This window comes from Micromonospora sp. NPDC000442, from assembly GCF_042898635.1.
Classification (GTDB): Bacteria; Actinomycetota; Actinomycetes; order Mycobacteriales; family Micromonosporaceae; genus Micromonospora.
Genome location: NZ_JBIAYZ010000008.1, coordinates 1 through 113,002, shown reverse-complemented (window position 1 = coordinate 113,002; position 113,002 = coordinate 1). Strand labels below are relative to the sequence as shown.

General features: G+C 70.8%; 111 protein-coding genes. 54 read left to right on the top strand and 57 right to left on the bottom strand.

Annotation, left to right across the window (positions count from 1 at the left end; genetic code table 11):
• Positions 1-86: 86 nt before the first annotated feature.
• Complete coding sequence (locus ACFY2A_RS15170; RefSeq protein ID WP_099846331.1) at positions 87-353, top strand: metal-sensitive transcriptional regulator; 267 nt, start codon at positions 87-89, stop codon at positions 351-353.
• A 32-nt stretch (positions 354-385) separates the two neighbouring features.
• Here the strand turns inward: ACFY2A_RS15170 and ACFY2A_RS15165 are convergent, their stop codons facing one another.
• From ACFY2A_RS15165 to ACFY2A_RS15155, 3 genes are all read right to left on the bottom strand, one after another.
• Positions 386-1,315, bottom strand: coding sequence for an alpha/beta hydrolase family protein (locus tag ACFY2A_RS15165; RefSeq protein WP_387171973.1), 930 nt, complete (start codon positions 1,313-1,315; stop codon positions 386-388).
• An 87-nt stretch (positions 1,316-1,402) separates the two neighbouring features.
• On the bottom strand, positions 1,403-2,026 hold the full coding sequence (locus ACFY2A_RS15160) for a DUF6518 family protein (protein WP_387171971.1): 624 nt from the start codon (positions 2,024-2,026) through the stop codon (positions 1,403-1,405).
• A 45-nt stretch (positions 2,027-2,071) separates the two neighbouring features.
• Positions 2,072-2,362 (bottom strand): response regulator transcription factor, encoded by a 291-nt coding sequence (locus tag ACFY2A_RS15155; RefSeq protein WP_387171969.1) that lies wholly within the window; start codon positions 2,360-2,362, stop codon positions 2,072-2,074.
• A 329-nt stretch (positions 2,363-2,691) separates the two neighbouring features.
• Between ACFY2A_RS15155 and ACFY2A_RS15150 the strand changes: the two genes are divergently transcribed.
• Complete coding sequence (locus tag ACFY2A_RS15150; RefSeq protein WP_387171967.1) at positions 2,692-3,348, top strand: hypothetical protein; 657 nt, start codon at positions 2,692-2,694, stop codon at positions 3,346-3,348.
• On the opposite strand, the gene ACFY2A_RS15145 is transcribed toward ACFY2A_RS15150, so the two are convergent.
• Positions 3,349-3,867: a MarR family winged helix-turn-helix transcriptional regulator gene (locus tag ACFY2A_RS15145; protein WP_387171965.1), complete on the bottom strand. Its 519-nt coding sequence runs from the start codon at positions 3,865-3,867 to the stop codon at positions 3,349-3,351. It lies immediately after the preceding gene.
• A 7-nt stretch (positions 3,868-3,874) separates the two neighbouring features.
• Positions 3,875-5,122 (bottom strand): FAD-dependent oxidoreductase, encoded by a 1,248-nt coding sequence (locus ACFY2A_RS15140; protein ID WP_387171962.1) that lies wholly within the window; start codon positions 5,120-5,122, stop codon positions 3,875-3,877.
• A gap of 340 nt (positions 5,123-5,462) precedes the next feature.
• Between ACFY2A_RS15140 and ACFY2A_RS15135 the strand changes: the two genes are divergently transcribed.
• From ACFY2A_RS15135 to ACFY2A_RS15120, 4 genes are all read left to right on the top strand, one after another.
• Positions 5,463-6,809, top strand: a complete 1,347-nt coding sequence (locus ACFY2A_RS15135; RefSeq protein ID WP_387171960.1) for a ferric reductase-like transmembrane domain-containing protein — start codon at positions 5,463-5,465, stop codon at positions 6,807-6,809.
• An 82-nt stretch (positions 6,810-6,891) separates the two neighbouring features.
• A complete protein-coding gene (locus ACFY2A_RS15130; RefSeq protein WP_387171958.1) occupies positions 6,892-9,225 on the top strand; it encodes a LuxR C-terminal-related transcriptional regulator in 2,334 nt (777 codons plus the stop codon).
• Positions 9,226-9,364: 139 nt separating this feature from the next.
• Complete coding sequence (locus tag ACFY2A_RS15125) at positions 9,365-10,900, top strand: hypothetical protein (RefSeq protein ID WP_387171956.1); 1,536 nt, start codon at positions 9,365-9,367, stop codon at positions 10,898-10,900.
• 154 nt (positions 10,901-11,054) lie between these two features.
• Positions 11,055-12,869, top strand: coding sequence for a dynamin family protein (locus ACFY2A_RS15120; RefSeq protein WP_363924286.1), 1,815 nt, complete (start codon positions 11,055-11,057; stop codon positions 12,867-12,869).
• A gap of 91 nt (positions 12,870-12,960) precedes the next feature.
• On the opposite strand, the gene ACFY2A_RS15115 is transcribed toward ACFY2A_RS15120, so the two are convergent.
• A complete protein-coding gene (locus ACFY2A_RS15115; RefSeq protein ID WP_387171954.1) occupies positions 12,961-13,611 on the bottom strand; it encodes a hypothetical protein in 651 nt (216 codons plus the stop codon).
• 481 nt (positions 13,612-14,092) lie between these two features.
• Here ACFY2A_RS15115 and ACFY2A_RS15110 point away from each other — a divergent pair, with 481 nt between their 5' ends.
• Positions 14,093-15,988, top strand: a complete 1,896-nt coding sequence (locus tag ACFY2A_RS15110) for an Hsp70 family protein (protein ID WP_387171952.1) — start codon at positions 14,093-14,095, stop codon at positions 15,986-15,988.
• Between the two features lie 95 nt (positions 15,989-16,083).
• On the opposite strand, the gene ACFY2A_RS15105 is transcribed toward ACFY2A_RS15110, so the two are convergent.
• Positions 16,084-17,553 carry a dynamin family protein gene (locus ACFY2A_RS15105; protein ID WP_387171950.1) on the bottom strand — a complete coding sequence of 490 codons (1,470 nt, stop codon included), beginning with the start codon at positions 17,551-17,553 and terminating at the stop codon, positions 16,084-16,086.
• A 327-nt stretch (positions 17,554-17,880) separates the two neighbouring features.
• Between ACFY2A_RS15105 and ACFY2A_RS15100 the strand changes: the two genes are divergently transcribed.
• Positions 17,881-19,110 carry an alpha/beta fold hydrolase gene (locus ACFY2A_RS15100; RefSeq protein WP_363924282.1) on the top strand — a complete coding sequence of 410 codons (1,230 nt, stop codon included), beginning with the start codon at positions 17,881-17,883 and terminating at the stop codon, positions 19,108-19,110.
• Here the strand turns inward: ACFY2A_RS15100 and ACFY2A_RS15095 are convergent, their stop codons facing one another.
• From ACFY2A_RS15095 to ACFY2A_RS15080, 4 genes are all read right to left on the bottom strand, one after another.
• Positions 19,111-20,517, bottom strand: a complete 1,407-nt coding sequence (locus ACFY2A_RS15095) for an FAD-dependent monooxygenase (protein ID WP_363924281.1) — start codon at positions 20,515-20,517, stop codon at positions 19,111-19,113.
• Between the two features lie 126 nt (positions 20,518-20,643).
• Positions 20,644-21,879 carry an alpha/beta fold hydrolase gene (locus ACFY2A_RS15090; RefSeq protein WP_387171947.1) on the bottom strand — a complete coding sequence of 412 codons (1,236 nt, stop codon included), beginning with the start codon at positions 21,877-21,879 and terminating at the stop codon, positions 20,644-20,646.
• A gap of 579 nt (positions 21,880-22,458) precedes the next feature.
• On the bottom strand, positions 22,459-23,526 hold the full coding sequence (locus tag ACFY2A_RS15085; RefSeq protein WP_387171945.1) for an alpha/beta hydrolase family esterase: 1,068 nt from the start codon (positions 23,524-23,526) through the stop codon (positions 22,459-22,461).
• A gap of 111 nt (positions 23,527-23,637) precedes the next feature.
• The gene (locus ACFY2A_RS15080) at positions 23,638-24,672 is read right to left on the bottom strand and encodes a hypothetical protein (RefSeq protein ID WP_387171943.1); all 1,035 of its coding nucleotides are present in this window, start codon (positions 24,670-24,672) and stop codon (positions 23,638-23,640) included.
• Positions 24,673-24,695: 23 nt separating this feature from the next.
• On the opposite strand from ACFY2A_RS15080, the gene ACFY2A_RS15075 reads away from it, so the two are divergent.
• Positions 24,696-25,886, top strand: a complete 1,191-nt coding sequence (locus ACFY2A_RS15075; RefSeq protein ID WP_387171941.1) for a hypothetical protein — start codon at positions 24,696-24,698, stop codon at positions 25,884-25,886.
• A 35-nt stretch (positions 25,887-25,921) separates the two neighbouring features.
• On the opposite strand, the gene ACFY2A_RS15070 is transcribed toward ACFY2A_RS15075, so the two are convergent.
• Both ACFY2A_RS15070 and ACFY2A_RS15065 read right to left on the bottom strand, forming a co-directional pair.
• Entirely contained in the window at positions 25,922-27,475 is a 1,554-nt protein-coding gene (locus tag ACFY2A_RS15070) for a class I adenylate-forming enzyme family protein (protein ID WP_387171939.1), read from the bottom strand.
• Positions 27,472-29,043, bottom strand: a complete 1,572-nt coding sequence (locus tag ACFY2A_RS15065) for an NAD(P)-binding domain-containing protein (protein ID WP_387171937.1) — start codon at positions 29,041-29,043, stop codon at positions 27,472-27,474. Before ACFY2A_RS15065 ends, ACFY2A_RS15070 begins: the two co-directional genes overlap by 4 nt.
• Before the next feature lie 73 nt (positions 29,044-29,116).
• Here ACFY2A_RS15065 and ACFY2A_RS15060 point away from each other — a divergent pair, with 73 nt between their 5' ends.
• From ACFY2A_RS15060 to ACFY2A_RS15035, 6 genes are all read left to right on the top strand, one after another.
• On the top strand, positions 29,117-30,631 hold the full coding sequence (locus ACFY2A_RS15060; protein WP_387171935.1) for an aromatic amino acid ammonia-lyase: 1,515 nt from the start codon (positions 29,117-29,119) through the stop codon (positions 30,629-30,631).
• Between the two features lie 69 nt (positions 30,632-30,700).
• The gene (locus ACFY2A_RS15055) at positions 30,701-32,281 is read left to right on the top strand and encodes an FAD-dependent oxidoreductase (RefSeq protein WP_387171933.1); all 1,581 of its coding nucleotides are present in this window, start codon (positions 30,701-30,703) and stop codon (positions 32,279-32,281) included.
• Between the two features lie 46 nt (positions 32,282-32,327).
• Positions 32,328-33,407, top strand: coding sequence for an alpha-hydroxy acid oxidase (locus ACFY2A_RS15050; protein WP_387171931.1), 1,080 nt, complete (start codon positions 32,328-32,330; stop codon positions 33,405-33,407).
• Positions 33,404-34,771 carry a cytochrome P450 gene (locus tag ACFY2A_RS15045; protein WP_387171930.1) on the top strand — a complete coding sequence of 456 codons (1,368 nt, stop codon included), beginning with the start codon at positions 33,404-33,406 and terminating at the stop codon, positions 34,769-34,771. Before ACFY2A_RS15050 ends, ACFY2A_RS15045 begins: the two co-directional genes overlap by 4 nt.
• Positions 34,772-34,900: 129 nt before the next feature.
• A complete protein-coding gene (locus tag ACFY2A_RS15040; protein ID WP_363924270.1) occupies positions 34,901-35,557 on the top strand; it encodes a response regulator transcription factor in 657 nt (218 codons plus the stop codon).
• A complete protein-coding gene (locus ACFY2A_RS15035) occupies positions 35,557-36,882 on the top strand; it encodes a sensor histidine kinase (RefSeq protein ID WP_387171927.1) in 1,326 nt (441 codons plus the stop codon). Before ACFY2A_RS15040 ends, ACFY2A_RS15035 begins: the two co-directional genes overlap by 1 nt.
• Before the next feature lie 54 nt (positions 36,883-36,936).
• Here ACFY2A_RS15035 and ACFY2A_RS15030 read toward each other — a convergent pair whose 3' ends face one another.
• From ACFY2A_RS15030 to pflB, 4 genes are all read right to left on the bottom strand, one after another.
• Complete coding sequence (locus ACFY2A_RS15030; RefSeq protein ID WP_387171925.1) at positions 36,937-37,422, bottom strand: MarR family winged helix-turn-helix transcriptional regulator; 486 nt, start codon at positions 37,420-37,422, stop codon at positions 36,937-36,939.
• A 53-nt stretch (positions 37,423-37,475) separates the two neighbouring features.
• The gene (locus ACFY2A_RS15025) at positions 37,476-38,159 is read right to left on the bottom strand and encodes a GntR family transcriptional regulator (RefSeq protein WP_387171922.1); all 684 of its coding nucleotides are present in this window, start codon (positions 38,157-38,159) and stop codon (positions 37,476-37,478) included.
• Positions 38,160-38,266: 107 nt separating this feature from the next.
• Entirely contained in the window at positions 38,267-39,046 is a 780-nt protein-coding gene (gene pflA, locus ACFY2A_RS15020; protein WP_363924266.1) for a pyruvate formate-lyase-activating protein, read from the bottom strand.
• Positions 39,046-41,325, bottom strand: coding sequence for a formate C-acetyltransferase (gene pflB, locus ACFY2A_RS15015; protein ID WP_387171919.1), 2,280 nt, complete (start codon positions 41,323-41,325; stop codon positions 39,046-39,048). Before pflB ends, pflA begins: the two co-directional genes overlap by 1 nt.
• Positions 41,326-41,574: 249 nt before the next feature.
• Between pflB and adhE the strand changes: the two genes are divergently transcribed.
• The 11 genes from adhE (at position 41,575) to ACFY2A_RS14960 (ending at position 56,025) form a co-directional block, all read left to right on the top strand.
• Positions 41,575-44,157 carry a bifunctional acetaldehyde-CoA/alcohol dehydrogenase gene (gene adhE / locus ACFY2A_RS15010; protein WP_387171917.1) on the top strand — a complete coding sequence of 861 codons (2,583 nt, stop codon included), beginning with the start codon at positions 41,575-41,577 and terminating at the stop codon, positions 44,155-44,157.
• Between the two features lie 123 nt (positions 44,158-44,280).
• On the top strand, positions 44,281-45,555 hold the full coding sequence (locus ACFY2A_RS15005) for an ATP-grasp domain-containing protein (protein ID WP_387171915.1): 1,275 nt from the start codon (positions 44,281-44,283) through the stop codon (positions 45,553-45,555).
• Positions 45,552-46,397 carry a Rossmann-like domain-containing protein gene (locus ACFY2A_RS15000; RefSeq protein ID WP_387171914.1) on the top strand — a complete coding sequence of 282 codons (846 nt, stop codon included), beginning with the start codon at positions 45,552-45,554 and terminating at the stop codon, positions 46,395-46,397. Before ACFY2A_RS15005 ends, ACFY2A_RS15000 begins: the two co-directional genes overlap by 4 nt.
• Positions 46,391-47,467: a PLP-dependent cysteine synthase family protein gene (locus ACFY2A_RS14995; RefSeq protein WP_387171912.1), complete on the top strand. Its 1,077-nt coding sequence runs from the start codon at positions 46,391-46,393 to the stop codon at positions 47,465-47,467. Before ACFY2A_RS15000 ends, ACFY2A_RS14995 begins: the two co-directional genes overlap by 7 nt.
• A complete protein-coding gene (locus ACFY2A_RS14990; RefSeq protein WP_387171910.1) occupies positions 47,464-48,486 on the top strand; it encodes a dipeptide epimerase in 1,023 nt (340 codons plus the stop codon). Before ACFY2A_RS14995 ends, ACFY2A_RS14990 begins: the two co-directional genes overlap by 4 nt.
• A complete protein-coding gene (locus tag ACFY2A_RS14985; protein ID WP_363924259.1) occupies positions 48,483-49,733 on the top strand; it encodes an MFS transporter in 1,251 nt (416 codons plus the stop codon). The genes ACFY2A_RS14990 and ACFY2A_RS14985 overlap by 4 nt, the downstream gene beginning before the upstream one ends.
• Positions 49,730-50,533 (top strand): class I SAM-dependent methyltransferase, encoded by an 804-nt coding sequence (locus ACFY2A_RS14980; protein WP_363924258.1) that lies wholly within the window; start codon positions 49,730-49,732, stop codon positions 50,531-50,533. Before ACFY2A_RS14985 ends, ACFY2A_RS14980 begins: the two co-directional genes overlap by 4 nt.
• A gap of 29 nt (positions 50,534-50,562) precedes the next feature.
• The gene (locus ACFY2A_RS14975) at positions 50,563-52,128 is read left to right on the top strand and encodes an ABC transporter substrate-binding protein (RefSeq protein WP_387171908.1); all 1,566 of its coding nucleotides are present in this window, start codon (positions 50,563-50,565) and stop codon (positions 52,126-52,128) included.
• Positions 52,125-53,069, top strand: coding sequence for an ABC transporter permease (locus ACFY2A_RS14970; protein WP_387171906.1), 945 nt, complete (start codon positions 52,125-52,127; stop codon positions 53,067-53,069). Before ACFY2A_RS14975 ends, ACFY2A_RS14970 begins: the two co-directional genes overlap by 4 nt.
• Positions 53,066-55,453 (top strand): ATP-binding cassette domain-containing protein, encoded by a 2,388-nt coding sequence (locus tag ACFY2A_RS14965; RefSeq protein ID WP_387171904.1) that lies wholly within the window; start codon positions 53,066-53,068, stop codon positions 55,451-55,453. Before ACFY2A_RS14970 ends, ACFY2A_RS14965 begins: the two co-directional genes overlap by 4 nt.
• Positions 55,454-55,464: 11 nt before the next feature.
• Positions 55,465-56,025 carry a GNAT family N-acetyltransferase gene (locus ACFY2A_RS14960; RefSeq protein WP_387171902.1) on the top strand — a complete coding sequence of 187 codons (561 nt, stop codon included), beginning with the start codon at positions 55,465-55,467 and terminating at the stop codon, positions 56,023-56,025.
• Between the two features lie 33 nt (positions 56,026-56,058).
• Here the strand turns inward: ACFY2A_RS14960 and ACFY2A_RS14955 are convergent, their stop codons facing one another.
• Together ACFY2A_RS14955 and ACFY2A_RS14950 are read right to left on the bottom strand one after the other, a co-directional pair.
• On the bottom strand, positions 56,059-57,255 hold the full coding sequence (locus ACFY2A_RS14955) for an NAD(P)/FAD-dependent oxidoreductase (RefSeq protein ID WP_387171899.1): 1,197 nt from the start codon (positions 57,253-57,255) through the stop codon (positions 56,059-56,061).
• 183 nt (positions 57,256-57,438) lie between these two features.
• Positions 57,439-58,677 (bottom strand): serine hydrolase domain-containing protein, encoded by a 1,239-nt coding sequence (locus ACFY2A_RS14950; protein WP_387172283.1) that lies wholly within the window; start codon positions 58,675-58,677, stop codon positions 57,439-57,441.
• Between the two features lie 283 nt (positions 58,678-58,960).
• On the opposite strand from ACFY2A_RS14950, the gene ACFY2A_RS14945 reads away from it, so the two are divergent.
• Complete coding sequence (locus tag ACFY2A_RS14945) at positions 58,961-59,107, top strand: hypothetical protein (protein WP_363924251.1); 147 nt, start codon at positions 58,961-58,963, stop codon at positions 59,105-59,107.
• An 86-nt stretch (positions 59,108-59,193) separates the two neighbouring features.
• On the opposite strand, the gene ACFY2A_RS14940 is transcribed toward ACFY2A_RS14945, so the two are convergent.
• Positions 59,194-60,069, bottom strand: a complete 876-nt coding sequence (locus ACFY2A_RS14940; protein WP_387171897.1) for a class I SAM-dependent methyltransferase — start codon at positions 60,067-60,069, stop codon at positions 59,194-59,196.
• Positions 60,070-60,199: 130 nt separating this feature from the next.
• Entirely contained in the window at positions 60,200-60,781 is a 582-nt protein-coding gene (locus ACFY2A_RS14935; RefSeq protein ID WP_387171895.1) for a helix-turn-helix domain-containing protein, read from the bottom strand.
• Positions 60,782-60,993: 212 nt separating this feature from the next.
• Between ACFY2A_RS14935 and ACFY2A_RS14930 the strand changes: the two genes are divergently transcribed.
• Complete coding sequence (locus tag ACFY2A_RS14930; protein WP_387171892.1) at positions 60,994-62,601, top strand: DHA2 family efflux MFS transporter permease subunit; 1,608 nt, start codon at positions 60,994-60,996, stop codon at positions 62,599-62,601.
• Positions 62,602-62,727: 126 nt separating this feature from the next.
• Entirely contained in the window at positions 62,728-63,369 is a 642-nt protein-coding gene (locus ACFY2A_RS14925) for a GNAT family N-acetyltransferase (protein ID WP_387172281.1), read from the top strand.
• Positions 63,370-63,414: 45 nt separating this feature from the next.
• On the opposite strand, the gene ACFY2A_RS14920 is transcribed toward ACFY2A_RS14925, so the two are convergent.
• Entirely contained in the window at positions 63,415-63,969 is a 555-nt protein-coding gene (locus ACFY2A_RS14920) for a hypothetical protein (protein WP_387171890.1), read from the bottom strand.
• A gap of 119 nt (positions 63,970-64,088) precedes the next feature.
• Between ACFY2A_RS14920 and coaD the strand changes: the two genes are divergently transcribed.
• From coaD to ACFY2A_RS14905, 3 genes are all read left to right on the top strand, one after another.
• Positions 64,089-64,592 (top strand): pantetheine-phosphate adenylyltransferase, encoded by a 504-nt coding sequence (coaD, locus tag ACFY2A_RS14915; RefSeq protein ID WP_363924245.1) that lies wholly within the window; start codon positions 64,089-64,091, stop codon positions 64,590-64,592.
• A gap of 87 nt (positions 64,593-64,679) precedes the next feature.
• On the top strand, positions 64,680-65,678 hold the full coding sequence (locus tag ACFY2A_RS14910; protein WP_363924244.1) for an RNA polymerase subunit sigma-70: 999 nt from the start codon (positions 64,680-64,682) through the stop codon (positions 65,676-65,678).
• Positions 65,679-65,818: 140 nt separating this feature from the next.
• Positions 65,819-66,415, top strand: coding sequence for a GNAT family N-acetyltransferase (locus ACFY2A_RS14905; RefSeq protein WP_387171887.1), 597 nt, complete (start codon positions 65,819-65,821; stop codon positions 66,413-66,415).
• Between the two features lie 42 nt (positions 66,416-66,457).
• Here ACFY2A_RS14905 and ACFY2A_RS14900 read toward each other — a convergent pair whose 3' ends face one another.
• Positions 66,458-67,081 carry a maleylpyruvate isomerase family mycothiol-dependent enzyme gene (locus ACFY2A_RS14900; protein ID WP_387171885.1) on the bottom strand — a complete coding sequence of 208 codons (624 nt, stop codon included), beginning with the start codon at positions 67,079-67,081 and terminating at the stop codon, positions 66,458-66,460.
• Between the two features lie 117 nt (positions 67,082-67,198).
• Between ACFY2A_RS14900 and ACFY2A_RS14895 the strand changes: the two genes are divergently transcribed.
• Both ACFY2A_RS14895 and ACFY2A_RS14890 read left to right on the top strand, forming a co-directional pair.
• Positions 67,199-68,182 carry a sigma-70 family RNA polymerase sigma factor gene (locus ACFY2A_RS14895; RefSeq protein ID WP_387171883.1) on the top strand — a complete coding sequence of 328 codons (984 nt, stop codon included), beginning with the start codon at positions 67,199-67,201 and terminating at the stop codon, positions 68,180-68,182.
• A gap of 45 nt (positions 68,183-68,227) precedes the next feature.
• The gene (locus tag ACFY2A_RS14890) at positions 68,228-68,440 is read left to right on the top strand and encodes a DNA-binding protein (protein WP_387171881.1); all 213 of its coding nucleotides are present in this window, start codon (positions 68,228-68,230) and stop codon (positions 68,438-68,440) included.
• Positions 68,441-68,483: 43 nt separating this feature from the next.
• Here ACFY2A_RS14890 and ACFY2A_RS14885 read toward each other — a convergent pair whose 3' ends face one another.
• Genes ACFY2A_RS14885 through ACFY2A_RS14855 form a run of 7 tightly spaced genes read right to left on the bottom strand, consistent with a single transcriptional unit; the run spans position 68,484 to position 73,839 of the window.
• Entirely contained in the window at positions 68,484-69,500 is a 1,017-nt protein-coding gene (locus ACFY2A_RS14885; RefSeq protein ID WP_387171879.1) for a sensor histidine kinase, read from the bottom strand.
• On the bottom strand, positions 69,497-70,207 hold the full coding sequence (locus tag ACFY2A_RS14880) for a response regulator transcription factor (protein WP_387171877.1): 711 nt from the start codon (positions 70,205-70,207) through the stop codon (positions 69,497-69,499). The genes ACFY2A_RS14885 and ACFY2A_RS14880 overlap by 4 nt, the downstream gene beginning before the upstream one ends.
• A gap of 24 nt (positions 70,208-70,231) precedes the next feature.
• Complete coding sequence (locus ACFY2A_RS14875; RefSeq protein WP_387171875.1) at positions 70,232-70,678, bottom strand: hypothetical protein; 447 nt, start codon at positions 70,676-70,678, stop codon at positions 70,232-70,234.
• A complete protein-coding gene (locus ACFY2A_RS14870) occupies positions 70,675-71,913 on the bottom strand; it encodes a molybdopterin-dependent oxidoreductase (protein WP_387171872.1) in 1,239 nt (412 codons plus the stop codon). Before ACFY2A_RS14870 ends, ACFY2A_RS14875 begins: the two co-directional genes overlap by 4 nt.
• Positions 71,886-72,527, bottom strand: a complete 642-nt coding sequence (locus tag ACFY2A_RS14865) for a class I SAM-dependent methyltransferase (protein WP_363924235.1) — start codon at positions 72,525-72,527, stop codon at positions 71,886-71,888. Before ACFY2A_RS14865 ends, ACFY2A_RS14870 begins: the two co-directional genes overlap by 28 nt.
• Complete coding sequence (locus ACFY2A_RS14860) at positions 72,524-73,183, bottom strand: TIGR04282 family arsenosugar biosynthesis glycosyltransferase (protein ID WP_387171870.1); 660 nt, start codon at positions 73,181-73,183, stop codon at positions 72,524-72,526. The genes ACFY2A_RS14865 and ACFY2A_RS14860 overlap by 4 nt, the downstream gene beginning before the upstream one ends.
• Positions 73,180-73,839: a glycosyltransferase family 2 protein gene (locus tag ACFY2A_RS14855; RefSeq protein ID WP_387171868.1), complete on the bottom strand. Its 660-nt coding sequence runs from the start codon at positions 73,837-73,839 to the stop codon at positions 73,180-73,182. The genes ACFY2A_RS14860 and ACFY2A_RS14855 overlap by 4 nt, the downstream gene beginning before the upstream one ends.
• Positions 73,840-73,963: 124 nt before the next feature.
• Between ACFY2A_RS14855 and ACFY2A_RS14850 the strand changes: the two genes are divergently transcribed.
• The 4 genes from ACFY2A_RS14850 (at position 73,964) to ACFY2A_RS14835 (ending at position 79,139) form a co-directional block, all read left to right on the top strand.
• Complete coding sequence (locus tag ACFY2A_RS14850; RefSeq protein ID WP_387171866.1) at positions 73,964-75,013, top strand: NAD-dependent epimerase/dehydratase family protein; 1,050 nt, start codon at positions 73,964-73,966, stop codon at positions 75,011-75,013.
• Positions 75,010-76,398, top strand: a complete 1,389-nt coding sequence (locus ACFY2A_RS14845) for a hypothetical protein (protein WP_387171864.1) — start codon at positions 75,010-75,012, stop codon at positions 76,396-76,398. Before ACFY2A_RS14850 ends, ACFY2A_RS14845 begins: the two co-directional genes overlap by 4 nt.
• 153 nt (positions 76,399-76,551) lie before the next feature.
• Positions 76,552-78,324, top strand: a complete 1,773-nt coding sequence (locus ACFY2A_RS14840) for a DUF1996 domain-containing protein (protein WP_387171862.1) — start codon at positions 76,552-76,554, stop codon at positions 78,322-78,324.
• Positions 78,321-79,139 carry an S-methyl-5'-thioadenosine phosphorylase gene (locus tag ACFY2A_RS14835; RefSeq protein WP_387171860.1) on the top strand — a complete coding sequence of 273 codons (819 nt, stop codon included), beginning with the start codon at positions 78,321-78,323 and terminating at the stop codon, positions 79,137-79,139. Before ACFY2A_RS14840 ends, ACFY2A_RS14835 begins: the two co-directional genes overlap by 4 nt.
• Positions 79,140-79,255: 116 nt before the next feature.
• On the opposite strand, the gene ACFY2A_RS14830 is transcribed toward ACFY2A_RS14835, so the two are convergent.
• The 7 genes from ACFY2A_RS14830 to ACFY2A_RS14800 form a co-directional block, all read right to left on the bottom strand.
• Positions 79,256-79,837: a histidine phosphatase family protein gene (locus ACFY2A_RS14830; protein ID WP_387171858.1), complete on the bottom strand. Its 582-nt coding sequence runs from the start codon at positions 79,835-79,837 to the stop codon at positions 79,256-79,258.
• Positions 79,834-80,676, bottom strand: coding sequence for a PHP domain-containing protein (locus ACFY2A_RS14825; RefSeq protein ID WP_387171856.1), 843 nt, complete (start codon positions 80,674-80,676; stop codon positions 79,834-79,836). Before ACFY2A_RS14825 ends, ACFY2A_RS14830 begins: the two co-directional genes overlap by 4 nt.
• A gap of 183 nt (positions 80,677-80,859) precedes the next feature.
• Positions 80,860-81,819: a nitroreductase gene (locus tag ACFY2A_RS14820; RefSeq protein WP_387171854.1), complete on the bottom strand. Its 960-nt coding sequence runs from the start codon at positions 81,817-81,819 to the stop codon at positions 80,860-80,862.
• Positions 81,820-82,893, bottom strand: coding sequence for a GNAT family N-acetyltransferase (locus ACFY2A_RS14815; protein WP_387171852.1), 1,074 nt, complete (start codon positions 82,891-82,893; stop codon positions 81,820-81,822).
• Positions 82,890-83,330 carry a DUF4188 domain-containing protein gene (locus ACFY2A_RS14810; RefSeq protein ID WP_387172279.1) on the bottom strand — a complete coding sequence of 147 codons (441 nt, stop codon included), beginning with the start codon at positions 83,328-83,330 and terminating at the stop codon, positions 82,890-82,892. Before ACFY2A_RS14810 ends, ACFY2A_RS14815 begins: the two co-directional genes overlap by 4 nt.
• A 2-nt stretch (positions 83,331-83,332) precedes the next feature.
• Positions 83,333-84,910 (bottom strand): phenylacetate--CoA ligase family protein, encoded by a 1,578-nt coding sequence (locus ACFY2A_RS14805; RefSeq protein WP_387171850.1) that lies wholly within the window; start codon positions 84,908-84,910, stop codon positions 83,333-83,335.
• Positions 84,911-84,996: 86 nt separating this feature from the next.
• A complete protein-coding gene (locus tag ACFY2A_RS14800; protein ID WP_387171847.1) occupies positions 84,997-85,494 on the bottom strand; it encodes a DinB family protein in 498 nt (165 codons plus the stop codon).
• A 134-nt stretch (positions 85,495-85,628) separates the two neighbouring features.
• On the opposite strand from ACFY2A_RS14800, the gene ACFY2A_RS14795 reads away from it, so the two are divergent.
• Positions 85,629-85,856, top strand: coding sequence for a hypothetical protein (locus tag ACFY2A_RS14795; protein WP_387171845.1), 228 nt, complete (start codon positions 85,629-85,631; stop codon positions 85,854-85,856).
• Positions 85,857-85,963: 107 nt separating this feature from the next.
• On the opposite strand, the gene ACFY2A_RS14790 is transcribed toward ACFY2A_RS14795, so the two are convergent.
• Positions 85,964-86,323: a VOC family protein gene (locus tag ACFY2A_RS14790; RefSeq protein ID WP_387171843.1), complete on the bottom strand. Its 360-nt coding sequence runs from the start codon at positions 86,321-86,323 to the stop codon at positions 85,964-85,966.
• A gap of 58 nt (positions 86,324-86,381) precedes the next feature.
• Positions 86,382-86,711, bottom strand: a complete 330-nt coding sequence (locus ACFY2A_RS14785; protein WP_387171841.1) for a hypothetical protein — start codon at positions 86,709-86,711, stop codon at positions 86,382-86,384.
• A gap of 189 nt (positions 86,712-86,900) precedes the next feature.
• Between ACFY2A_RS14785 and ACFY2A_RS14780 the strand changes: the two genes are divergently transcribed.
• On the top strand, positions 86,901-87,461 hold the full coding sequence (locus ACFY2A_RS14780; RefSeq protein ID WP_387171839.1) for a phosphotransferase: 561 nt from the start codon (positions 86,901-86,903) through the stop codon (positions 87,459-87,461).
• A 139-nt stretch (positions 87,462-87,600) separates the two neighbouring features.
• On the opposite strand, the gene ACFY2A_RS14775 is transcribed toward ACFY2A_RS14780, so the two are convergent.
• Together ACFY2A_RS14775 and ACFY2A_RS14770 are read right to left on the bottom strand one after the other, a co-directional pair.
• Complete coding sequence (locus ACFY2A_RS14775) at positions 87,601-88,008, bottom strand: nitroreductase family deazaflavin-dependent oxidoreductase (RefSeq protein ID WP_363924217.1); 408 nt, start codon at positions 88,006-88,008, stop codon at positions 87,601-87,603.
• A 126-nt stretch (positions 88,009-88,134) separates the two neighbouring features.
• Positions 88,135-88,374, bottom strand: a complete 240-nt coding sequence (locus ACFY2A_RS14770) for a hypothetical protein (protein WP_387171837.1) — start codon at positions 88,372-88,374, stop codon at positions 88,135-88,137.
• On the opposite strand from ACFY2A_RS14770, the gene ACFY2A_RS14765 reads away from it, so the two are divergent.
• From ACFY2A_RS14765 to ACFY2A_RS14755, 3 genes are all read left to right on the top strand, one after another.
• Complete coding sequence (locus tag ACFY2A_RS14765) at positions 88,358-88,711, top strand: NAD(P)-dependent oxidoreductase (protein ID WP_387171835.1); 354 nt, start codon at positions 88,358-88,360, stop codon at positions 88,709-88,711. The genes ACFY2A_RS14770 and ACFY2A_RS14765 overlap by 17 nt on opposite strands.
• Positions 88,712-88,714: 3 nt before the next feature.
• Positions 88,715-89,512 carry an SGNH/GDSL hydrolase family protein gene (locus ACFY2A_RS14760; RefSeq protein WP_387171833.1) on the top strand — a complete coding sequence of 266 codons (798 nt, stop codon included), beginning with the start codon at positions 88,715-88,717 and terminating at the stop codon, positions 89,510-89,512.
• A 188-nt stretch (positions 89,513-89,700) separates the two neighbouring features.
• Positions 89,701-90,771 carry a hypothetical protein gene (locus ACFY2A_RS14755; RefSeq protein ID WP_387171831.1) on the top strand — a complete coding sequence of 357 codons (1,071 nt, stop codon included), beginning with the start codon at positions 89,701-89,703 and terminating at the stop codon, positions 90,769-90,771.
• Here ACFY2A_RS14755 and ACFY2A_RS14750 read toward each other — a convergent pair.
• The 4 genes from ACFY2A_RS14750 to ACFY2A_RS14735 all read right to left on the bottom strand — a co-directional run bounded on the left by ACFY2A_RS14750 (position 90,758) and on the right by ACFY2A_RS14735 (position 94,297).
• Entirely contained in the window at positions 90,758-90,904 is a 147-nt protein-coding gene (locus ACFY2A_RS14750) for a hypothetical protein (protein WP_387171829.1), read from the bottom strand. The two genes, ACFY2A_RS14755 and ACFY2A_RS14750, sit on opposite strands and share 14 nt — an antisense overlap.
• Positions 90,905-90,920: 16 nt before the next feature.
• Positions 90,921-92,015: a winged helix DNA-binding domain-containing protein gene (locus ACFY2A_RS14745; protein ID WP_387171827.1), complete on the bottom strand. Its 1,095-nt coding sequence runs from the start codon at positions 92,013-92,015 to the stop codon at positions 90,921-90,923.
• Between the two features lie 92 nt (positions 92,016-92,107).
• On the bottom strand, positions 92,108-93,223 hold the full coding sequence (locus ACFY2A_RS14740; protein WP_387171825.1) for a MerR family transcriptional regulator: 1,116 nt from the start codon (positions 93,221-93,223) through the stop codon (positions 92,108-92,110).
• A 60-nt stretch (positions 93,224-93,283) separates the two neighbouring features.
• Positions 93,284-94,297: a hypothetical protein gene (locus ACFY2A_RS14735; protein WP_387171823.1), complete on the bottom strand. Its 1,014-nt coding sequence runs from the start codon at positions 94,295-94,297 to the stop codon at positions 93,284-93,286.
• 66 nt (positions 94,298-94,363) lie between these two features.
• Between ACFY2A_RS14735 and ACFY2A_RS14730 the strand changes: the two genes are divergently transcribed.
• The 3 genes from ACFY2A_RS14730 to ACFY2A_RS14720 all read left to right on the top strand — a co-directional run bounded on the left by ACFY2A_RS14730 (position 94,364) and on the right by ACFY2A_RS14720 (position 95,874).
• On the top strand, positions 94,364-94,945 hold the full coding sequence (locus ACFY2A_RS14730) for a TetR/AcrR family transcriptional regulator (RefSeq protein WP_387171822.1): 582 nt from the start codon (positions 94,364-94,366) through the stop codon (positions 94,943-94,945).
• Between the two features lie 112 nt (positions 94,946-95,057).
• Positions 95,058-95,555: a metallophosphoesterase family protein gene (locus ACFY2A_RS14725; protein WP_387171820.1), complete on the top strand. Its 498-nt coding sequence runs from the start codon at positions 95,058-95,060 to the stop codon at positions 95,553-95,555.
• A 28-nt stretch (positions 95,556-95,583) separates the two neighbouring features.
• A complete protein-coding gene (locus tag ACFY2A_RS14720) occupies positions 95,584-95,874 on the top strand; it encodes a DUF427 domain-containing protein (protein ID WP_093408718.1) in 291 nt (96 codons plus the stop codon).
• Between the two features lie 238 nt (positions 95,875-96,112).
• Here the strand turns inward: ACFY2A_RS14720 and ACFY2A_RS14715 are convergent, their stop codons facing one another.
• Together ACFY2A_RS14715 and ACFY2A_RS14710 are read right to left on the bottom strand one after the other, a co-directional pair.
• Positions 96,113-96,562 (bottom strand): alpha/beta fold hydrolase, encoded by a 450-nt coding sequence (locus tag ACFY2A_RS14715; protein ID WP_387171817.1) that lies wholly within the window; start codon positions 96,560-96,562, stop codon positions 96,113-96,115.
• Positions 96,559-97,152 (bottom strand): helix-turn-helix domain-containing protein, encoded by a 594-nt coding sequence (locus ACFY2A_RS14710; RefSeq protein ID WP_363924203.1) that lies wholly within the window; start codon positions 97,150-97,152, stop codon positions 96,559-96,561. The genes ACFY2A_RS14715 and ACFY2A_RS14710 overlap by 4 nt, the downstream gene beginning before the upstream one ends.
• 72 nt (positions 97,153-97,224) lie before the next feature.
• Between ACFY2A_RS14710 and ACFY2A_RS14705 the strand changes: the two genes are divergently transcribed.
• Together ACFY2A_RS14705 and ACFY2A_RS14700 are read left to right on the top strand one after the other, a co-directional pair.
• A complete protein-coding gene (locus ACFY2A_RS14705) occupies positions 97,225-98,274 on the top strand; it encodes a zinc-binding dehydrogenase (RefSeq protein ID WP_387171814.1) in 1,050 nt (349 codons plus the stop codon).
• A gap of 283 nt (positions 98,275-98,557) precedes the next feature.
• A complete protein-coding gene (locus ACFY2A_RS14700; protein ID WP_387171812.1) occupies positions 98,558-99,754 on the top strand; it encodes an MFS transporter in 1,197 nt (398 codons plus the stop codon).
• Here the strand turns inward: ACFY2A_RS14700 and ACFY2A_RS14695 are convergent.
• A complete protein-coding gene (locus tag ACFY2A_RS14695; protein WP_387171810.1) occupies positions 99,736-99,993 on the bottom strand; it encodes a hypothetical protein in 258 nt (85 codons plus the stop codon). The genes ACFY2A_RS14700 and ACFY2A_RS14695 overlap by 19 nt on opposite strands.
• An 82-nt stretch (positions 99,994-100,075) precedes the next feature.
• Positions 100,076-100,447 carry a nuclear transport factor 2 family protein gene (locus tag ACFY2A_RS14690; RefSeq protein ID WP_387171808.1) on the bottom strand — a complete coding sequence of 124 codons (372 nt, stop codon included), beginning with the start codon at positions 100,445-100,447 and terminating at the stop codon, positions 100,076-100,078.
• Between the two features lie 356 nt (positions 100,448-100,803).
• On the opposite strand from ACFY2A_RS14690, the gene ACFY2A_RS14685 reads away from it, so the two are divergent.
• Together ACFY2A_RS14685 and ACFY2A_RS14680 are read left to right on the top strand one after the other, a co-directional pair.
• The gene (locus tag ACFY2A_RS14685) at positions 100,804-101,985 is read left to right on the top strand and encodes a low temperature requirement protein A (RefSeq protein ID WP_387171806.1); all 1,182 of its coding nucleotides are present in this window, start codon (positions 100,804-100,806) and stop codon (positions 101,983-101,985) included.
• Between the two features lie 119 nt (positions 101,986-102,104).
• Positions 102,105-102,884, top strand: a complete 780-nt coding sequence (locus ACFY2A_RS14680; protein ID WP_387171804.1) for a formate/nitrite transporter family protein — start codon at positions 102,105-102,107, stop codon at positions 102,882-102,884.
• Between the two features lie 6 nt (positions 102,885-102,890).
• Here ACFY2A_RS14680 and ACFY2A_RS14675 read toward each other — a convergent pair whose 3' ends face one another.
• The 7 genes from ACFY2A_RS14675 to ACFY2A_RS14645 form a co-directional block, all read right to left on the bottom strand.
• Complete coding sequence (locus ACFY2A_RS14675) at positions 102,891-103,262, bottom strand: DUF1330 domain-containing protein (RefSeq protein ID WP_387171802.1); 372 nt, start codon at positions 103,260-103,262, stop codon at positions 102,891-102,893.
• A 94-nt stretch (positions 103,263-103,356) separates the two neighbouring features.
• Positions 103,357-104,229 carry a mechanosensitive ion channel family protein gene (locus tag ACFY2A_RS14670; RefSeq protein ID WP_387171800.1) on the bottom strand — a complete coding sequence of 291 codons (873 nt, stop codon included), beginning with the start codon at positions 104,227-104,229 and terminating at the stop codon, positions 103,357-103,359.
• 175 nt (positions 104,230-104,404) lie between these two features.
• Positions 104,405-105,094 (bottom strand): hypothetical protein, encoded by a 690-nt coding sequence (locus tag ACFY2A_RS14665; protein ID WP_387171798.1) that lies wholly within the window; start codon positions 105,092-105,094, stop codon positions 104,405-104,407.
• 202 nt (positions 105,095-105,296) lie between these two features.
• On the bottom strand, positions 105,297-106,385 hold the full coding sequence (locus tag ACFY2A_RS14660) for a ubiquinol-cytochrome c reductase iron-sulfur subunit (RefSeq protein ID WP_387171796.1): 1,089 nt from the start codon (positions 106,383-106,385) through the stop codon (positions 105,297-105,299).
• Positions 106,382-107,158 carry a c-type cytochrome gene (locus ACFY2A_RS14655; RefSeq protein WP_387171794.1) on the bottom strand — a complete coding sequence of 259 codons (777 nt, stop codon included), beginning with the start codon at positions 107,156-107,158 and terminating at the stop codon, positions 106,382-106,384. Before ACFY2A_RS14655 ends, ACFY2A_RS14660 begins: the two co-directional genes overlap by 4 nt.
• A gap of 206 nt (positions 107,159-107,364) precedes the next feature.
• Entirely contained in the window at positions 107,365-107,811 is a 447-nt protein-coding gene (locus ACFY2A_RS14650) for a DUF305 domain-containing protein (RefSeq protein WP_387171792.1), read from the bottom strand.
• A gap of 114 nt (positions 107,812-107,925) precedes the next feature.
• Complete coding sequence (locus ACFY2A_RS14645; RefSeq protein WP_387171790.1) at positions 107,926-108,906, bottom strand: threonine/serine dehydratase; 981 nt, start codon at positions 108,904-108,906, stop codon at positions 107,926-107,928.
• Here ACFY2A_RS14645 and ACFY2A_RS14640 point away from each other — a divergent pair.
• From ACFY2A_RS14640 to ACFY2A_RS14625, 4 genes are all read left to right on the top strand, one after another.
• Entirely contained in the window at positions 108,884-109,036 is a 153-nt protein-coding gene (locus ACFY2A_RS14640) for a hypothetical protein (RefSeq protein ID WP_387171789.1), read from the top strand. The two genes, ACFY2A_RS14645 and ACFY2A_RS14640, sit on opposite strands and share 23 nt — an antisense overlap.
• A 38-nt stretch (positions 109,037-109,074) precedes the next feature.
• Positions 109,075-110,361: an FtsX-like permease family protein gene (locus tag ACFY2A_RS14635; RefSeq protein WP_387171787.1), complete on the top strand. Its 1,287-nt coding sequence runs from the start codon at positions 109,075-109,077 to the stop codon at positions 110,359-110,361.
• A 76-nt stretch (positions 110,362-110,437) separates the two neighbouring features.
• A complete protein-coding gene (locus ACFY2A_RS14630; RefSeq protein ID WP_387171785.1) occupies positions 110,438-110,731 on the top strand; it encodes an FtsX-like permease family protein in 294 nt (97 codons plus the stop codon).
• Between the two features lie 37 nt (positions 110,732-110,768).
• Entirely contained in the window at positions 110,769-111,263 is a 495-nt protein-coding gene (locus ACFY2A_RS14625; protein WP_387171783.1) for a YcxB family protein, read from the top strand.
• 91 nt (positions 111,264-111,354) lie between these two features.
• Here ACFY2A_RS14625 and ACFY2A_RS14620 read toward each other — a convergent pair.
• Positions 111,355-113,002 (bottom strand): cellulose binding domain-containing protein (locus ACFY2A_RS14620; RefSeq protein WP_387171781.1); only part of this gene is annotated, 1,648 nt, incomplete at its 5' end.

Genomic DNA, 113,002 nt, shown 5'->3' with positions numbered 1-113,002 from the left:
CAAATGACCCCCGGGTCGCTCGTGGTCAGCCGGCGGGAAATACCCCCCGGTGTACTGTTGTTCGACGACGTGGGAAGGGGTGGGGAATGCAGGTCGACGAGGATGCGGTCGGTGACGTGGTCAAGCGACTTCGCCGTGCCGAGGGTCAGATTCGCGGCGTCATCGGCATGCTCGAAGACGGCCGGGACTGCGCCGAGGTGGTGACCCAGCTCGCGGCGGTCTCGCGGGCGCTGGACCGCGCCGGCTTCAAGATCATCGCGAGCGGTCTGGAACAGTGCGTCAGCGGCTCCGCCGGGGAGGACCGCAAGGCCAACCTCGAACAGATGGAGAAGCTCTTCCTGTCGCTGGCCTGAGTTCCGCCGTCGAGCCACCGCGCCCGATGGCCTCAGATCCGCGCGAGGATCCAGCCGGCGAGGGTGTCCAGGTAGCCGTGGGCGAAGGTGCCATCGGGACGGAGCAGCCGATGATCGGCAGCCGGGAAGACCTGCACGGTAAGCGTCGCCCGGGGATCCCGGTCGGTGCGGCAGGCCGCGCCGCCGAACAGGTGGACGCTCTCCGCGACCGGCACGATCTGGTCGGCGCCGCCGAACGTGGCCAGGTGTGGGCAGCGCAGCCGCACCTGGTCGGGGACCGGGTCGTGGTCCTGCTTGCGCTTCATGAACTCCCACAGCCGCTCGTCCACGTCATGCCAGTACGCGGGCAGGCCGGCGGGCATCTCGGTGCGTACGATCCGGGTCGCCTCGGCGAAGCTGGCGCCGCGCCGACCGGCCGCCACGAGCCGGTCGTGCAGCGCCAATACCCGGTCGATGTCCGCCTCCACCACCTGACCGACCTGCCGCAGCAGGTTGGCCAGCGCGTAGCGGTCCTGCACGGCCGGGGACATCCCCGGGCAGCCACTCGTGACCACGAACGCGACATCGGTCACCAGCGCTGCGGCGGCCCGTAGCCCGACCCACCCGCCCTCGCTGTGGCCGACAATGCCCACGGCCCGCCCCTCGATCGCGGGCTGGGCCCGCAGGAAGCGGACGGCCGCGTCCGCGTCGGCCGCCAGGTCGTCCAGGGACGAAGCGATCCAGTCGCCGGACGAGGCGCCGACACCGCGCTTGTCGTACGACAGCACCGCGATGCCGGCCTCGAGCAGATGCTGACGGATCGGTGGGAACAGCACGTCGTTGTGGCGATCGGCCGGCCCGGAGCCGCCGATCATGACGACGCCGGGCCGCCGGCCGGGGTGATCGGGCACGCTCAGGGTGCCCGCCAGCCGGACGTCACCGTGGTGGAACGTCACCTCACAGGTTCCGGTGCCAACGCCCATGGAACGCAGTGTGCTGGGAGCCGTCAATGCCGGCCCGCCCCCCGCCGCAGGCCCCGCAGTCGACCGTACGGAAGGTCGCTCGTTGCGTCAGCGGAAGCCGGCCAGCAGGAATGCCGCGAAGCCAGCCAGCGCCAGTGGCAACGCCACGGCGAGGGCCAGCGCGCGTTGCCGGTTCGTCCGCCCGGCCAGGGCGAGCACCAGCAGGCCGAGCGCGATCCTGATCAGGGCGTCCCAGATCGGGTCGTCGCCGTAGTTCGGGTGGCCGATCCGGCGGATCTCCAGTCCCGCCTCGGCGAACAGCACCGCGGCCGGCAGCGCCGGCCCGACGATCTGTTGCCAGCCGGGCCGGTGTGCCCACACTCCCGCGACGCCGAAGAGCACTCCGGCGAGGACACCGAAGCACATCCAGAGCAGGGACGTCGGTGCCCACAGCACGGCCCAGTCGTCGCCCTGCACCAGGGCCGCCGTGGCGTAGTAGCCGGGCACCGCGACCACGAGTGCGACGGCGGCGCCCACCGCCGCGCGCAGCCGGCCCGACCGGACCCAGAGGCCGAAGAAGAACGCGGCGACCGCCCACACCGCGCTGGAGTTGCCCAGGTTGCCGACGGGATACGGCACGTATTTGATCCAGATGAAGTCGAGGCAGCCGAGCAGCAGACCGCCCAGTACCGCCGCGAGCGCCACCTGCCGGTTGTCGGGTTCAGGCCGCATGCCGGGTGAGCATACCGGGTATGCACCGGCCCCGCACATCGAGGGTCAACGCGGTGCGACGCCGTTGCGGTAGGCCCAGACGACCGTCTGGAGCCGGTCCCGCACGCCGATCTTGGCCATGGCGCGGCCGAGATGCGACTTGACCGTGCTGGTCTCGATGAACAGCTCGTCGGCGATCTCGACGTTCGACAGGCCGTGGGCGAGTAGACCGATGATCTCGACCTCCCGCGCGGTGAGCTGATGCGCGGCGGCGGCATCGGTCGCCGGTGCCGGGGTACGGCGGGCGAACTCGGCGACCGCCGTGGCCAGGGCCGCGCCGACTCGTACGCGGCGCAACCGGGATCGGGTTGGGCGAGGTCGGGTAACGGTCTCGTGGGTCACGGTCCGCTGCCACCTTCCGGGCCGCACGGGTGTCCGGAAAGCTTCCGTACGGCGTCACCCGGGGCCTGGTGCCAGCCTGCGTGAGCGCCGTCGGCGCGACATCTGGCGCAGGACGGCATTCGACTTACGACCTGAGTAGCAACCCGGGGCGGTGTCGCATACCCGCCCGCCCTGCCGGGTACGTCGATCAACGAGGACGTTCTGGGGGCGGTGCGCCGACCGTCGACGAGGTGGACCTGGGGATGCGTGGTGCGTGCCCGCACGGCCGGGATGGGGGAGCGAGGATGTCGATGCGTAACTGGTTTGCGGGCGTGGGGCTGGTGGCGCTGGCCGTGGGAGCCGCAGGTTGCGGTGGCACGAGTGCCACCGACGAGGTCTCCCCGTCGCCGACGGCCACGAGGACGCCGATCGCCGAGGCCACCACGGCGGTGCCCATGCCCACGGCGTCGGCGCCGACCAGCCCGGTGCCGACCGCCACCCCGGCGGAGTTGTCCGGTACCCGCCAGATCACCATCACCCGGGTCGACGGCTTCGAGGCGGGACTGTCGTTGACCGACGACGGCCGCCTGGCCGAGGTGGAGGACGACAGCGGTCGGCAGTTGTTCGTGCCGACCCCGCTGAGCGGGCAGAACTTCCTGATCCGGTCGTACCGTGGGGCCGGCGGTGGCCCCGGCACCGGTGAGCCGGTCTGCTGGCAGGTCCGCAACCCGGGCGGCGGCCGACCGCTGGTGGTGGAAGGTGCCGCCTGCCGGGAGGACGAGCCGCGCCAGCAGTTCACCATCTCCGCCGCCGACGCGGACGAGGGGTTCCTGATCAGCAACAACTCGGCCTACCTGCGGACGTCGCGGGACTCCGGGCTGATCCTGGAGGCGTTGGGCGACGCGCCACCGGCGAGCAGCTTCCGGTTCAACGACAACGGCCCGGCACCCGACCGAAACTGATCACTTCGCCGCGCGGCTCCGCACCGCGGCTCCGCGATTCCCACCTTCGTCGGGGTCGCTGCGGAGGCGGTCCAACTCGGCGAGGTACATCGCCTGCATGCGGTCGTAGTGCCGGACCAGCAGCGAGACCTCCTCGACGCTGTAGCCCTCGATGAGCCGCTCCGCCCGCTCGGCGAACCGCTCGTACGGTCGCGCAAACTCGGCGGTCCGCTCGGGCCGCAGGGTGACGATCACCCGCCGCCGGTCCGCCGGATCGCGCTCGGCCGTCACGTAGCCCGCCTGCTGGAGCCGGCGGAGCATGCTGGTCACCGCCCCGGTGGTGAGGTTGGTCCGCTCGGCGACCTGCCCCGCGGTGGCGGAGCCGACATCGGCCAGGTGGTCCAGGCACTCCAGGTCGCTCACGGTGAGGCCCAGCCGCTCCGCGATGGCGTACCGGAACACCATGGACAGCCGCGACGTCTCCCGCCCGGCGCGCATGAGGTCGGCGATCGCGGAGGCACGGGCCGGCTCGTGGGACATGACGCCATCATGCCTCCGGTACGGTCACCCGGTGCAAGCGAGGTAACACGCGGGTCAGCACCCAGTGCGGTGCGGCGGCGCCCCCGGTGAGTCGGCGCATCAGCCTGGCGGCGGTGTCGACGGCGCGGAAGGCGTACGGCACCATCTCGTTCTGGTAGCCGGCGATCGCCTCCTCCACCGGCGTGCCGTTCGTTCGGGCCTCGACCAGCCGTTTGCCGAGCAGGGCGGCGTCGCGGAGCGCGGTGTTGCCGCCCTGAGCACCGAACGGTGGCATGACGTGCACGGCGTCACCCATCATCGTCGCCCGGGGCACCGCCCACTGGTGCGGGCGTTGGCCGGTGGCGAAGAGGTTGAGCACCGTGGCGTCCACCTCGGCCGTGTCGACCAGCCGTCGGATGAGCGGGTGGAAGTCCTCGCTCATCACTGCGGCCTGTTTCCAGAGCGCCAGCAGATGCCCGCGTACGTCGATGGGCACCTCCTCCTGGCGGAGCAGCAGGGCCCACATGACGTAGTCATCGCCGGTGGGCGCGTAGCTGCCCGGGGCCAGACGCGCGAACGCCTCCCGCGGGCGCTCGCCGAACCGCATCGAGGTGAAGAAGAAGGCGCGGCCGGGCCGGTCGGCGATGGCCAGGACCCCGCTGGTACGCAGCGCGTCCGGAATGACGCTCTCGCCGTTGCGCCGCAGGGGCGACCGGCCGTAGATGCCGACCATCGGGGTGTCCGCCGGATGCGCGTCCGGCATGAGCTGCGCGCGCAGCGCCGAGCCGACGCCGTCCGCGCCCACGACGACGTTCGCCGCGGCGGCTCCGCCGTCGGAGAACCGCAGCCGTAGCCGGGCCGGGTCGTCACTGTCCACCGCGACGGCGGTCTTGCCGTAGTGGATGCGCCCGTCCAGCCCGGACTGCAGGATCGACCGCAGGGTCAGCCGGTCGACCTGGCGGGTCGCGTACGGCTCGTCCTTGAAGGTGATGGTGAATGCGTCCCGCAGCCGGCTGTCGGTGAAGCGCAGCTGCCCACCGGGCTCGTCGCCGGTGGTAAGCGCCAGGCGGTACAGCGGGCGGGGCAGGCTCTCGCGCAGCGCCGCCAGACCGTACCGGTCGAGGATGATCCGGTAGCCCTGCCGCCGGACGAAGGGGCCCGAGTCCCGCTCGTAGACGTGCACGTCGATGCCGGCGCGCATCAGGTACTGGGCGAGACAGAGGCCGGAGAGGCCGGCGCCGGCGATGGCCACCGAGAAGTCAGTCGATACGCTCATGCAGTTATCTTAATGACTAAGATAACCTGGGCAAGCTCGTCAGCCCGGCTCTTGCCCGTACCGTCAAGTGCCGGTTCGTGGTGTCGCTGGTCCGGCTCGACCCTCAGCAGTTCCTCAGATGTTCCCCAAGCTCCGAAGGTGCGGGACCGGGAAGCTATGGCTGGGTCTGACGTCGCAGGCCCCGGTTGCCGAGGAAGGCCCCGCATATGAGAACGGACCAGGCTTCCGTTGCCGATGTCGATGCCACGAATGGCGGCCCGGTGGGCCGGACCGACGCGGGGCCAGCGACGACGCGAGGATCGCGGTGTCCCCTGACATGACGGACCGACAGGAAGACGGGATGACTGCTGTCTCTCAGCCACCGATGTCGACAACTTTCCACTCCACGAGTGTCGCGCGCGTCGCGACCACGGCCTTCCTCCTTGTCAACGTCGTCGTGATCCATGCGATGTTCTTCCTGGCCGGGCCGCCGGCGTACAACGTCCTCGGTTCGATAGGCCGTCTGCTCGGCCTGTATCTGGCCTTCGCGATGGTCGTGCAACTGCTGCTGATCGCGCGCCTGCCGTTGCTGGACCGCGGTTTCGGCATGGACCACCTCACCATCTGGCACCGATGGACCGGCCTCACGATTTTCTGGCTCGCCGTGTTGCACCCGGTGGTCGTGCTGCTGGGATTCGCCACCTACAGCAACGTCTCGTTCCTGAGTGAGACGGTGACCCTGTCCCGGCAGCTGCCGGTCCTGCTGGGCATGATCGCCGTCGCCGTCATGCTCGTCGTTGTCGGGTTCTCGGTGCAGGCTGCGCGTAAGCGCCTGCCGTACGAGGTCTGGCACGCGATTCATCTGCTGCTCTACGCGGCGGTCCTGCTCGCGGTGCTGCATCAGGTGTACAAGGGAACCTCATTCACCGGTAACGCGCTGAGCCAGATCTACTGGTGGGGTCTGTGGGCCTTCGCCATCGGCGCACTGCTCGTCGGCCGGCTTTTCCTCCCGCTGATCCGCAACGCCCGGCACCGCCTGCGGGTCGCCGCTGTGGTTCCCGAACCGGACAACGCGGTCTCGGTGCACATCACCGGCCGCGACCTACACCTGCTGCCCGCCCGCGCCGGGCACTTCTTCCTGTGGCGTTTTCCCGGACACAACCGTTGGTGGCAGGTCAACCCGTTCTCCCTGTCCGCCGCCCCGGACGGCCGCTCCCTACGGCTGACCGCGAAAGGCGTCGGCACCACCAGCTCAGGACTACGTGGTCTACGGGCCGGCAACCGGGTCTTCGCCGAAGGACCGTACGGCGCACTCACCGCGTCGCAGCGTGTCCGTGAGTCGACCCTGCTGATCGCCGGCGGAATCGGCATCACGCCGATCCGTGCCCTGCTGGAGGACCCGGACCTGACCGACGTGGTCATCCTCTACCGCGTCCGGGACGCCGCCAAGGCCGTTCTGCTCGGAGAGTTGCAGAATCTCGCCCAGGCCCGCGGTGCTCGACTACACCTGCTGGCCGGGCGCACCGGACCGGACAACAATCCCTTCGCGCCGGCAAACCTCGCCAAGCTGGTACCCGACGTCACCGAACGGGACGTGTTCATCTGCGGTCCACCGCCGCTCACCCTGGCCGTGCTGGATACCCTGCGTCGGCTCGGTGTCCCGAAGCGCCAGGTCCACGCGGAACTCTTCCGCCTCGCTGGCGGGTGACCTCCCTGGTACACCGCAGGGCAGCCGCGCCCGCATCAACAAAGAACTGCCGGGACGACAAGGGCGAAGGGAAAGCGTACGGGTGACTGTGGTGGTGGGTGTTGACGGGGCCGGGCGCACCCGTCGGCTCGGTGAGGTCGCCGCAGCCTCCGGGCGGCCCGTCCTCCCGGCCGCCGCCACGTCCGCCGAGGAGTTGGCCACCCTCGTCGCCCGGGCCCGTACCGAAGGCGCGATGGTCGTGGTCGACGACGCGCACCGGCTGCCGGAGGAAGTGCTGCTGATGTTGGCCGCCGCCGCCCGTACCGGGGTGCCGATGGCGATCAGCCGCCGCCCCACGATCAAGGGGCCGGAACTGGCTGACCTCGACGAGGCGGTCGCGGCCCTGGGGACCGTCGAACACCTCGGCCCGCTCGCCCACGACACCCTTGCCGCACTGGTAGCCGCCGTGCTCGGCCGTCCGGTGACGGCCGAACATGTGGCCGCGGTCCACGATGCCTCGGCAGGGTTGGCCGCCGTGGCCGAGGCGGTGGCGGCTGCCCCGGATGGCACGCCACCCGCGCTTGTCGCCCGTCTGCAACGCCGACTCGCCGGTACCGGGCGCGACACCGCCGAACTGGCCGCGATTCTCGCGCTCGGCCTGGATCTCGATGACGATGTCGTCTGCACGGCCGCTGGGCTGAGCCCGGCGCAGGCGGCAGCGGCAACACGCTCGCTGCACGATCAGGGGCTGCTGGTGCCCGGCGGTGAGCGGATGATCCCGGCCGTGGCTCGCGCGGTCCTCGCCGACCTGTCACCGCCGGAACGCCGCCGGCTGCACGACACCGTGGCGAGGGCACTGCTGGCCGGCGGTGCCGACCCGGTTCGCGCCGCAGAGCAACTGCAGGCGGCGGCCCGCGCCCGTACCCCCACCGCGGCTACCGTTTACCAGCAGGCCGGGGACCAGCTTCGCTTCGCCACGCCCGACCGTGCCTTGTTCTGGTACGACGAGGCGCTCGACGCCGGCGCCGACCCGGCCGCCGTGGCCGCCGGCAGGGCGGAGGCGGCGATCCTGCTGGGCCTGCCCGTGGACGTGGACGCCGCCACCGGGTCCCCGACGGATGCCGCTCGACTGCGGCTTGTCGCCGGTGTCGCCGCGGCCTACGACGGTCGCCCGGGCCGCGCTGCCAAAGCGCTGACCAGTGCCAGCCCTCCCGGTCCGGTCCTGGCCGTCCCGGCACTGATGGCGACCGGCCAGCCGGAACCGGCGCGATCTGCGGCAACGGGTGAGGGGCAGCTGCCGTTGCGTCTCCTCGCCGAGGCGGCGCTGGCGATCGGCAGACCCACCGATGCCCTGCCGCTGCTGATCGAGGCCGCCGAGGCCTACGAGCAGGCGCCGCCGGCGGTTCCGGTTCCCGATCTGCCACACGCGCTCGGTGCGGTGGTCGCGGTGACCGCCGGTGACGTCGCCACCGCCGAGCACCTGCTGGAGCGGGCGTTGACCGCGGGGCTCGGCGGACCGGCGGCCCACAACCGGCACCGGACACTCCTGGCCTGGGCCCGGTTACGGGCCGGCCGGTACGACACCGCCCTGGCCGAACTCCAACGCCTTTCCGGTGTGCCGTTGCCGGGCCGGGAACGTCTGACGTTCGCGTGTCTCACCGCCGGGATCGCCCGGCGCCGGGGCGACATCGCCCAACTCCGCGCGGCGTGGGCGTACGCCGGACCGGTCCTCGCCCGGCGTGCGGTGGATCTGACGCACCTGGAGATGATCGAGGAGATTCTGGTCGCCGCAGCGCGACTGCGGCAGCATCGGCGGATCACACCGGTTCTCGACGACCTCGAGGCGGTGGTGGGCCGGCTCGATCGGCCGCTGGACTGGGCGGTGTCGCTCGGCTGGATCCGACTGCAGATCGCCATTGTCGGCGAGGACCAGCGGGCATCGACTGCCGCTGCCAGTCACCTCGGCAGCCTCGAACCCTTGGGCAGCCGGCAACAGGCCCAGTGCCGGGCCGCCATCCGGTGGAGCGCCGCATTCGCTGGCGATGTTTGCCCGGACGGTGTGCTGGCGGACGCCGCTGAGCTCGAAGCGGTCGGCCTGCCGTGGGAGTCGTCCCGGCTGCTCGGTCATGCCGCGATCCGGACCAGCGACCCTTCGGCCGCGCGTCGTCTGCTGGAGCGCGCTCGGGAGCTGTCCTTTGTGGAGGTATCTGTGGCTGGCTCGGCTCAGGACGCGGGTCGGGGCAGCTTGTCCGACCGGGAGGTGGAGGTGGCCCGGTTGGTGCTGGCGGGCCGTACCCATCGGGAGATCGGTTCGCAGCTGTACGTCTCCCCGAAGACGGTGGAGCACCACGTCGCCCGGATCCGGGCCAAGTTGGGGGCCGGAAGCAGAGCGGAGATGATCGCCGCCCTGCGCAGCCGTCTTCCTGCGGAGCCGTAGCCAACTGAGGCCTGGCGGAATCGGTCCCCTAATCCCCGGCGCCGAGAACGGGGATAGCCCCGATGCGAGGCACCGGCCGCGAGCCGCAAGCTTCTAAGCGTCCGGCCGGTGTGACCGGCCCCGAGCAGAGCAGGAAGCCATGTCTACTGTGGAAGTAACTCCGTTGATCATCGAGAACATCCGGGCGCTCTTCGAGAAGGTCTTCAGTAGCGAGGCGGAAACCGCGAAGTTCCTTGCCGATCCCGCCGGATCCTTCGCCGCCAACGACATCGACGCCGCATCCCTCGCGGCGGTAGATGTCAACCAGATCGTCAACGAGGCCGCCTTCGGCAGCGGTGGCGGCCCCGCCGGCGGTGGCGGCGGCTTCAGTGGTGGCGGTGGCGGCGGTTTCAGTGGTGGCGGTGGCGGGGGTTTCAGCGGTGGCGGGGGAGCCGGCGCGGCGGCCTCGGCCCCGGCCGTGCAGACCGTGCAGCAGGTCAGCAACGTCACCCAGACCTTCACCACCCAGAATGTCGTGGACAACTCCCGTACCTTCACCGACAACTCCAGTGACATCGACAACTCGGTGGACCTGGATGTGGACGGCGAGGTGCTCGGCGACATCGACATCGACTCCACCAACCTCAACCAGGCCGGCGACGGCAACGTCGGCAGCACCGGGGATGGCGACGTCAACGCCGCCACCGGCGACGGTGCGGTCGCCCAGCAGGGCGATGGGGATCAGGTCGCTGCGACCGGAGGTTCGGTGGCGGCGGGAGACGACGCCTTCGCCGCCACAGGCGACAATTCGTCGGTGGAGTTCGTCGACGGGGACAAGGTCACCGCAGGCGACGGCTCGGTGGTCGGCACCGGCGACGGCGACGTGCTCGGCGCTACCGGCGACGGTGCCTTTCTCGGCACCTCGAAGAATGGCGACGTGGTGGGGAACACCGGCGACAACGCGGTGACGGCGGGTGACGACATCGACGGCGTCGTCAACACCGGCACCAACTCGGGCGTCCAGGCCGACGGCGACGTCGACAAGGCGATCCTGGGCGACAACTTCGGCATCGTCGGCGACGACGTCGACAAGGCCGTGGTGGGGGACAACAACCAGACCGCTCAGCTCGACATCGACACCAGCGGCGGCGCGGGCGGCACCGCGGGCGGCAGCGGTGGTGCCGGCGGCACCGGCGGTGCGGCATCCGCGGACGGCGGAAGCGGCGGTGACGGTGCGGCCGGCGTCGGGGTCGGCACCGGCGTCGGTGTCGGTCTACGCGGCAAGGGCAGCGGCAGCGGCGAGGGAGAGGGTGACGGCGGCGACGGCGGGGCCGGCGGCGCGGGCGGCACCGCCAGCGGTGGGAGCGCCGCCGGGGGCGATGGTGTCGGCGGCAACGCCGGCGGCGGGGCCGGTGGCGCCCTGGGGCCGATCAACTTCAACTTCGGTGGGGGCAGCCAGCAGAACGTCAACGCCGATGGCGTGAAGGACTCGTCGCTGTCCGCCGGCGGTGACGCCGCAACCACGCAGGACTCGTTCAACGACCAGTCGAACAACGACTCCTTTAACGACCAGTCCGTCGACGACTCGTTCAACAACGACGATTCGTTCAACGACGTGGAGGCGTTCAGCAACAACGACACCACTGTCGGAGACTCGGGTGACGGCCCTGAGCCGGCCCCCAGCCTCGGCGCCTGAGCCCGAGGCTCGGACAGCACTTCGTGAAGACCGTACGGCGAGCCGGATGAGGACATCGTGGCGTGGTGGGTGCGTGAACCACCACGCCACGACCGTGGCAACCGATCAACCGAGCTCGGTGCGCCGTACCCCTATGTGACGGGTAGGAACGACGTTGACCGCAACCATTGCGTCACCTGACGCCGACGGCACGCTGCGGCAGGCGACCCGGATCGTCGACCTCGCGCACCGCGCCTGCGAGGCGTACGGCCGCGCGGACCTCGCCCGCAGGCTTGCCGTCGTCCGTGCCGGCCTGGCCGACCCGGTGGTACACATCGTCGTGGTGGGCGAGTTCAAGCAGGGCAAGAGTTCGCTGGTGAACGGGCTGGTCGGGCACGACGTCTGCCCGGTCAGCGACGATGTGGCCACCGCCCTGCCGACCTACATCCGATACGGCGAGAAGACGTCCGCTCAGCTGCTGTTCGACGAGATCCCGCCGCGACGCGAGCCGGTACCGCTCGACCAGGTACGGGAGTTCGTGCTGGAGAAGCAGACCGCAGACATGGTGGCCGGCGTGACCGGGGTAGAGATCCGGCTGCCGCGTCAGCTGCTCTCCAGCGGCCTCGTCATCGTCGACACTCCCGGAGTCGGCGGCCTCGGCTCCGTGCATTCGGCGGCCAGCCTGACCGCGGCCTCGATGGCCGACGCGCTCCTGTTCGTCACCGACGCGGCGCAGGAACTCACCAGTAGCGAGTTGCAGTTCCTGCGCCAGGCCCAAGAGGTGTGCGGTACTGCCGTGTGCGTACTGACCAAGACCGACTTCTATCCGCACTGGCGCAAGATCCGCGATCTCGACGCGGGACATCTGAGCGGTGCGGGGGACACGCCGATCATCGCCGTCTCCTCCGACCTCCGGCGGCGCGCCGTCGCCCGCGGCGACAAGGAACTCAACGTCGAGTCAGGGTTCCCGGACCTGGTCAAGTTCGTGGCGCAGCGGGTCGCCGGCGGAGCAGCCAGCAGGGCCGCTGCCCAGGCGGGAGCCTCGGTCGTCGGGGTCTGCGAGCAGATCGAGAGCGAGTTCGAGGCGGAACGCGCCGCGCTGGCGGACCCTGCCGCTGCGGCGAAGGTGATCGACGACCTCGCTGAGGTGAAGCGGCGGGTCGAGGCGCTCAAGACCGCTGCGGCGAAGTGGCAGCAGACGCTCAGCGACGGCATCGCCGACCTCAGCTCCGACATCGATCACGACCTGCGCGGCAGGTTTCGTCGGCTGGTCGAGGAAGCCGACGCGCGGATCGAGGAAGGCGATCCCGCCGATGTCTGGGAGGAGACGGAGCGATGGCTACAGGCCCGGGTTTCCGATGAGCTGCTCGCCAACTACATGGTGCTCCGGGACCGGTCGATCGTTCTCAGCGACGATGTGGCCACCCACTTTCAGGAGGCCGCAGGTCAGGCTCTTCGCCAGGTGGCGGTCACCGACCCGGTGTCGGTGGCCGGCGCCGCGCAGTTCGAGCACAAGATCGAACTGGCGAAGATGAAGGTCGGGAAGCAGGCGATGGTGGCGCTCAAGAGCGCTTACGGTGGGGCGTTGATGTTCACCATGCTCGGCACCCTGGCCGGCGTCGCCCTCGGCCCGATCGGCGTCGGAATCGGTCTGGTGATGGGCCGCAAGGGTCTGCGCGAGGAGAAGAAGCGGCAACGGACGAGCCGGCAGAACCAGGCCCGCAACGCCATCCGGCGCTACTGCGACGAGGTCAGCTTCGTGATGACCAAGGACTCCCGGGACACCCTGCGCCGGATCCAGCGGCAACTGCGCGACCACTACAGCGGCCTCGCCGAGGAGTTGTCCCGGTCCAACACGCGGGCACTGAGCGCCGCGGCAGAGGCGGCACAGCGCACCAAGACCGAGCGCGAGACCCGCCTACGCGATCTCGCCGCGGAACTCGACCGGCTGCGGCAGGTGCGAGAACACGCAGCGGCGATCGTGTCCTGACCTGGGCCGACTCGGATCGACAGGTGACAGGACCGGCGGGTCGCCCTCGGCCAGGAGCCGCCTCGCCTCGACCGTCCGTCGGCGGTCGCTCTCAGGTGCCGTCGATGTCGTCGATCTCCGGTGCGTCCTCGGGCAACGCGAGGGTGGCCCACGGATCGCCGTCCAGCGCCGGCTCGTCGTGCGCCACCGGCTCGTCGAGAGTCGTCCGCTGCGGCGTATCGACATTCCCGTCCGGTGCTGACTCCGCCGCCACGGCATCGAATGCCATCTCGTCCGCCCGCTCCATCCGGGTGCTGTCGGCGCCAAGGCCGAAGCCGGTGTCCGGCGGCACGGATGCGGGTCCGCTCGGCACGTCCTCGGTGTCGTGTCCTACCTCATCGAGTAGATCCGCCGGGCCCGGGCCGCCGTTATCGGCAGGCGCGTCGATATCCGACATCTCCCGGGGAGAGGTCACGTCTGGCTCCGCCGCGGGAGCGGTGGCGAGCAGGTCGGTCAGCTGTCCGACGTCGCCCGCCGCGGCGTCGCCGTCGGCGATCGGACCGTGTGCCGTGACGAACGGGGCCAGATGCTCGGCGATCTCGGCCGGGGCGGTGTCGGCGAAGCTGACCACGGCCTCGGCGACGAGATCCGGTGGCAGGTCCGGATGGCCGTTGGCCCGCAGGACGGTAGCGAGATCGCCCGAAGTTCCGGCATCGCCGGTCAACCCCGTGATGATCTCATGGAGGGATCGCGCCGGTGCCATGTCACCACAGTAGGAAAGCATCACCGGCAATGGCAGGGGGACATCCCCAGACGTTCCCCTATCGCCCGAGTTTCCATCCTGGGGGCCGCGAGGGGGATTACCCCGATGCCCCGTACCGGCTCCCGCTGGCACCCTGTCGGGGTGCTTCGGCGTCAGTGGCCGGTGCCGCTGAGCGGAGAGCCCACGGGGCCTGGTGCGCCACGAGCGAAGAACAGGGACGGCGGAGGACGTGATCCATGCGATGAGCGAGCCCGCCCTGGGTGTCTGGTGTCGCACATTGGATCCGCCCCGGCCGGTCACTGGTCGGTGATGTTGCGATGCCGCCCCCCGGCGGGGCGCTGCCCTGCCGGCAGCGCCACGCTCGCGCGGCCGCCCTGCACAGACATGCTGGCCACCGGGCTGCCGGGTGGTCCGGTTCGGTCGCTGACCGACAGTCCGTTACCGCAAACGATTCATCTTCGACGAACTCCGGAGCATTGGGATGTACGCACTCGGCATCGACCTGGGAACCACATACACCGCTGCGGCCGTCTGGCGCGACGGCCGCGCAGAGATCGCTGCACTCGGGAGCCACTCGGCGGCGATTCCCTCGGTGGTGCTGCTTCGCGCCGACGAGACGTTCCTGACCGGCGACAGCGCCAACCGCCGGGGGCTGAGTGAGCCGAACCGGGTGGCCCGGGAGTTCAAGCGACGCCTCGGCGACTCCACGCCGATTCTGCTCGGTGGGGTGCCGTACTCGGCAGAGGCGCTGATGGCCCGCATGTTGCGGGCCGCCGTCGACGAGGTGGTGTCCCGCGAGGGCGGAGAGCCGGCCGCGATCTGCGTCTCCCGCCCGGCCAACTGGGGACCGTACAAGATGGACCTGATGCATCAGACGGTCCGGTTGGCCGGCATCGAGCAGCCGGTCACCTTCACCACCGAGCCGGAGGCGGCGGCCGTGTTCTACGCGCACCAGCAGCGGCTGGAGCCGGGTGCGGTGGTCGCCGTCTACGACCTCGGTGGCGGGACGTTCGACGCGGCGGTGCTGCGCAAGACGGCGAGCGGTTTCGACCTGATCGGTGCCCCCGAGGGGATCGAGCGGCTCGGTGGCATCGACTTCGACGCCGCGATCTTCGCTCACGTTGCCGCCGCCATCGGCGACAAGTTGGGGGAGTTGGACGAGGACGACCCTTCGGTGATCGCGGCGGTCGCGCGGCTGCGTGACGAATGCGTGCAGGCGAAGGAGGCGCTCTCCGCCGACACGGATGCCTCGATTCCGGTACTGCTGCCGAACATCAACACCGAGGTCCGGCTGACCCGCGCCGAACTGGAAGCCATGGTTCGCCCGGCGCTGCACGGCTCGATCGAGTCGTTGCGGCGAGCGGTCCGTTCCGCGGGGGTGGCCCCGCAGGATCTGCACTCGGTGCTACTGGTCGGCGGCTCGTCGAGGATGCCGATTGTCGCGCAGTTGGTCGGCTCGGAGCTGGACCGACCCGTGGCGGTGGACGTCCACCCCAAGCACGCCGTCGCGCTCGGTGCCGCCTGGCAGGCGAGTACCGGGATCGCCGCTCCCGGCACCGCGCACGAGGTGCCCATTCCTGCGGCTGCCCGGTCCACGGATGCGGACGTCGCACCCGCGCCGACCGCCGCGATGCCCGCGTACTCCAATCGGGCCCCGGCGGTGCCGGAGCGGCCCGTCCGGAGCTGGCCACCGACCGGGTACGGGGCCGCGACCGTGCCGGGCACCGCGACGACGCACGACGTCGACTCCACCGGGCGGATTCCCACTGCGCCGTCGACCGCGGGCGGAGGCCGGCGACGCGGTCCGCTGCTGGTCGCGGCAGCCGTGGCCGTGCTCCTGCTGGTCGGTGGCGGAACGGCCTGGGCGCTGGTCAACCGGACCGGTCAGGAGAATCAGGACAACGCTGGCAACGATCTCGCCGCCGCTGCGGGCCAGCCGGAGAACGAGCCGCCGGCTGCAGACGCGCCGGCGGCCGGTGAGGTACCGCCGGACGAGGATTGTACGGAGTTGAAGCAGAGCACCCGCTGGGTCTGCATCACCAGGGCGACGGTGCAGGACGGCACCTTCACGGTGTGGTTCGACGCGGAGTGGAACGGCAGCAAACCGGACATCAACAACGGCTTCCACCTGCATCTCTACGGCGGCGATGGCACGACGCCCGACGAGGACACGATGGGCAGCCAGGCCACCAGCCACGGCGTCTACTACTTCGAGGACCAGCAGCCCTCGATACGCCGAACCTCGGACAAGGACTTCCAGGCCGTCGGTGACGCCGAGAAGATCTGTGCCCGGGTCGCGCGCAACGGGCACCAGTTGGCCAGGGCCTACGACGGCAGCTACCACACCGGCAACTGTTTCCCGATCCAACGCTACTGATCGGCCGAACAGGAACGGCGAGCGGGCCTGACGATCGACTCGTCGGGCCCGCTCCGCGCCACCTCGGCGTTCCGGGCGGACCGGGCGCACGTTCCCTACCGCGACCGGTGCCGGTCGGCGATCATGCCTTCGCAGGAACGGACGGCAACCCGGGCGGCGACCGCCATCGGTGGCGAGGTCAACGGGTTCTCGGCGCGGCGCTGCCAACGCGCCAGCGCACCGTCGGTTGCCGCGTCCAGTTCGGCGTCGGAGGCATCCGGCGGTAGCCGGAGCCGCTGGTGGGGTGCGGCGCCGCTGCCGCCGATGAGCTGTTCCAGTTCGGCTACGACGTCGGGCTTTCCGGTCACCCAGCCGGCCCGCAGGCCGGAGAGCACTCGAAGCTCGTTGAACGGGTGCGCGGAGGCGATGATCTCCTCCACCTTTCCCGCGACACTCTCACTACCTGACCGCGGGTGCAGGCGGGTGACCTCGGCCAGTGCGAGCAGGGCCGACCTCGACTTGAGTACGTCCCGACGTTCGAGGAACAGCGACCCGAGGACCTCTCGTAGCTGCGCCAGCCCGCTGCGTTCGGTCAGCTCCCGGGCCAGTTCGGTGGCGGTGCCGCAGGTGCCGTGTCTGAGCAGGGCGGCGGAGAGGCGTAGGCCGAACATGCCGAAGCGGGCAAGCAACTCCTCCCGTTCGATTGAGGTCATCCCCAGCTCGGGCATGGACTGGACGAATCTGTCGGCGGAGAGCAGCAGCTGCTCGGTCTCGGCGGCCGGCAGCTCCGAGATGCGGCGCAGCCGGGCGAACTCCACCTCGGTGAGGGTCGCTGCGGTCTCGGCGAGCAGACCAGCCACGGGAACGACGGACTGGACCAACTTCCGGACGCTCGGGTCGGTGCCCAGCCGGCCGGCGATCCGACGTGCCGACGCCATCGCGTCGAGCCGGCCAACGGCGATCTCGTCGGCCCGAGAGAGGACCCCGATGGCGTTGACCGGGTTGGGTCGGGACACCTCCACATCGTGGAAGGCGCGGAGGAAGTCCACGTCGTTGCTGTGCAGGTGCCGCATCAGGTAGATCACCGCGTCCGCGGGAGTCTCCTGGTCGTCCGGGACGAGCAGGTCCCAGGACCGTTGCGAGACCTGCTCGGACAGCGATCCGATACCGGGTGTGTCGATGAGCGTCATGGGTCGCAGCGCCTGCGAGGGCCAGCTGACCTCCAGCTGTGCCACGTCGTCCGAGCTGAGATCGCCGAGGTCGATGTCGATGGCACCGGCTTCGCGGCTGAATCGGACCTGTCGTGGCAGGCCCTGGTGGGGATGGGCCACGATCTGGTAGGTGTGTCCGTCCTGGTACCAGGTGACGACGCGGGTGCACTCACCCGCGTCGGTGGGTGCCAGCCGTTCCCCGACCAAGGCGTTGAGCAGGGTCGACTTTCCCGCCTTGATGCGGCCGGCGACAGCCACCCGAAGTGGTTCGTCGAGCCGGTCGCGCAGGGCGTCCAGTCGCGCTTCGTGCGGCGTGCCACGGTATACGTCGACGGCGTGGTCGAGCACCACCCGCGTACGGTCGACAAGGCTCATGCGTACCCCGCGTGGGGGTGCGGTTCGAGCAGATGGATCCAGACCAACTCGGACCCCACATCCTCACCTCGTCGTTGTCCGGACTACGTTCCGTGCTCCTGCCGACGTCACCACGACGACCGTCGCTCACCCGGGTCGGCTGCGTCTCTTGAAGCATCGGCTCGCTGCCGAGTCACCACTTGGCGGAAGTCTGAGGTTTGCCTGACGAACCTCTGAGCCCGCCAGGCGCGCGGCCGGCGCGCGTCACGGATCTGCGGCCGGGGGGGGGGAGTTGTCGTGGGGCCGTCATGGAGTTCCGGCCGATGCGGACAGTACGCTCAGCGCACTGTGGGAGAGACCTATCGCTTCGGTGACTACGAGCTGGATGCGTTTCGTCACCAGCTCCGCCGGGCCGGTTCGGCGGTGCACGTCGAGCCGCGCGCCCTCGATCTCCTGTTGCACCTGGTCAGACACCGGGACCGGGTTGTCACGAAGAACGAGCTGCTCGACGAGGTGTGGGGTAACCGCTTCGTCAGCGAGGCCGCCCTCACCACGGGGCTCCGGACCGCGCGACTGGCGGTGGGTGACACGGGCAGCCAGCAGCAGATGATCCGCACTGTTCATCGGCGGGGCTATCAGTTCGTTGGCCCGACGACCCTGCTCGCGGCCGGACCGACGGTGGGAACCGTTCGGGGCTCGGACGTCGCGCCCGGACCGACGGGACCGTTTACCGGCGTGGAAAGCCAGACCATCCGGTTCTGCAACGCGGACGACGGCACCAGCATCGCGTACGCCACGGCCGGCTCGGGCCCACCACTGCTCAAGGCCGCCAACTGGATGACCCACCTCGAACTGGAGTGGGCGACCCCGGTGTGGTCGCACTGGCTGAACGGTCTCGCGCGTGATCGGCAGCTGATCCGATATGACGAGCGGGGCTGTGGCCTGTCGGACTGGGTGGCGCCGAGCTACACCTTCGACGACTGGGTCGATGATCTGGAAACCGTGGTCGACGCGGTGGGGCTTGACCGGTTTCCGTTGCTCGGTGTCTCGCAGGGTGGCGCGGTGGCGGTGGCGTACGCCGTCCGTCGTCCCGAACGTGTCAGCAGACTGATCCTGGCGGGCGCGTACGCCCGTGGACGTCGGGTCAGGGCCGGTAGCGTCGCCGAGGCTGACGCGGCGGCACTCGACCTGAGCCTGGCCAGGGTCGGCTGGCTCCATCAGGATCCACGATTCCTGCGGGTCTTCGCCTCCCAGTTCCTGCCCGACGGAACGCCTGAGGAGTGGCAGGAGTTCACCGCCTTCCAGCGGCAGACGACCTCACCGGAGAACGGGGTCCGCTTCCTGGAGGAGTTCGCCCAGATCGATGTGTCCGACATCGCGCACCGGGTGCAGTGTCCGACTCTGATCATCCACTCCCGTGACGACGCGCGGGTACCGGTCTCGCAGGCCAGAGAGCTGGCGGCACTCATTCCGGACAGTCAGTTGGTGCTGCTGAACAGCCGGAATCACCTGCTCACCGCTGCCGAGCCGGCGTGGCACGAGTTTCTGTTCCACATCGAGGAATTCCTTGGCGAATAGTCACCGGTTCTCGTCCTCGCCCCCGGTGTCCGGGGTCGGCCCACTGGCCGCACGCGGCCGCGCGAGCCAGCGGCGCGGGTACCGGTCCGCAGCGGACGAGCGGCGGGCGGCCAGCAACACCCGGACGGCCATGACGGGGGTCATCAGAGATTCCGGGCGCGCCAGCAGGTTCTGTACCCGCAGCACGCGCAGGGTCACCGGTACGGACGTGTGGCATGCCCGGATCACCGTCGCGATGTAGCGGTTGACGAGGTCGGTGCCGCGCGGCCTCACCCCGCTGGTTCGGGGATCGGCGAAGTCGGCGGCCGCCGCGATCCGCCATGGCACGTCGACAACCTTGGCGGCCCGTCGGTAGAAGTCTTTCGGCAGCGCCGGTGAGGTGGGGCCGTGCCGCTCGATGGCCCGACCGAGTGCACTGGCCTGGAGAGCCGACGACGACATTCCCTGTCCATAGACCGGATTGAAGCTGCAGATCGCATCGCCCAGCACCACGAATCCGGCCGGGCTGCGTCTCATCCGTTCCACGTGGCGGCGCTGGCTGGTGGGCATCCGGAGCGTCAGTACCGGGGTCAGGGCCTTGGACCGGGTCAGGATGTCGGCGAGTACGGGCGCCGGCAGGGCACGGGCGAACTGCTCGAACTCGGCCTGGTCGGTGGGCGGCGCATCACCGTGGAACGCCCCGAGGGTGACGATCCATCGGTCCCCCTCCACCGGCACCAGGGTGCCGATCCGGTGGCCACCGGCCGGATCGGCGACGACAAGCGCAAGGACGCTGTCGTGCTGATCCGGGTCCCGGCGCATTAGCCGGGTTCCGTAGGCCATGTCGAGGTGGATGGCCGAGACCTCGGGTACGGAAAACCCGTCCTGGGAAAGGTGGTCCAGGAACCTGGTGTTCCGGCCGGTGCAGGCGACGACCAGGTCGGCCCGGTGCTCCGTGCCCTCGCAGCGGACCCCGATCACCCGCCCGTCGGCAACGATGAGCCTGTCCACCGCCGTCTGGTCGGTGACGGACACGTTGGGCCTGTCCCGCACGAGCTGTCGGCGGATCGAGCCCTCGAGCAGCGGCCGACTCATCGAGATGCCCGGGTGGCCGGCGTCGGGCATTCGCCAGTAGTCACCGCCCTGGTGCCAGAGCAGGTCACCGCTGCGTACGGGGACCGCACCGCCGGACACCAGATCATCGACCAGGCCGGGTAACCAGTGACTGAACAGCCGCATACCCGCGGCCATCAACACGTGGGCATGACGGCCCTGGGGCACGCCTCGCCGCACGACCGGCTCCTCGGGCAGGCGGTCGCGTTCGATGATGGTCACCTGGTCGAAGTGGTCACTCAGCACCCGCCCGGTCGCCAAACCCGCGATGCTCGCTCCGATGACAACGGCCCTACCACCTCGGCGCTCGATCATCTCTAGCCACTCCGCCTCGTCCCGGACCCGGCCGGGCGGCCGGTCGCTTCGAGCATCCGTCCAGCTGCGGAGCCGACACTTGGTGAAGGTCTGAGGCTTCGCTGAGGAGAGGGCACCCGACCGTGGTCAGGCCGCGAGGAAACTGTTGACGTGGTGCAGGAACTGGGCCCAGGCCGGTTCGGAACCGGTGAGCAGATGGTTGCGGCTCTCGAGCAGGACGAGGCGGTTGTCCGGGATGAGGGAGGCCAGTTTCATGGCCTCCGCGACCGGCACTCGTTGATCTTCCCGGGAGTGAATGATCAGTGTTGGGCACCTCACCTGGTGGGCGAGGGCCGAGACGTCGATGTGGGCCAGGGCCTCCAGGAACCGGACCCCGTTCTCCGCGGAGGTGGTCTGTCGCTGTAGGGCCACGAATTCGTCCCACCGCTCCGGAGCGGCGTCTGCCTGGAACTGGGACGCGAAGAAGCGCAGCAGACTGCGATCCTGGGTGAGCCAACCGAGCCGGGCGACGTCCAGGTCGACGGCTGCCGCGTCGCGTTCGTTGTCGTCAGCGGCGCGGACGAGCCGCCCCCTGGCGTAGGCGCCGGCGAGGATCAGCCTGCTGACCCGCTCGGGACGCCGCGCTGCGTACGCCAGCGCAACCGCCCCGCCCTGCGACACGCCGAGCAGGGGGATCCGGTCGAGATCCATCGCATCGATCACCGCGTCGAGGTCGGCGATCCAGTCCTCCACCGTGATGCCCGGTGAGGTCCAGTCGGACAGGCCGGAGCCGCGCTCGTCGTAGCGGATCAGTTGGCGATCCCGGGTGAGGCCGTCGAACCAGTGCGACCACATGTCCACTGTTCGTTCCACGTCGATGCGGGTCAGCCAGTTGGCGGTTCTGACCAGGGGCGGACCGTCGCCGCTGACCGCATAGGCGATGCGGGTGCCGTCCCTGGCCCGGCAGAAGCGGATGACCTCGCGGTCGGCGCCGGACGCCCGCGACCGGGCCGGCGGGCCGGGGACCGAAACGGTGGGGCCGGAACCCGTAGCCGCGCCGGCCGGGCCCGGTGTCGTGGGAGCGACGAACTGGTAGCCGCGTCGTTGGAGGGTGCGAATGAGTCGCTGTCGGCTGCCGTCGTCACCGACCGCCCGGCGGGCCGTGCGGAGGGCGGTGGTGAGCGCGGCCTCGGTGACGAAACGCCCACGCCACACCGCATCGAGCAACTCGGCCTTCGTCACCACTCGATCACGATTCTGGACGAGATGACAAAGCAGGGCGAAGGCGCGCGGTTCGACATGGATCGGTTGGCCATTGCGGCTGAGCCGGCCGCGTATGACATCCAAGTCGAATGATTCGAAGCGGAACACGCCGTCAGTCATCGTTTACAACTATAGATTGATCGGCAGATAACGATTAATTGAGCCTTTTCGGTAACTGGTCAGAGACCCGGGGTGGGCGGGCTGAGTCATCGGGTCAGGCACGCCGCGAGTCCTCATGGCCGGGACATGTCACGAACCGTCGGGTTACCGCTCGGCGAAGGTTCCCTCGGGCGGTCCCCGACGACGAGACCCACCGCGGCATTCTCCAGTGTCGGGAGAACCGGGTCCGCAAACGCCGCGCAGAGGTTGGTCAGGTCGGCGGCACGGTCGTCGTGATCGGCCGAAGCCGCTGCCGACCCGGGTGGGGCTCGTCGTTGCCCGCCGCGCGCTCGTCGACGCGACAGCCGCCGCTGTGGGACCGTCCGCGTCGACGATGAAAAGGTTGTCATCGGTGAGCAGTTCGTCGTATGGCGACAGGTTTTCGGTGGTCAGGGGACGCAATCCTCACCGGTTGCTGGTGGTGTCCTGGCGCCTGTCGAACCCGCTGGGCGGACCTGTTTACCCTTCCGTGGAACTTGTCCAACAGTCCTGAGGAGTGACCGGCGCTATCGTGAGTGGATCAAGAAGTGGCAGCAGTCCTCATGGCATCGGGTGGCGCTCGGCGAACCGCCACACGATCTCGCTGGCGTCGGGACCCGCGCGGTCGGTGTACCTGCCGTCGCCGTCCGGGCCCGGCCAGGCGTGCCCCATGCCCTGGACGTGGTACGACTCGACGATCGACGAGCCGTCCGACGCGGTGATCGTCGTGTGCGTGTACGGGTGTCGTCCCGCAGCGGCGGGAACGGACACGGTCTCCTCGGTCGAGCCGAGGCTGTCGTTGGTCAGCCCGTCGTCGATGAGATCGCCCACCGCGGTCCAGTGTGTGGCGAGTCGGGTGGCGACCAGGGGCGGCACGACCTCGTCCTGCTCACCCTGGATGATCAGCAGCGGCACCCGCCGGGCCCGCTCACCCATCTGCGCCCACGCCTGACGTGCCGTGTCCACTGGCGATGTCGAGTCCGGGTGGTCCGGGTCGACCTGGTTGAGCCCGTACTCGCCGCCGGCGACCGAGGTCACCGTGGCGAAGACGTCGGGGTAGGTCGCGGCGAGGATGACGGCGGTGCCCGCCCCCGACGACGCGCCGGCCACGTGCACCTGATCCGGATCCGCGTGGTACTCCTCGACCACCTGGCGGGCGACACCGGCCAGCAGCGCGGGTTCGCCGGTGTGCCGCTGCTGCTCGCGGGGATCAGCCGAGTTCCAGCAGGCGATCACGTTGCGGGAGATCAACTGCGTGGGGTAGACGACGATGAAGCCTTCCCGGTCGGCCAGGCTGTTGAACTGCGTGGTGGCTTTCATCGAGTTCCACCCGTAGCCGGTCATCGCGCAACCGTGGATCGCCATGACGACCGGCAGCCGGGTCGTCCCGTCGTGTTGGGGCGGGAGATGGACCTGGTAACGCTGCGAACCAGCGGGGCCCTGGTAGACGTGGTTACGGTCGCCCTCGCCCATTTGCCAGGGCAGGCCGAGCTGGAGAGCGGCGACGCCGAGACTGGCGACGGCCACGACGGTGACGAAGATGCCGGAGAGGATCCGCAGCCACCGCCGGGGACGGCGGGGCACGATGTCGGCATTCCTCGCGGGCTCGATGGCAGGGGTGGTGGACATGTACCCCATCACAGCGCGGACGCGGCCGAGGCGTCAGTGGCGTGGTGTCATGACCGCATGTGACACGGTGTCACTGGTCGTGGCGGTTGGTCCTCGGCGTCGGCCGCCGGTTCACATGTTCATGATCGGTAGCTGCGCGTCGCTCGGCTCCAACCGGGTGAGCAACTGCTCGGGCTGTCCGGTCACCATCGACAGCGCGTGCAGTGCCACCGACCGGTCGCCCTGGTCGGCCGACACGACGGCCACGGCGATGGCGAGTCCGCTGGCCACATGCGGGCTGCGCTCCTGCGCCAGTCGGGCGGCGTCGGCGATGTCCCGCCACGCGTCGTCGTGGCGGCCGGTGCGGCTGCGCGCGATCGCCCGGTTGGCGAGCAGCATGACTCGCACGATCGGGGTGCACTCGCCGGTGAGCTGGCGGCCCATCAGCTCGGCGGCGCGCTGGTAGTCCCTGGTGCGGAACGCGGCTGCCCAGCCGGTGCGGTCGGTGAGCTGGATCAGGTCGATGACCCGGCCCTCCTCCGGCCAGGTCCTGCGGTAGCTGAGCCGGAAGCTCATCCAGCCGTTCGAGTCCAGGGCGGGCAGCAGTGGACGGATGTCGGTCGCGCACTGCTCCGGGCTCGGCGGACAACGGAGGAAAACCGGCTTCGGGTCGGCCGCCAGCGCCCGACCCTCGCGGTCGAACAGCCAGTTACCGCGATGCGCGTCGCCGTGCAGGATGTTGCGGGAATGCAGGAGAGCCAGCGCGTGGCCGATGGCGTAGCCGTCGGTGTCCGGCGTGAACCGGCCCGGCTCGGCCACCCACAGATCCCGGAACTCCCGGTAGTCGGTCACCACCGGCCGGGCCTCGTACGGAAATGGCGGTGGTGGCATGCGGTCGGCGTAGGAGCACAGGTAACGGATGCTCTCGCGTGGGCCGATCACCAGCGGATAGCGCGGCCCGCCCGCGCCGGTCAGGATGGACAGCGGCACCGCGGCACACTCACCGACCGACTCGACGATGTCCTGTGGCCACTGATCCGTGTGGCTGTCTGCGGGCACCTCGTCGCGGAGCAGGACGATCTGGCCGCCCGCCACCAGGTCGCGTACGGCGCAAAGGTCTGATCCGGTGAACTCGGTAGCTTCGACGCCCGTCGAGCCCAGCATCATGGGTCGATCCTAGAATGGACGCCGTGGCCGCAAACGGACAGAATGTGGCGCTGGTGACGCAGACACTGATGGCCAACGCCAGCGGCGTCCTGTCCCGGCCGGAGGCGCTGACCCTCCCCAGGTTCCTCGATCTCTGCTCGCTCTGCGAGGCCGCGGTGCTGCTCGACCGCATGGAGGCACTGGGTGCCTCGAACGAGTACGTCAGTGGCCTCAGCAGCCAGCTCGCTCGGGAGGGACTGTACCGGACATTTGTGCCGAAACTGCCGCGCGACGAACTGCGCCGGATCGCGCTGCGACTGCCCGACGAACTCGCGATGCGGGTGGCCGACGGCGACGGCGACGACCCGTCCGTGGCCGGCGAGACCGGCGCGGTGACCGGTCTGGACTACACGACCGGGCTGAACAATCTCCTCGCCCAGGTCGACGGGCTCGGCAGCTTCGCCAGCGCGGGCGAGGCCGTGGCCAAGGAGCGGATGTACCGGGGCAACGGCTATCTGGTGGTGGCCGCCGCGCACGGCCTCGACTATTTTCCCGACTTCGACCGCGTGCCGTTCGTCGCCGGCACCCTGCAGAAGACCTACCGGTCGCTGCCGCGTCAGCTGTACGACAGGATCGCCGAATCGCTCCAGGAACCGCTCACCGGAGGCGACGTCGTCGCCGAGTGGACGGCCATGTCGACGATCCCGATCCCGCCGATCGCCGCGCTCGTGCTGTCCCGCGCGTCCGGTCTCGACGACATTCCCGAGCAGGTGCTCCGAGTCCGCGACGAGTTCAGTGGATACCGCCGCTACTTCGCTGACTTCAAGGCCGAGTTGCAGGCCGCCGACACGATCCGCGAACGCCGCAAACTGCTGACCCGCTACCGAACCCTGCTGGATGAGGCGAGCGGCCCGGGGCGCGAGGCGGTATCCGTGACCGAGATGCTCAACCTGACGGAGAAGGCGGTCACGGTGGCCACCGCGCCGACCGTGCCGACAAGCTACGGTGCACTGCTGCTGACGCAACCGATCGACTGGATCAGCCGCTGGTGGCGCCGCCGCCCGCTGGCCATCCTGTTCCGCCTGGACAGCAAGATGCCCAAACTCTCGGAGTACCAACAGTTGGCCGCCCGCCTGTGGGGGCCCGGGCCCGCTGCCCGCCTGCACGACCGGGCCGTTGCGCACGGCAGCGCCGTGCAGAGGCTCCTGTCCGAGGTCGAGACCACCGTCCAGTGAACACGCGTCACGCGGCGCGCCTGGGACGCCGCCCGTCACCCGTCCGCGTCGCGCCCGTCGGGTAGGCCGGCCAGGCGTCGCTTGTCAGGCTTGCCGGCGGCCGTGACCGGTGCCTCGGCGATGAAGGTGATCTTCCGGGGAGTGCAGGGCTCGCCGAGCTGCTTGTGGACCAGCTCGCGTAGCACGTCCGGATCCGGCTGCCGGCCCGGCGCGGGCACCACGAAGGCGTGCACCGCCTCGCCGGTCTCCTCGTCGGGTGCGGCCACCACGTACGCCTCGACGACGTCGGCGGAGCTGGCCAGGACCCGTTCGATCGGGCCGGCGTACTGGAGGTCGGCGTTGACGATGATGACGTCCCGGGCCCGTCCCAGCAGGTGCAGGTAGCCGTCGCGGTCCAGCCGTCCGAGGTCACGGGTGCGTACCCAACCGTCGGTGAAGACCTCGGCCGTCTCTGCCGGGTCGTTCCAGTAACCGCTCGCCTGGGACGGGGTGCGGACGAAGATCTCCCCCTCGACCCCGGCCGGGACCGGCCGGCCGGCGGTGTCGCGGACCTGCACCTCGACCGCGGTCGGCGGGCGGCCCACCGAGGCGAGCAGGGCCGGTGCGGCGAGCATCTCCGCCGGGGTCAGCATGGAGATCATGCCGGTCTCGGTCTGGCCGTAGCCGTGGTAGACGACCGGCCCGAGCACGGAGAGCGCCTCGTCGAGCCGGGCCGGGTGCAGCGGGGAGCCCGAGACCAGCAGGGCGCGCAGTGCGCCGAGGTCGGCCGGTGCGGCGCGCTGGGCGGCGACCAGCTTCGCCAGCCGGGGCACGGTGATCACACTGGCCGTCGCCCGGTGCCGGACCAGTGCGTCGGGGAAGAACGGCTTCCCGGCCCGGGGTGCTTCGGCGATCACCATGGTGCCCCCGGCGGCCAGGGTGAGAATGCCGTACTCCAGCATCACCTGGCTGCTCAGCGAGCCGAACACCAGGTAGCGGTCGAGGTTGCCGGCGAGGTCGCGGACCGCCGGTGGCCACCGGTCCGGGTGAGCCGCCCAGGCGGCGTCGAGTGACGCGTACGTCTGGAGGCAGCCCTTCGGGTTGCCGGTGCTGCCGCTGGTGTAGACGACCCGGGCGATGTCGTCCGGACGTCCGGCGGGGACCGGCGGGGTGACGTCGGCCCGAGTGGCGGTCAGGTCGGGTGTTCCGTCGACCGGGCCGATGCCGAGCAGGGCAAGGTCGGCGGTGGCCGACCGCAGCTGCGCGGTCGCGGTCGAGCGGTCGACGAGCACCGCCGAGATCTGGTGGCCGAGCAGGTGCCGGAGGTGATCGGGAGGGAGTCCGGGGCGCACCCCGGCGACCCGGGCGCCGACCACCTGTGCCGCGACGATGGCGGCGAACGCCTCCGGAGACACACCCAGCGCCACCGCCACCCCGACACCGGGACCGATTCCCGCCGCCCGCAGCCCTGCGGCGACCCGGGCGACCAGCTCGGACAACTCGTCGGCGCCGACGGTACGCGAACCGTGCTCGATGACCGGGCGGACCCGCCCGCTGTCCAGCAGGTCGAGGATCGCCTGCGGATGGCCCGGTTCGGCTCCCGTCGTCACCCGGATGCTCCCGCCGCAGGGGCGACACCGGCCAGGGACTCCTTGACGAAGACCGCCAGCGGCTGCTGGTGCACGGTGGGCAGGTTCCACTCGTTCTCCAGGTTCTCCGCCAGGTGGTGCACGGCCACCACCTGCCCGTCCCGGTAGTGCCGCACGACCGGGTGCAGGTACGTGGCCCGGTGCGCGGCGTACGCGTCGTTCTCCGCCACCCGGGGCACCGAGATGTCGAACGGGTCGGCGGAGTCGTGGTCCGGCCCGTACTCGAGGGTGACGGCGAGCGCCCACCCGTCGTCCAGCCCACCGTCGGCGAGGTACGCCATCGGCACCTCCTCGTGGTAGTACGCGGTGTCGTCGCGGACCGTCACCACGTCGCCGAGCACCCCGAACTGCTGCCAGAGCGCCGAGGAGCGGTTGACCCGGGCGATGATCGCGTCGGTGATCGCCTCGGGGGTCGCCGCCAGGCGGGTGGTCGGCCATTGCGTGTCGTGGTAGCGGGACGCGAGGATGCGGTGCAGCGCCCGTACCCCGTACCGGAAGCCGTGGATGAAGCCGCTTGTCGATTTTTTGAAGTCGCGCTGCTGGGTGACGGTGCCGGCGAAGTAGAGGTCGGGGACCGAGGTCGACTCGTACGCCGAGGTCTGCTCCGGGAAGCGGTCGTCGATCACCAGCCGGGGTCGGCAGCTCTCGTCGAAGATGCTCGCGTCGAAACGGAATCCGGTGCAGGCGATGACCCGGTCGTAGCGGATCTCCCGGACCGCCTCGACCGTGCGGGCGTACCGGAAGCGGACCAGGTAGCCGCCCTCGGGCCGGCGGTGGATGCTCTCCACCGTGCCGTCAAGCACGGCGTTCTGCGACTTCAACTGGTAGGTGTCGAGGAAGTTGTTGTTCACCGCGCGCAGGTGCCCGACATAGTGTGACTGCCAGGCGAAGCGCACCGAGCGGGGCCCGGCCAGGTGCACCACGGCGGCGGTCTCCATCAGCGCGTCGGCGGTCTCGAAACCGGAGTTCCCCTTGCCGATGATCATGACGCGTTGGTTGACGAAGTCGGCCGGGTCGACGCTTACCGTGTCGTACCGTTCGGCGGTCTCGATCCCGTCGATGGGCGGCAGGTACAGCTGCGAGACGCCGGTCGCGACGACCAGTCGGCGTCCCCGCCAGGTGCGGCCGTCGGCGTCGAGGGCGTGGAAGCCGTCGTCGTCGCGGCCGATCCGGACCACCCGGGTCCGGTAGCGGACCCGCACCCCGGTCGCCGTGGCGAAGTCGGCGAGGTAGCGCAGCAGGTCGTCGGCGGCCGGGAAGTACCGCTGGCTGTACCGGCTGAACAGCAGCTCCGGATCGTCGCTGAGCAGCGAGTTCCAGTCCATCCGCAGGTTGAACTCCGGATCGTCGCAACCGGTGTGGACCTTGTTGATGGAGATCAGCTTGCGGTGTCGCGGATAGCGGCGGAAGAAGGTGCCGGGCGCGGCGCCAGCCTCCAGGACGACGTAGTCATGACCGTCGCGTTCGAGCAACGCGCCGAGTTGCAGTCCCGCCGGCCCCGCACCGATGATCAGGTAGGCGTGCGTCATGCGCCGGACGCTAGCGACCGGTCATCAGAGATAACTCAGACCGCTCTGAGAATCCGCGGCTACGGTCGGCCCGATGACGACCCCCACCGCGTCCGACGCGGTCAGCCCGATCGACCTGGCCCGTCCGCTGCGGGTGGCAGACCTGCGCCGGGCCGCGACAGAGGTCACCGTCGACATCACCGCCGAGGTACGCGACCGGGTGCGGCGCTCCCGCGACCACCTGCGAGCGGTCCTCGGCGACGACCGTCAGGTCTACGGTGCCACCACCGGGTTCGGCGCGCTCGTCGGTTTCGCCGGCCGCGACGACGACGCGGACCAGTGCGACAACACCCTCGCCCACCTCGGCGCCGGTCAGGGCCCGGACATCGACCCGGAGGTGGTCCGGGCGGCGATGCTGGTCCGGGTCTGGTCGCTGGGCCAGGGCACCTCCGGCGTTTCGCTCCGGGTCGTCGAGGGGCTCGCCGCGATGTTCGGTACGACGTTCGTGCCGGCGATGCCCCGCCTCGGGTCGGTCGGGGCCAGCGGTGACCTCATCCCGCTCGCCTACGCCACCCAGTCGCTGCGGGGCCGGGGCTGGGCCTGTCTGGACGGTGACCGGATGCCCGCCGCCGAGGCGCTCGCCACGGCCGGCCTGACACCGCTGCTCCTGGACGGACGCGACGCGCTGGCGCTGGTGAACGGCACCTCGCTGACCACCGCCGCCACCGCGCTGGCCCTGGACGACATCCGCCGCGCGCACCGGGCCGCCCAGCTGCTGAGCTGCCTGCTCGTCGACGTGCTCGGCTGCGACCCCGGCCAGTTCCTGCATCCCCGGCTGCTGGCCGCGTACGGGCATCCCGGCGCGGTCGACGTCGGCGCCCGGATGCGGCAGTGCCTCGCTGGTGGGGTGCCGTCGGGTGGGCGTCCGCTCCAGGAGGCGTACAGCATCCGCTGCACCCCGCAGTTGCTCGGCGCGGCCGAGGATGCGTTGCGGTACGTCGACGGCGTGGTGGAGTCGGATCTGCGCAGCGTCAGCGACAACCCGCTGTTCGTCCCCGACGACGACCTGGTGCTGCACGGCGGCAACTTCTTCGGCCAGCCGGCGGCCTTCGCCGCCGACGTGCTGGCGACCGTGGCCGCGCAGCTCGGCAACCTGGTCGAGCGCCAACTCGACCTCCTGGTCGACCCGGTCCGCAACGGTGGGCTGCCGCCGATGCTCGCGGCCGGGCCGGGACGGCAGCACGGGCTACAGGGTGCCCAGCTCGCCGCGACCGCGATGGTCGCGGAGATCCGCCGGCAGGCCACCCCGGCCGGGATGCAGAGTCTGCCGACGAATCTGCACAACCAGGACGTCGTCCCGTTCGGTACCCAGGCCGCGCTGCGCGCCGTGGACCAGGCGCGGCTGCTGCGGCTGATCTGCGGAACGCTTGCGGTGGGGCTGCGCCAGGCGGTCCACGTCGGTGCGCGTACCCCTACCGCACCGGCCAGCGTCGCCCTGCTGGAGCGGCTCGCGGAGATCGTGCCGGCGATCGACCCGGACCGCCCGCTCGACGACGATGTCCGCCGTGCCGCCGACCTGCTCGACCTGCTGACCGAGCCACCGGGCTGATCGGCATCGACGGCGACGACCGCGTCCCGGGCTGATTTTTCTCTGAGTTCGCCTTCGTACCGTCGCCTGGTGACCGGAGAGATGCTCGACTATCTGATCATCGGGGCGGGGCCGGCCGGACTTCAGCTCGGGGCGCTCCTCGAACGGGACGGCCGACGGGACTACCTGGTACTGGAGTCCGCCGACGTTCCCGGCGACTTCTTCACCCGGTTTCCCCGGCACCGTCAACTCATCTCGATCAACAAGCCGCACACCGGTTCCGACGATCCGGAGCTGAACCTGCGGCTGGACTGGAACTCGCTGCTCAGCGACGACCCGGCGCTGCGGTTCACCCGCTACACCGAGCGCTACTTCCCGGACGCCGAGGTGATGGTCCGCTACCTGGCGGACTTCGCGGCGGCCACCGGGGTCCGGGTCCGCTACCAGACCCGGGTGGTCCGGGTCGCCCGGTCCGGCGACGGTGGCTTCGTGGTCACCGACGAGGCGGGTACGACGTACCGGGCGCGTCGAGTCGTCGTGGCGACCGGGGTCGCGCAGCCGTACGTCGCGCCGATCCCCGGCATCGAGCTGGCGGAGCGGTACGACGAGATGCCGGTCGACCCGCGCGACTTCCTCGACCAGCGGGTGCTGATCATCGGAAAGGGCAACTCCGCTTTCGAGACCGCGGACAGCCTGATGGAGACCACCACCCTGGTCCATGTGGCGGGGCCGAGCTCGGTCCGGATGGCATGGCGGACCCACTACGTCGGACACCTGCGGGCGGTGAACAACAACTTCCTGGACACCTACCAGCTCAAGTCGGCGAACGCGATCCTGGACGGGCACGTGCGCGGCATCGAGCGGGACGGCGACGGCTACCGGGTGACCTTCGGCTTCTCCCGAGCCAACGAGGTCACCAAGGAGCTGCGCTACGACCGGGTGCTGGCCTGCACCGGTTTCCGCTTCGACCCGTCGATCTTCGCCGAGGACTGCCGCCCGACGCTGGTGATCAACGATCGTTTCCCGGCCCAGACCCCGGCGTTCGAGTCGGTGAACGTGCCGGGTCTCTTCTTCGCCGGCACCCTGACCCAGGAGCGCGACTTCAAGAAGTCGACGAACGGCTTCATTCATGGTTTCCGGTACGGGGTGCGGGCACTGCACCGCATCCTGGAACACCGCTACCACGACAATCCGTGGCCGGCGGAGAAGCTCGACGCGACCGCCGAGGCGGCGGCCGACGCGATCATCGAGCGGGTCAACCGTTCCTCCGGCCTCTGGCAGCAGTTCGCGGTGCTCGCCGACGTGCTCACCGTCGCCGGGCCGAGCGCCCGCTACCACGAGGAGCTGCCGGTCGACTACCTCGGGCAGGCTGGGCTGGCCACCGCCGACCATCCGGTCGAGCACGCGTTCGTCGTCACCCTTGAGTACGGTCCCGACCACGACCAGGTCGACCCCTTCGACATCTCGGTGAGCCGGATCGCCCAGGACACGGCCGGCCAGGCCCACGACGCGGCGTACCTGCATCCGGTGGTGCGTCACCACCGCGGCGGCCAGGTGACGGCGGAGCACCACCTGGCGGAGAACCTGGAGAACCAGTGGAACAAGCCGCAGGTGCACCGGGCGCCGCTGGTCGCCTTCCTGAACCGCTGCCTGACGACGACGGTGGGCTGACACCGTGCCCTCGGTGCCGGCGCAGGTGACCCCGTGCCATCCAGCCGTGGCCGATCCGGGTCCCCTGTACCGTGTCGGCGATCTGGAAGCCGAGGCCCGGCTGCGGCTCGATCCGGTGCACCGGGACTTCTTCGCCGGTGGCGCCGGGGACGAGCGGACGCTGCGGGCCAACGAGACGGCCTTCGACGCGTACCGGATCCTGCCCCGGGTGCTCCGCGGCGGCGGCGAGCGCGACCTGCGGACCGAACTGTTCGGCGAGACACTGCCCATGCCGGTGTTGGTCTCTCCGACCGCGTTTCACCGGCTGGCCCACCCGGAGGGGGAGGTGGCGACGGCCCGGGCGGTCGGGGCGGCCGGCACCGTCCTGGTGGTGAGCATGGCCGCCACCACGCCGATCGAGGCGGTGGCCGACGCCAGTGACCCGTCGCACCGACCGGCGCGACTGTGGTTCCAGCTCTATCCACAGCCGGATCTCGGCTTCACCGCCTCGGTGATCAGGCGGGCTGAGGCGGCCGGCTGCCGCGCCCTGGTGGTCACGGTCGACTCGCCGGTCTTCGGCCGCCGCGACCGCGACCTGCGCAACGGCTTCCTCGACCTGCCGGCCGGCTACTGCTGCGAGAACATGCGTGACCCGGAGACCGGCCGGATCCGGGACATCGTCATGGACGCCACCCTCGACTGGGCGCGGATCGAGTGGCTGCGCGGGACGACCCGGCTGCCCATCGTGCTGAAGGGGATCCTGCACCCCGCCGACGCCCGGCTCGCGGTCGCGCACGGCGTGGACGCCGTGCTGGTCTCCAATCACGGGGGGCGGCAGCTCGACGGGGTACCGGCGAGCATCGACGCCCTGCCGGCGGTCGTGGCGGCGGTCGGTGGACGCATCCCCGTCCTGCTCGACGGCGGGATCCGCCGGGGGACCGACATCCTCACCGCGCTGGCGCTCGGGGCCGTCGCGGTCGGGATCGGCCGACCGGTGGTCTGGGCGCTGGCGGCCCGGGGACAGCACGGCGTCGGACAGCTGCTCGACCTGCTCCGCGCCGAGTTGGCCCGGGCCATGACGCTTGCCGGTGCGGTCCGCCCCGCCGACCTCACCCGCGAGCTGATCCTCGACCGGGTGCCGGGATGACCCGCCCGCTGGTGCTGCTGTGCTGCCTGGCCGGTCTGCTGGCCGTGGGGTGGCTGCTGCCGCGCCGGCTGCCACCGGCGGTGATCCGGCTCCGTGAGTGGATCTTCAGGCGGGTGAACGGTGCCGAGGGGATCCCGGTGCCCGGCCCCGGGATCGGGCCCGAGCACTTCGTTCGGATCTACTCCCATCCGGCGGCCAGCGGGCGTAGCCGGGGTGCCGGCATCTCCGACCTGTTCTGGTACTGGCTGGCGCCCGGGCCGCAGATGCACCAGGAACACCTGGAGCCGGGCGAGCGTTACCGCACGGTCGCCCGGACGACCAGGCGGGTGGTCGCGGTGTCGCACCGGCGCTCGACCGAGTTGGCCGGCGCGGCGACCCGACGGATCCTCGACGAACTGCCGGCCGGCCGGACCCGCCACGTCCGGCTGCGGGACCTGATGATGCCGATCTGGGCGGAGGTGTACTACGAACTCGTCTTCGGCGCGGCGTGCCCGCCGGACGTCCGGGCGCTGATCGTGGCCAACGCCGACGACGTGGTCACCGCGCTCAAGTGTTGCGGGCTGCGGCACCTGGACCGGCGCGACCGGCTGACCCGCTATCTGCGGGCCCGGGTCGAGGCCGGCACCGCGCCGGTGACGCTGCCGGAACCCTTCACCGCCGAGGAGACCGCGTGGTACCTCCAGGGCACCTTCTTCAACACCGCCGTCGTGCAGATGTCGGAGGCGATGGCGCACCTCCTGCTCGCCGTGGCGCAACATCCGGCGGTGCAGCGTGACCTGGTCGCCACCCTCGACGGTCCCGACGGTGACGCCGCCCTGGACCGGGTGATCGACGAGACGCTGCGGGTGCATCCGCTCTTCGGGGTGGCGCACCGGATCACGTCCGGTCCGATCGAGGTCGACGCGGGGCTCACCATCCCGGCCGGCTCGGTGCTGCTCTTCAACTACCTGGCCTACCAGCGCAGCGGACCGGCGGCCGACGACGCTTTCGAGCCGGCCCGCTGGCTGACCCTCGACCGCCGGGCCGCACACTTCGTCCCCTTCGGTGTCACCGCCAACCGGGCCTGCCCGGCACGCGGCATCGCGCCGGTGATGATGCGCGCGGTGACCCGGGAGGTGCTGCGCCGGTACGCCCTGGTCTCCACCGTGCGGCACACCCGGTCGCTGCCGAACCGCGGTCCCTGCTTCCTCGTCCCGACCGGCGCCCGCCCGCCCGCACGGGTCCGGCTGTCGGTGATGCGCTGGGGCGACCTCTGGTCCGACGTGTGGCGCAGCCTCGTCCAACTGGCGCTGGGCACCTGGATGGTGCTCGACGCCCGGCGCCAGCGCCTCTGCGCGAGCCACGTCGAGGAGGTCCGACGCTGACCACGGAAGGTCGATCGGGACGTCGGCGATGCCCGATCGAGACAACATAGAGACATTGGTCACAATCGATGTCGAGGATCGGTGTGGGATTCTCGACATGTGCTACAGGTAAGCGGGGTATCACCAGGCGTGCACCGGCTGCTCCTGGTGGAGGACGACGCGGAACTCGCGGACATGCTCACCGAGGTGCTGGCCGACGAGGGGTACGAGGTCGACGTGGCCCGGGACGGACAACGGGGCCTGCATCTCGGGCTCACCCGACCCTACGACGTGATGGTGATCGATCGGCTGCTGCCGGCGCTCGACGGGCTCAACCTGCTGACCCGGCTGCGTTCCCGCGCGATCGGGGCCCGCGCGTTGCTGCTCACCGCGCTCGGCACCGTCGACGACCGGGTCGCCGGCCTGAACGCGGGCGCCGACGACTACCTGATCAAGCCGTTCGACCTGGACGAACTGAGTGCCCGGATCCGGGCGCTCTGCAGACGTACGTCCGACGGCGCCGAGGCGCTGCCGATCGGTACCGGCCGGCTCGACCTCGGCCTGCGGGACGTGGTGCTGGCGGACGGCACCCGGGTGGCACTGTCCGCCCGGGAGTTCGAACTGCTCCGCGTGCTCGCCGTGCGCCCCCGGGCGGTGCACACCCGCTCCGAGCTGCGCCGCCGGGTCTTCGACGAGGCGGCGGCGACCTCCATCGTCGACACCTACGTGTACTACCTGCGCCGCAAGCTCGGCCGGACGGCGGTCCGTACCGTGCACGGCCTCGGCTACCGGCTCGGTGAGCTGTGATGCCGTGGCGGAAGGTGCGGCTGCGGCGGCCGGCACGGGCCGGCCTCTCCTGGATGGTGGCCGAGCGCATCGTGGTGGCCCGGGCCCGTCGCCGGGTCGGCGTGCTGGTCGGGCTCGCGGTGACCGTCCTGGTCACGGTGGTCGGCGTGCTCGCCTACGGCATGCTGGTCCGTGGCCAGGAGCGTCAGATCAAACGGGAACTCGCCTACACCGCAAGCCGCAGCGACCCGTCCGGTCCGCCCGGTTGCACCTGGCTGTTCCTGCTCCGCGACGGCGAGATCAGCGGCGGTACGGTGCCGGCGCCGCCCGGGTTCCCGCTGGCGCCGGCGATGACCACCACGGCCAGTACCGGAATCCCGGCGGAGACGACGATCACGCGCAACGGCACGGTTTACTTCGTCCTGACCGAGACCCGCGGCGAGGACGTCGTGCAGGCGATCTTCGACGCCCGGTACCAGCTCGCCGACCGGCGCCACCTGCTCGTCGCGCTCGCCGTCGCGGAACTGCTCGGGCTGGTCGTCGCCGTCGCCAGCGGGTCGGTGGTGGGTCGGCTCGCCGTCGCGCCGCTGGCCGACTCCCTCGCCCGGCAGCGCCGGTTCATCGCCGACGTCAGCCACGAACTGCGTACGCCCATCGCGCAGGTGCACACCCGCGCCCAACTGCTGGCGCGGCGGGCCGGCGCGGCCGACCTGCCCGTCGAGTACCAGTCGGAGCTGAATCGCCTGACCGGCACCACCAGACGGCTCGGCGAGGTCGTCAACGACCTGCTGCTCTCCGCCCGGCTGGCCGCAGCACCGGGTGACCGGCCGGCCGCCGACCCGGTGGACCTGGCCACCCTCGCCGAGGCCGCTGTGCTCGCCGAGAATGACCGGGCCGGCGAACAGGGTGTGACCCTCACCCTCAGCCGCCCGGACGTGCCGGTCCCGGTCGCCGGGGTGGAATCGGCGCTGCGGCGGGTGATCAGCGAACTGCTGACCAACGCCCTCACGCACACCCCGGCCGGCGGGCGCATCGACGTGACAGTGCGCCTGTCCGCCCACGAGGTGGCGGAGTTGATCGTCGCCGACACCGGCAACGGCTTCGATCCGGCCGACCGCATCTTCGACCGGTTCTACAGCGGTGCGGGCCCGGAGCGGCGGCACACCGGACTCGGCTTGGCGCTGCTTCGGGAGGTGGTCACCGGGCACGGGGGCACCATCGACGCCCGCGGCCATCCTGGTCGGGGCGCCCGGTTCGCCGTCCGGCTGCCGGTCGGGACGATCCCGCAACCGGCCGCGTCGACGCTCGCGCCGCCGACGCCCGCATCGGTCCCCGGCGACGGCTGACCGGGCAGGGCATCCGACCGGTCGGGACGTGCGGGACGACACCTGCCGCCGGCGTCAGTGGGAGCGCGCGGTGGCCTCCGGGGTCTCGGATATCTGCCGGGTCACGTGGCAGGCCACCTCGCGCAGGACGTCGATCTGGCTCGCGGTGAGGCCGTCGATGACGTAGTGACGCACGGCTGCGACGTGCCCGGGCGCTGCGGCGACCACCAGGTCCCACCCGGCGTCGGTGAGCGTGGCCACGGTGTAGCGGGGGCTGTCCGGGTCGGGCGCGCGGCGGAGCAGGCCCCGCTGTTCGAGGCGCTTGACGACGTTCGACAGTCGGGACAGCGAGCAGCTGATCTGGCCGGCCAGATCACTGAGCCGCATGGTGCGTCCGGGCGTCATGGACAGGCCGCTGAGCACGAAGTAGTCGAACAGCGTGAGGTGGTTGTCGCGCAGGAGTTGGGCGTCGAGGGCGCTCGGCAGGTTGAACATGAGTTTGGCCAGCGCAAGCCAGGCGTCGCGCTCGTGGTCGGTCAACCACCGAGGTTCGTCAGGCATGCCGCAAGCGTACGTCCCGGCCTGACCTGCGAGAGTGTGGGACGCCTGCTCCGTCAACCGGTCGACCTGGAGTGACCGGGGTCGTCGGTGTCGAGCAGGGGAGCGAGGGTCTCCCAGTTGGCGCGGGTGGCGGCCGCCGCACCCCCGACATCTCCGGCCTCGCACAGCGCGATGATCCGGTCGTGCTGGGCGACCGACTCCCGGCCACCGAGTGAGGAGAAACGCATTCGCTCCAGGCGACGCAGCACCGGGGTGAACTGTTCGAGCACGTCGCGCAGGGCCTGGTTGGCGCTGGCCTGCACCGCGACGGCGTGGAAGTCGTCGTCGGCGGCAATGGCCGCGTCCACGTCGTTGCGCCGCAGCGCCTCGGCGAACCGTGCGTTGGCCTCGCGCATGACGTCGATCTCGTCGGTGGAGAGGTTGGGCAGGGCCTCGCGTACCGCCAGTTCGTGCATGGCGGCCGTGACCGAGTGGGCGTTTCGGGCGGCGCGGACGTCCAGCGGGCTGACCATCGTGTAGCGCCCGGGTTTGGTCTGTACGAGACCCGCCTGCTCCAGGCGTGCCAGCGCCTCCCGGACCGGGGTGCGGCTGACGCCGAGCCACTCGACCAGGTCGCTGTCGTTGAGGCGTTCGCCGGGGGCCAGCGTGCCGCCGACGATGGCGTCGCGGATCGCCCGGTAGGCCTCGTCGCGAAGAAGTGACCGGGGAGCGAGTCCGGGCCCCCGTGGAACAGGCATGCGATATGTTGCACACCGGGTGCTCCCGCTGTCAACCAGGTTCGCCTCGCGGTGCTCTGACACCTCGGCAGTCGGACCCTTGCCCGCATCGGCAGCCGGCCGGCCGGTCACCGGGTCAGCAGGCCCCGCTCCGCGAACTGGGCACGCACCCGGTCGAGCAGTTCGGGCGTGGGGGGCTCGGTGTCGCCGCAGGGAAACGGAAGCCCCAGCGCGCGGTACTTGTGCTCGCCGAGCCGGTGGAACGGCAGCACCTCCACCCGCTGCACGGTGGGCAGCGTGGCGACGAAGTCGGCGACGCCGGCCACGTTGGCCGGGTCGTCGGTGAGGCCCGGCACCAGGACGAAGCGGATCCAGATCGGGGTGCCCCGCTCGGCGAGACGGCGGGCGAACCGCAGCGTCGGCGCGACCGCACCGGTCCGGGTGACCCGGCGGTAGGTCGCCGGGTCCCAGCTCTTGATGTCCAACAGCACCAGATCCGTCGCGTCGAGCAGTTCCGGGGTGGCGCGGTCGCCCAGGAAACCGCTGGTGTCCAGTGCGGTGTGCAGGCCCATATCCTTGCACCTGCGCAGCACGGCAGCGGTGAACCGCGCCTGTTGCAGCGGTTCGCCGCCGCTGAGCGTGACGCCACCACCGGCCACCTTGATGAAGCGTTCGTACCGCCGGATCTCGGTGACCAGCTCGTCCACGGTCATGGCCCGTCCGCTGCGCTGGAACCAGGTGTCGGGGCTGTGGCAGAAGCGGCAGCGCAGCGGGCAGCCGGCGAGGAACGCGACGAAGCGGGTGCCGGGCCCGTCCACTCCGGTCGACGTGTCGAAGGAGTGGACGGACCCGACCACCGCACCGGCGGGGACGACGTGCGGGCGCGACGGCCAGACGATCGTCGTCATCAGAGCCGGCCGTGGAAGGTGCGGGAGATGACGTCGCGCTGCTGCTCGCGGGTCAACCGGACGAAGTTCACCGCGTACCCGGAGACCCGGATGGTCAGCTGCGGGTACCGCTCGGGGTGCGCCATGGCGTCTTCGAGGGTGACCCGGTCGAGGACGTTGACGTTGAGGTGGAAGCCGCCCGAGTCGGCGTAACCGTCGAGCACCCCCACGAGATTGTCGATCTGCTCGTCGCGGGTGCGGCCGAGCCCGTCCGGGGTGACCGTGGTGGTGAGCGAGATGCCGTCACGGGCGCTGGCGTACGGCAGCTTGGCGACCGACAGCGCCGCCGCGACCAGGCCGTGGGTGTCCCGGCCGTTCATCGGGTTCGCGCCGGGAGCGAACGGCTCGCCGGCCCGACGACCGTCCGGGGTGTTGCCGGTGTGTTTGCCGTAGACCACGTTCGACGTGATGGTGAGCACAGACAGGCTCGGCTCGGCACCCCGGTACGTCGGCTGCGCCCGAACCTTGTCCATGAAGCGCTGCACCAGGTCGACGGCGATCGCGTCGGCCCGCTCGTCGTTGTTGCCGAAGGCAGGGTAGTCGCCGTCGACGGTGTAGTCGGTGACCAGGCCGGTGCCGTCGCGCAGCACCTTGACCTGGGCGTGCCGGATCGCCGAGAGGCTGTCCACGGCGACGGAGAGCCCGGCGATTCCGGTGGCGAGGAAGCGGTGCACCGGGTGCTCGTGCAGCGCCATCTCCAGCCGCTCGTAGGCGTACTTGTCGTGCATGTAGTGGATGACGTTGAGCGCGCGTACGTAGGTGCGGGCGAGCCAGTCGAGGGTCCGGTCGAACGCGGCCAGGACGGTGTCGTAGTCCAGCACGTCGTCGGTGACGGGCGGGGTCGCGGGCGCGACCTGCTCGCCGGTGATTTCGTCCCGACCGCCGTTGATCGCGTAGAGCAGGGCCTTGGCGAGGTTGGCGCGGGCGCCGAAGTACTGCATGTCCTTGCCGACGCGCATCGCCGACACGCAGCAGGCGATCGCGGTGTCGTCGGAGTACACCGGCCGGATCAGGTCGTCGTTCTCGTACTGGATGGCGCTGGTGTCCAGCGACACCTGCGCGCAGAAGCGTTTGAAACCGGTGGGCAGGTCGGCCGACCAGAGCACGGTCAGGTTCGGCTCGGGCGCCGGACCGAGGTTGTACAGCGTCTGCAGGTACCGGAAGCTGGTGCGGGTCACCAGCGGCCGACCGTCCGCGCCGACGCCACCGATCGCCTCGGTCACCCAGGTGGGGTCGCCGGAGAACAACTCGTCGTACTCGGGGGTGCGCAGGAACCGGATGATCCGCAGCTTGATCACGAAGTCGTCGATCAGCTCCTGGGCGGCGGACTCGGTGAGCCGGCCCTCGGCGATGTCGCGGTCCAGGAACACGTCGACGAAGGTCGACGTGCGGCCCAGCGACATGGCGGCGCCGTTCTGTTCCTTGGTGGCGGCCAGGTAGGCGAAGTAGAGCCACTGGATCGCCTCGCGGCCGGTGGCGGCGGGCGCGCTGATGTCGTAGCCGTAGCCGGCCGCCATCTCCTTGAGCTCACCGAGGGCGCGGATCTGCTCGGCCAGCTCCTCACGGTCGCGGATGACGTCCTCGGTGCAGGGGTGATCGTCCAGGGACGCCTTGATCGCCTGGCGCTCGGCGACGAGGCGGTCGACGCCGTAGAGCGCGACCCGCCGGTAGTCGCCGATGATCCGGCCACGGCCGTACGCGTCGGGAAGCCCGGTGACGATGTGCGAGCGCCGCGCCGCCAGCACGTCGGCGGGGTAGGCGTCGAAGACTCCGGCGTTGTGGGTCTTGCGGTACGTGGTGAAGATGCGGCGCACCAGTGGGTCCATCTCGAAGCCGTACGCGGTCAGCCCGTTCTCCACCATCCGCAGCCCACCGTTGGGCATGATCGCCCGGCGCAGCGGCGCGTCGGTCTGCAGCCCGACGATCAGCTCGGAATCCCGGTCGATCCAGCCGGGCGCGTGCGAGGTGATCGTGGCGGGGGTGTGCGGGTCGACGTCGTAGATCCCACGCTCGCGTTCGATGACGAACAGGTCACGCAGCCGGTTCCACAGCTGCGTGGTGCGGGGGGTCGGCCCGGCGAGGAACCGGGCGTCGCCGTGGTACGGGGTGACGTTGTCGCGGACGAATCCGGCGACGTCGACAGTGTCGCGCCAGGCGTCGCCGTGGAAGCCGCGCCACGGGTCGGGCCGCGCCGTCGCCCGCTGCTCGGGTCGGACCGCCGGGCTGTGCTGCTGGGACATGTCTCCTCCTGGAAGCTCTCTTCGAGCCTCTCGCGGGCACGGCCGGACGGTCAGGGGCGAAAGACCCGGGCGGTCCGGGCCGCTGGACACCGGCGCGGGCACCGGTGCGGCGGCGACGATCGGGGTGTGACCGGACGACGTGAGCCGGCATCGACGATCGGAGTGATCCGGATGACCGCCGCCACCGCGACGAGCCTCCTGCCCGCCTCTGCCCCGCCGCCGCGGAACGGGACAGCCAGCACGCCCGAAATGGCCATCGACGCCTTGGTCGGCAATGGACTCAAGGCCCTGGACGACTACGCCGCCTTCGACCAGGAGCGCGTCGACCGGATCGTGGCTAAGGCCTCCGTGGCGGCGCTGAGCCGGCACGCCGATCTGGCGCGAACGGCGGTGGCCGAGACCGGCCGTGGCGTCTTCGAGGACAAGGCCGTCAAGAACATCTTCGCGTGTGAGCACGTCACCAATCACATGGCGGGCCTGAAGACGGTCGGTGTCATCTCCCGTGACGAGATCAACGGCATCGTCGAGATCGCCGAGCCGGTCGGCGTGGTCTGCGCCGTCACCCCGGTCACCAATCCCACGTCGACGACCATCTTCAAGGCGCTGCTCGGCCTGAAGACCCGCAACCCGATGATCTTCGCCTTCCATCCGGACGCCCAGCGGTGCAGTGCCGAGGCGGCCCGGGTGGTCCGGGACGCCGCCGTCGCCGCGGGCGCACCCGAGCACTGCATCCAGTGGATCGAGCAGCCTTCCGTCGAGGCCACCGGCGCGCTGATGAAGCACCCCGGCGTGTCCACGATCCTGGCCACCGGCGGCAACGGCATGGTGCGGGCGGCGTACTCGTCCGGGAAGCCGGCGCTCGGCGTGGGCGCCGGCAACGTGCCGGCGTACGTCCATCGTGGCGCGAAGCTGCGCCGGGCGGTGCATGACATCGTGCTGTCGAAGTCGTTCGACAACGGCATGATCTGCGCCTCCGAGCAGGCGGTGATCGTCGATGCCGAGGTGTATCCGGCGGCGATGGCCGAGTTCCAGCGACTGCACGCCCACCGGGCCACTCCCGACGAGAAGCGCCGGATCGAGGAGCTGATCTTCGGCGTGGCGGCCGGCGGCACCGACTGCGCCGGTGGGCGGCTCAACCCGCAGGTCGTCGGCCAGAGCGCAGCGTGGATCGCCGAGCGCGCCGGCCTGACCGTGCCGGCCGACACGTCGGTGATCCTGGTCGAGGTGGACCACGTCGGCCCGGCCGAACCGCTCACCCGGGAGAAGCTCTGCCCCGTGCTGGCGGTGCTACGCGCCGAGTCCACCGAGGAGGGCATCCGGTACGCCGAGCAGATGGTCGAGCTGAACGGCCTCGGCCACAGCGCGGTCATCCACACCGAGGACGCGCAGCTCGTCGAGGAGTACGGGCGGCGGGTCAAGGCGGTGCGCATCATCTGGAACGCTCCCGCGTCGCAGGGCGGCATCGGCGACATGTACAACGCGTTCCTGCCCTCGTTGACGTTGGGCTGCGGCAGCTACGGTCGCAACTCGGTGTCCAACAACGTCACCGCGGTCGACCTGGTCAACGTCAAGCGGATCGGCCGCCGGACCAACAACCTGCAGTGGTTCAAGGTCCCGCCGAAGATCTACTTCGAGGCGAACGCGATCCGCTACCTGGCCGACCTGCCCGACGTGCACCGGGTCACCGTGGTCACCGACCACACCATGACCCGGCTGGGGTACGTCGACCGGCTGATCACCGTCCTGCAGCAGCGGCCCGAGCGGGCGGCGTTGCAGATCATCGACGATGTCGAACCGGAGCCGAGCGTCGGCACGGTGGACCGGGGCGCGGAGCTGATGCGGTCCTTCCAGCCCGACACGATCATTGCGTTGGGCGGCGGCTCGGCGATGGATGCCGCCAAGGTGATGTGGCTGCGCTACGAACACCCGGAGGTGGTCTTCGCCGACATGCGGGAGAAGTTCTTCGACATCCGCAAACGGGCCTTCAAGTTCCCGACGCTGGGGGAGCGGGCCCGCCTGGTCTGCATCCCCACCACCTCCGGCACGGGCGCCGAGGTGACTCCGTTCGCGGTCATCACCGACACCGCCACCGGCAAGAAGTTCCCCCTCGCCGACTACGCCCTGACGCCGAGCGTGGCCATCGTCGACCCGGTCCTCGCCGCCGACCTGCCGCCCACCATCACGGCGGACAGCGGTTTCGACGCGCTGACCCACGCCACCGAGTCGTACGTCTCCGTCTACGCCAACGACTTCACCGACGGACTCGCGTTGCAGGCCATCAAGCTGATCTTCACCTACCTGGAGCGCGCGGTGCGCAACGGCGCGGCCGACGCCGAGGCCCGGGAGAAGATGCACAACGCGGGAACCATCGCCGGCATGGCCTTCGGCAGCGCCTTCCTGGGCATCGTGCACGCCATGTCGCACACCCTGGGTGCCACCTTCCACGTGGCGCACGGACGCACCAACGCGATCCTGATGCCGCACGTCATCCGCTACAACGGCACGACACCGGCCAAGCTGACCGGATGGCCCAAGTACGAGGACTACCGGGCGCCGGAGCGGTTCCAGGACATCGCCCGGATGCTGGGCCTGCCGGCGGCCACCGCGCAGGAGGGGGTCGAGTCGTACGCCGCCGCGGTGGAGCGGCTGCGCGACGCCGTCGGCATCGAGCCGTCCTTCCAGGCCGTCGGCGTCGACGAGGCGGCTTTCCTCGCCGCACTGCGGCAACAGGCCCTCAACGCCTACGAGGACCAGTGCGCTCCGGCCAACCCGCGGATGCCCATGCTCGACGACATGCAGGACCTCATGCGGGCCGCGTACCACGGCAGGTGAGCACCGCCGCCGGTCGCGGCGGGCGGTTCTCCTCGGTGGTGAACGGGGGACCCGGCTAGCCATCGCAAATGACAACCGTTATCGTCTGGTGGTCGGGGATCCCCTGAACATCGGGAGTGCGCGGTGGGACATCTGCTGGTGATTGAGAGCTGGGTCGGTGCGATGAGCACCCTGCTGCCCCGGGCGATCCGGGAAGCAGGGCATCGGTTCACGTTCCTGACCAGGAACCTGCACCACTACCTGGGCCAGAGCGGCGGCGACGGGGTGCACCCGCTGCTCGCCGCGGACAACGTGATCACCGCCGACACCAACCACCTGGACATGCTGCTGTCCCAGATCCAGCGGCTGCACGAGGTGCTGCGGTTCGACGGCGTCATCACCTCGTGCGACTACTACCTCGGCACGGCAGCCCGACTCGCCGCACACCTGGGCCTGCCGGGCGCCCGACCGGAGGCCGTCGAGTACGCCTGCCGCAAGGACCTGGCGCGGCAACGGATGCAGGCGGCCGGCCTGCCCGGTCCGACGTTCGCGGTCACCGAGGACTGGCCGGGTACCGAGACCGCCGCGCGTACGCTGGGCTTCCCGCTGGTCATCAAGCCGGTCGACCTGTGCGCCGGGATGTTCGTCCGGCTGGTGGCCGACCGGACCGAACTGCGCGAGGCCTTCGACGCCCTCGACGCGTTCCCGGTCAACGCCCGTGGCCAACAGCGGTCACCGCAGGTGCTGCTGGAAGAGGTGCTGGTCGGGCCGGAGGTCAGCGTCGAGACCGTCACCGTCGACGGCACGACGACGGTGCTCGGCGTGACGGACAAGAGCCTGGCCGGCGAGCCGTGGTTCGTCGAGACGGGACACATGTTCCCCGCCGCGCTCGACGCCGCGACATTCACCGCGGTGTGCGACATGGCGGTCGCCGCCCTGGCCGCGGTCGGGTTCGACCGGGGAGTGGCGCACACCGAGCTGCGGCTGACGGCCGCCGGACCGCGGGTGGTGGAGATCAACCCACGCCCGGCGGGCAACCAGATCACCGAGCTGGTGCGGCGGGCGACCGGGGTGGATCTGCCCATGGTGTACACCCAGCTCGCCCTCGGTGAACAGCCGGACCTCGCGGTGACCGACACGGGCGTGCGCAGCGCGGCCATCTCGTTCCTGCTGCCGCCCCGCGCCGGAACCGTCGCCGGGATCGACGGTGCGGCCACGCTGGCCGCAGCGCCCGACGTCGTCGACTGGGCGGTGAAGCCCGCCGGGCACCGCACGGGCGACGCGGTGAGCAACAACACCTACCTCGGCCACGTCATGACGGTGGACACCACCGGCCCCGGCGCCCGCACCCGGGCCGAGGAACTGGTCGCCGGCCTGAGCGTCCGATACGCCGACGACCTGGCCGGAGCGCTGGCGTGACGACACCGACGCCGGTGGAGACCGGTGAGCCGTTCAGGTCGGTGACGGACCTGATCGAAGCCGTCAGCACCGCCCGATTCGGTCCCGATCCGGCCACCGAGCAGATCAGCGTCGCGTTCACCACCCGGCAAGGTGCCCGGCACGCTGGACGCGGCCGCAGCTACCGCAACCACGTGCTGAGTCTGCGGGTGGGCGCCACCGTCGGCTCCTGCGCGACGGAGCCGGACGAGCTGACCGACGACGTCGCGTACGACTGTGTGGGCCGCAGTGTGGCGGAACTGCTCACCCATCCGGTGCCGGCGGTCCGCGTCGCGGCTCTGGACGCCTACCTCGCCGCCGCGCGCCCGCACACGCACGTCGCCGACGACACGGTCACCATCCCCGCCGGCACCTCGCTCGCCAAGTCGACCGCCAGAGCCGCCGCGGTGGTGGACCTGATACCGGTGGCTCCGGGACAGCAGGTCCTGGTCGTCGGCGTGGTCAACTCCCTGCTCGGCCAGCTGCGCCGCCGCGGCATCGGCTATCTGCCCTGCGATCTGGCCGGCGGCAGCACCGAGTGGGACGAGCCGTGCCTGCCGGACGCCGCCGCCCTGCTGGAACGCTGCGACGCCCTGCTGGTGTCCGGCATGACCCTCGGCAACGGCACCTTCGAGCCGCTGCTGCGGCACGCCCGCACCACCGGCAAACCGATGGTGGCCTTCGCGCAGACCGGCAGCGCCGTCCTGCCGTGCTTCCTCGGCGCCGGGCTCAACGCCCTGTCCGCCGAACCGTACCCGTTCTTCTGGCTCGACGGCGGACCGACGACGGTCTACCGCTACCGCGCCGCCGGGTCGCCATGCTGACCGACGCCGCGCCGAGAACGTGCGCACCGCACCTGCTGGACCTGCTGGGGCGCTCCCCGGTGGCGTTCGTCGACACCCCGCTGCCGCACCCGCACGGTGGCTTCCACGCCAAGGTGGAGTATCTGAACCCGGGCGGCATGAAAGCACGCGCCGCCGTGGCCATGCTGCAGGCCGCCCGGCAGCGCGGTGACCTCCGGCCGGGAGCCACCGTGGTGGAGTCCACAAGCGGCACCCTCGGCATCGGGCTGGCGTTCGCCGGACAGGCCCTGGGCCACCCGGTCATCGTCGTGGTGGACCGCGACATCGAACGACCGATGCGGGCGCTGCTGACCGCCTACGGGACGGTGGTCGAGGTGGTCGAGCGGCCGCACCCGGTCGGCGGGTGGCAGCAGGCCCGCCTGGACCGACTGCACGAGATCCTGGCGCGCACGCCGGATGCCTACTGGCCCGACCAGTACCACAACCCGGACAACGCCGCCGGCTACCGGACCCTCGCCGCCGAGCTGACCGGGCAGGTCGAGGCCGTAGACGTGCTGGTGTGCAGCGTGGGCACCGGCGGGCACAGCGCCGGTCTGGCCCGGGCGTTGCGGCGGCACTGGCCCCGGATGCGGCTCGTCGGTGTCGACACCGTCGGCTCGACGATCTTCGGCCAACCCGCGCGGCCACGGCTCATGCGCGGGCTGGGCAGCAGCATCTTTCCCCGCAACGTCGACTACACCGCCTTCGACGAGGTGCACTGGATCGGCCCGGTGGAGGCGGTGGACAGCTGCCGCCGCCTGGCGCGCTCGGCCTTCGTCACCGGCGGTTGGAGCACCGGCGCGGTCGCCCGGGTCGCCGCGTGGATCAGCCGCATGCAGCCCGGCGCTCGGGTGGTGACGATCTTCCCGGACGGTCCGCACCGCTACCTCGACTCGATCTACGACGACGCGTTCTGCGCCACCCACGGGCTGTTCGCCCCCGCACCGGGCCACCCGATCGAGATCCCGTACCCGAACGCCGTCGAGGTCACCCGGTGGAGTCGCTGCCGGACCGTCCTCGACCCGCTGCGCCGCCTGGCGGTGCCGGCATGAGGCTCGGCTGGCGCACCTACCCGCTGCGGCTACGCGAGCCACTGCGGATCTCCCGCGCGACGATGCCGGGCCGCGACGCCGTCCAGGTCGACCTGTCCCACGACGGCGTCACCGGCCACGGCGAGGTCGTCACGAGCGTCTACTACGGCCTCGACCTGCCCGCCATCCTCGATCTGCTCGCCGGGCTCACCGACCGGACGCACGGCTACGGTGCACCCGAATCGCTGCTTGCGGACCTGCCCGCGCTCGCCGCCGACCTGCCCGCCGGGGTGCTGGCGGCGCTGGACGCCGCCGTCCACGATCTGGTGGGCCGGCGCGCCGGGATGCCGGTGCATCAGTGGCTCGGCCGGCCGGACCTCTCCCCGGCACCCACGGCCCACACCATCGGCATGGTCGCTCCGGAGGACGCTGCCACCACCGCCCGGGCGCTGGCGCGGCGCGGCTTCCAGCTCGTCAAGGTCAAGTGCGGCGACCCCGCCGACCCGGCCCGCATCGCCGCCGTACGCGCCGCCATGCCGCAGGCCCGGCTCGTCCTCGACCCCAACGGCGCCTGGACAGCCGAGCAGACCGTGCGGCTGCTCGACACGATGCGCCCGCACCGCATCGACGCCGTCGAACAACCCATCGCGCCCGGAACACCGCAGCTACTCGCCTGGATCAGCGCGCGCACCGACGTGCCGGTCATCGCCGACGAGGACGCCGCCACGCTGGCGCACCTCGACGCCCTGGCGGGCACGGTCGCCGGCATCAACATCAAGCTCGCGAAGTGTGGCGGCATCCACGCCGCACAGCAGATCGCCGCCACGGCCCGCGCGTACGGCATGGATCTCATGCTGGGTTGCCTGGTGGCCAGCTCGCTGGGCATCGCACCAGCGGCGCACCTCACCGGCGACGCCCGCTGGATCGACCTGGACGGGCACCTGCTGCTCGCCGACGATCCGTGGACCGGCATCGGCGGCCACGACGGTGTCCTGCGGCTGACCGACGAACCCGGTCTCGGCGTGCGGGCGGCCCGATGACCACGTGGGCCACCCTGCGCAGTTTCCCGCTGCCGATCCGACTGCTGGTGGTCAACCAGCTCGGCGTCAACGTCGGCTTCTACCTGCTGCTGCCCTACCTCGCCGGCTACCTGGCCGACGACGTCGGCCTGTCCGCCGCCGTGATCGGCATCGTGCTCGGTGTACGGAACCTCAGTCAGCAGGGGTTGTTCCTGCTGGGTGGCTCGGCCGCCGACCGGCTCGGTGCCCGCAGCGTCATCATCACCGGTTGCGCCCTGCGCACCGTCGGCTTCGGACTGTTCGCCCTCAGCACCTCATTGCCGCTGCTGCTGGCTGCGTCGATCCTGTCCGGGCTGGCCGGGGCGCTGTTCAACCCGGCCGTGCGCACCTACGTGGCGCAGGCCGCCGCCGACCGGCGCGCCGAGGCGTTCGCGTTGTTCAACGTGTTCGCCAGCGCCGGCGCGCTGCTCGGCCCACTGCTCGGCGCCGCACTGCTGCTTGTCGACTTCCGGGTCGCCGCGTTGACCGCCGCGGCGGTGTTCGCCGCGCTCACCGTGGCGCAGGCGATCTGGCTGCCCGCCCAACCGGTGACGTCCAGCGCGGCCACCGTCTGGCAGGACTGGCGCACCGGCATCGCCGACCGCCGGTTCCTGGCCTTCAGCGTGGCGCTGGCCGGCATGTTCGCGTTGCAGACCCAGCTGTACCTGATCCTGCCGGTGCAGGCGGAACACGTCACCGGGCAGCCCGTGGCGGTCGCGGTGCTGTTCGTCGTCTCCACCGTCGTCACGCTCACCCTGCAACTGCCCCTGACCGGCTGGCTGCATCGCCGCGTCAGCCGCGGCACGAGCATCACCGTGGGTATGGCCGTCATGGGAGCCGGTTTCCTGCTGCCGCTGCTGCGGGTGGAGTCGGCACCACCGGTGCTGCGGCTGCTGCCCGTGCTGGCCGCTGCCGTCCTGCTCACTCTCGGGGTGATGATCACCCAGCCGTTCGTGCTGGAGCTGATCCCCGCCTTCGCCGGGCCTGGGCTGACCGGCACCTACTTCGGCCTGTTCTACCTGGTGTCCGGGATTCTCGCCGCCGGCTGCACCGCCGCCGTCGGCGCGGCGGTGGGCACCTCCGGAGACGCCGGCGTGCCCGCAGCGGCGTGGCTGCTCACCGCCGGCGTCGGGCTGGCATCGGCGGGTGCGGTGTGGCTGCTGCGCCGTGGCGGCCTGCTCATGCCGGCACCGGCAGCACCGGCGGCGGCGTCGGCGGGCGTGTCATGAGCGGGGAGAATCTCCTCACCGACCACCCGGAGCTGTACGAACAGCAGTTTCCCGACCCGGACCACGTTGCCGCCCGGTTCGTCGACGACCTCGTACGCCGGTTCGCCGACCGCACCGTCGCCGCGCCCCGGCTGCTCGACGTCGGTTGCGGTACCGGCCGCGACGCCGGGCACCTCGCCACCCTCGGCTACACCGCCACCGGGCTGGACACGTCGGTGCCGATGCTGACCTACGCCCAGCGCCGCCATCCCGGCGTCCGCTTCGTGCGCGCCGACATGCGCACCTTTGCCCTGACCGACCACTTCGACGTCGTCACCTGCCTGGACAGCGCACTGCTGTACTGCCACCACAACGCCGACCTGACCGCGTTCCTGCGGCGCTGTCACCGGCACCTGCGCCCCGGTGGGCTGCTGCTGGCGGAGATGCGCAACGGCGCGTTCTTCCTCGGCAACACCGAACTCCTCGACGGCACCCGGACCCGCAGCGTGACCTGGCGCGACGTCACGTACACCGCTGCGACGCGGCTGTGGATCGACCACCGCGAGCAACTGCTGCGCCGCGAACGCGTCTGGACCTGGCCGGCCTGCCCGCGACCGTTGGTGCAGACCTCGGCATGGCGGCTGCTGTTCCCCGCCGAACTGCGGTACCTGCTCGACACCGCCGGGTTCGACGTCGTGGCCCTGTTCGACGCCCCCGGGCCGCGGACCGACCCGCCCTGGCATCCGGCGGCCGCGCTGTCGACCGTCATGTCCGGCGACCGCCTGCACCTGGTCGCCCGCCGCCGCGACGACGCGGCGTGACTCTCACCTCCGTACCGAAAGGACCCATCATGATTCACCCGCCCGTCACCGTGCCGAGACTGTCTCGCCGCGGCCTGCTCGGCGGTGCCGCCGCCGTCTCCGCCGCCCTGCTGACCGGCTGCGGGCCGGGTAACGACGCGGCCAGCACCTCGGCCGGGCAGCCCCGGCGCGGGGGTCGGCTGCGGGCGGCGTTCGCCGGCGGCGGGGTCAACGAGACGCTGGACCCGCACCTGGCGAACCTGTTCAACGAGGCGTCGCGCGCCAAGGCGATGTTCGACAAGCTCGCCGACTACGGCCCGGACGTCTCCATCCGGCCCCGCCTCGCCGAACGCTGGGAGCCCAGCGGCGACCTCACCCGCTGGCGGATCACCCTGCGCCAGGCCACGTTCCACGACGGCAGGCCGGTGCGGTCCGCCGACGTGCTCTACAGCTACGCCAGGATCCTCGACCCGGAGAAGGCGTTCCGCGCCAAGGCCAGCCTCGACCTGATCGACCTGCCCAACAGCCGCGCCGTCGACGACCGCACCCTGGAACTGGCCCTCAAGCGGCCGTTCGCCGAGTTCCCCAACGCCCTGGCCGCGTTCGGCGCGTACATCGTCCCCGAGGGCACCGACAGCTTCGAGCGGCCCGTCGGTTCCGGGCCGTTCACCTTCGACTCCTGGCAGCCCGGCCGGTCGCTGCTGCTCAAGCGGTACGACGGCTACTGGGAGGGCGCCGCGCATCTCGACGAGCTGGAGTACCTGATCAGCAACGAGGAGTCGGCCCGGGTCAACGCCCTGCTCGCCGGCCAGGTGGAGTACGCGCACGACGTCACCCCCACCACCGCGCGTACCCACGCCGGCAGCGGCCGGATGACCGTCACCCGGATGCCGAACAGCACCATGCAGTCGTTCGCCATGAAGGTCGACCGGCCGCCGTTCGACAACCGCGACCTGCGTGAGGCCATGTTCCTGCTCACCGACCGCCAACAACTGGTCGACACCGTCCTCGCCGGTTCCGGGCAGGTCGGCAACGACCTGTTCGGCAAGGGCTACCAGTACTACGCCGACGACATCGCCCAGCGCACCCGCGACCTCGACCGGGCGCGGTTCCTCATCGACAAGGCCGGCGCCAAGGGGTTGCGCATCACCCTCGACACCGCGGCGGTGGCCAGCGGTTTCGTCGAGGCCGCCAGCGTCTTCGCCGACCAGGCCAAGCAGGCCGGGCTCGTCATCGAAACCGCGATGGGCAACAAGGACACCTACTGGAAGGACATCCTCAACGCCGGTGTGCTGGCCTCGTACCGCTCCGGTGCCATGCCCATCGAAACGCACATCTCACAGCGGCTGCTGACCAACTCCACCACCAACGCCACCCGATGGGCCCGCCCCGAGTTCGACGCCCTCTACGCCAAGGCCATCTCCAGCGCCGACGAAGCAACCCGCCGGCAGGCGTACGGCGACATGCAGCGCAGCCTGCACGCCGAGGGCGGATTCCTGATCTGGGGCTTCGCGGACTTCCTCGTCGCCACCGCGCCCGGCGTCGGTGGGGTGTCCGCCGACGCCCCGGCCAACACCCTCGACTGGGCCCGCTTCGACAAGGTCTGGCTGGGGTGAGTCTGCCCCGCTACGCCGCCGGGCGGTTGCTGCTCGGCCTCGGGCAGGTCGCCGGGATCACCACCATCGTGTTCGTGCTCACCGAGGCGCTGCCCGGTGACGCCGCCGTGGTGATCGCCGGCGACCATCCCGATCCGGCCCGCATCGCCGCGATCCGGGCGCACCTGGACCTCGACCGACCGGCCTGGCAGCGCTACCTCGACTGGCTGACCGACCTGATCCGCGGCGACCTCGGCGTCTCGCTGATCTCGCAGCGGCCCATCGTCGAGCGCCTCGCCGACAGCGCGGGCGCCACGCTGCTGTTGGCGGCGGTGACCCTCCTCGCGTTGGTACCGCTCGCCACCGCGCTGGGCATGCTGGCGGCCCGCCGGGAAGGCGGGCGACTGGACCGGGTCGTGTCCGCGGTGTCGGTCGCGCTGTACGCGGTGCCCGAGTTCGCCCTGGCGATCCTGCTCATCGCCGTCTTCGGGGTCCAACTCGGCTGGCTACCGCCCACCGCGTTCGGCGCCGACCTGCTCGCCCGGCCGTCCGTGCTCGTGCTGCCGCTGCTCGTGCTGCTCGCCCGACCGATCTGCACCATCAGCCGACTCACCCGCGCCGGCATGCTCGACGCCCTGCGCGGCGAGCACGTGCGCCACGCCCGACGGCTCGGCATCACCGGCAGCCGCCTCTGGTTGCGCCACGCCCTGCCCGGCGCGTTGGCGCCGGTGGTGCAGCAACTCGCCCGCACCACCGACTGGCTGCTCGGCGGCGTCATCGTCGTCGAGGCGGTGTTCGTCATCCCCGGCCTCGGCACCGCCCTCGTCGACGCCGTGTCCACCCGCGACATCCCCACCGTGCAGGCGCTGTGCGTCCTCGTGGCCGTGACCACCGTGGTGGTGAACCTGGCCGCCGACCTGGTGGCGTTCCGCCTCGCACCCCGGATCGGGGCCGTGCGATGAGGCGGCTGCGTACCCTGACCGGGGCGGTGCTGCTCGCGGTGCCGCTCGCGCTGGCCGTGTTCGGCCCACCGCTGGCCGGCGAGCCGGACGACCGCACGTTCCCGTTCTCCGGCGACGGTGTGCTGGGCACCGACTTCGTCGGCCGCGACGTGTGGCAGCAGGTCCTGCTCGGCGGCCGGTCCGTCGTCGGGGTCGCCGTCTGCGCGACGCTGCTGGCGTACCTCGTCGGCGTGCCGGTCGGCCTGCTGGCCGCGTCCACCCGCCGCCGGTGGGTCGACGAGCTGCTCATGCGCCCCCTCGACCTGACGCTTGCCGTGCCGTCGCTGTTGCTGCTGATCCTGCTGGCCGCCACCGCGCCGCCCGGGCCCCTCACCCTCGTCGGGATCGTCGCGCTGATCGGGCTGCCGGAGATCGCCCGGATCACCCGCGCCGCCGCACTGCCGCTGGCCCACGGACCGGCCATGGAGGCGATGCGCCTGTACCGCGAGACCTGGTGGCGGCGCGGCCCCGGCTACGTCGGCACCGGCATCCGCCGGATCCTGCTGGCCGACGCCGGCGTCCGGTTCATCGGCGCCATCTACCTGGTGGCCACCGCCAGCTTCCTGGGCATCGGCGTGGCACCCGACGCCGCGGACTGGGCCGTCATGGTGGACCGCAATCGCACCGGTCTGTTCCTGCAACCCTGGGCCGTCGCCGTGCCGGCCGCGCTGATCATCTGCCTGGCCGTCGGTTTCAACCTGGTCACCGACCGGATGCTGGTCACCCCCGCCACCCCCAGCCCACCACCGCCCGTACCAGCCACGACCGGTAGCCGTCCGCACGTGGACAACTCCCTTCTCCAGGTGCGGGAGCTGGCGGCCACGACCGTCGACCGGACGTTGGTCGACGGCGTCTCCTTCACCCTGCGAGCCGGCGACATCCTCGCCGTCATCGGCGGATCCGGCAGCGGCAAGACCACCACCGCCCGGGCCCTGCTCGGCGAGGCCGCCCCCGGCGTCACCCTCACCGGCACCATCACCCTGGCCGGCCGGCCCGTCACGACCACCAGCCCGCCCACGCCCGGCACCGTCGGCTACGTACCCCAGCAACCCGGTGCCGCCCTCAACCCCGTACGCCGCATCGGTGCCGTGCTCCACGAGATCGCCCGGCACCAGGCACCCGGCGACAGCCGCAGCGTCCGCCGACGCACGGTGACGGCCACCCTCGAACGCGTCAGCCTGCCGACCGACCGCCGGTTCCTGCGCCGCTTCCCGCACCAGCTCTCCGGCGGTCAGCAACAACGTCTCGTCATCGCCCACGCCCTGCTGGCCCACGCCGTCCTGCTCATCGCCGACGAACCCACCACCGGCCAGGACGCGCTGACCCGCAGGGACGTCGCCCGGGAACTGACGACACTCGCCCGCGACGGCATCGCCGTCATTCTGCTCAGCCACGACCTGCACCTGGTACGAGCCGTCGCCGACCAGATCCTCGTGCTGCACCGAGGCGCCGGCGTCGAATCCGGCCCGGCCGCCGAGGTGCTCGCCGTACCACACCACCGGCACACTCTCCGGCTGCTCGCCACGCCACCGGCCCGGCCACCGGCGGCGGTCCGCGAGCAGCTGCCGCTACTACGTGTCACCGGCCTGAGCGCCGCCCACCGCGACGGCGGTCGGCACCGCGACGTGCTCCACGACGTCAACCTGGTCGTCCCCGCCGGACAGTGCCTGGCCGTGGTCGGCCGGTCCGGAAGCGGCAAGACCACCCTCGCCCGCTGCATCGCCGGCCTGCACCCCGCACACACCGGCCAGGTGATCCTCGCCGAGAACCGCCTCGCCACGTACCTCGACCGACGTCGTCCAGCCGAACTCGGCGCCATCCAGTACGTGTTCCAGGACGCCCGCGCCAGCTTCGACCCCTACCGGCCGGTCCTCGACCAGATCGCCGGGCCCGCGCGACGCCTGCGGGACGCCCCGCCGGACCAGGCCCGCGACGCCGCCCGGCACCTGCTCGAACGGGTGGGTCTCGCCGAACACACCGTGACCCGGCGTCCGGACCGGCTCTCCGGCGGCGAACTGCACCGCGCGGCGCTCGCCCGTGCTCTCGCCAGCGACCCCCGCGTCCTCATCTGCGACGAGACGACGGCCGGGCTCGACAGCGTCACCCGGCACGGCATCCTCATGCTCCTCGACGAGCTGCGACGCACCCTCCAGCTGACCGTCGTCATGATCAGCCACGACCGCGACGTCGTGGCTCACCTCGCCGACCACATCGTCGTTCTCGACGACGGAACCGTCGTCGACAGCGGCCCGGCCGACGCCCTGCTCCACCACGCACACCACCCGCTGACCCGCGCGCTTCTGCACAGCGACCCGACGACCGCCGCGGCGCCGTCGAACCCATGACCGGAGGAACCATGCAGCAGTACCGATCCCACGTCGGCCCGTACGACGTCCAGACGGCCGACCTACGGCACCTCGACGGGGCGCGCAGCGTCATGCTCGACACCTTCTACCGCGACTTCGGCTACGGCTACCGGCCCGACTGGCACCGGGACGTCATCGACCTCGGCGGCACCTACCTCACGCCCGAGCACCACGCCCTGTTCGTCGCGACCAAGGGCGACGAGGTCGTCGGCACCACTGCGGTGCGCGCCGGCGGGCCCACATGCCCACCCCACCCGCGCTTCCTCGCCCAGCGCTACCCGGACGAGACCACCGCGCAGCTGTTCCGGGTCTACGTCCGGCCCGAACACCGACGCAGTGGCCTCGCCCGGGCACTCGTCGGCCTCGCCGTCGACTTCGTCGCCCGGCAAACCCGCTACCAGGCGCTCTACCTGCACACGGACCCGCGCGTCGACGGCGCCGAACCGTTCTGGCGGAGCGTGGCCACGCCGATCCACGACCCGCGTGACGGCCGCGACGACACCTATCAGACCGTCCACTTCGAGATCGCGCTGCCCGGCCGCCCCCGTTAGCCGCCATCGTGCGACCGGGCAGACCACGTGGCGCTACGCCGAGTGGTCAGCGGCAGCCCGTACCGGGGCCGCCTCCGCCTGGAGCAGTTGCCGACGCTTGTTGTTGCCGAGCCACCGGTGCGATCCGGGCTTGCGGGCCTCGTTGGTGAGGTGACCAACGGCGAACCGGTAGGTCAGAGCCTTGAGTCTCGCGCCGAAGCGGCCACCGACGAACATCCTGTTCGCGGTGTCGTCCCTGCCGGCAAGTTGGTAGATGCCGGCATGGGTGCCCAGGCCGACACACATGGCGCCGAAGAAGACGCTCGCCGGCTCGGGGGCGGTGCCCGCGATGCGCCGCAGCACCGTGTCCGCGGCGTGCGCGCCGAGGCAACTCGCCGTGTACGCGCTCATCCGGTACGGCACGCCGGATGGCGCCGCCGAGTCCCCGGCCGCGACGATGCGTTCGTCGTCGGCGCTGGTCAGCGTCTCGTCGGTGATCAGGCGCCCGATGGCGTCGGTCCGCAAGCCGCTGCGCGTGGCCAGATCCGGCACCCCGAAGCCCGCGGTCCAGATGGTGATCGCGCTCGGCAGCGTACGACCGTCACCGAGCCGCACCGCGTCCCGCATGACCTCGGTGACGGTGGTGCCGGGACCGGCCAGGACGGCCACGCCGATCCTGGTGAGCGACCTGGTGGCGGCGCGTCGGGCCCGTGGGTGCAGGTACGCGCCGAGCGTGTCCCCGCAGACCAGACTGACCCGGTGTCCCCGCTCGGCCAGCTCGGCGGCGGTTTCGATACCGGTCGGCCCGGCGCCGACGACCGTCACCGGGGTCGCCGCCGGCCGGTCGTCGAGGATCGAGCGCAGCCGCTGTGCTGCCTCGAGGGTGGCCATCGGGTAGGCGAACTCGGCCGCGCCGGGAACGCGTGGTTCGGCGCTCGCGCTGCCCGCCGCGTAGACGAGGTAGTCGTAGCCGAGTGTGCCGCTGCCCCGCAGCGTCACGCTGCGCTGCGCCGCGTCGATTGCCGTGACGGTGTCCTGGACCAGCCGCACCTTCTCGGCCAGCACCTGCCGGTAGGGCACGACCGCCTCGTGGACACCGGCGACCACGTGGTGCAGCCGGAGCCGGATGACGAAGTCCGGCCGCGGATTCACCACGGTCACGGTGACGTCGTCGCGCTGCAACAGGCGATTGGCCGCCATCACGCCGGCGAATCCGCCGCCGACCACTACCACCCTGGTGTTGCCTGCCATGTCTGACTCCCTTCGCGGACGGTTCGACCCCAAGACACCGACAGCACCCGGCGTGTGACAGTCGTGGCTCACGTCACGTCAGGTCCCGCTGCCGTCCTGACTGGTCCGCGGCGTCGCTGCAACGGCGTGATCCCCTGACGGGATGAACAGGCCGTCAGGGGATCACCAAGGAGCAGACTCGCGTCAGGGCACCGCCACCGTCGCGTCGTCGTTGCCCGGCATCCGGGTCACGCTGGGCAACGGCGGAACGGCCGCTGCCGCACGGCTGCTCGCCTCGTCGGTCGGGCATATCGCGGTTCGCAGCAACGTGTTCCAGGCGACGTCGATCGGGTGCAGGTCGGGTAGGCCGAGCTGGTAGTGGCTGATGTTGATCCCGGACGACACCTGGCGAGCGCCGTCCCGGCTGTGCATGGAGAACGTCAGGTGACCGAGGACCGCGCCGTCATGGCCCCAGAACTCGCCGCACGGCGTGGGCAGCGAGTAGATGCCGAGCCCGTAGCCGCCGGCTTCGGGCTGCTCGGGCAGGATCGGTACCCCGGTGAGCATCTCATCGAGGCTGGCCGGGCTGATCAGGTCACCGCCGAGCAGCGCCCGGAAGAAGGTGTTCAGGTCTGCCGTGGTGGCGATCATCTCGCCCGCCGTCCACGCCCAGCTCATGTTGAACTCGCTGAGGTCGCGTACGCCGAGCGGGGCGAAGTAGGCGCCACTGTGCGGGCCACGGATCCGCGGGTCGGTGCCGGGGAACGATGTCCCGGTGAGCCTCAGCGGCCGCAGGATGCGCCGCTGCACCTCGGCCGCCGCGTCCTTGCCGGTGATTTTTTCGATCAGCAGGCCGGCCAGGATGTAGTTGGTGTTCGAGTAGTTGAACTGGGCACCGGGGGCGTTGGTCGGCGGCATGGCCAGGCCCGTGGCCACGAGGTCCGCCGGAGCGTACGTGTCGACCTGCATCCGGTTGATTGCCGCGTACGAGTCGATCATCGCGTTGGTGTAGTTGCCGATGCCGCTGGTGTGGTTGAGCAGCATCCGGACGGTGACCTGGGTGCCGAGGTCACCCGGCACGACGTCGGGCAGCCACCGCCCGATCGGGTCGTCGAGGCTCAGCCGGCCCTCGTCGACGAACTGGAGCACGGTGGTGGCGACGAACGTCTTGGTGACGCTGCCGATCCGGTGCCGCATCTGTGGCTGCATCGGTCGAGGTCTGGTCAGGAACGCCTGGCCTGCGGCGTCACGCCAGTCGTGCCGGCCATCGCGCACGGCGACCAGCACCCCTGGGACGCCGGCTGCGGGCACCGCGGCGAGTGCGGTGCGCAACTCGGCGCGATCCGGTCCGCCGGCGGCCGGTCGGGCGGACGGGCTCGGCTGCGCTGTGGCGGAGGCGGGTACGACGGCGATCGTGGTCACCAGCGCGACGCTGGACGCCACGATCTTCAGTGTCCGAAATGTACGTGACATAGTGACATGTTCGCCGGGCCCGCCCCTGGCCGCATCCTGCTCAGGCGGGAGATCCGGCTCCCGCTGCGGGACGAACGAGCGTCAACCGATCGACGCACGGCTCGGCCGTCGGGTACGACTCCTCGGCGTGAGGGCAATGGTCGGGGCGCTGCGTCCTGCCGGCGTTGTGCCCAGGCAGGCAGGGGTTTGGCAGCCGGGACGACGGGGGTAGGGAGCGATCCGCCCGTCAGCCAACCCCCGAAGGAGACAAGCCATGTCGGTGCAGGCGTTCCTCTATGTCGTCGCGGTCATCCTGCTCGTGCTCGCCGCGTTGCCCCTCCGCACCCGGGGTGTCTCGCTCGCGCTGCTCGGCGCGGCGTGCGCCCTGCTGGCCTACGCCTGGCCGGTGATCACCGGTTAGGAATGAGCTCACCTGCTCGGATGAGGAGCCCTGCCACCGTTCGCCCTCCGGCTGGCAGGGCTCCTACCGTTGTCGCCGCCCCTGATTCACGCAGCGGGTGGCGTGGTCGCGGAGCGACTCGACGGTATCGGTCGGCGTGCGGCCCAGACGGTGCGCTCGGTTCGAACGGCGAAATCGCTGCGGCGCAGGATGCTGTGCTGGCTGTCGGTGTCCAGCAGTCGGTCGAGTGCGGCGAGGTCCTCGGGGGCGAGGGCGTCGGCGACGGCGTGGCGGATGCGCTGGAGGCTGGCCTGGGCGTAGCCGCCGACCCGCGCGTCGTCCGAGCCCTTGATGTGCACGGTCAGTCGACGCTCACCTTCGACAGTGAATCCGGCGGCGGTGAGCATCGGCCCCCAGTCGGCACCGCGGTGGGGGAGGTGCTCGGCGTGGACGCGGTCGCCGGCGGCGTGGCAGCGCTCCTCCAGACCGGGTCGGTCATCCGGGGCGTTCTCGGGGAGGAATCGCGGGAAGCCGGACAGTTCCACGACGGCGAACAGGCCGCCCTCGGGCAACAGGTCGTGGACCGCGCGCAGGACCTGTCCGGGGCGGGCTATGTGGTGCATCGAAGCGGAGGCCCACACCAGGTCCGGGGTGCCGAGCGCGGGCCAGTCGGGCTCGTCGAGGTTGGCCTGAACGGTCCGCACCCGCTTCGTCTGACCTCGGCCGTACGCCTTGTCCCGCAGACGCTGGAGGTGACCGGCCGAGGAGTCGACCGCGGTCACCTGCGCCTCGGGGAAACGGTCGAGAAGGGCGAAGGTTCCCGCTCCGGGGCCGCTGCCCAGATCCACGATCTGGCGCGGGGCGGTGTCGAGAGGTAGCCAGGCTGCGATCTCGGTGAGGTGCGCCGCGAGGACGTCCGCCTCCAGGTCGAGGATCTCGGCCTGTCCGGCATCGTGGCATTCACGGTGGGCTGCGTGTGTCATACCGCGACGTTAGGACGGTCATGCGGACGCGGCGTGGTCGCTTCCCGATTACGCAAGACGATGGGTGACGGGGCTGCCTGACACGCAAGAAACGCCCGTCGCGCTGCGGCTGCGGTGGTGCACCGAGCCGTCACCGTCGCAGGTTCTCGCTCTCGTGCTGCTGGTGTCCACGTCGGGCGTCGCGGTCGAAGATGCCCAGGATCTCGCACGGGCGGCCGTCGGCGCCGATGGCGTGCGGCAGCATGGTGGGGAACTCGGCGGCCTGGTTGGTCTCGAGACGGAAGCGACGGTGGCCGAGCATCAGGACCGCCGTGCCGGAGAGGACCACGAGCCATTCACGCCCCGGGTGGGCGCGCATGCGGGCCGGATTGTCCGGTGGCGGCTCCGTCATCCGCTGGCGGACGACGGACATGCCCGGGTCGGCCTTGATGGGCCAGCGCATCGACCCGCGGGCGCCGTCGATCATCGGACTGGTGACGATGTCGTCGGAGGCGGTCTCCACGAGCTGGTCCAGGGTGGTGTCGAGGGCGCGTGCGAGCGTGACGAGCTGGTCCAGCGCGAGGCGGCGCTGGCCGTTCTCGATGCGGCTGAGCGAGGACTGACTGAGCCGGGCCCGGGTGGCCAGTTCTTCCAGGGACCAGCCCTGTGCGACCCGCAGAGCGCGGATCCGTTTGCGTACGAGGCTGTCCAGATCACCATCATCTTGCGTCATAAGCAAGACTATATGCCTCTGGTGCAGTGCGTGGTTAGCGTCGTGCGTACCGGGCCCGGACCAGGCGGGCCGTTGCCGATGGAAAGACCTCGTGCATCTCCCGCGCGGTACCTCCGTGACCGCTCCGGTCAGTGCGCCCCGGCCGGGGCACCGGTCGGAGCCCGCCCTCGGTCCGCCGACCGATACCGCACACCCTTGTCTGAGAGGAATCCATGAGTACGTACCAGCCGGCACCGCCGACCACCGCGGCGCGGGGCGGCGCTGTGGTCAGCGGAAGCGCGCCAAGTGCCAGTCAGCTCCGCATGATCCTGATCGCGGTCTCCGGCGCCTTGATGGCCGTCATCGCCTCCGTCTCGGGCCTGAACGTGGCCCAGACCCATCTCGCAGTCGACTTCGGCGCCGGACAGACCACCGTCCTGTGGATCATCAACAGCTACACCCTCACCCTGGCCGCGCTGCTGCTCCCGCTCGGCGCCTTGGGCGACCGGTTGGGCCGCAAGCCGATGCTGATCGTCGGGCTGGTCATATTCGGTGCCGCGAGCGTCGCGGCGGGCCTCGCCCCGAACGCCGAGATCATGCTCGCGGCGCGTGTGCTCAGTGGTGTCAGCGCTGCGATGATCATGCCGATCACCCTGGCGGTGATCACCTCCACGTTCCCCGAACACGAACGCGGCAAGGCGATCGGTGTGTGGACGGGCATCGCCGGTGGCGGCGGCATCCTCGGCATGTTTCTCTCCGCCCTGCTCGTCGACGTGGCCTCCTGGCGCTGGCTGTTCGTCCTGCCGGTGGCCCTGATCATCGTGGCCCTGGCCATGGCGGTGAGGTCGGTGCCCAACTCCCGCGAGTACTCCGGCCACTCCTTCGACCTCGTCGGCGCGCTCACCTCCAGCGTGGCCGTGGTCGGGCTCATCTACGTGCTGCACGAGGCACCGGAACGCGGCTGGGGCGACCCCGTCACGGTGATCAGTCTCCTCGTCGGCCTCGCCGCACTGATCGCGTTCGTGACCTGGGAATTGCGGCGTCGCGACGCCTCGCTGCTGGACGTCCGCCTGTTCCGCGAGCGGGGCCTGGCTGGCGGTTCGCTCACGCTCCTGGTCGTCTTCGGCGTCCAGGCAGGCATCGCCGTGGTCCTCTTTCCGTTCTTCCAGGCCGTGCTCGGCTGGTCGGGACTGCTGTCGACCCTCGCGATGATGCCCATGGCGGTACTGATGATGATGACGTCCGCTCTGGCCCCCCGGTTGGCCGCCCGCATCGGCTCCCGATCCACCGTGGCCCTCGGTGTCGCGCTGGGTGGAGTCGGTCTGACACTGATGGCCCTGGTCGTCTCCGTGGACGGCGGCTACCTCTCCGTCCTGCCCGGCATGCTCGCCATGGGCGTTGGCATGGGCTTCTCGATGGCTCCCTCCACCGAGGCGATCACCAGCTCCCTGCCCGTTGCGAAGCAGGGTGTCGCCTCCGCACTCAACGACATCACCCGTGAGTTCGGCACCGCGCTCGGAGTCGCCATGCTCGGCGCGCTACTGTCGGCCGGCTACCGCAGTTCGATCGGCGACAAGCTGCACGGCATTCCCGCAGACACCGCCAGTACCGCTCGTGAAGGCATCGCCAACGCTCTGGACGCAGCCGGGGAATCGAGCTCCCACAGTCCGCAGGTGATCCACGCTGCACAGCAGGCCTTCGTGGACGGGTGGCGGCAGGCAATGGTGGTTGGCGCCGTCGTCATGGCTGGCATGTTCCTCATCATCTTGGCCAGCGGTCCTCAGCGCCGCCCCGCCCTACCGGCCGAGGTGATCGAAGCCACCGGGACCGTCGCGCGGTGACCATCCGACAGCACGTGCACATGATGATGGTGAGTTCGAGGACACCACGGTGACCGTCGAGCTGGCATGCTCGGGAAACTGGTGGAACTGATCGGGGGAAACCGCCGGAGCCGGGAGAGGATCATCATGGGCACCGAGTTGGCCGACATCCTGGATGCGGCAGCTCAGGGGCATTTCCCGGCACCGGACGGCGGCATCACCGTGGTGCCACAGCCAAGCAGTCGCGACGCCGGAGTGGTCGCCTTCACCGCCCACTCCGTGGTCTTCACCGACGAGGACCCGGTGTGGGTACGCCGGATCCTGGCCTCCCTCGACTGCGACCCCCTGGCGGTCGCGATGAATCCGGCCTTTCTGCGCGCGCTGCTCGACCGCACCCGGCGCTCCATGGACACGATCGACCTCTTGACAGTGGCGGGCCCGCTCGCCGGTGAGCCGCCACTGGAGCTGACAGAAGTGGTGAACGCGGATCATCCACGTCGGACGAGGGCAGGTAGGCGTCGTGACGACCTGCGCGTCTGGGCGGCCGACGGCGGAATCGTCATCCTCGGCCGTGGTGTGGCAGGTCGCTGGGAAACGGCGATCGAGGTCGACGAAGGGCATCGGAGCCGGGGCCTCGGGCGGGCACTGGCGACCGCCGCCCGGCATCTGGTGCCCGACGGCCAGCCCGTCTGGGCGCAGCAGGCCGCCGGCAACGCAAGCAGCGTACGCGCTTTCCAGGCGGCCGGCTTCCGACCGGTGGGAGCCGAAGCGCTCCTGCTCGACACGTAGGGGCACCGAGCCGGCGGTGCGGGTCGGGGAGGATGCCCTCGCTGGTCAGCTCAACCTGAAGGTCACGTTGTCGACGTCGAAGGCAGTGACGCCGTTGCCGGCCGACTCGCTGGCGAAGAAGCTGACCGTCGCGGTGCGCTCGGTCGCCGCGGTCCCGGTCGACATGCTGTACTGCCGCCACTCTGCTCCTCCGTCGAAGGCCAGGGAGAACCGGGTCTTCGGGGGGATGCCGGTGGCCACCAGCCCGACGTTCAGGTAATCGCTGCGGCTGGTTTCGGTGGTGATGGTGCGGACCCAGAAGCGGACCGTCAGGTCACAGTTGGCCGGCACCGCGACGGTGGTGCGCAGCAGGTCGGAACGGCTCACGTCCAACCCGGCGAAGGTGGCGTACGCGCGGCCGGTGCGCGCGGGCCGGATCGTGTCGCCGAGCACGACGATGCGGGGGCCGGCCTCCCAGCCGGTGGTGCCACGCTCGAACCCCGGGTTGGGGTGGATCTGCCCGGTGCAGGCCGGGTCGGCTGCCGGCTGGACGGCGGGCGCGCTGCCCGTGCTCAGGAGGAGCAGAGCGGCAGCGAGGGCGGTGGTGACGAGGGCCTTCATCAGTTCTCCCCGTAGCAAAGGCATTCGAGACGGTCAATCGACCATGCTTCACGGAGGTTGGTGCGTCAAGCCCGTCCCGCCCATGGGGACCAGCGGATCGGGCAGCCTACAGTCGGGCCATGAGCACCGACAGGAACGCGGCTCCGGTTCCCTCGGTCGCGGTCGTGACACCTGCACCATCGGCAGGGCCAGGGACGAGGGCATACACCGCCGGTCCCGTACGCGCCGTCTACCCCGGCAGCTTCGATCCCTTCACTGCCGGGCATCTGAATGTGGTACGCCGCGCACGTGACCTCTTCGACGAAGTGGTCGTGCTGGTCGCCGTCAACAGCGACAAGCATCCGGGCGTCGACGAGGAGGAGCGAGCCGCCGCTGTCCGGGCTGTCCTGCCGGTCGAGTGGACCTCCGTCACGGTGGTGGCCTGGAGCGGTTTGACCTCCGACTACTGTCGTGGCCATCAGGTGGCAGTGATCGTCCGAGGCGTACGCAACACCACCGACCTCCAGGCCGAGTACCGACTCGCCGCGATGAACCAGTCGCTTGGTGTCCCCACGGTGTTTCTGCCCGCGCGGCCCGAACTGACCAGGCTGTCGTCGACGGCGGTACGCACGCTGGGAGGCTGACCCGCGCCGACCGGCCCTGGTGATGAGTTCTCGCGCCCTCATCCGTCATACCTACGACGGAACACGGCGAGACGGAAGGATGACGCGATGGGTGTGGACGCGCGGCCGAAGGAGCTGGGTGTGGGCGGTCTGGATGAGATCGACGAATCGGCGTTCTCGGGGCTGGCGCAGCGGCACCGCCGGGAGCTGCACGTGCATTGTTACCGGATGCTCGGATCGTTCGAGGATGCGGAGGACACCGTGCAGGAGACGTTCCTGCGGGCCTGGCGGCGGCGGGAGACCTTTGCGGGGCGGTCGTCGTTCCGGGCCTGGCTGTACCGGATCGCCACCAACGCCTGCCTGGACCTGCTCGCCAAGTGCCGTCCGGAGCCGGCGACCGGCGGCGAGGTGCGGTGGTTGCAGCCCTACCCGGACCGGCTGCTCGACGAGCTGGCCGCGGGCGTCGCGGACGAGCCGGAGGTGGTCGCTGTCGCGCGGGAGACGATCGAGCTGGCCTACCTCGTCGCGGTCCAGCACCTGGCGCCGCGCCCGCGGGCGGTGCTGATCCTTCGGGACGTCCTCGGCTGGCCGGCGAAGCACGTCGCGGAGCTGCTCGGCGACTCGGTCAACTCCGTCAACAGCGCGTTGCAGCGGGCCCGCGCGGGCATGCGGGAGCACCTGCCCGCCGAGCGGCAGGACTGGACCGGCGGTGGGGAGGACGCCGGAACCCGGGAGCTGGTGCGCCGCTACACCGACGCCAGCGTGGCCACGGACATCGACCGGCTCGCCGGGCTGCTGCGCGACGACGTCCGCTGCTCGATGCCGCCCACTCCGGGCCTGCACGTGGGCCGTGACGCGGTGGTGAGCGACTGGGTCGGCAGCGGCTTCGTCGGCATGACCGGCCTGCGTGCCGTTCAGACCTGCGTGAACCGGCAGCCCGCCGTCGCCTTCTACCACTGGCGGAAGCGGGAGGGCGCGTACCTGCCGCTGACGATCGACGTGCTGCGGGTCACCGGCGGAGCGATCACCGAGATCGTCACGTTCCACGACGACCAGTTCCCGCGGCTCGGGCTACCGGACCGCCTGCCGGCCGACGGCACCGCGTAGCCCCGGTGAGGGCAGTCCACGGCAGGGGTGTGTATCCATCCCATGCACCCTGCTCCACCCGGGTGGCCCGACCGGTGCGACGCCGGCGAGGTCGATAATTCGGAGGTGTCGCGGTGGTGCACGTCGCTAACGTGCCACTCGTGGCCAGCGCGAACCTACACAGCGAACGTCTTGAGCTCCGTCCCGTGCGTGACGAGGACATCGACCGCATCCTGGAATACCGCAACCGGCCGGAGGTCACCCGCTGGCTGCTGCGCACCGAGGTCGACCCTGCCTCCTTCCGGGCGGCGTGGCAGCGCGCGGCAAAGGACCCCGACGACCACAGCAGGGCGGTGGTCCGCGACGGCGTGGTGATCGGGACCGTTTCGCTCGACGTGGTCGACGGCATGGGGCAACCCGGTATGCCGACGCGGACCGAGGCCGAGCTCGGCTACATCTTCGACCCGGCGTACGGCGGCCAGGGTTACGCGACCGAGGCGGTCAGCGCGATGGTGGCGTACGCGTTCGACCGGCTGGGCGTGCGACGGATCACCGCTGGCTGCTTCGCGGACAACCTGGCCTCCGTGCGGATCCTCGAGAAGATCGGCATGCGTCGCGAGCAGCACGGTGTCGGCGACTCCTGGCACGCCGAGCTGGGCTGGGTGGACGGCTACACGTACGCCCTGCTCGCCGAGACGTGGCACCAGGGGACGAGATCCGGCGGGGCGGGCGTACCTCGACCAGTGCGCAGTCGGTGACCCGGCCGGGCCGACCTGCCGACGCTCGGCCCGGCCGGCTGGTCACCGCGTGAAACGGCTGGCGGCCTCGCCCGCCAGATGGCCTGGTGGGAGGCGGCGCCCGCAGATCACGAGCAGGAGATCCTGGGCCAGCCCGCGCACCGGCGTCCCGCTGCCGTAAGACCAGTCGAGGTCGGTTGCCCGCAGCGTCACCCCGGTGAGGTCCGTGCCGAAGAACGCGACGTTCCTGGGCGCCAGCCCGGCGAGGACCATGGCCATGCGGTCGGGCGGAATCCGCCGGCCCAACCCGAGGCCGACGGTGATGTCGAGCCCGTGGATGACGTCGTGGGACAGGGCTCCGAGCGCACCGCCACCCGGCGGTTTCCAGGGATGCGCGACGTTGTCACGGAGCGCCGCCAGGAGTTGCGCGCTGGTCATGCGAGCCGCGTCGCGCCGTGCGCACCGGTCGGCCATCCGGTTGAATCGGCCGCCTGCCTTGGCCAACTCCACGAGCGTCCGGCCGAGCGAGGTCCGGAACGGCATCGTGGTGTGGGCAACGACCTCGCGGACCCGCCAGCCGGCGCACAGGGTCGGGGTGTCCCACTGGTCCGGTCGCAGGGTGGCGAGCAGGTCCGCCTGCTCGCTCCGCTCCGCGGTCACCGCCGCCCGGATGTCTTCTTCAGTCACTGTCAGCCCTTCATCGTCGCTGTCGGTCTTCACCAGGGACGTGCTGCATGACATACGGAGGAGACGCGGCGAATTCATCGGTCCGTCGTTGTCTTCCCCGATGCGTAGGGTCGGGGGATGTTCGAGACGTCGACCGACGAGGGTGCCGAGCTGGAGCGGTTCCGGGCGGAGCTCACCGGCTACTGCTACCGGATGCTCGGCTCCGGTTTCGAGGCCGAGGACGCGGTGCAGGAGACGCTGGTGCGGGCGTGGCGGTCCTACGGCCGTTACGATCAGCGAAGAGCATCGCTGCGCACCTGGCTGTACCGCATCGCGACGAACGTCTGCCTGGACATGCTCCGCAGCGCGCAGCGCCGGGTTCTGGCCATGGACCTGGGCCCGGCTGCCCACGCCGGCACCGTCCTCGGCCCGCCGGTGGCGGATCGGCGGTGGATTCATCCGATTCCGGATGGCCGTGCCCTACCGGCGGCCGACAGCCCGGAGGAACTGGCCGTTCAACGCGAGACCATCCGGCTGGCGTTCGTCGCCGTGCTCCAACACCTGCCGCCCCGGCAACGCGCCGTCCTGATCCTGCGGGACGTGTTGTGCTGGCCGGCAGGGGAGGTGGCGCAGCTACTTGAGACCACGGTGGCCGCGGTGAACAGTTCGCTGCAACGGGCGCGGGCGACGCTGCGGGCGAACAACCCCGCGCCCAGCGATCCGTGGCGACCGGCCGACCCGGCCCACCGGGACCTGCTCGACCGCTACTGCACCGCGTTCGAACGCCATGACATTCACACGCTGGTGTCGCTGCTGCACCAGGACGCCACCATGTCGATGCCGCCCTTCGCGTGGTGGCTCCGTGGCCGGGACGAGATCCGCCTGGCGTTGCTGGACCCGCAGGCGTCCTGCGCGGGGGCCCGGCTGTGGCCGGTGCAGGCGAACGGATCACCGGCGTTCTGGCAGACGCGCCCCGACCCGGCCGGAGACCACCGGCCGTTCGCCCTCGTACTGCTCGATGTCGTCGACGACCTGGTCACCAACATCGTCACGTACCTCGACGCCGACCGGCTGGTGCCGCTGTTCGGGCTCCCGCAGCCCGGGCAACCGGCTGGGTGGTGACGCCGAGGACCCTCGATCGGCGGACGGCCGGACTATCGTGATCGCATGAGTACCCGCCATGTGCCGGCGCAGATCGGTGACCTGCCGCCGATCGGCCGACCGGCAAACAGCGCCCTACTCGAAGCCGGCATCACGACCCTCGATCAGGTGGCCGACCACAGCCGCCGCGATCTGCTCGCCCTGCACGGCGTCGGGCCGAAGGCGATCGGCATCCTGGCGGCGGCACTGACCGAACGTGATCTCACCTTCGCCGACTGACGGTAGTGGCTCACCGCCGGCTGGATCTTCGCGCCGGCCCACGTCAGGTGGCGGGCAGGCGTACCTCGAACCGGCAGCCGCGGTCGGTGTTGCGTACGTTAACCCGGCCGCCGTGCGCTTCGACGAGGCCGCGCACGATGGCCAGGCCGAGTCCGCCGCCACCGCCTGAATCGGCCGCTCCGGGTGTGCGGGCGCGTTCACCGCGGAACGCGACGTCGAAGACCCGGTCCAGGTCTTCGCCGGGGATGCCGCCGCAGGTGTCGGAGACGGCCAACCACACGTTGTCAATCTCGTGGCCGGCGGCGATGTGCACGCTGCCGTCCTCCGGGGTGTACCGGACGGAGTTGATCAGCAGGTTGCTGACGATCCGGGCGAGTTCGCGTTCGCCGGCCCGCACGCTGGGCCAGCCACTGTCCGCGGCCACCAGGTGGATCCGGCGGCGGGCGGCCAGTGGCGCGACGCCGGCGATCGCGTCGGACACCACGTCGCGTAACGGCACGGTGGTGGGCATGAGCCGCAGCGCGCCGGCGTTGATCCGAGACAGCTCGAACAGGTCGTCGACGAGCTGGGCCATCCGGTCGGTCTCCACCCGGATACGCCGGTGGTACTCGTCGACGATGGCCGGGTCGTGGATGATGCGGTCCTCCAGGGCCTCGGCCATGGCCCGCAACCCGGCCAGCGGGGTACGCAGGTCGTGTGACACCCACGCGACGAGTTCGCGGCGGCCGGCCTCCAGCCGCCGTTCGCGCTCCCGGGCTGCCCGGGCCCAGACCGCGGCAGCGGCCAGCCGGCTGCCGAAAACGGCGCCGACGGCGAGGCTGATCACCGCGGAAGCGCTGACCGTGACGAGAACGACCCACAGGTCGTGCGCGGACAGGAACATCGCCTGCGCGACCGTGGCGACGCCGGCGACCACGGCGAGGACGGTGACCGTGAGCAGCACCAGGATGTGCACGAGAATCGATCGGCCGCGCAGCAGCCGCAGCGCCGCGGCGCCGGCCAGACCGACGACACCTCCGGCGGCGAGGGCGTACAGCCCGATGAGCAGCGTGTCGGTCACTGGCCGGCTTCCTCATCGAGTGGGTCGTACCGGTATCCGACGCCCCAGACGGTGCGGATGCGTTGCGGGTCGGCCGGGTCGTTCTCGATCTTTTCGCGCAGCCGGCGGACGTGGACGGTGACCGTCGACTGGTCACCGAACTGCCATCCCCAGACCTTGTCCAGCAGGTCGCTGCGCGACCACGCCCGCCCCGGATGGCGCATGAAGAAGATCAGCAGATCGATCTCCCGGGCGGTCAGCGACAACGGTGCGCCACCCATGGTCGCGACGCGGCGGGCGGTGTCCACGGTCAGCGCCGCGTCGGTCAGCTTCGCCGAGACGCTGGGGTGGGCGGTCTGCGCGGCGGTGCGGCGCAGCACGGAGCGGATCCGCAGCACGAGTTCGCGAGGGGAGAAGGGCTTGGTGACATAGTCGTCGGCGCCGACCTCGAGCCCGAGGACCCGGTCGGCCTCCTCACCGAGCGCGGTGAGCATGACCACCGGCAGGTCGGGCAACTGCCGCCGGATCCGGCGGCAGACCTCAAGGCCGTCGATCCCGGGCATCATCAGGTCGAGCACCACGAGGTCGGGGCGCTGGGCGGCGATCGCGGCGAGGCCGTCGGCGCCGTCGGCGGCCAGCTGGACCTCGCAGCCGGCCTGCTCCAGGTAACGTCGGACGACGTCACTGACCGTCGGGTCGTCGTCGACCACTAACACCCGGTGTCCCATCCGCACCACGCTATCGACCGGGGATCACGGACGACCCTCGGCGGGTCTTTCGGATTCCTTACGGTCTGCTGCCGCCTTGCGCCGCCGGACCGGCACCACGCAGGCCAGCAGCGTCGTGCCGGCGACGACGAGCAGGACGGCGACCAGGTTGCGACCGTACGGCAACGGCAGCACCGAGGCGTTGTCGGCGGAGCGACCGAACCCCAGGGCGAGGGGCAGTCCCACCACGGTGACCGCTGCGGCGGTGATCGCGGCAGTGCGGACCGCCGGCCGGCAGCGTGGCGGAACGCGGGTCAGCGCGGCACCGACGGTCAGGACCGCCGCCATCCAGACCACGTCGTGGCCCACCAGCACCGCGGCCAGGAAGAGCAGCACCCCGCCCGGCGCCAGGTCGGCGTCGGTGAGAGCGCCGACGACGGCGTACGCCATGAGCAGGCAACCACCGACGACCAACCCGGTCCGGGTCCTCATCGTGTCCCCGGTACGGTGATCCGGCTGATCCACTTGGTTTGCAGCACGCCGGGCCGGTTGGGTGCGATCAGCCGCGCCGGATAGCCGTGGTCGAGGTGCAGGGGCTCGCCGCCCAACCGCAGCGCGACCAGGGTCAGCGGATCGCGCAGGTGTTCCGGCGGCACCGTGCAGGCCCGGTATCGGCCGCCCGTCTGGAGTGACTCGACCAGGGCCGACGAGCGTCGGGGATCGGCACCCACCAGCGCGACCAGGTCGCGTAACCGCACACCGGTCCACGTCGCGGTGGCACTCCAGCCCTCCACGCAGGCGATCGGCAGCTCCGCGGTGTACTGCGGAAGCCCGTTGAGGGCGGCGAGGTCCAGGCTGACGCGGCGGCCCGGTCCGACGACCCACAGCCGGTACGCCGGATCCAGGGCTGCGGCGCGCACTGCGGCACCGTCCGCGGTCCGGTTCACCGGAAGGCCCTGTGGTCCCGTACCGGGGTGGCGTGGGGCGAGCACCGCGAGACCGCTCAACGGTCGGATCGTCTGCCCGACCGTGGTCAGGGTGATCAGCCCGGATGCGGCGGCGACGCCGCCGAGCAGGGCACGCCGGTTCAGCCCGTCCTGCCGTGGCTCGTCGGTGGGGCGGGCGAGCGCGGCGCGGACCGCCGGTAGCTGTACGCCGATGTGCACCAGGAGCCCGCCGACCGCCAGCCAGGCCACCCAGTAGTGCCCGGCGGTGAAGAAGAACGGCATCGCCGGGTACCAGCGGGAGACGTTGAGCACGCCGCTGACCAGCAGGAACAGTGCTGCGGCGACAAGCACGCCGGTGCCTGCACGTTCGGCCGCGTGGGCGATCGAGCGGACCGGCGGCCAACTGAACAGGCGCGGGTACACCGACCACAGCTTGGCGCCGAGCAGCGGAATCGAGGCGAGCCCGGTCGCCACGTGCAGGCCCTGCGTGAACCGGTAGAGCCCGACCGGGCGGGCCGGCCACCAGAACCAGCCCGGCGGGTGCTGGATCAGATGACTGAGCAGACCGGTGACGAAGCAGATGCCGAACATCACGCCGAGGGCGACGCCGAGCTGGCCGGTCAGCCGGGTCGACCGTAGCCGGGACCGGAACACCCCGGGGCGCAGCGGTCCGCGCCGCAGCGCCATCGGCGGCGCCGGCAACGGTGCCAGGCACCACCGGGCGAGGCGCCGCAGCATCGTCGCGCGGCCGGTCACCGGGGTGTCAGGGTGGCGAACCACCGACCCGCCTCCGTCCAGGTGTCGAGCACGCGCATCGCGGTGGCGTCGGCCAGCCCGGGAAGGCCGTCGAGGGGTACGCAGGCCCAGGGCAGCGCACGGTCGGCCCCGTCCGGGGTCTGCACCGTCGCGGTTCCGGACCAGGCCGGCGTGCCCGCCGGTGCCAGCTCCGCATGGAGGTGCCCGTCGGCGGCCAGCAGTTGACGGCAACGGCGAAGCAGCCGGTGCGGGTCACCGCCGATGCCGATGTTGCCGTCGGCCAGCAGCAGGTGCCGCCAGCGGCCGGCACCGGGCACCGGACCGAAGACGTCGCGTTGCAGGGCGGGCGCGCCACGACGGCGGGCCAGCCGAACCGCGCTGGCGCTGACGTCGATGCCGAGGGCCGGCCGGCCGGCGTCGATGAGGGCGCCGGTGAGCCGGCCGGGGCCGCAGCCGACGTCGAGGGTGTGGCCGGTGCAGCACCCGATCAGCGCATCGTCGCCGGCGATCACGTCACGGCACCAGGCGGCCGGGTCGAATCGGTGAACACCGCCGCTGGGGTGCCGGGCCGTGAACGCGGCCGGGATGCCGGCCGCGGCCCGGTCGATCGCGGTGTCGAAGACCGCGACGGCGTTCACCGGGCGACCGGTGCGGGATGCGGCACCTCGGCGGCGACGGCGCGGGCGAACCGGCTGCCCGGCGGGCACAACGTGGCCACGGCGTGGGCGTCGGCTGCGGTGTCCACGTCGGACAAACAGGGCAGCAGGCGTACCCGCAGGCCGCGACGACGCAACGCGGTCAAGGTACGCCGGCCGGTGGTCGCCGTGGAGGTTGCGATGGTGCGCAGCACGGTGGCGTGGCCGGGATCGCGCAGGCCCAACGTCCACCATCCGCCATCGGCGGCCGGGCCGAGCACCGCGTCCGGGCCGCCCGCCGTGGCGAGCAGTTCCCGGGCCGTGTCGAGGTGCCCGACCCGGAGCTGCGGGGTGTCCATGCCGATCAGCACGGCGGGTGTGCCGGGTGTCCGGGCATCCGCGAACGCGTTGGCGAGGCGGTCGCCGAGGGCCTCGCCGCGCTGGGGAAGCGTCGCCCAACCCGGCGGGGCAGGGTGGTCGCCGTCGAGGACGAGAACCCGGGAACCGGCCGTGGCGGTGGTGACGGTGTCGAGGGTGTCGGCCAGCGCGGCGGCGGCGACCCGGGCGGCCTGCTCGGGGGTGCAGGGTGGGCAGAGCCGCGTCTTGACCCGTCCGGGTGTCGGTGCCTTGGCCAGCACCAGAACCTGGGGGGCCGTCACCGGGCCAGCACCGCGCTCATGTCGCGTACGGCACGGGCGGTGCCGAGCAGGGTGCCGGTCACCTTCGAGCGGGTGCCGGCTGCCCTCGGGTGGTAGTCGACGTCGATCTCGACTACCCGCCAACCGGCCCGGCCCGCCTCGATCAGCAGCTCCAACGGGTAGCCGAACCGCCGGTCGCGCAGCCCCAGTGCCAGCAGGTCGTCGCGGCGTACCGCCCGCATCGGGCCGATGTCGTGAACGTTCAGACCGGTCGTGCGGCGCAGGCGGTGGGCGAGGACGGCGTTGGCGGCCCGGGCGTGCAGCGGCCACACTCCCCGTCCGACGGGGCGGCGTCGGCCGGTGGCCAACTGCGCCTGACCGGTGTGTACGCACGCGGCCAGTCGGGGCAGTTGCGCCGGGTCGAAGGAGCCGTCGGCGTCCATCACGCACACCACCCCGTCGACGGGGTCGGCCGCCACGACACCGGCGTGCACGGCGGCACCGTAGCCGGGGTCGGCCACGCTGATCACCTCCGCGCCGTGGGCGCGAGCCACCTCGGCCGAGTCGTCGGTCGAGCCGTTGTCCACCACGATCGGCCGGTAGCCGGCCGGTATCCGGGCCAGCAGGCCGGGCAGTGCCGGTGCCTCGTTACGGCAGGGAAGAACCACATCGGTCATGTCGCGGACGCTAATCAGGATCGAGCGGGCCAGGTATTACCAGCCGATGATGAAGTCTTACGAGACGCTGACGGCTGCCCGTCACGGCCGCCTCCGGCGCCCAGCTGGTTCTAGCGTCGTCGCCGTGACCCACGTACTCGTCACCGGCGGAGCCGGTTTCATCGGGACCCATGTCGTCACCGCGCTGCACCGTGCCGGTCATCAGGTGTCCGTCATGGACGCCGGCCATCCGGGAGCGCACCGCGCGCCGCTGCCGGACGCCGTGGCCGGCGCCCCGCTGCGCCGGGTCGACCTGCGCGACCAGGCCGCCGTCGCCGCCGCCCTGCCCGGCGTCGACGTGGTCGTGCACCAGGCGGCCATGGTCGGGCTCGGCGTGGACCTGGACGACCTGCCCGAGTACGTCGGCTGCAACGATCTCGGCACCGCCGTACTGCTCGCCGAGATGGCCCGTGCGGGCATTCAACGGTTCGTGCTGGCCAGCTCGATGGTCGTCTACGGCGAGGGTGCCTACACCTGCGCCCGGCACGGTGCGGTACGCCCAGCCCCACGCGCTGCCACCGACCTGGCGGCCCGGCGATTCGAGCCCGCCTGCTCCGCCTGCGGCGCGACCCTGGAGCCGGGACTCATCGACGAGGAGGCACCACTGGACCCGCGCAGCGGGTACGCCGCCACCAAGGTCGCCCAGGAACACCTCACGGCGGCCTGGTGCCGGCAGACCGGTGGCACCGCGGTGGCGTTGCGGTACCACAACGTGTACGGCCCCGGCATGCCGCGCGACACGCCGTACAGCGGCGTCGCCGCGATCTTCCGGTCCGCGCTGGCCGCGGGACGGGCCCCGCGCGTGTTCGAGGACGGCCGCCAGCGACGCGACTTCGTCCACGTCGACGACGTGGCGGCGGCCAACCTCGCGGCGGTGACAGCCACCGGTAGCCGCACCGGCTGGCGGGCCTACAACGTCGCCTCCGGCCACCCGGCCAGCATCGGGGAGATGGCCGCCGAACTCGCCCGGGCCGCCGGCGGGCCCACGCCGGTGGTGACCGGCGAGTTCCGGCTCGGCGACGTGCGCCACGTGGTCGCCTCACCGGCCCGTGCCCAGGCCGAACTCGGATTCCGCGCGGCGGTCCGCCTCGCCGACGGAGTCCGGCAGTTCGCCCACGCACCACTGCGCGGATGAGTACGGCGCTGCGCGCCCGACTGCGGCGTACCACCGCCCGGGCCGACCTGATCGCCGTCCTGGTCGCCGTCGGGCTGTTCGCCGCCGCCGCCGGTATCGGCGGCCTGCTCCACCTGCTGGGACGTCCGGTGCACGCCAGTGCGGCGCCGCTGTACGCGCACTGGCAGCCGCACGTCGGCCCCGGCACCCCGCTGGCGTTGGCGGTGGCCGTGCTGGTCTGCTGGCGCGGACCCGCGCTGGTGGCCCGGCTGCCCTGGCGGCGGCTGCTCGTCCTGTCCTACGCCACCGCGGTGGCCTGGACGCTGTCGCTGGCACTGGTCGACGGCTGGCAGCGCGGCATCGCCGGCCGGCTGACCACCGACCACGAGTACCTGCACGAGGTTCCCGGCGTCACCGACATCCCCGCCATGCTGGGCGTCTTCACCACCCGGATCCTCGATTTCCAACCGGATTCCTGGACCACCCACGTGTCCGGCCACCCGCCCGCAGCGCTGCTGGTGTTCGTCTGGCTGGACCGGGTCGGGTTGAGCGGTGGCGGCTGGGCGGGGGCGCTGTGCGTCCTGACGGCAGCGCTCACCGCCGTCGCCGTGCCGCACACCGTGCGGCTGCTCGGCACCGCCGACGCGGCGCGGGCCGTGCTGCCGTTCGCGGCGTTGTTCCCGGGGGCGGTCTGGTCCGGAGTCTCCGCCGACGGTCTGTTCGCCGGGGTGACCGCCACCGGCGTCGCGTTGCTGGCGTACGGCGTCACCCGAGGGAGTGCCGTCGGCGCGCTCGTCGGTGGCGCGCTGCTGGGTTTCGGCTGTTACCTCTCCTACGGACTGGTGCTGATGGTCCCGATCGCGGTGGCGGTCGTGCTCCTGGGGCGCCGGCACCGGTCCACCGCGTGGTGGGCGCTCGCCGGCGTGGCACTGGTCGCGGGCGCGTTCACGGTCGCCGGCTTCGACTGGCTGACCGGCTATCACCTGGTCATCGAGCGCTACTACCAGGGCATCGCCAGCCGGCGAGCGTACGGCTACTGGGTCTGGGCCAATCTCGCGATCCTGGTCGTCGCCGCCGGCCCGGCGGCCGCCGTCATCCTCCGCCGTGCAGCAGTCGCCGGATGGCAGGCGGCCTCGTCGCTGCGGCCGGTGGATGGTCTGCTGCGTCCGCAGCACGACACCCTCGGGTACGCCTGCTGGTTGCTGCCCGTCGCGGCGGCGGCGGCGATCGTCGCCGCGGACCTGTCCGGCTACAGCAAGGCCGAGGTCGAACGCATCTGGCTGCCCTTCACCGGGTGGCTGATGGCCGGTGCCGCTCTGATCCCTGCCACCGGCCGCCGCACCTGGCTCGCGGCGCAGGCAGCGGTGGCCCTCGCGATCAACCATCTGCTCCTGACGTCGTGGTAGGCCCGGCGGCGGTCGCCGGCGCCAGGTGGCGGAAGTTCTTACCAAACAGTGACATACCTGCTGGATATTGACCCTTCCCCACACAAGGGAGCGTATCCCGCGGTGTCGGTGGCACCACCGCAGCCGACGTGTCAGTGACGTTGAGGAGAACCCATGAGAAGAGGAAACGGCCGCTACCGGCCGACCCCGACCAGAGCGGTCCGGATCGCCATGGCGGCGGCGGTGCTCGCCGCCACCGGCGCGCTCACCGTCACCTTCGTCTCCGGCGGCGGCAACGGCACCGCGGACGCGGCGACAAACCTCGCGCAGTTCGCGCCGATCGAGAACGTACGGCCCAACGTGCCGAACCCGAAGCCGGCCTTCGGCGCCGCCACCGGCCGGTTCACCGTTGACTGCGGTACCAACGGGAACGGCAAGTTCAGCCCGGACAACCCGGTCGCACAGCCCGGTGTCAAGAACGGTGCCGAACATGTGCACGACTTCGTCGGCAACCTGGCCATCACCGCGGACTCGTCCGACGCCGACCTTGCCGCATCCGGCACCACCTGCAAGAACGGCGACAGGTCGTCGTACTTCTGGCCCGTCGTACGCATCGACCGAACGGTCCGCAGCGGCGACCGGGTCGCGCAAGCCCTCGCCCGGACCCAACCGATGATCGTCTGTCCCTCCGTGCGGGACCGGCTGCCCGCCGTCCCCCTCCGGGTCCGCGACACCGTCGACCGGCGCCTCGCGGAACTGGATCGTCTGCACGCACAGGCCGGCCGGCGGATGGCCGCCAGCCGAGGTCGCGTCGACGCCGCCCTCAACACGCAGGTCCTCGACGCGCTGCGGACCCGCCGCGCAGTGCTGATCCGAAGCATCAGCAGCGCTCTGCGCTCCGCCGGCGCGGCCCGACCGCCCGGCCTGGTGTCACTTGTCGACTGCGATGTGAGCTACGACGGCATGCACGCCTCGATGCACGGCCCCAGCCACGCCGCCAGCGCCACGGCGGGCCCTGTCGCGAACCCACGGCTGCGCTGCCCCACTGTGCGGGGCAGGCTGCCCGGAGTGCCGGCCCCGGCGGTCGCCGAGGTCAACCGCAACCTCGACGAGCTCGACCGGCAGATCTCCGAGGCCACCGAACGGATCGCCACCAGCCGAGGTCAGGGCGGCCCCAACTTCGTGGACAACGCGATCGTCGGCCCGCTGAAGGCCAAGCGGATCGCCGTGCTCGACCGGATCGGCATCACCATCGGACGCCACACCACCCGGCCCCAGGGCCTGGAGGCGCTCGCCGCCTGCACCCTCGACCAGGCGACCGGCAACCCGCAACCCACCACACCGGGCAACGCACCCAGCCCGACCGCGTCCGCGCTGCCGGAACCCCAGGGGCCCGATTTCGAACTGCCCGGCAACACCGGCGGCATCGTCCGTCCCGCCCAGGTGCTCATCGAGTACCGGGGCAACCCGGTCAGCAAGGTCGTGCCGATGCCCAGGTTCCTGCGCGCGCTCACCGGCGACGCCAAGCCCACCAGCCGCGGCCCGGCCAACGCCCGCCCCTCGTGGACGTGCTCCGGCTTCGCCGACCGGCTCGCCGACAAGTACCCGATCTGCCCGGTCGGCAGCCAGGTGCAGCGCGTGCACGACTTCCCGGGCTGCTGGGACGGCCGGAACATCGACAGCGAAAACCACCGCAGCCATGTCGCCTTCGCCGACCCGGCCACCGGCGCCTGCCCGCAGGGCTTCCGGGCGATCCCGCAGCTACGGATCACCATCTCCTACGACATCCCCCGGGACGTGCAGGAGAAGGGTCAGTACGCGTTGGACTCCTTCCCCGAGGAGAACCACAACCCCTTCTCCGACCACGACGACTTCATAAACGTCAACTCCACACGCACGATGAAGCACATCGTCACCTGCATCAACAAGGGCAGGAACTGCTCGTGAATCCCCGGACCGCGGCCCCGACCGCCGAGCTTGCCGTCATCGGCGGCTCGGGCCTCTACGCGCTGCTCGACGGCGCCACCGAACATGTCGTCCAGACGCCGTACGGCGCACCTTCCGACGCGGTGACGATCGCCGACGTCGGCGGCCGTACGGTGGCGTTCCTCCCTCGGCACGGCCGCGACCACCGGCATCCTCCGCACCGGATTCCCTACCGGGCCAACCTGTGGGCGTTGCGGTCGCTCGGGGTACGCCAGGTGCTCGCGCCGTGCGCCGTGGGTGGCCTGCGGCCGGAACTCGGGGCCGGCACGTTCGTGGTACCCGATCAGCTCATCGACCGGACCAGCGGCCGGGTGCAGACGTACTACGAGCAGGGTGCGGTGCACCTCTCCTTCGCCGACCCGTACTGCCCGGTCGGGCGGCGTACCCTGCTGACGGCTGCCACCGGCCGGTTGGTGCCCGCGCACGACGGCGGGACCATGGTGGTGGTGGAGGGGCCGCGCTTCTCCACCCGCGCCGAATCCCGGTGGTACACGGCGATCGGCGGCGCGGTCATCAACATGACCGGCCACCCGGAGGCGATTCTCGCCCGGGAGTTGGCCCTCTGCTACAGCTCCATCGCCCTGGTGACCGATCTGGACGCCGGCGTGGAGAGCGGTCACGGGGTGACTCAGCAGGAGGTGTTCCGGGTCTTCGGCGAGAACACCGAGCGGCTGCGCGGGCTGCTGCTCGACGCGGTCGCCGCGCTCCCGGTCGAGCGGGACTGTCCCTGTCCGCACAGCCTGGACGGCATTACCCTCCCGTTCGAGCTGCCCTGACAGTGGCCCGGCGCCGGGAAACCCTCGTCCGCCCGGCTCAGCCGGCCTTCTCCTACCGTGGAGGAGGTCGGCTGAGCCGGACGTGCCGGTGACCGGGCAGCTCCGGGCCGAGGTGATCAGGTCCATCCGGACATCTCGGGACCGGTGCTCGGGTCGGTGAAGCGAAGCCGGTAGACCGCGGGCATCGGCATCTGCCGCACCGTGGTCCAGCTGACCGGCACGCCGAAGCCGGCCAACGCCCGGCAGATGAAGGTGCCGTGGCTGCCGACGAGAACGACCCGGCCAGGGTGGCGGCGTACGAGTGTCCGCACGGCCTCGACGGCGCGGACGCTGAGCTGCTCGAGGCTCTCACCTCCCGGGCGCGCGTAGCATAGGTCCGCCCAACTTCTGACGTAATGCCGCTCCCAGACCTCGGTGAAGGCGAGGCCGTCGTCCCACTCGCGCAGCTCCATCACGGTGCGTACGGGGAGGCCGAGCGCGTCGGCGGTCGGCTGGACGGTCTGGATCGCGCGCCGGTACGGGCTGGACCACACCGCTGTCGGCCGCGGCTCGGTGAGCGCCGTTACCAGCTCCTGCGCTTGCCGCAGCCCGTCCGTGGTCAGCGGGCGGGTGAACTCGTCCGGACCGTCGGCGGTCGGTGGGACGGACCGGGCGTGCCGGACCAGCACGATCTCGGTCGGCGTCCGGATGCTGCTCATCCCCGACCCCAGAGGTCGTGGGGGCTCCTGCCGGGTCTGAAGCCGTGCGACTCCGCCAGCTGCGCGGCCTCCCGGAAGCCGTGTCCGACGAAGGCCGGCAGATGCGCGTCGCTGCCGAAGGTGATCGCGTCGCCACCTTCCTCGTGCCACCAGCTGAGCACGGTCGCGTGCAACGGCAGCCGGGTGTTGACTTCCAGAGCCCGACCGGACCGCGCAATCACCCGCAACGTCTCGCGGAACTCGTCTTCGAAGTCGCTGGGATCGAAGGGGCCGACCTTGTCGACCGGCCAGGAGCGGACCGGGTAGTCGATGTGCGCCAGCACGGAGAACATGTCGCTGGTCGTGACCATGGTGGCAACGTCGGCGAGGTACGCCCGGACCAGCTCGTAGGGATCCCGGTGCGGATAGATCGCCCAGGGCTCGGCGAAGCCTTCCTGATCGGGGAGGGTATGCAGGGAACCGAGGAGGCGGTCGAACCGGCCGGTGGCCAGTACCCGCGCGATCTGATCGGCGTGGCGATGGGGTTCGCCCAGCTCGAGACCGCTGAGGATGCGCAGCTGAGGGAACCGTTCCCGGCAGCGTTCCACCGCTTCCAGGTATCCGGCTGCGTCGAACGCGGGCGGCGTCAGCATTCCGCTCGCGTCGGCCAGTGCCGTCAGGTGGTCCGAGACGTACGGACCCTCGGTCGCGACACGCCACGCGGTGTGGTCCAGGTGTTCGGTGAACGTGATCGCGGGCAACCCGAGCTCGACGGCCCGCACGCACGACCCTTCCATGTCGCCGACCGGGGTGTCCCACGACCACTCGCTGTGCACATGACTGTCCGGGGGTAACGGCATCAGAGAACCTCCGCGGTCGCCGGGGGGTCAGGCGCGGTCGGCAACTGCCCCGCCGACCGGTCGGATGATCGAACAGGACGTTCGGACATTTCCATGTGCGACGGGCATCCTGCCGCGCATTGGAAGGAGCCGTGGCCAACATGGTGACCGTACCCTGCTGCCGTGACTCGGGTTGCGGTCAGATCAGCCGAGCCGGCGCGCAGAACGGGGCGCCGGACGCGTGGGCCGACCCACCCGAGCGACGTGCAACAGCCGGTCCGGTGCGACGTCCAGCAGCGCACCGAGCGCCGTCCGGGTGGTGGCGATGTCGATGAGCTGGCTCAGCGGATGCGCTGCCAGGCCGGTGGTGTGCAGGGCCAGCCAGACCCGCAGCAGCACCCGGCCGAACTCGACCTGGCCGGGTCGGTCGAGGTCCGCCGGGCCGACGAGGACCAGCACCGCGCCGCCGCGTGCGAGCGGGTCGTCGGCGGCGGCGAGCAGCCTCGGCAATCCCAGCGGCCGCAGCACTGGGTACGCGGCCAGCGCCGCGCGTAGCCCGGTCGCGGTGGTCCGGGACAACGCGAGGCAGTGGTCGTTGAGTCCGTCGGTGTGGTAGTCCGGATGCGTCGGATCGAGCCGCAGCCAGCGGCGCAGCTCGGCGACGACCGCCGGGTCCGCGTACAGCCGGCGGTCGGCGGCGCGCAGCAGGGCACCGAGACGATCCGGGTACGGCACGGCACGGACGCCGCCGCCCGTCTGTCGGGCAACTGCGTCCACCGCCGCGAGCGTGTCCCGCGCCGGGCCGCCGGCGAAGTGACCCCGATCGGTACGACGCTCCCACACATCGGTGGTACGGAAGGGCGTCGGGTAGCGGCACCACGCGGGCCGCAGCCGACCCACCCGGTGGTGCCGCTCGTCGTGGTCGGCGACGTACTCCAGCCGCAGGCCGGCATCGGCGGCGACGATCAGGCAGGTCTCGACGAACGCGCCGAGGGACAGTCGCAGGTCCCGGCCGGTGGGGTCGGCCGCCGGCAGCGTGTGGGCCGGGTGCCATCCGACGTGGATCGCCCCGGGTTCGTAGCGCAGCCGCCACGGCTGGGTGTTGTGCGCGCTCGGAGCCCGCCAACACAACGGCTCCAGCGCGCGGAAGGCGGCGAGGTCCACCTACCGCTCCCTCGCGTAGAAGGTGTACCCGTGCAGCGGGCGACCGCCGAGCCGCCGGTACTGGGCGGCCGACGCCGGGTTGTCCCGCCCGACGTACGTGCTGCGCAGTGTGGTGTAGCCGGCGGCGTACAGGTTGCGGTGCAGGTGCGCGGAGAGCAGCCGCTGGTAGCCGCGTCCCTGGTACTGCGGCAGCACCCCCTTGACGATCAGCACCGCCTCTCGCCGGTAGCGGCGACGCGCGGCCAGCAACCGCAACTGGTTGACCGGGTGCAGGTCGCCGCGGACGGTGACCAGGAACTCGCTGATGTCCGGTACGCAGAGCACGAACGCCACCGGCCGCCCGTCGCGGGTCAGGTAGAGCAGCAGTGACTCGTCGAGCAGGTACGCCAGGCCGTCGGTCTGCCGCCGTAGCTGCCCGGCGGAGATCGGGGTGTAGTAGCCGAGCTGGGCGAAGGAGGCGTTCAGCATCCCGCGCAGCAGGTCGAGCTGGTCGTCGAGCCGCCGGACATCACCTCGGTGCAGCTCCAGCCGCGCGTCGTCCGGCTCGACGCGGGCCGGCTGCGCTGGGGCGGGCACCGGGCAGATCCAGGTGTCGGACTCGAACCGGCGGTGGAACCCGTACGCCTCGTAGGCGGCCACATAACGCGGCGGGTTCCAGGCGCTGTCGACGAAGCCCCGCTCGGTGTAACCGGACGTGATCACCCCGCCGGCCTGGTTGGGCAGCAGCGCCACCGGGCCGAACAGCAGATCCCGGTCGGCGTCGGCCTGCGCGGTCATCGCGTCGAACAGCGGTCCGGCGGCAGGCGCGGTGAACTCGGTCAGCCCGAACAGCTGGCATCGACGGCCCAGCTTGGCGTCGAAGGCCGAGTCGGTGTGCAGGGTGGTGCGGCCGATCACCGTGCCGGCGGCGTCGCGCAGCAGGTACAGCGGTACGCCGTCACGCCACCACCGCCGGATCTGCTGCCGGGGGACGGGTACGTGACGCGGTTCGTCGGCGTACAGCCGGTCGGCGAACGCCAGGAACTGCCGCAGGTCCCGGCGGCCGGTGACGCGTTCGAACCGGTGGCCGCTCACCGCCGCACCGCCGGCCCGGTCGTCTCCGCGCCCAGCGGGGTGAAGGTCGTGATGTGTCCCATCTCCGGGCCTTCGGCGCGCCACGCGCCGTTGGCGTACCCGTCGGGAGCGGCGCTGTAGAGCCGGATGAACCCGGCGGTGGCGTTGCGGGTGCCGTCGGTCAGCCAGACCATCAGCCGGCGGTGGTGGCGGGTACGGGCGAAGCGCAGCATCGCGTCGCGGTCGGTGAAGAACGCGATGGTGCCGAGGGTCAGCGGGAACTGCCAGTAGACCGTGTGCCAGCAGTAGCCCGACATCCGGCGCATGTCCCGCACCATCCGGAACCAGGCCGGCGCCAGCCGCAGCAGCACCAGGGGGTTGGCGTAACGGGTCCCGCCGATGAACATGGCACCGGCGCGGGCCTGGGCGGGGGCGCGGGAGAAGTCGCGGGTACGCATGGTCACCTCACCAGGTAGACATTCTTGATCTTCTGCCGCCCGGCGAACGGGCCACTGTCGGGTTCGTGTAGCTCCACCCGCAGGTCACCGGCGGTCGGGTCCTCCACGAGAGACTGGGCGAAGTCCCGCGAGACCGAGGTGAGGTGCCGCCGTACGCCGCTGCGGCAGGCGGCGGTCAGCGCGTCGCGCTGCGCGTCGGCCAGTGGGCGGCGCAGTTCGAGGTGGATCACCGGCCGGGTCTCCAGCGCCGCGTCCTCGACCAGCGCCAGACAGAAGCGGTTGATCTCGGCGGCGTGCGGATTGCCGGTGTAGAGGCCGTACTCGATGTCCTGGGGGTAGAGGTTGGCCCCCAGGTAGGAGACCGTGGAGTCGCGCCGCCCGAACAGCAGCAACACCGGTAGGGTCATCCGCTCGACGGAGCCGGCGGTGCGGAACTCGGCTCCGCGTACCGGGTCGGCCTGCGCCAGCTCGACGATCCGCTGGTACGGCACCAGCAGCGCCTCGTCCCCGATGTTGTAGCGCAGCCGAGGTTGCAGCACATCGGTGGTGACCGTGCAGACCAGCTCCCGTCGCTCGTTGGTCTCCAGGTAGGTGCTGAACGGGTTGTACTGGAACACCATCGGCAGCCGCTGTTCGTCGGCGCCGAGCAGCGCGCTCCGCAGGGCGCGGTCGGTCTGCAACCGTCGTCGCAGCCACACTGTGAGCCGGGTCTCCGCGCCGATACCGATGGTCAGGTCCGAAGCCCCGTACGCCGAACGCACCAGCGCGAACCGCTGCTCCAGGTAGTCGCGCAGTGCCTCGGTCATTCCCTCGCCGCCGCAGCTGGCGAAGATGCGGTACCGCGACCACGGGAAGCCCTCGGCGTCGAGCCGGTCGCGCAGGTGCTTCAGAAACGGCGGGTAGGCGGTCACCAGGTAATCGAAGTCGGGACCGAACTCACGGAGCGTGTCGACGATCTTCCCGAGGTCCGGGCCGGTGTTCTTCACCACGGCGATGCGGGCCATCGCGGTGCCGGTCGTCGTCCCGGTCGCCCAGGCGCCCATCGAGTAGGCGTTGATGACGAACGGCTGGCGCATCGGAAACACCAGCCCGGTGTAGCCGGCGATGTCGCGGTGCACCGCGCGCAGTTCCCGCTCCCCGCGGGGCCAGTTGAACGGCTGCCCGGACGAGCCGGCCGACTCGTCGACCACCACCCCACGGGTGGGCAACCGTCCTCCCCAGCAACGCGCCGCGGCGTCGTAGGCCGTCACGTAGCCGAGCTTGTCGGTCTCCGGAAAGTCGCCCAACCGGCGCCGGGTACCGGCGGGGCGGGCCCGCAGGAAGGCCCGGTAGGCGGGCACCTGCCGGGCGGCTCGTACGCAGATCGCCGCTGCGTTAGCCGCAGCCAGCCGGTCCAGCAACGGATGGTGCCGCCGCGCCAGCCACCGCCACCCGGCGGGATGGTGGCCGGCGAGCCGGCTCAGCGCGGCGACCAGCCGGCCGAGGGTCGCCAGGATGGCCTGCCGGGCCCGCGCGGCCACGGCCGGCAACGGAGATTCGGCGGTACGCAGAGCGGAGTGTCGGTGTGGCAGTTCGGCCATGACGACATCCTGTCCACGCCGGAACGTCGACACCTGAGCCCGCGCACGGTCCCCGCTGAGTACCCCTACCCAGCCGGCTTCACGTGTTACTCGTTGAGCAACTGCTCCCGGAGGATGTCGGCGTGCCCACAGTGCTGGGCGAGTTCGCGCAGCACGTGCAGGTACACCCACCGCAGCGGCAGCGGGCCCCGCCGGTTGCCGCGCAACATGTCGTCCAGACCCAGGGACGACGTCGCCTGGCGTGACGCCGCGCAGGCCTCGCGGTGCGCGCGCTGGACGGTGGCGATCGTGTCGCCGTCATCGAGGATGAACGAGTCGTCCGGCGTCGCCGGAATGCCGATCTCAGCGCGCGACCGGCACGTGACGGCCTCGTCGAACCAGACCTTCTCGACGAAGGTCGCGTGCTTCAGCAGACCCAGCAGCGTGGTCCGGGAGGCCACCAACGACCGGCGGGCCTGTTCCTCGGTGAGCCCGTCCAGGCAGTTGGTGAGTGCTCTGCGGTGCTCGTCGATGAACGCCTCGAACTGGGCCTTGGCGGGCTGTGCGACGACCTGCTCGGCGAAGGTGGGCGGAAAGGAAGCCATGGCCGAAGCATCCCACCTTCGGTAGCGGGCCGGCAGCGGCATCGCCGGCGGCGGCTCGGTGCGGCGACCGAGGGGGCCCTGGTCGGGGGCGTAATTCGGTCGCGTGCGGCGCTGCCGGCGAGGACGATACGGCGATGCCCGGCGTACCTGAGGGATTCACCTATCGACTCCGCAAGAACGGGGACGTGGAACTGCTCCATCACGGCCGCCCCGCCGTGGTGCTTCGGGGTGCCGCCGCGGCCCGATTCCTGATCGACGTCAACACCGAGGATCCGCAGGAGTTGATGGCGCGCGTCACCGGCAAGTACAAACACGGCAACGAGCGGACGGCCAAGAAGCATCCCCGCAACCGACGCCGGTAGGGCACCCTCAGCGACCTATGGCTGATTCGGCGGCATCGTCTGACCTGGCGGCCGGGCTGCGTCCCAGCGAGTCGGAGACCTTCCGCCGGCAGCCTATAGCCGGGGCGTCAGGCGTCGGATTCGAGGGCGAAGGTGTTGCCGTCCGGATCCTGGAACCACGCGATTCGCCCACCGCCGGCCCGAGCGGTGATTCCCCTGGCGTCATGGTCCAACTGGTCGTACCGGATGATGTCGACGCCGGACGAGACGAGCTCGTCGACGATCTGGTCGATGTCGTCGACGTACCAGGTCGCCAGGGTCGCCGGGCTTTTCCCGGCAGTGACCGACTGGTAGACATTCAGCGCCATCCTGCCACCGCAACCATAGATGCGGCTGCCGTCGGCGATCTGGGCGCTGGGGCCGGACTGTAATGCCTGGAGGCCGAGCTTGCCTTCGTAGAACGCGATCGCCCGTTGGATGTCGGACACCGCGACCGACGCTCTGAGGTCGTATCTGCTCAACGGCATGAACCACTGTCGCACAGGGCTAGCCGACCGCAGGGCTTATCAGCATGGTCCTGCGTCGCGGGTCGGCGGACAGCCATCCCGTTGCCTGCTCGCTGGGAAGCAGCGCCGGCCAAGGGATCTCCGCACGCGTTCGGGGGCCTCGGCCGATGCGTAGCACGAACCGCCAAGGCTCCTGGCCGCTGGGCCCGCACCAGGCCCGGCCACGGATACTCGGTTCGGCGGTCAGCAACTCGTACTGCTCGGCTACCAGACCGTCGCACCAGTACCACCGAAGGTGCCGGTCCTCGAAGCCCTGGAACTCCGTGCAGATGCGGAACTCCAGCCGTACCCAGAAGTCCTGCTCATCCATGGCGACCCCCACCGACGACCGGGTGCCATCGCACCGTACGCCACATCCGATGAGTGGGCGCGCCTACGCTGTGTCCGGCGGCCACCGCTGCGACATGGTCGAGCCGCCCAGTCGCTCATGATCGACGGACTACTGTGGCTCGCGTACCAGATCGCGCTCAGACCACGATGGTCAGACGAGGACGATTCAGTGAGTGACGTTCCGGATCTCGGCCCCGTGCCGCAGCGCATCGCCGTCGACGCGGAACAGGTGCGTCGGCTCGTCGCCGACCAGTTCCCGCACCTGGCCGACCTCCCGATCGAGCCGGTGGCCAACGGTGGCTGGGACAACTGGACCTTCCACCTCGGTCCCGACCTGCTGGTGCGTCTACCCAGCGCTGCCGAGTACGCCCTGGCGGTCGACAAGGAGCATCGGTGGCTGCCGGCCCTCGCTGCTCGGCTGCCGCTGCCCATTCCCACCCCGGTGGCGAGAGGCAAGCCAGATGTGGACTATCCCTACCCGTGGTCGATCTACCGATGGCTCGGCGGCGAGCCGGGCAGCCCGGACCGCATCGCCGACCCGGCGCGATTCGCGATCGACCTGGCCGAGTTCCTGGCGGCCTTGCGGGCCGTCGATGCCGCTGGCGGTCCGCGGCCGGGTGTCCACAACTGGTTCCGGGGCGGCACCCTGCGCACCTACGACAAGATTGTTGAGCAGGCGCTCGCAGAGTTGGACGACCACGTCGATGCCGAGCTGGTGCGCAGGCTCTGAATCCGGACGTGACCGTTGCCGGGCTGTACGGGGAGATCACCGCGATCGGATACCCGGTCGCCGCAGCGACCTGACCGGCCCTTGACCTCGGCATCGTGACCGGGACGTGTCGACCTTTCCGAGTCCCGCCCCTGGCCCGCTACGGCGCAGGTTCCAGTACGACGACGGGGATCTGGCGGGTGGTCTTCCGCTCGTAGTCAGCGAAGATTGGATACGCGGCCTTCTGCGCGTTCCAGATCCGTTCCCGCTCGCCCCCGGTGGCGACTCGGGCGACCAACTCGACCGTGTCCGTCCCGATCTCCGCTCGAGTGTGCGGATGAGCGAGCAGGTTGTGGTACCAGTCCGGGTTGGTGGGCGCGCCGGCCTTCGACGCGAACACGGCATAGCCGCCGTCCACCTTCTGGTACATCATCGGGTGTACGCGAGGCTGCCCGCTCTTGGCGCCGACCGTGTGCAACAGCAGCAGCGGCTCGCCAGCGAAGTGACCACCCACCTGCCCGCCGTTGGCGCGAAACTCGGCGATGACCTTGTCGTTCCAGTCGCTCATGTATTCCCCTCGACAAAGTGCGTACCGGCTCCTTGAGTCCGATTCTGACAGTTCCGGCTCCGCCTCACACCGTGACGCGACCGGGCACCACGCGAGCTTCGTCTACCGACTCTCCGTGGCTGGTGGTCACTGCCCATGGGACGCGGACAACGGCAGGTGTGGACGGACCACGGACCGGGTCAACGCCTCGGCGGTGGCGCGCGGAGCAGCGGTGGCGGTCGGCCCTTCCGCGTAGTAGCGCAGGAACGCGGCGTGGAAGCACGCGCCGACCAGGAGGGACGCGACGGCGTTCGGGTCCGCGTCGGGGCGGATGCGGTCGATGGCCTGCTCGGCCTGAAGGTAGTTGGCGATGCGCGCCGGGGGCACCCGGCGCCTGATCGTCGTCACCGCGAGCGGACACGTCGTCGACGCCGGGGACGGCCCGTTCACCCGAACCGTGGTCAAGCCGATGCTGCGGCGCTACCTCCGCGAGGAATTCGCCGACTTCGCTCGCGCCGAGCAGGCAGTCCGCGACAGTGCGCTCGACTGGACGATCCTGCGCCCGCCCCGCCTCACCGACGGCAGACACCGTCCCTACCGTACCGCCGTCGACCGCAACGTCCGCGGAGGCTTCACCATTGCCCGCGTCGATCTCGCACATGCCATCCTCGCCGCACTGGACGACCCCACCACCGCCGGCCACACCATCTCGCTGGGGTACTGACGGATGAAGAAGCGGATCATCATCGCCGGGTGCCTGCTGCTCGTCGGCGTACTCGGCGCCGCAGGCACCGTCGGACACCTCGCGTTCGGTCGGCCGGCCGCCAACCCACCAACCGAAGCCTGCGCCGACGGCCGCGCTCCGGGCGCGCGCCCCACCGTCGTCGCAGCCGGCTCCAGCTCGACCCAGGGCCGGCTCGGCGCCGACTGGGTGAGTGCGCTTCGCGAACGGCCCGAACATCGCGGATACGAGTTCGTCAACGCCGGCATCAACGGCAACACCAGCGCCGACCTACGCCAGCGGGTCGATACCGACATCATCGCGTGCCGCCCCGCCGCGGTCCTGATCCTGATCGGCGGCAACGACGTGTGCGACGACGTCCCGCTGGATCAGTACCGGGACAACCTCAGCGCGATCGTCGACCGGGTCAAGTCCCGCACCACCGCCCGGATCGCGCTGCTGTCCCTGCCGCCGTTGGGCGAGGACCTCGACGCCGAACTCAACCGGAAGCTCAGCACGTACAACACCGTGATCATGCAGACCGCGACCCGCGCCCAGGTCGACTACCTGCCCGTACACGAGCAGCTGGCCGACATCCTCCGGCAGCGCGTCGGCGACCCCGCACCGTACGACTTCAGTTTCCCGCTGGCCTTCGGCGCGGCGACCCAGCACTACCTGTTCGGTCGAAGTTGGGACGAGGTCGCCCGTAACGGCGGACGCGAACTGCACGTCGACCACATTCACCTCAACGACCGGGGCGGCGCGATCATCACCGAACCCGCCGCTGAATGGCTGGCCACGTAGTACGGCAGGGCAATGGGTCAAGGAAAGCCGTCGCACGCCGCAACCTTTCCTCGCTTCTGGTCGTCTTGGCTGTTAGGTCACCCCTGATGCTCAGCCGAGAAGAGGCGGACGTGGACCCTCGTGCTCCTGACTTTGACGCGTCTGTCCGGGCCAGGACACCGGCGCTGCTTCGTTCGGCGTATCTGCAGGTGTCGCGCTGGCGTCGACGCCGCATCGCCACCGCCGTCGCCGGACTCGCGGTCGCCGCCGCGGCACTGGGCACCGCCGTCACCGTCGGCACCGACAGCCCACCGACGCCTCCAGGGGCCGACCCCGGACCGCTGCCGACGGCGCTGCCGACCGAACAGCAGGCAGGCGAGCCAAGTTCGAGCCTTGGCCCCTTCAGGTCGGCCACCATCACGGTCCCGACCTGGGGCGCGACCGCGGACGCCAGCTGCGCCAAGGGGCGGATGTCCGTCCGGGACGGCCAGTACGTTCGCGATGCCTCCAGCCGAGCGGTGAACGTCTTGGCCTATGTCTCGGCTGACGTCGATCACGACGGTACCGAGGACCACGTCGCTCATGTGATGTGTGGTGAAGGACCGGAGGCCGGCGGCAGCCAGACCGTCGCCTTCCGCCGCAGCGGTCAGCAACTGGTGCCGATCGGCCGCGTTGTCGGCATGCAGGACGGGATCGCGATGATGGACCACCTCGAGGTTCGCGTCGGCGGCCGAGTCGCGGTGCTGGTCTCCGAGGAATACACCGACGGTGAGCAGAACACGGTGCCGAACCAGTGGCGCACGTACGCCTGGCAGGACGGGCGGTTCCGGCAGGTGGACGGCCCGACGACGTTCCCAGCGAAGCCACCACCGGCCACCCTGCTGTCCGTCGTACCCGCCGCCTTGTCGTTCCGACCGCAGGGCGACGGATTCACCGGCCGCATGACGGTCACCGTCACCAATGACGGCGCTGTCGACGTCGCCCGACTCGAGATCCTGCTCATCCTGCCGGTGCAGGTCCGGCCGGCGGGCGATGACTGGAACGGTTGCGTGGTACGTCCGGACGCCACCCAGACGGCGCTGGTGTGCACCGTCCCGGGACCGCAGGCACAGTCGAGCAGCACTGTGCAGTTCACCTTCGTGGCCGCCGACAAACCGGTACCGCTCGACGACCCGATCGGTCTCGGCAACCACTACATGCAGGTCTCGCAGGTGCCGCCGCTCAATGGGCAGGTCACGATCAACGACCCGGAGACCATCATCCCGATCACGGTGCCCTGAGCCCGCCGACGGCCCCGACCGGTGCCACCGACCAGAACTGCCCGAGCACTGCCCCCATCGAACGGTCGCTGGAGCCGATGCTGGACGCGGCCGGCCTCGACACCGTGGGCGGCGAGGTCTCGCGCGTAGCCACGGCGTCCACCCTGGTGTCAGGCGTCGATGATCGAGACGCGGTTGGGGTGGGGTGGCTCCGGCTGAAACATGGTCAGCAGGCTCTCGCCCTCGGCGACGACGGCGTCGCGCTCATCCGGCGCGAGGCCGCGCAGCGGCGTGATCCGTAACGTCGTCGCGCCGTCGTCGGCGGTGACCGCCCAGGTGCCCGAGACCCGTCCGTCGACCAGCAGGAAGCGTGCGCCGGTGACGCTCAGCCCGCGATGTTCGGTGTCGATGACGCGGCTGCGGTCGTCGTAGCCGAGCACCGCGTTGTCGAACGCCGGCAGGAACCGCGGCGGTACCGGGGTTTGCGGGTCGGGCAGCGCGCCGTCGGGCACGTCGAGCAGCTCGCGGCCGCGCTCGTCGCGGAACGTCCGCAGCGACGGGCGCAACCGTTGGACGGCCTCCCGCAGCCCGCCCAACCCGGACCAGGCGCGGATGTCGGCGGTGGCCGCCGGACCGTACGCGGCGAGGTAACGCAGGACCAGCGCGTCGACGGTGGCGGGCGACTCCGGCGGCAACGGCCGACCCAACCACGTCTCGATGGTGGTGTTGTACGCGGCGGCGCGTTGGCCCCAGACACCACGCGGTGGCACCTGCACGAGCGGCACGAGCGTGCTGAGCGCGTCGCCCAACGTGCGCGCCTGCACACCCGGCCAACGGTCGGCGATCATGCGGGCCGCCTCGGTGAGCATGCGTGGCCGCTCCTCGAACAGCGGTCTGCCCAGTGTCGTCAGCTCGTCGAGGTCGACGCCGGGCAGCGCGCGGCGCAACGTCGACCACATGCGTGAGACCAGCATCGCCTGGTGCACCGGCCGCAGCGTGACGCAGTCGCCTGCGGTCACCAGATGCAGGGTGCGGCGCATCAGCAGGGTGCGGACCGCCCGGCGGCTCAGCAGCAGCTCGGCCAGCGCCGACGGCTGGAAGTCGGCCAGCCGGCTCCACAACCCGACGTAGGGCTCCAACGGTTCCTGCGCCTGCAACCCCACCAGGTGCTCAAGGGCGTCGGCGATCGGCATGTCGTGCCGGCGCAGCAGGAGCTGACGGGCCAGCAGGGCCCGGTTGAGGGCACGGCGGTCGAGCACGCTCATGGCGCCGACGCTATCGCCCACCCCGGACATCTTCCTGGCGGACCTGAGGGTGCGACAGCTCCACTGTCGCGTCCGGATGTGGCGCGCTTGGTTCAGGCCACCAGCAGACGGAGACCGAGTTCTGCCGCGTCGAGGGCGACGAGGTCACGGTTGCGCTCGGCCCACCGGCCTGAGGCCAGGTCTTCCCGGAGCCCGCCGACCGCCCGCTGCTCGGCCTGCGGTCCGACTCTGGTCCACACCGACACCGCGCGGCGTACGTGGTCGTCGAGGTACGCCTCGGGCCGGCGCCAGTACGCCTCGAAGAAGCCGTCGGCGCAGTCCCACGGCACCAGCACCGGCTCGGCGTGGCCGCCGATCGCGCCGGTCAGGTCGGCCAGCGACGGCCACCCGACGAGCAGGTCGGCGAACTGGGGCAGGTAGTCGCGGGTGAGCCAGAATCGCTGCCGCCAGCGGGTGTCGTCGGCGTCGTAGGTGAACACCACCACGCGGCGGGCCACCCGCCGCATCTCGCGCAACCCGGCGACCGGGTCCGGCCAGTGGTGGACGGTGCTGACCGCCATCGCGGCGTCGAAGGACTGGTCCTCGAACGGCAGACTCTCCGCGGCCGCGGCCACGCACGGTGCCGCACCCGGGGGCCGCTGCGCCCGCATCACCGCCGACGGCTCCACCGCCGTGACGTCGCGGTCGGGTGGCTCGTACGAGCCGGTGCCGGCTCCGACGTTCAGCACCGTCCGGGCGTCACCCAGCGCAGCCCAGATGCGCGCGGCGATTCGTGGCTCGGTGCGTCGCGTCGCGGGGTAAGCGGATCCGATGGCGTCGTACAACTGGGCCCCGAACACTCTCAGCTGCTCCTCCGGTGTCGTCCTGATTCCCCTCGCCCGTGCCTCCAGCTCCCGGTCGATGGCCGTCACCATGGCGGCAGCGCGATCACGCTGATCCATCAGCAGGCCCCGCAGCCGGCACAGATGCGCGACCGCGTCCGTGGTCGGATCGTCGACCAGGTCCGCGATCTCGCGCAGCCCGAAGCCGAGCCGCCGGTAGGCGAGCACCTCCCGGAGCCGCTCCACATCGTCGACGGAGTAGGCCCGGTGTCCGGCCGCGGTTCGAGTGGACGGTTCGAGGAGGCCGATCTCGTCGTAGTGGTGCAGGGTGCGGACGCTGACGCCGGCCAGCTCCGCCACCCGTCCCACGGTCAGGTGCTCTGCCATGGCACGACTATCGGGCATCACGCCGCGTGAGGAACAAGGCTCGCCGCCGCCCGATCTTCCTCAGGTCCGCTCCAACGTCTGCGCGCGAGCGCGGCCGTACTCGGCTAGGGCGTGGAAGGCGGCCTTCGGCGTCCATGAGCCGTCGGGCAGGACCCGCACGATGCCGCGTGCGGCCAGGTCGTAGTCGTGCGCCGGGTCGCCGGTGGTGGGTAGGTGCCGGTTCGCGAACGTGTACACGAACGCCGCCTCCACCCCGCCACGCTCGTAGTCGTGTAGCAGGTCCAGCAGGTAGCGGGCCTGGCCCTGCTCGTCACGTTCCAGTTCGGTGGTGAGCTTCGCGGCGCGGCCGTGTTCGTCGTATGTCACCGGCTCCGTCGCGCCCGCGAGGTCGGCCGCACCCCGGAAGGTGCAGCAGCCGAATTCGGTGACGGCGTACGGTTTGCCCTGCCCGACGGCTGCGGCCAGGGTCTGCGGAAACACCGCGGCGTTCGTCGCGTCACGGTAGCCGGCGTCGCTGGCGATGATGTCGAACGGTGCCCAGTCGACGTCCTCCAGTGGGATCGAGGCGTAGCCGACGGGGCCGCCGAACCGCTGGCGCACCGCAGGCACCACCTCGGCGAAGAAGTCGCGTACGGCGGCTCGGGCAACCGGGACCGCCTCCCGCATGCGCATCGGATCGGCGAACAGTGTCAGCCGCTCGACCAGGTTGCGACCGGGCAGGAAACCGTCGGTGAACAGGGAGATCTCGGAGCCGGTGAGGTACACGACCGAGGCGCCGGTGCGGCGGAGCCGCTCGGCCCGCTCGGCGCCGTCGAGCAGGAACGCCATCAGTTCGTCGCGGTCAAGGCCGTTGGTGAAGGGGGAGTACCACACCTCGAGCCCCGCCTCGGCGGCGAGTCGCGCGGCCAACTCCAGTCGATCCTGGACACCGCCGGTGAGGCGTACCGCGTCGCAGTGCAACTCCTCGCGGATGACATGCAGGTCGCGCCGCACGGTCTCGGGGACGAACGGTTCGTGGGTGGTGGATCCGGCGCTCACGAAGCCGGTGTCGTAGTTCATGCCGAAGACGCGCACGGTAGCTCTCCTCGCCTACAGGGTACTTGGCGTACCTTATAGGGTACGTCTAGTACCCTGCAAGTCATGGGCACCAGACGCCGGGGCGAGGAACTGGAACGGGCGATCCTGCAGGCGGCGGCGGAGGAACTACGCCGGTCCGGGTACGCGGGGATGACCATGGACCGGGTCGCCGCCCGGGCCGGGACCAACAAGAACGCCATCTACCGCCGATGGCCGCATCGGGCGGCGCTGGGCATCGCGGCGTACCGCCACCTCTCCGACATCGCGATGCCGAACCCCGACACGGGCACCCTGCGGGGCGACGCGCTCGAGATGCTGCGGAAGGCGAACGAGACGTGGTCCTCGCCGCACGGGGCGGTCCTGCGCAGCCTGCTGGCCGCGGCGGCGGACGACCCGGCGCTGCTCGACCTCATGCGCGAACGATCAGGCGCGGACACCATGGACCGCGCCTGGCTGACCATTCTCGACCGCGCGGTGGCCCGCGGTGAGGCACCGCCGTCGGCCGTGCACCCGCGGGTCGCGGCCACGCCGATGATGCTGCTGAGAGCCGAGTACGCGACGCGTGGCATCCCGTCGGTCCCCGACGAGATCCTGATCGAAATCGTCGACGAGGTCTTCCTGCCGCTCGTACGCGGCCGCGTCTGACCCTCGCACCCGCGACGGGTCCGCGTCGCCCGGTCCCCGCGACGCCCGACCCACCGGCCGGCGTTCGATCAGGATGGGCCGGCCCGAGCCGGGGCGGGGCTACGCTGACCAGGTGCGGTTGGTCATCATGGCAGACACCCACCTGCCGAAACGTGCCCGTGACCTGCCGCCCGGGCTGTGGGCCGCCGTCGACGCCGCCGACCTTGTCATCCATGCCGGCGACTGGGTCAGCGCCGAGTTGCTCGACGACCTGGAGCGGCGCAGTGCCCGGCTGATCGGCGTCCACGGCAACAACGACGGTCCCGACCTGCGGGCTCGACTGCCGGAGATCGCCCGCGTGGACGTCGCCGGGGTGCGCATCGCGGTGGTGCACGAGACCGGGCCGGCCAGCGGCCGGGAGCGGCGGTGCGCGGCTCGCTTTCCCGACTGCGACCTGCTCGTCTTCGGCCACTCCCACATCCCCTGGGACAGCGAGGCCCCCGGTGGTCTGCGGTTGCTCAACCCCGGCTCGCCGACCGACCGGCGCCGCCAGCCGTACGCGACGTACCTCACCGCCGAACTGACCGACGGTCGGCTCGACGCCGTCACCCTGCACGAGGTGCCGCGCTAGCCGGCGCGGGCCGACCTAGTCTGGAAGCATGCCGAAAGCCATCTGGAACGACCTGGTCATCGCCGAGAGCCCGGACACCGTCGTGGTCGAGGGCAACCACTACTTCCCCCGTGCCGCGCTCCGCGACGACCTGCTGAGGGACTCCGACACCCACACGGTCTGCCCGTGGAAGGGCACCGCGTCGTACTACACGCTGGAGCACGACGGGCAGACCAGTGTGGACGCCGTCTGGTACTACCCGCAGCCGCTGCCCGAGGCCGAGATGATCCGCGACCGGGTCGCGTTCTGGAAGGACGTCAAGGTCGTCGGGGACGACTGACTCCGGGTCATGTCCCTGCGGTTGCGCGACGGTCGCGACGGCGGCAGGCCGCAGCGTCGCCCGGCCGACGACCGGACGGCGCCCGCCGCATGTCACCCCGAGTGGGCGCGGTCGAAGGCGATCAGCCGCTGCACGAACCAGGAAGGGTCGGCCAGGTGGGGGTAGTGGGTGACGGTCGGCGACGTTTCGACGACCGCGCCGGGGATCCGGCTGCGCAGCCAGGCCGAATACTCGTCGGTTACGGGCAGCCCGTGTAGCGACAGGAAGGGAATGGCTGCCGCATCGCCATGACGTCGGCGAAATTCTCGCCCCGCAGGGCCTGCGCCATCCGTGCCGGCAGCGGCTTCACATCGAGTGTCTGATCAACGGTGACCACACCGCGCGCCGGGAAGCGGGCAGCGTAGGCAGTGGCCACCACCCCGCCGTAGGAGTGCCCCACGACCAGCGGGCGTTGCTCGATGCCCAGGGCGCGGACGAGTTCGTGGAGGTCGTCGGCCATGCTCAGCGGATCGTACGGTGCCACCCGCGGCGAGCCTCCGTGGCCGCGCAGGTCGACGCGGACCGTGCGGAAGTAGGAGGCCAGCGGCACCCGATTCCAGAAGTGGCGGTCCTCGGTCATGCCGTGGATCGCGACGAGGAGTGGTCCGACGCCATCGACGTCATGGGCGAGCGGGACGGTCGGGGTCATCGGTGCGCGCCGTTCCTTCCGCCGGTCGGGAGGCTCGCGCGAACGAGGCTGCGCGCCACGTCGACGCTTACGGTGAGGGTGTCGAGGGCGAGTGGTTGGGTGGCGAGAGCGCCCTCGTGCAGCACGAGGAGTCGGGTGGCGAGGGGTACGGGTCGCGTGCAGCCCGCCGCGGTGGCGAGTTGCCTGAAGAGATTCAGCAGCCAGTGCTTCTGGTTCGCGGCGATGCGGTGGGCGGCATGCGCGGGGTCCGGGAGTTCGGCCAGCGCGTTGATGAAGGCGCACCCTCGGGTGTTCGTCCTGCTCCAGATCCGCAGCGCGTCGAACGGTGCGGTGACCGCGTCGACCGGGTCGGCGCATGCGTCGACGGTGTCGCGGACGAGCGACCGCCAACGCTGGTCGCGCTCGGTGAGGTAGGCGGTGATGAGCTGATCTTTCGAGCCGAACTGGTTGTACAGGGTCCGTTTGGTCAGACCCGAGTGCTCGGCGATGAGATCCACGCCGACGGCGGTGATTCCGCGGTCGTAGAAGAGTTCCTCGGCGGCCGCGAGGATGCGGCGGCCAGCCGGGGTCCGGGCCCGGGTTTCCGTCATGCGGGGCTCCTCCTCACCGATCGCTGTACGCTGGTGGTTCACAGATCAGTGTACTTCAGGAGGGGGCAGCTGATGGCGGTGCCGACGACCATGCGTGCCATGCGGATCGCCCGGCACGGTGGGCCGGACGTGCTGACCGAGGCGGAGGTGGCCGTGCCCGCCCTGGCGGCGGGGGAGGTGCTGGTCCGGGTCAGCGCGGTGGCGCTGAACAACACCGACCTGTGGACCAGGGAGGGCGCCTACGGTCGCCCGGGGGACCCGAAGGCGCCCTCGGGCTGGCGGGGGCCGATCGAGTTCCCCCGCATCCAGGGTGCCGACGTGGCCGGCCGGGTCGTGTCGGTGGGGCCCGACGTGGACGGGAGCCTCGTCGGCCGCCGGATGGTCGTCGATCCGGCGATCTACGACGCCGAGGGGCCGGACGCGAACCCGGTGGGCCTGATGGGCAGCGAACGCGACGGTGGTTACGCCGAGTACGTGACCGCACCGGCGCGGCAGGTGCACGACATGACGGCGTCACCGCTCGCGGACGATCAGCTCGCGGCGTTGCCGACGGCGTACGGCACGGCGCTGGGCATGATCGAGCGGGGCCGGCTGCGGGCGGGGGAGACCGTCCTGGTCTCGGGAGCCTCCGGCGGCGTGGGGTTGGCGCTGGTGCAGATCGCCCGGGCGCGTGGCGCGCGGGTCTTCGCCATCAGCAGCGGAGCGAAGATCGACTCGGTGCGCGCGGCGGGAGCACACGAGGTGGTGGACCGCGCGAAGGGCGTCGTCGAGCAGGTCCGCGCCATCGCCCCCGACGGCATCGACGTCGGGCTCGACGTGGTCGCCGGAGACCTCGTGAGTGAGGGCCTGCCCCTGCTGCGCGACGGCGGCCGGTGGGTCATCGCCGGCGCACTCGGCGGCTACCAGGTGGGCTTCGACGTGCGCCGCCTCTACCTGCACAACGCACAGTTGATCGGCTCCGCGATGCACAGCCCCGCACACTTCGAGCTGCTGATGGACCTCGCCCGGCGGGGTGAGATCGCGCCCGTCATCGCGGCGACCTTCCCACTGCACCAGGCCGCTGAAGCCCAGGAGGAACTTTCCCGTCGACGTCACGTGGGAAAGATCGTCCTGGTCCCGTAGGGACCCGTCCGGCCCGTGCAGCATCGGGCCGCGCAGCCCGGCGGCGCCGGCCACGGCCGGATCGGAGTGCACGGCCGTCCCGAGGAGACCGCAATGATCCTACCCTCCTAGGACGGTTTAGCGGTTGTGTGTGGCGTCACCGCAGGTAGCGGGCCACCGGGATGGACGCTCACGGGAACGTCGGTTGGACCCGGCCGCCAGCATTCGCTGCGGCTGCGCGCGGGCAGTGGCCCTCAGTTCGCTGCGCACCAAGATGATCTACGGTGGCAGTCGAGGAGCGCAGATGACGTCACGACCCGGGGTACAGCGTGCGCTGATCGCTGCCGTGCAGGTGCTCAGCCTCGCGGTGTGGTTCTCGGCCTCCGCCGTGGTGCCGGCACTACGCGAGTCGTGGCAGATCAGCGCCGCCGCATCCGTGTGGCTGACCGCGTCCGTCCAACTCGGCTTCGTCGCCGGTGCCGTCACGTCGACAGTGCTGAACCTGGCCGACCGGATCAGGCCGCACCTGCTGATGGCCGGCTGCGCGACGCTCGCCGCCGCTTGCACCGGCCTCTTCGCCCTCACCGTCGACGGGCTGGCCGGGGCCATCCCGCTGCGCTTCCTCACCGGTGTCTTCCTGGCCGGGGTCTACCCGGTCGGCATGAAGCTGACCGGATCCTGGGCGCCGCCGGCCCGCCGAGGGCTCGCGTTCGGCGTCATGATCGGTGCGCTGACCCTCGGCTCGGCGCTACCGCACCTGATCGGCGGACTGGGCGATCTGCCGTGGCGCGGCGTGATGGCCACCGCGGCCGGCTGCGCGCTGCTCGGTGCGGTGGTGGCCGTGACCCTGGTGCGGGAGGGCCCGCAGTTCGCCCCCGGCACGCCACCGCGTCCGTACCCCCGGTACGCCCTGGCGATGTTCGGCCAGCGTGGTCCCCGGCTGGTGAACCTGGGCTACTTCGGACACATGTGGGAGCTGTACGCGCTGTGGACCTGGCTGCCCAGCTTCCTGATCGCGGGCACGGCCGCCCGGACCGGTCGCGACGACGCGAACGTCAGCCTGCTCGCGTTCCTGGCCATCGGCCTCGCCGGGGTCGCCGGATGTCTCGTCGGCGGCTGGGCCGCGGACCGGTTCGGACGACCCCGGGCCGCGTTCACCGCCCTGGTGGTCAGCGGCGCGTGCTGCCTGGCCTCGCCGCTGTTCTTCACCGCGTCGCCCGGCGCCGTCGTGCTGCTGGGGGTGGTGTGGGGTGCCGCGGTGGTCGCGGATTCCGGTGTCTTCTCGACCGCCCTGAGCGAGGTCGCCGACAGGCGGTACGTCGGAACCGCGCTCACCGCGCAGACGGCCATCGGGTTCGCCCTGACCGTCGTCACCATTCAACTCGTGCCCGTGTTGGCCGACGCGGTCGGCTGGCGTTGGGCGTTCCTGCTGCTCGTCCCGGGCCCGTTCGTCGGCGCGCTGGCGATGCGCGCCTTCGGCCGTCAGCCCGCTCGCGCCTGAGCAGCGAAAAGGGCACCGCCGCCGGGCCGTCGCCAGGCGCCGCGACGGTCGACGGCCAGCAGGTGCGTCTCATCCCAGTGACAGCCGACGCCGCGACGGAGAAACCGGGTGGCGGCGATGTCGCCGTCCACGTCGACCGCGACCGGTGCGAATCGGCGACGCCGGCTCAACCGCATCGGGCAGTCCGGCAGACCCGATCTGATCAGACGCAGGCTCTCGGCCTGACTGTCGTACGCCACCCGCCGACCGTATCGGCGTCGAGGCGCGGTGTGCAGCACGCGCCCGTTTCCGCTGGTCCGGTCGGTCGATTTGGGTGAGTCGTTACGAGTCGGGGTGCTTGTCCAGCGCGGCGGACGAGTAGTGGATCGTCTGCGCCACCAGCAGCCCGTCGCGCACCACGTACGAGTCCACACCGTCGTGCAGGGCGATGTCGTCGGCCACGCAACGGCCCGACCAGACCAGCATGCCGACATCACCATCGGTGAGTAGCTGCCGGTAGCGGTAGGCCCCGTCCTTGACGTAGCTGCGCAGGATCCCGGCGAGATAGCGCACCCCGTCATGACCGTGGTGCACGCCTTCGGCGGAGAGCAGCCGCACCTGCGGGTGGTAGTTCTCGCGCAGGTCACCCTCCAGATCGCCGTCCTTGCGGCGGCTCAGATGGTCGCGTAGCACCTGCTCGGTGCTCCGGCTCATGTCGTACCTCCTCGGTGTCTGGGCCCGGTCCGGTGTCTCGGGACTCGCCATCCGGGTTGGGCCGGTAGCCGTTGGCCACAGCACGCCGTCGAACTGCACCTCCTGACGGCTCGCCATAACCGCGGCCGTTGACCGGAGCATGTCGCACCATGCCGGGGGTGGCCACTCGGACAGCCAGTTGGGGATGCTGCCGGCGCAGTCGCAGAGGCCGTTCAGGGCGCCGGAATGGACGCCACCGAACGGTGTCTGCCGCCGGAACAGGCTCTCGACCGGAGGAGGGGACGATAGCCGACGCCGCACTTGGTCAATCGGTGGAAACCGAATCTTGTCGTCGTTCTTTCGCCCAAAATGGCCGGGTGAGCGCTCCACCGCCGTTGCGCCGGTCCCGTTGGCTCCGGCCGGTCATGCCCGGTTCTCGGGTCACCCGGCTGGAGCTGTTCTTCGACCTGATCTTCGTTTTCGCGTTCCTCAACGTGGCCGGGCTGGTGTCGGCCGAGGTGACCACGCAGGCCGTGCTGTCCGGCGTGGTCGTGCTGGCCATCGCCATCCCGCAGGCGTTTCTCAACCAACCCGACGACCTGACCGGTCCGGTGGTGTTCGCCGTCGCCTACCTGGTCCTGCGGGCCCTGACCCTGGCCGCGTTCCTGCACGCGCTCAGCGCCGCCGGCCGCAGCCATCGGCAACTCATGCTGATCAGCCTGCCGGCGGCGCTGGCGGCAGTGCTTGTCGGGCTGGCGGCCTCCGTGAGCCGGTGGGTGCCGGCGGAAGCCGTCCTCGACGTGCGCCTCGGGTTGTGGGCCGCCGCCCTGCTGGTCGAGTATTCGGTCGGTCTGTTCCTGCCGTACACCCGCTGGGCCGTCGCCTCGGCCGGGCACTGGGCGGAGCGGCATTCGCTGATCGTCATCATCGCCCTCGGCGAGGCGGTCATCTCCCTCGGACTCGGCCCGGGCCGGTTCGACCGGCTCGCCCTGACCGCCACGGTGATCACCGGGTCCGTGCTCGGCATCGCGTTGCTGGCGACGCTGTGGTGGCTGCACTTCGACACGCTGCTGCCGAGCGTCGAGCAGGCGATGCACGGCACCCGGGGCCCGGAGCGGATCACCCTCGCCCGGGACGTTTTCTCCTACCTGCACTTCGTCAGCATCGTCGGGATCGTGGGGATTGCCCTGGGGCTGAGGCTGGTGGTTGAGGCGGTCGCCATGCCCGAGGCCGAACCGCTGCCCTGGCCGGCCGTCACCACCCTGTACGGTGGCGTCGCCCTCTATCTGCTGGCGGGTGTGGCCGTCGCGGCGCGGACGTTTCGCCGGCTGCGGGCCACCACGCTGATCGCCGCAGTGGTCGTCGGTCTGCTGGCGGTGCCGGCGGCCGCGCCAACCCCTCTCGTCGCGCTGGCCTTGCTGGTGTCGGTCTGCGGTGGCCTCGTGGTGATCCAGCGGTTCAGCGCCGCCGACGCGCGGGCGCGGATCAAGGCGTCGGTCCATGCGGAGGAGCGGGCGGTCGAAATGGCGGCCAGCGAGTGGCGCCACCAGCATCTCTGACCCTGCGGCGGCGAACCACCGGCGTGCTCCCGTCGGCGACGAGCGCTGCCATTTCCCGTGGCCGGGCGCGAGGCGTTCGATGGGTGATTCGGTCGCGACCTCGCGGGTACCCGGTCGGGATGGGACGAGCACCCTCACCGGAGGACATCTACGGCAGCGCCCGCTCCGAAGGTGAACGGCGACTGTCCAGCAGCGCTCTGGAGCAGGCCTCCACCGGGTTCATCGCCGGGGTCACCATCGTGTTCGGCATCGTGGCGCTGGGCGTGGCCCGGGAACTGGCCGCACCCGACTTCGCTTCCGGCGTGGGGCAACTGGTCGGCGCGCTGGCCTTCGGTATCGGCCTGGTCTTCGTGGTGGTCGGACGCACCGAGTTGTTCACCGAGAACTTCTTCGATCCGGTCGCCGCCGCGGTGGCCCGTCGGCGGCTCGGCGCGCTGTGGCCGCTGGCCCGGTTGTGGCTGCTGGTGCTCGTCCTGAACTTCGTCGGCGGTGCGGTGATGGCCGCCGTGTTCACGGTACCCGGCACGCTGCCGGGCCGCGCCCACCACACCCTGGCCCTCGTCGCCGAGGAGATCGCCGCCAAGGACGGGCTGGCGACCTTCACCCGGGGCATCGCCGCCGGAACCCTGTTGACCCTGCTGTCCTACCTGCTGCATGCCGTCGGATCGGTGGGCAGTCGGATGCTCCTGGCCTACGTGGTGGGGTTCTTTCTTGCCCTTGGCCCGTTCGATCATGTCGTGGTCTCCGGGCTGCATCTGCTGTTCGGTATCTGGCTGGGTGCCTCCGTCTCCTACCTGGATCTCGGGCTCAACATCGTTCTCTCCGGTGCCGGAAACCTCCTGGGCGGCCTGCTCCTGATGACGCTGACCCATGCTGTCCAGGTCAAGGGCAGCGGCTGAGGTCGGTCAGCTGCTGCCCCAGGGCGTGGTCGGTTGCAGGACCGCCTGTTGCAGGGCGACGGTTCGCCACCTTGTGACCTGCTGATATTCGGGGTCGGCCACCATCCGGCTGAAGGCGGTCCGGCTCGGGTACCGCACCAGCAGCACCGCGTCCCACGCCTGGCCCTCCTCGGCGACCAGGGCCGGTCCACCGTCACCGGCGTAGAGCACCTCGCCGCCGTGGCGGGGCAGGAAGGTCTCGCGCAGCGCGGCGGCGTACCGCTCGTACGACTCCCGTCCACCGTCGGCGAAGCGCAGCAGGTTGAGCATCACCACAGGCGCCTCGGGGTCGGTGGCGAGGAACTTTTTCAGATCCCGACCGGTCGGGTCGACGGCCATGTTCGCGTCTCCTTCAGTTGAGGGTGGCGACATCAGACCACAGACCTCGGTGGCGGGAGAACCGCCTGGTGGCCTGGCCGAGGGTGCGCGGGTGTCAGGGCTGCCCGGGTGTGGCGGACCGGGCAGTTCCTGGTGGCGGAGGATGGACGGTGATGTCCTGGGTGACGGAGGCGACCCGGAGGCCGTTCTCGGTGAAGCGATCGAGCACTCGCCGGGTGACCTGGTCCTTGACCTGTCGGGCTGCGCGTACCGGCACCACGAACCGGGCGGACAGCTCGATCCAGTTGGGTGTGGCACGGATGAAGACCCGAGGATCCACCTCGGCGCCGGCGACCGGGTAGCGGTGGCGCATCTGCTCGATGGCGCGCTGCGCCTCGGCGGTGGAGGAGATGTGCTGTGCCTCTTCGCACAGGATGCGCTCCGCCAGGTGCCAGTCCGCCTCGTAGGGGACCGGCAGGGTCAGTTCCTCCCACAGATGGTCCAACACCATGCTGCTGTTGAACACCGGCGCGGTGAACACGAAACGGTTCGACAGGGACACCACGCGGCCGGTGTACTGGCGGCCGCGGATCCAGGACTCCGGGTCGGAAGAGGAGCCGCTCTCCAGGATCCGGGTACGTAGTGGGGTGATGTCCAGGACGTCGCCGCGTACGCCGCACATCTGGATGCGGTCACCGACGCGGAACTGCCGGCCGGTGAGGATGCTGACCCAGCCGGCGAATGCGCCCAGGACCTCCTGCAGGGCCAACGCGAGGCCGGCGGCGAGTAGACCGACGACCACGCCGATCCGGCCGGCGAACGGCCGCCACAGCAGCGCCAGCGCGAACAACAGCGCTACGACGGTCAGGTAGTGCACCGCCTTGCGGAGGTAGTAGCGGTTGGTGGTGTCCTTCACCTTCACTGTGGCCAGGCGACCAGCCAGGGCGGCGACGACGACAGCGAGCAGGGCCAGGACGAAGCTGGTCACGAGTCGACCGTTCACGCTGCTCGTATCCCACAGTATTTCCAGGAACCGCGCCATGGTGCTGCCCATCGTTCTCGGCGGCCGACCGATGTGTGTCCGTCGCGCCTTCACCTTAGGCAGCCGCCGACGGGGGATTCGCAGAATGCGCGACCCACCATCCGTGCCGGTGAGTGCGGCGTCAGTCGCTGTGGTCAGCTCCGTCGTGGATCTCGGCGTCCTCGGGCTCGACGATCGCTGGTGGCGGTGGCACGGGGGTCAGGGCAGCGGCGACCGGTGCCGGGCCGGTGACGCGTTGCCCATTGCCGAAGTCGAAGGTGACAGAGGCGTTCTGCCCGGAGCGGAGAGACTCGTTTAGATCGAGGAGTTGAAAGTACCGGCCGGCTTGTTCGTTGAACCGCACGAAGCTCAGCGGCGGGAGTTCGATCCGAGCGGGCCCGGTCGCTGGTTGCGGCGCCCCGCCCTGGGGCGCTCCGTCGGTAGAGAGGGATGCGTTCGGGCTGGCGGTGGTGGGGCGCGGAGAGGCTGCGTCCGACCGGGGAGGGATGGGTCGGTCAGCATCGACGATGACGACCTCGCGGGCGTCCTGCGTGGTGACGGTCACCGTGACCGGCCCCTTCGAGTCGTTGTAGATGACGGCGCTGAGCAACGCGTTCTCTCCGGCACGGTAGCCATCAGCGCCCGGAAACTCGATGAGCAGACCGCGAACCGCGTACTCGCCGTTGTCGGCCATGAGGTTGACACCCTGGATGGAGGGCTCCTTCTCGGCCGTCTCCGCGATCTGCCCCGCGCCGCATCCGCCGAGCAGCAACATGACCAGTGCCGTGCCGGGCAGCGACGCCCACCGGAGCGCTCTGGCCGGTCGCGTCACGGTGCCTCCTCGCGGTTCGCACTCCGTCTCGGTGCTCCGCGTTCCGTTCGCGACCGCGGCGACAAACCCAGCCTAATGCCGCTCGACCGTGCCGGTGCGCGGATCCAGGTGGATCGCCTACCGCCAGCCTCGCCGCGATCAGCCGGCCGATGGCGGCACCACCCGCCGGCATCCGGCGTGACCGGCCGGACCGGGATGGGCGTCAGGGGCGTTCCCAGAAGTCCGGACCAATGGGTTGGCGATAGTCGGAACTGGCGACGAAGAAGCCCTCGTCGTCGACCTCGATGGGCAGCTGTGGCAGCGGCCGGCTGGCGGGCCCGAAGACGGGTTGCGCGTTGTCGGTGATCAGGAACTGGGACTGATGGCACGGGCAGAGCAACCGGTTGGTCTGTTGCTCGTAGAGGCTGGCGGGGCAGCCAGCATGGGTGCAGATTTTGGAGTAGGCGATGAAGTCGCCCCACATCCAGTCCTGCTTGCCGGCCCGACGGTTGTTTTCCCGTGCGGCGAGGGCGTCCTCGGCGCGCAACCGGATGAGCAGCGTGACCGAGTCGGCGTACTGGTTGCTGACGCCGTGTGGGATGCCCGGGAACACGGTGACCTGGCTACCGGGTAGCAGGTCCAGCGGCCGGACGGGTCGCCGGTCTTCCCGAACGAGTCGGATCCTGGTGACGGCACCGTTGTCGTCGGCGGGGGCGAACCCGGTGCGGAACAGCTCCCGGTTGTCGTGCGGATCCCTGATGAGGCCGCCGACCAGGGGAGCGGCGACGGCCGCCCCGACCGGGATCAGGCCCGCGAGCAGGGACACCCCGAGCAGGGGGCGCCGCTTCACGCCCAGCTCGTCGGTCATGTACAACATGGTCTGGCCGGTGATGCGCCGATCGGCGGCGGGTACCGGCTCGTCGTGCCGGTCCTGGATCGACACCTCTTTCGGCAGCAGTCGCTTGCCCCAGATCAGGATGCCGAAACCCAGCGCGAGCAGCGCGACGCCGAGGGTCAGACCGAGCAGCGGGGTGTAGTACTCCTCGATGTCACCCACCAGTCGATACCGCCAGGGCCACCAGACGTAGACGATGAGGAAGGCCGTGGCGGACAGCCCGGTGACCAGGAAGAGAGCGGTCACGGTGCGGACCAGTCGCCGGTCGGCCTTGGAACCGGCGGCTACCTGCGGTTCGTAGTGGACGATCTCGATGTCATCGCGGCGCGCACCCTCGCGAACCACCTCGAAGCGAGCCAAACCGGGGTCGTTGACGTCCGTCGGCTCGCGGCCGTGTCGTTCGGTGCCGGTGTTCACGACTTACCCGCGATCCACAGGCTGGCGAACACCAGGGCGATGATGCCGACAAGGAAGATCGTCAATCCTTCGGTGGATGGGCCGTAGCGGCCGAGGTTGAAACCGCCCGGGTCGCGATCGTCCTGCACGACCTGCTGGATGTAGGCGATGATGTCGGCCTTCTGCTCAGGGGTCAGCTGACTGTCGCCGAACACCGGCATGTTCTGTGGACCGCTGAGCATCGCCGCGTAGATCGTCCGATCCGACGCCGGGTACAGACTCGGCGCGAACTTGCCGGAGGACAGGGCACCTCCGCCGCCGCCGAAGGCGTGACACTGCGAGCAGTTGATCCGGAACAATTCTCCGCCCCGGGCCAGATCGGCGTCGTCCAACTGTTCTTCGACGCTGTCTGGCACCACCGGGCCTCCGCCGATCTCCTGGATGTAAGCCGCCAGCTGACGGACTTCCTCGTCGCTGTACTGCGGTGGCTTGCGCAACGCCTGCGCCTCCTGCCGCGCCAGTGGCATCCGCCCGGTACCGACCTGAAACTCGACCGACGCCGCGCCCACCCCCACCAGGCTGGGCCCGCGCCCCTCGACACCACCGGCGTTGCGTCCGTGGCAGGTGATGCAACCGACGTTGAACAACGCCTCACCCAGCGCGGCGGCACCGCTGAACCGAGGCTCCTCCTGCGCTCGCGCGGCGGGCGCGAAGGTCGCGTACACCCCGCCGGCCAGCACCAACGCGGTCAACAGCCGGGCTGTGGCTCCGAGACGCCGACGAGCCCTGCTCATCGAACGTACGACAATCCGGCTGCTCGGCCTTTGCCGGCCGGATCGGCCCCGACGATCAGTCGCCACGCCGTCTCCTGTGTCCGAGGGTGAGCCGGGGCAGCGACGGACCTGCCGATCATCGTGCGAGCAGAACCGGCCCCACCGCAGACTAAGAAGTCAGCATCGGGTGTACGCCCGTTTCGGTCATCCCGTCCCTCCCAGGCGTTTCAGTACCGGTCGTTGAGGATCTCCTTCATCTGGTTGATCTCCTCCTGTTGTGACCGGACGATCTGTTCGCACAGTCGTACGATCTCGGGGTCGGTGATCTGGGACTCCTGGCACACGAGGATGGCCCGGGAGTGATGGGGGATCATGGACTTGAGGAAGGCTTCGTTGCCCACGAACGGCTCCGTACGCACGGCCGCGAATCCGCCCACGAAGAGCACGCCCAGCGCGATGTAGAGGGCGATGTTGAGACGTCGGACGGCGAACATCTGGTGCATGACGCCCATCATGATGAGCCCCATGGCGGCCACCATGATCAGCGACATGTAGAAATTGCTGAGGTTCAGGTAGAAATCCGACCAGCCGCGAATCTGGGACAGCGTCAGGACGAACATGACCGCCAGGCTGATCACCAGGACCAGCCCGAACCGGACGTAATTCTGCTTCACTTTCCCTCCGCCAGCCGGTTAGGAAGTTTCACCCACTATCTGCTGGTGAGCAACCATACGCGCTTACGGGCGGCCGGTCCGGCCGCCGGGCAAGCCGGACCGGACGGTCGACGGTCACGCCGGGCGGACCTGGGGCGACCGGATCCAGCGGTGATAGGCGGCGACGTCGACGTTCCCGCCGCAGACGATGATGGCGACGTGTCGGCTGGCGAAACGGTCAGGATCTTCGAGGATCGCGGCGACGCCGAGCGCGGCTGACGGTTCGGCGACCAGACCGGCCTGGTCGAGAAGCATCCGCATACCGGTGATGATCGAGGTTTCCTGGACGAGGATGGCGTCGTCGGCGACCAGGAGCAGGTCGTCCAGGACGGCCGGGATGGGTCGCCGGCCGGCGACTCCGTCGGCGATGGTGTTCATCGATTCGGTGGTCACGACCGCCCGCTGGTGCCAGGAGCGGGTCATTGCCGGTGCGCCCAGCGGCTGGACGCAGAGGACCTCGACATGGGGGGCCTGTTCCTTCAGGACGTGTCCCACGCCCGTGGCCAGCGCGCCACCGCCGAGCGCGATCAGCACAGCGTCGAAGGACGGCGCGGTGTCCACCAGTTCCAAGCCGATGGTGCCCGCGCCGTCGCAGGTCTCGATGTCCAGGCTGTCTTCCAGGAGCCGGATGCCGCGCTGCCGGGCGATGCCTGCCGCCCGGTCGCGGGCCAGTTCGTGGTCGCCGTCGACCAACTCCAGCGTGGCGCCCAGGGCCCGGATGCGATCGAGCTTGGCGACGGTCGCCTGGCGGGTGGCCACGACGGTGACGTCGAGTCCTCGACCGCGACCGGACCAGGCGAGGGCCTGGCCGAGGTTGCCCGCGCTGGCGCACACCACCGCGTGTTGTCCGTCGTCTGCGAGCTGGCTCGCGACCAGTTCGGTGCCGCGGGCCTTGAAGCTACGGACCGGGTTTGCTGTTTCGAGCTTGATGCTCACGGCACACCCGAGTTCGGGCTCCAGCGGCTCGCATCGGTACAGCGGAGTGTCGAGAAAGACCGGGTCGATGGTCCGGCGGGCCGCCCGGATCCGGGCGGTGTCCAATCGGGTCTTCGGCACGACCGATCAGCGTAGCGGCGGCCGGCCGCGTCAGACCGTCCTGACCCGGGTCCGGGTCGGTGACCAGCGGCGTCGCATGCTGCTGTTCGTCATCGCGCCGGACGATCCGATGCGGGTGGCGAAGCTGTGAATGGAGTCCGGTGCCTGGCCGCCGACGGTGAACTGCTCATGGAACGTACCGCTGGGCCGGTCCTGGACGCGGCAGTCGGCGACCGCCTGGCGGTCGCCGGACCCTCCGGCACGACGACGGAGGTGCGGATCTCCGGCACCGTGTACGACGCCGCGTTGGCCCCGGCCGGGCAGGAGAGCACCGGCTACGGCTACCTCACCCCGGCTGGGCTGGCTCGTCTCGGTTTCACCGCTTCGGCCGACGAGATGCGTATCGTCACGGCCGAACGGGACGAGACCACTGTGGCGGCGACCGCGACCGGCGTCGCGGAATGGCTGACCGCCCAGGGCCGCGAGGTGCACCTGATCCAGGCACCTCCGTACCAGCAGCACCACAGCCAGTCCGAAACGATCACCGGCATGTTTCTGGCCTTCGCCGTCGCGGCCCTGGTTCTCGCCGGAGTCCTGGTGGCGGCGACACTCGGCGCGATGCTGGCGGCACAGACCCGTCAGATCGGCATCATGAAGACCGTCGGCGCTACCACCGGCCAACTGCTGCGGGTCTACCTGGGGGCGGTTGCCGCGATCGCCGCGACCGCCACCGTGCTGGCTGTCGGTCCGGCACTGCTGGCCGCCGGCGGGGCGATGTTCACCAGCGGACTCAACAGTTCTGCCGCCTGGCGGAGCTGGGTCGACGACCGCATGGCCCGCCGTGCGTACGACGTGCAGCTGCGGCTCGCCGCACCGGCGTCGGTCGACACCATCACCAGGGCCGCGAGAGTCGACGACGGCGTGATCGCGGTCGAACCGTTCGTGTCACTACCGGCGACGCCGGCCAGCGCGGACGGACAGATCGAGGTGGAGCGCACCTACCCCGACGACGGACACGGCCGGTTCCTGCTCGCCGCGCTGCCCGTGCCCACCCGCAGGGTCGACTTCGAGGTCACCGCCGGTCGCTGGCTAAAGGCAGCCGACACCGACGGCGTCGTGCTGAACCAGAGCGCCGTATCGCGGCTCGGCGATCCGCGCGTCGGCGACGAGGTGCACCTGGCCGTTGACGGAGTGGTCGGGCGGCGGCGGCTCGTCGGCACCGTCGCGGAGGCCGGTGGACCCGCCACCGCGTACACGAGCCCGCAGAGCGTCACCCGGTTCGTCGACCCGGGGACCGCCAACATGCTGCACATCGTCACCGCCGGAGACACCGCGGCGGTCACCGGCGCGGTGGAAGGGGCGCTCACCAGCGCGGGGCTGGCGGTCGACGAGTCGATGCGCCCGAGGACCTGCGCACGGCGATCGACGAACACGTCGCCATCTTCATCGGTACCCTGCTCGCACTCGCCGCGCTGATGGCGGCCGTCGGCATCCTCGGGCTGGCGGCCACGATGAGATCACCGTCACCCAACGCACTCGCGAGTACGGCATCATGCAGGCCATCGGTGCCCGTCCCACCGTCATCCGCCGCATGGTCGTACTCGAAGGCACTGTCACCGGTCTGCTCGGCTCGCTCGTGGCCGTCGTCCTCGGAGTGCCGCTGTCCATCCTGGTGGGCGAACTGCTCGGCCGGATCTCCTTCGGGCTGCCGTTGCCGCTGCGACTCTCACCGGGCGGACTCGTCGGCTGGCTGCTGCTTTCCATCGTTGCAGCGGCCGCCGCGTCGCTGGTCGCGGCACACCGAGCGGCCCGGCTCACCGTCCGGGAGACCCTCAGCTACCAGTGAACCGGTGCGGGGCCGGCGGAGGCACTATCGTGCTGGCGTGCAGATCCGTTTCGATGTACCCGCCGATCCCGCCTATCCGGGCCGGGTGGCCGCTGCGCTCAGCGGTGCTCAGGCGCGGAGGTACCGCCTGATCGGCGCGGTGCTGGTAGCGGTCGGTGTGATCGGTTTTGTCGTCTCGCGGGGGTTCGGGTGGGGCGCGCAGACTCTGTCGGTGTGGATGACGCTGGGCCTGGGTGGTCTGCTGGCGATGCTGTACTGGCCGTGGCTGCGGTGGCGGGCCCGACGCCGCTCCAGTGGCTACGCCGTGGAGGGCGGCTACGACATCACCGAGGACAACATTATGATGCGCAGCGGCTCGGAGTCCGGCGGCATCGCCTGGGACGGGGTGACCCAGGTGAGGGCCACCCCTGAGTTCTGGATCGTGTACGTGGGGCGGATGCCGGCGACCGTGATCCCACGCCGGCTGATATCCGCCGAGGACGCGGAGACGCTGCGCGGCTTCCTGGCCGACCGTGGGCTGCTCCGCACCTGACCTGATCCGCGGTGAGGCGTGGGCGGCCGGGCCTGGAGGTCACCCGGGGCCTGCGGACACCCTCCGCACGCCCCGGGTGGGCTGAGCGCTGTCAGGTGGTGAGCACGACCGTGGAGATGCTGCGGGCGCCGACGTTGACGGAGACCTGTCCGCCGTTGACGGTGACCGGCTGACTGGCCGCGTTGGCGTTCTGCGAGGTGAGGTGGTGCTCGGCCCGGGATACGTTCTGCGGCACCTGGATCACCGCATTGTTGACCGCGCTGGCCGAGCGGTTCAGGATCACCAGCGTGGTCTTTCCGCCGCCGGTGTAGGCGGTCACCTCCAACGGTGAAGCCTTGGCGCTCTTGGTCAGGGCGACCCGCTGGTAGCCGGGGCGGACGTACTTGGCGTACTGCGAGAACGCGTATCCGCGCTTGAGTGGGGCACCGGCGCTGGTGCCGAAGGCCGCCTCGCCGTCGCCGATGAAGGAGTAGTAGCGCTTGCCGTACCACCACACGTAGGCGGACCAGTTGGACTCCATCGACCGGTGCACCGTACGCATGATGTCGTCGAGCGTCTCGTTCCAGACCGTCTGGTTGCTGGGGTTGCCCCAGATGTTGGAACCGTTGCCGTCGGCCTCGTGCAGGTTCCACTCGGTCATCCACACCGGCTTGTTGTGCTGGTCGGCCAGCGGGTAGGACCGCAGCCGGCCGGAGGCCTCGGTGCCGTACAGGTGGCCGCCGATGTAGCCGATGTTGTTGCGGGCGGTCGCGTCGTTGAGGGTCGGATCGGTGTAGGTGTAGGTGTAGGTGTAGGTGTAGGTGTAGTTGAGGTTTACCGCCTCGGTGACCATCAGCCTGGTGTTCTGTACCCGCGTCCCGTGGTCGCGTACGAAGTTGCGCAGTTCGGTGCCGCTCCAGTCCATCGAGTCGTAGTCCGGGTGCCAGTCCGGCTCGTTCTGCACCGAGGTGACGTCGATCGTGATGCCCTGGTTGCGCATGGACTGGACGTAGCTGTTCAGATGGTTCGCGTAGTCGTCGTAGTAGTCGGTCCTCAGCTTGCCGCCGTTGGTCCGGCTGTTGTTCGTCTTCCACGCCGCCGGTGCGGTCCACGGCGAGGCGAGGATCTTCACATCGGATCCGTACGACTTGGCTGTCCGCAGGACGTTCACGTGGACCGGCCACTCACCGGATTCCGGTGAGATGCCGGTACGGACGATCGACAGGCCCAGTTGGTTGGGGCCCAACCCGACCAGCGTCTGGGCCTCGGCCGTCGACCAGGTGCCGTTGCCCCAGATCGAGGTCGCGGCCCCGAATCCGTCGATCGTCTGGTACCGGGTGGCGCTGTTGACCGTGATGTCCGCCGGCCCGGTCGGGGGTGGGGTGGTGGGCGACGGCGGTGGGGTGGTTGGCGGGGTGGTGGTGGGTGGGGTGGTGGGGGTGACGCCGCCGGTGCAGGCCACGCCGTTGAGGGTGAAGCTGGTGGGGGCGGGGTTGCTGCTGGTCCAGGAGCCGTTGAAGCCGAATGAGGTGGTGCCGTTGGTGGGGATGCTGCCGTTGTAGCTGACGTTCCTGGCGGTGACGGCGGCGCCGTTCTGGGTCAGGGTGGTGTTCCATGACTGCGTGATGGTCTGCCCGGCACCGAACGACCACGTCAACGTCCAACTGGTCAACGGGTCACCGAGGTTGGTGATGGCGACGTTGGCGCCGAAGCCTCCCGGCCACTGGGAGGACACCGCGTAGTTCACCGAACAACCCGCC

Bases quoted from the DNA above. Each gene is read 5' to 3' on its own strand.
- ACFY2A_RS14765 (WP_387171835.1), top strand. From the start codon at position 88,358: ATGCGCGCCGGGGGCACCCGGCGCCTGATCGTCGTCACCGCGAGCGGA.
- ACFY2A_RS14715 (WP_387171817.1), bottom strand. From the start codon at position 96,562: ATGACCCCGACCGTCCCGCTCGCCCATGACGTCGATGGCGTCGGACCA.
- ACFY2A_RS15145 (WP_387171965.1), bottom strand. From the start codon at position 3,867: ATGTCCCACGAGCCGGCCCGTGCCTCCGCGATCGCCGACCTCATGCGC.
- ACFY2A_RS14825 (WP_387171856.1), bottom strand. From the start codon at position 80,676: ATGCCGTTACCCCCGGACAGTCATGTGCACAGCGAGTGGTCGTGGGAC.
- ACFY2A_RS14745 (WP_387171827.1), bottom strand. From the start codon at position 92,015: ATGAGCGTGCTCGACCGCCGTGCCCTCAACCGGGCCCTGCTGGCCCGT.
- ACFY2A_RS14710 (WP_363924203.1), bottom strand. From the start codon at position 97,152: ATGACGGAAACCCGGGCCCGGACCCCGGCTGGCCGCCGCATCCTCGCG.
- ACFY2A_RS14805 (WP_387171850.1), bottom strand. From the start codon at position 84,910: ATGGCCGAACTGCCACACCGACACTCCGCTCTGCGTACCGCCGAATCT.
- ACFY2A_RS14935 (WP_387171895.1), bottom strand. From the start codon at position 60,781: ATGACGCAAGATGATGGTGATCTGGACAGCCTCGTACGCAAACGGATC.
- ACFY2A_RS15035 (WP_387171927.1), top strand. From the start codon at position 35,557: ATGCCGTGGCGGAAGGTGCGGCTGCGGCGGCCGGCACGGGCCGGCCTC.
- ACFY2A_RS14855 (WP_387171868.1), bottom strand. From the start codon at position 73,839: ATGACCGATGTGGTTCTTCCCTGCCGTAACGAGGCACCGGCACTGCCC.
- ACFY2A_RS15140 (WP_387171962.1), bottom strand. From the start codon at position 5,122: ATGAGCGTATCGACTGACTTCTCGGTGGCCATCGCCGGCGCCGGCCTC.
- ACFY2A_RS14880 (WP_387171877.1), bottom strand. From the start codon at position 70,207: ATGGGACACCGGGTGTTAGTGGTCGACGACGACCCGACGGTCAGTGAC.
- ACFY2A_RS14740 (WP_387171825.1), bottom strand. From the start codon at position 93,223: ATGGCAGAGCACCTGACCGTGGGACGGGTGGCGGAGCTGGCCGGCGTC.
- ACFY2A_RS15105 (WP_387171950.1), bottom strand. From the start codon at position 17,553: ATGAGCCTTGTCGACCGTACGCGGGTGGTGCTCGACCACGCCGTCGAC.
- ACFY2A_RS15135 (WP_387171960.1), top strand. From the start codon at position 5,463: ATGACTGCTGTCTCTCAGCCACCGATGTCGACAACTTTCCACTCCACG.
- ACFY2A_RS15080 (WP_387171943.1), bottom strand. From the start codon at position 24,672: ATGATGCTGGGCTCGACGGGCGTCGAAGCTACCGAGTTCACCGGATCA.
- ACFY2A_RS14705 (WP_387171814.1), top strand. From the start codon at position 97,225: ATGGCGGTGCCGACGACCATGCGTGCCATGCGGATCGCCCGGCACGGT.
- ACFY2A_RS15115 (WP_387171954.1), bottom strand. From the start codon at position 13,611: ATGGCACCGGCGCGATCCCTCCATGAGATCATCACGGGGTTGACCGGC.
- ACFY2A_RS15095 (WP_363924281.1), bottom strand. From the start codon at position 20,517: ATGATCGAGCGCCGAGGTGGTAGGGCCGTTGTCATCGGAGCGAGCATC.
- ACFY2A_RS14895 (WP_387171883.1), top strand. From the start codon at position 67,199: ATGTTCGAGACGTCGACCGACGAGGGTGCCGAGCTGGAGCGGTTCCGG.
- ACFY2A_RS14700 (WP_387171812.1), top strand. From the start codon at position 98,558: ATGACGTCACGACCCGGGGTACAGCGTGCGCTGATCGCTGCCGTGCAG.
- ACFY2A_RS14960 (WP_387171902.1), top strand. From the start codon at position 55,465: ATGCAGCAGTACCGATCCCACGTCGGCCCGTACGACGTCCAGACGGCC.
- ACFY2A_RS15170 (WP_099846331.1), top strand. From the start codon at position 87: ATGCAGGTCGACGAGGATGCGGTCGGTGACGTGGTCAAGCGACTTCGC.
- ACFY2A_RS14920 (WP_387171890.1), bottom strand. From the start codon at position 63,969: ATGAAGGCCCTCGTCACCACCGCCCTCGCTGCCGCTCTGCTCCTCCTG.
- ACFY2A_RS14955 (WP_387171899.1), bottom strand. From the start codon at position 57,255: ATGGCAGGCAACACCAGGGTGGTAGTGGTCGGCGGCGGATTCGCCGGC.
- ACFY2A_RS14630 (WP_387171785.1), top strand. From the start codon at position 110,438: ATGCAGGCCATCGGTGCCCGTCCCACCGTCATCCGCCGCATGGTCGTA.
- coaD (WP_363924245.1), top strand. From the start codon at position 64,089: ATGAGCACCGACAGGAACGCGGCTCCGGTTCCCTCGGTCGCGGTCGTG.
- ACFY2A_RS14925 (WP_387172281.1), top strand. From the start codon at position 62,728: ATGGGCACCGAGTTGGCCGACATCCTGGATGCGGCAGCTCAGGGGCAT.
- ACFY2A_RS14810 (WP_387172279.1), bottom strand. From the start codon at position 83,330: ATGCGTACCCGCGACTTCTCCCGCGCCCCCGCCCAGGCCCGCGCCGGT.
- ACFY2A_RS14985 (WP_363924259.1), top strand. From the start codon at position 48,483: ATGACCACGTGGGCCACCCTGCGCAGTTTCCCGCTGCCGATCCGACTG.
- ACFY2A_RS14990 (WP_387171910.1), top strand. From the start codon at position 47,464: ATGAGGCTCGGCTGGCGCACCTACCCGCTGCGGCTACGCGAGCCACTG.
- ACFY2A_RS14775 (WP_363924217.1), bottom strand. From the start codon at position 88,008: ATGAGCGACTGGAACGACAAGGTCATCGCCGAGTTTCGCGCCAACGGC.
- ACFY2A_RS14840 (WP_387171862.1), top strand. From the start codon at position 76,552: ATGAGAAGAGGAAACGGCCGCTACCGGCCGACCCCGACCAGAGCGGTC.
- ACFY2A_RS15150 (WP_387171967.1), top strand. From the start codon at position 2,692: ATGTCGATGCGTAACTGGTTTGCGGGCGTGGGGCTGGTGGCGCTGGCC.
- ACFY2A_RS14720 (WP_093408718.1), top strand. From the start codon at position 95,584: ATGCCGAAAGCCATCTGGAACGACCTGGTCATCGCCGAGAGCCCGGAC.
- ACFY2A_RS14760 (WP_387171833.1), top strand. From the start codon at position 88,715: ATGAAGAAGCGGATCATCATCGCCGGGTGCCTGCTGCTCGTCGGCGTA.
- ACFY2A_RS14675 (WP_387171802.1), bottom strand. From the start codon at position 103,262: ATGGCCGTCGACCCGACCGGTCGGGATCTGAAAAAGTTCCTCGCCACC.
- ACFY2A_RS14930 (WP_387171892.1), top strand. From the start codon at position 60,994: ATGAGTACGTACCAGCCGGCACCGCCGACCACCGCGGCGCGGGGCGGC.
- ACFY2A_RS14965 (WP_387171904.1), top strand. From the start codon at position 53,066: ATGAGGCGGCTGCGTACCCTGACCGGGGCGGTGCTGCTCGCGGTGCCG.
- ACFY2A_RS14690 (WP_387171808.1), bottom strand. From the start codon at position 100,447: ATGAGCCGGAGCACCGAGCAGGTGCTACGCGACCATCTGAGCCGCCGC.
- ACFY2A_RS14890 (WP_387171881.1), top strand. From the start codon at position 68,228: ATGAGTACCCGCCATGTGCCGGCGCAGATCGGTGACCTGCCGCCGATC.
- ACFY2A_RS14655 (WP_387171794.1), bottom strand. From the start codon at position 107,158: ATGAGCAGGGCTCGTCGGCGTCTCGGAGCCACAGCCCGGCTGTTGACC.
- ACFY2A_RS14995 (WP_387171912.1), top strand. From the start codon at position 46,391: ATGCTGACCGACGCCGCGCCGAGAACGTGCGCACCGCACCTGCTGGAC.
- ACFY2A_RS14635 (WP_387171787.1), top strand. From the start codon at position 109,075: ATGGAACGTACCGCTGGGCCGGTCCTGGACGCGGCAGTCGGCGACCGC.
- ACFY2A_RS15125 (WP_387171956.1), top strand. From the start codon at position 9,365: ATGTCTACTGTGGAAGTAACTCCGTTGATCATCGAGAACATCCGGGCG.
- ACFY2A_RS15110 (WP_387171952.1), top strand. From the start codon at position 14,093: ATGTACGCACTCGGCATCGACCTGGGAACCACATACACCGCTGCGGCC.
- ACFY2A_RS14680 (WP_387171804.1), top strand. From the start codon at position 102,105: ATGGGACGAGCACCCTCACCGGAGGACATCTACGGCAGCGCCCGCTCC.
- ACFY2A_RS15025 (WP_387171922.1), bottom strand. From the start codon at position 38,159: ATGCCTGTTCCACGGGGGCCCGGACTCGCTCCCCGGTCACTTCTTCGC.
- ACFY2A_RS15060 (WP_387171935.1), top strand. From the start codon at position 29,117: ATGACGACCCCCACCGCGTCCGACGCGGTCAGCCCGATCGACCTGGCC.
- ACFY2A_RS15085 (WP_387171945.1), bottom strand. From the start codon at position 23,526: ATGTCCACCACCCCTGCCATCGAGCCCGCGAGGAATGCCGACATCGTG.
- ACFY2A_RS14975 (WP_387171908.1), top strand. From the start codon at position 50,563: ATGATTCACCCGCCCGTCACCGTGCCGAGACTGTCTCGCCGCGGCCTG.
- ACFY2A_RS14830 (WP_387171858.1), bottom strand. From the start codon at position 79,837: ATGAGCAGCATCCGGACGCCGACCGAGATCGTGCTGGTCCGGCACGCC.
- ACFY2A_RS14940 (WP_387171897.1), bottom strand. From the start codon at position 60,069: ATGACACACGCAGCCCACCGTGAATGCCACGATGCCGGACAGGCCGAG.
- ACFY2A_RS14910 (WP_363924244.1), top strand. From the start codon at position 64,680: ATGGGTGTGGACGCGCGGCCGAAGGAGCTGGGTGTGGGCGGTCTGGAT.
- ACFY2A_RS15090 (WP_387171947.1), bottom strand. From the start codon at position 21,879: ATGACTGACGGCGTGTTCCGCTTCGAATCATTCGACTTGGATGTCATA.
- ACFY2A_RS15165 (WP_387171973.1), bottom strand. From the start codon at position 1,315: ATGGGCGTTGGCACCGGAACCTGTGAGGTGACGTTCCACCACGGTGAC.
- ACFY2A_RS14875 (WP_387171875.1), bottom strand. From the start codon at position 70,678: ATGAGGACCCGGACCGGGTTGGTCGTCGGTGGTTGCCTGCTCATGGCG.
- ACFY2A_RS15065 (WP_387171937.1), bottom strand. From the start codon at position 29,043: ATGACGCACGCCTACCTGATCATCGGTGCGGGGCCGGCGGGACTGCAA.
- ACFY2A_RS14785 (WP_387171841.1), bottom strand. From the start codon at position 86,711: ATGGATGAGCAGGACTTCTGGGTACGGCTGGAGTTCCGCATCTGCACG.
- ACFY2A_RS14800 (WP_387171847.1), bottom strand. From the start codon at position 85,494: ATGGCTTCCTTTCCGCCCACCTTCGCCGAGCAGGTCGTCGCACAGCCC.
- pflB (WP_387171919.1), bottom strand. From the start codon at position 41,325: ATGTCCCAGCAGCACAGCCCGGCGGTCCGACCCGAGCAGCGGGCGACG.
- ACFY2A_RS14795 (WP_387171845.1), top strand. From the start codon at position 85,629: ATGCCCGGCGTACCTGAGGGATTCACCTATCGACTCCGCAAGAACGGG.
- ACFY2A_RS15030 (WP_387171925.1), bottom strand. From the start codon at position 37,422: ATGCCTGACGAACCTCGGTGGTTGACCGACCACGAGCGCGACGCCTGG.
- ACFY2A_RS15045 (WP_387171930.1), top strand. From the start codon at position 33,404: ATGACCCGCCCGCTGGTGCTGCTGTGCTGCCTGGCCGGTCTGCTGGCC.
- ACFY2A_RS15160 (WP_387171971.1), bottom strand. From the start codon at position 2,026: ATGCGGCCTGAACCCGACAACCGGCAGGTGGCGCTCGCGGCGGTACTG.
- adhE (WP_387171917.1), top strand. From the start codon at position 41,575: ATGGCCATCGACGCCTTGGTCGGCAATGGACTCAAGGCCCTGGACGAC.
- ACFY2A_RS14980 (WP_363924258.1), top strand. From the start codon at position 49,730: ATGAGCGGGGAGAATCTCCTCACCGACCACCCGGAGCTGTACGAACAG.
- ACFY2A_RS14730 (WP_387171822.1), top strand. From the start codon at position 94,364: ATGGGCACCAGACGCCGGGGCGAGGAACTGGAACGGGCGATCCTGCAG.
- ACFY2A_RS14945 (WP_363924251.1), top strand. From the start codon at position 58,961: ATGTCGGTGCAGGCGTTCCTCTATGTCGTCGCGGTCATCCTGCTCGTG.
- pflA (WP_363924266.1), bottom strand. From the start codon at position 39,046: ATGACGACGATCGTCTGGCCGTCGCGCCCGCACGTCGTCCCCGCCGGT.
- ACFY2A_RS14845 (WP_387171864.1), top strand. From the start codon at position 75,010: ATGAGTACGGCGCTGCGCGCCCGACTGCGGCGTACCACCGCCCGGGCC.